At 36.1% G+C, this 115,343-nt stretch carries 107 protein-coding genes (1 of these 107 running past the window's edge); 27 read left to right on the top strand and 80 right to left on the bottom strand.

What is annotated here, in order from left to right; genetic code table 11:
- The 5 genes in view from BCR24_RS07030 to ssnA are tightly spaced (at most 52 nt apart) and all read right to left on the bottom strand, a layout consistent with a single transcriptional unit that may run on beyond the window.
- Nucleotides 1-660: the 5' portion of a YgeY family selenium metabolism-linked hydrolase gene (locus BCR24_RS07030; protein ID WP_069639846.1), read on the bottom strand. It extends 657 nt beyond the left edge of the window; 660 of the gene's 1,317 nt are visible here — the first part of the coding sequence; the start codon lies at nt 658-660; its stop codon lies off the left edge, out of view.
- 5 nt (nt 661-665) lie between these two features.
- Nucleotides 666-1,859, bottom strand: coding sequence for a diaminopropionate ammonia-lyase (dpaL, locus tag BCR24_RS07025; RefSeq protein ID WP_069639845.1), 1,194 nt, complete (start codon nt 1,857-1,859; stop codon nt 666-668).
- 52 nt (nt 1,860-1,911) lie between these two features.
- A complete protein-coding gene (gene hydA / locus BCR24_RS07020; protein ID WP_069639844.1) occupies nt 1,912-3,294 on the bottom strand; it encodes a dihydropyrimidinase in 1,383 nt (460 codons plus the stop codon).
- 49 nt (nt 3,295-3,343) lie between these two features.
- Nucleotides 3,344-6,349, bottom strand: coding sequence for a putative selenate reductase subunit YgfK (gene ygfK / locus BCR24_RS07015; RefSeq protein ID WP_069639843.1), 3,006 nt, complete (start codon nt 6,347-6,349; stop codon nt 3,344-3,346).
- A 36-nt stretch (nt 6,350-6,385) separates the two neighbouring features.
- Nucleotides 6,386-7,723 (bottom strand): putative aminohydrolase SsnA, encoded by a 1,338-nt coding sequence (gene ssnA / locus BCR24_RS07010; RefSeq protein ID WP_069639842.1) that lies wholly within the window; start codon nt 7,721-7,723, stop codon nt 6,386-6,388.
- Between the two features lie 429 nt (nt 7,724-8,152).
- On the opposite strand from ssnA, the gene BCR24_RS07005 reads away from it, so the two are divergent.
- From BCR24_RS07005 to BCR24_RS06995, 3 genes are all read left to right on the top strand, one after another.
- Nucleotides 8,153-8,791 carry a helix-turn-helix transcriptional regulator gene (locus BCR24_RS07005; RefSeq protein ID WP_069639841.1) on the top strand — a complete coding sequence of 213 codons (639 nt, stop codon included), beginning with the start codon at nt 8,153-8,155 and terminating at the stop codon, nt 8,789-8,791.
- 219 nt (nt 8,792-9,010) lie between these two features.
- Nucleotides 9,011-10,363, top strand: coding sequence for a Mur ligase family protein (locus BCR24_RS07000; RefSeq protein WP_069639840.1), 1,353 nt, complete (start codon nt 9,011-9,013; stop codon nt 10,361-10,363).
- Entirely contained in the window at nt 10,353-11,051 is a 699-nt protein-coding gene (locus tag BCR24_RS06995; RefSeq protein WP_069639839.1) for a type 1 glutamine amidotransferase, read from the top strand. The genes BCR24_RS07000 and BCR24_RS06995 overlap by 11 nt, the downstream gene beginning before the upstream one ends.
- A 42-nt stretch (nt 11,052-11,093) precedes the next feature.
- On the opposite strand, the gene manA is transcribed toward BCR24_RS06995, so the two are convergent.
- From manA to BCR24_RS06960, 7 genes are all read right to left on the bottom strand, one after another.
- Nucleotides 11,094-12,068, bottom strand: coding sequence for a mannose-6-phosphate isomerase, class I (gene manA, locus BCR24_RS06990; RefSeq protein ID WP_069639838.1), 975 nt, complete (start codon nt 12,066-12,068; stop codon nt 11,094-11,096).
- 42 nt (nt 12,069-12,110) lie between these two features.
- Entirely contained in the window at nt 12,111-13,148 is a 1,038-nt protein-coding gene (locus BCR24_RS06985) for a serine hydrolase domain-containing protein (protein WP_069640003.1), read from the bottom strand.
- A gap of 20 nt (nt 13,149-13,168) precedes the next feature.
- Nucleotides 13,169-14,005 (bottom strand): VOC family protein, encoded by an 837-nt coding sequence (locus BCR24_RS06980; protein WP_069639837.1) that lies wholly within the window; start codon nt 14,003-14,005, stop codon nt 13,169-13,171.
- A 299-nt stretch (nt 14,006-14,304) separates the two neighbouring features.
- Nucleotides 14,305-15,537, bottom strand: a complete 1,233-nt coding sequence (locus BCR24_RS06975) for an ABC transporter permease (protein WP_069639836.1) — start codon at nt 15,535-15,537, stop codon at nt 14,305-14,307.
- Nucleotides 15,534-16,244: an ABC transporter ATP-binding protein gene (locus BCR24_RS06970; protein WP_069639835.1), complete on the bottom strand. Its 711-nt coding sequence runs from the start codon at nt 16,242-16,244 to the stop codon at nt 15,534-15,536. The genes BCR24_RS06975 and BCR24_RS06970 overlap by 4 nt, the downstream gene beginning before the upstream one ends.
- An 11-nt stretch (nt 16,245-16,255) precedes the next feature.
- On the bottom strand, nt 16,256-17,413 hold the full coding sequence (locus BCR24_RS06965) for an efflux RND transporter periplasmic adaptor subunit (RefSeq protein ID WP_069639834.1): 1,158 nt from the start codon (nt 17,411-17,413) through the stop codon (nt 16,256-16,258).
- 208 nt (nt 17,414-17,621) lie between these two features.
- Nucleotides 17,622-18,206 (bottom strand): guanylate kinase, encoded by a 585-nt coding sequence (locus tag BCR24_RS06960; protein WP_069639833.1) that lies wholly within the window; start codon nt 18,204-18,206, stop codon nt 17,622-17,624.
- Between the two features lie 645 nt (nt 18,207-18,851).
- Between BCR24_RS06960 and BCR24_RS06955 the strand changes: the two genes are divergently transcribed.
- Entirely contained in the window at nt 18,852-19,760 is a 909-nt protein-coding gene (locus BCR24_RS06955) for a helix-turn-helix domain-containing protein (protein ID WP_069639832.1), read from the top strand.
- A gap of 66 nt (nt 19,761-19,826) precedes the next feature.
- On the opposite strand, the gene BCR24_RS06950 is transcribed toward BCR24_RS06955, so the two are convergent.
- The 3 genes from BCR24_RS06950 to licT form a co-directional block, all read right to left on the bottom strand.
- Nucleotides 19,827-21,275 (bottom strand): glycoside hydrolase family 1 protein, encoded by a 1,449-nt coding sequence (locus tag BCR24_RS06950; RefSeq protein ID WP_069639831.1) that lies wholly within the window; start codon nt 21,273-21,275, stop codon nt 19,827-19,829.
- 63 nt (nt 21,276-21,338) lie between these two features.
- Nucleotides 21,339-23,228 (bottom strand): beta-glucoside-specific PTS transporter subunit IIABC, encoded by a 1,890-nt coding sequence (locus BCR24_RS06945; protein WP_069639830.1) that lies wholly within the window; start codon nt 23,226-23,228, stop codon nt 21,339-21,341.
- Between the two features lie 181 nt (nt 23,229-23,409).
- Nucleotides 23,410-24,252 carry a BglG family transcription antiterminator LicT gene (gene licT / locus BCR24_RS06940; protein WP_069639829.1) on the bottom strand — a complete coding sequence of 281 codons (843 nt, stop codon included), beginning with the start codon at nt 24,250-24,252 and terminating at the stop codon, nt 23,410-23,412.
- A gap of 427 nt (nt 24,253-24,679) precedes the next feature.
- Between licT and BCR24_RS06935 the strand changes: the two genes are divergently transcribed.
- Nucleotides 24,680-25,300 (top strand): FMN-dependent NADH-azoreductase, encoded by a 621-nt coding sequence (locus BCR24_RS06935; protein ID WP_069639828.1) that lies wholly within the window; start codon nt 24,680-24,682, stop codon nt 25,298-25,300.
- 122 nt (nt 25,301-25,422) lie between these two features.
- Here BCR24_RS06935 and BCR24_RS06930 read toward each other — a convergent pair whose 3' ends face one another.
- The 27 genes from BCR24_RS06930 to BCR24_RS06800 all read right to left on the bottom strand — a co-directional run bounded on the left by BCR24_RS06930 (nt 25,423) and on the right by BCR24_RS06800 (nt 51,990).
- The gene (locus tag BCR24_RS06930; protein WP_069639827.1) at nt 25,423-26,589 is read right to left on the bottom strand and encodes an AI-2E family transporter; all 1,167 of its coding nucleotides are present in this window, start codon (nt 26,587-26,589) and stop codon (nt 25,423-25,425) included.
- 4 nt (nt 26,590-26,593) lie between these two features.
- Nucleotides 26,594-26,956, bottom strand: coding sequence for a PTS glucitol/sorbitol transporter subunit IIA (locus BCR24_RS06925; RefSeq protein WP_069639826.1), 363 nt, complete (start codon nt 26,954-26,956; stop codon nt 26,594-26,596).
- Nucleotides 26,957-27,121: 165 nt separating this feature from the next.
- Nucleotides 27,122-27,775 (bottom strand): 3D domain-containing protein, encoded by a 654-nt coding sequence (locus BCR24_RS06920; RefSeq protein ID WP_379896685.1) that lies wholly within the window; start codon nt 27,773-27,775, stop codon nt 27,122-27,124.
- 359 nt (nt 27,776-28,134) lie between these two features.
- Entirely contained in the window at nt 28,135-28,311 is a 177-nt protein-coding gene (locus BCR24_RS06915) for a DNA-directed RNA polymerase subunit beta (RefSeq protein ID WP_069639825.1), read from the bottom strand.
- A gap of 14 nt (nt 28,312-28,325) precedes the next feature.
- On the bottom strand, nt 28,326-29,624 hold the full coding sequence (murA, locus tag BCR24_RS06910; protein ID WP_069639824.1) for a UDP-N-acetylglucosamine 1-carboxyvinyltransferase: 1,299 nt from the start codon (nt 29,622-29,624) through the stop codon (nt 28,326-28,328).
- Nucleotides 29,625-29,730: 106 nt separating this feature from the next.
- Nucleotides 29,731-29,967: a DUF1146 family protein gene (locus tag BCR24_RS06905; RefSeq protein WP_069639823.1), complete on the bottom strand. Its 237-nt coding sequence runs from the start codon at nt 29,965-29,967 to the stop codon at nt 29,731-29,733.
- A gap of 270 nt (nt 29,968-30,237) precedes the next feature.
- A complete protein-coding gene (locus BCR24_RS06900) occupies nt 30,238-30,657 on the bottom strand; it encodes a F0F1 ATP synthase subunit epsilon (protein ID WP_069639822.1) in 420 nt (139 codons plus the stop codon).
- Nucleotides 30,658-30,674: 17 nt separating this feature from the next.
- Nucleotides 30,675-32,081, bottom strand: coding sequence for a F0F1 ATP synthase subunit beta (atpD, locus tag BCR24_RS06895; protein ID WP_069639821.1), 1,407 nt, complete (start codon nt 32,079-32,081; stop codon nt 30,675-30,677).
- Between the two features lie 143 nt (nt 32,082-32,224).
- Nucleotides 32,225-33,145, bottom strand: coding sequence for a F0F1 ATP synthase subunit gamma (locus tag BCR24_RS06890; protein ID WP_069639820.1), 921 nt, complete (start codon nt 33,143-33,145; stop codon nt 32,225-32,227).
- A 15-nt stretch (nt 33,146-33,160) separates the two neighbouring features.
- Complete coding sequence (gene atpA, locus BCR24_RS06885; RefSeq protein ID WP_069639819.1) at nt 33,161-34,717, bottom strand: F0F1 ATP synthase subunit alpha; 1,557 nt, start codon at nt 34,715-34,717, stop codon at nt 33,161-33,163.
- Between the two features lie 28 nt (nt 34,718-34,745).
- The gene (atpH, locus tag BCR24_RS06880) at nt 34,746-35,288 is read right to left on the bottom strand and encodes an ATP synthase F1 subunit delta (protein WP_069639818.1); all 543 of its coding nucleotides are present in this window, start codon (nt 35,286-35,288) and stop codon (nt 34,746-34,748) included.
- Nucleotides 35,275-35,802: a F0F1 ATP synthase subunit B gene (atpF, locus tag BCR24_RS06875; RefSeq protein WP_069639817.1), complete on the bottom strand. Its 528-nt coding sequence runs from the start codon at nt 35,800-35,802 to the stop codon at nt 35,275-35,277. The genes atpH and atpF overlap by 14 nt, the downstream gene beginning before the upstream one ends.
- Nucleotides 35,803-36,423: 621 nt before the next feature.
- Entirely contained in the window at nt 36,424-36,645 is a 222-nt protein-coding gene (atpE, locus tag BCR24_RS06870) for a F0F1 ATP synthase subunit C (protein ID WP_069639816.1), read from the bottom strand.
- 41 nt (nt 36,646-36,686) lie between these two features.
- A complete protein-coding gene (gene atpB, locus BCR24_RS06865) occupies nt 36,687-37,403 on the bottom strand; it encodes a F0F1 ATP synthase subunit A (protein WP_069639815.1) in 717 nt (238 codons plus the stop codon).
- A gap of 320 nt (nt 37,404-37,723) precedes the next feature.
- A complete protein-coding gene (gene smpB / locus BCR24_RS06860; protein WP_069639814.1) occupies nt 37,724-38,188 on the bottom strand; it encodes an SsrA-binding protein SmpB in 465 nt (154 codons plus the stop codon).
- Between the two features lie 17 nt (nt 38,189-38,205).
- Nucleotides 38,206-40,554: a ribonuclease R gene (gene rnr, locus BCR24_RS06855; RefSeq protein ID WP_069639813.1), complete on the bottom strand. Its 2,349-nt coding sequence runs from the start codon at nt 40,552-40,554 to the stop codon at nt 38,206-38,208.
- On the bottom strand, nt 40,551-41,315 hold the full coding sequence (locus BCR24_RS06850; RefSeq protein ID WP_069639812.1) for an alpha/beta hydrolase: 765 nt from the start codon (nt 41,313-41,315) through the stop codon (nt 40,551-40,553). Before BCR24_RS06850 ends, rnr begins: the two co-directional genes overlap by 4 nt.
- 144 nt (nt 41,316-41,459) lie before the next feature.
- Nucleotides 41,460-41,696, bottom strand: a complete 237-nt coding sequence (gene secG / locus BCR24_RS06845; protein ID WP_010765524.1) for a preprotein translocase subunit SecG — start codon at nt 41,694-41,696, stop codon at nt 41,460-41,462.
- A 132-nt stretch (nt 41,697-41,828) separates the two neighbouring features.
- On the bottom strand, nt 41,829-42,104 hold the full coding sequence (locus BCR24_RS06840; protein WP_069639811.1) for a GNAT family N-acetyltransferase: 276 nt from the start codon (nt 42,102-42,104) through the stop codon (nt 41,829-41,831).
- Between the two features lie 2 nt (nt 42,105-42,106).
- The gene (locus BCR24_RS06835; protein ID WP_069639810.1) at nt 42,107-42,379 is read right to left on the bottom strand and encodes a (4Fe-4S)-binding protein; all 273 of its coding nucleotides are present in this window, start codon (nt 42,377-42,379) and stop codon (nt 42,107-42,109) included.
- 113 nt (nt 42,380-42,492) lie between these two features.
- Nucleotides 42,493-44,283 carry a heavy metal translocating P-type ATPase gene (locus BCR24_RS06830; RefSeq protein WP_069639809.1) on the bottom strand — a complete coding sequence of 597 codons (1,791 nt, stop codon included), beginning with the start codon at nt 44,281-44,283 and terminating at the stop codon, nt 42,493-42,495.
- Nucleotides 44,284-44,442: 159 nt separating this feature from the next.
- Nucleotides 44,443-46,911, bottom strand: a complete 2,469-nt coding sequence (locus BCR24_RS06825) for an HAD-IC family P-type ATPase (RefSeq protein ID WP_069639808.1) — start codon at nt 46,909-46,911, stop codon at nt 44,443-44,445.
- A gap of 437 nt (nt 46,912-47,348) precedes the next feature.
- Entirely contained in the window at nt 47,349-48,176 is an 828-nt protein-coding gene (gene nadE / locus BCR24_RS06820; protein WP_069639807.1) for an ammonia-dependent NAD(+) synthetase, read from the bottom strand.
- Between the two features lie 14 nt (nt 48,177-48,190).
- Nucleotides 48,191-49,663, bottom strand: a complete 1,473-nt coding sequence (locus BCR24_RS06815; protein ID WP_069639806.1) for a nicotinate phosphoribosyltransferase — start codon at nt 49,661-49,663, stop codon at nt 48,191-48,193.
- 80 nt (nt 49,664-49,743) lie between these two features.
- A complete protein-coding gene (locus tag BCR24_RS06810) occupies nt 49,744-50,154 on the bottom strand; it encodes a GtrA family protein (protein WP_069639805.1) in 411 nt (136 codons plus the stop codon).
- A 99-nt stretch (nt 50,155-50,253) separates the two neighbouring features.
- Nucleotides 50,254-50,886 carry a response regulator gene (locus tag BCR24_RS06805; RefSeq protein ID WP_204638579.1) on the bottom strand — a complete coding sequence of 211 codons (633 nt, stop codon included), beginning with the start codon at nt 50,884-50,886 and terminating at the stop codon, nt 50,254-50,256.
- A gap of 12 nt (nt 50,887-50,898) precedes the next feature.
- Nucleotides 50,899-51,990, bottom strand: coding sequence for a sensor histidine kinase (locus tag BCR24_RS06800; RefSeq protein ID WP_069639804.1), 1,092 nt, complete (start codon nt 51,988-51,990; stop codon nt 50,899-50,901).
- A 121-nt stretch (nt 51,991-52,111) separates the two neighbouring features.
- On the opposite strand from BCR24_RS06800, the gene BCR24_RS06795 reads away from it, so the two are divergent.
- From BCR24_RS06795 to BCR24_RS06785, 3 genes are read left to right on the top strand one after another with little or no spacing between them, the layout of a single operon-like run.
- Nucleotides 52,112-53,044, top strand: coding sequence for an ABC transporter ATP-binding protein (locus BCR24_RS06795; RefSeq protein ID WP_069639803.1), 933 nt, complete (start codon nt 52,112-52,114; stop codon nt 53,042-53,044).
- A gap of 14 nt (nt 53,045-53,058) precedes the next feature.
- Nucleotides 53,059-54,207 (top strand): ABC transporter permease, encoded by a 1,149-nt coding sequence (locus tag BCR24_RS06790; RefSeq protein ID WP_069639802.1) that lies wholly within the window; start codon nt 53,059-53,061, stop codon nt 54,205-54,207.
- Nucleotides 54,194-55,381 (top strand): ABC transporter permease, encoded by a 1,188-nt coding sequence (locus BCR24_RS06785; RefSeq protein WP_069639801.1) that lies wholly within the window; start codon nt 54,194-54,196, stop codon nt 55,379-55,381. Before BCR24_RS06790 ends, BCR24_RS06785 begins: the two co-directional genes overlap by 14 nt.
- Nucleotides 55,382-55,433: 52 nt before the next feature.
- Here BCR24_RS06785 and BCR24_RS06780 read toward each other — a convergent pair whose 3' ends face one another.
- Nucleotides 55,434-55,790 (bottom strand): DUF1827 family protein, encoded by a 357-nt coding sequence (locus BCR24_RS06780; protein WP_069639800.1) that lies wholly within the window; start codon nt 55,788-55,790, stop codon nt 55,434-55,436.
- Nucleotides 55,791-55,940: 150 nt separating this feature from the next.
- Here BCR24_RS06780 and BCR24_RS06775 point away from each other — a divergent pair, with 150 nt between their 5' ends.
- Nucleotides 55,941-56,699, top strand: a complete 759-nt coding sequence (locus BCR24_RS06775; RefSeq protein ID WP_069639799.1) for a MerR family transcriptional regulator — start codon at nt 55,941-55,943, stop codon at nt 56,697-56,699.
- Nucleotides 56,700-56,826: 127 nt separating this feature from the next.
- On the opposite strand, the gene BCR24_RS06770 is transcribed toward BCR24_RS06775, so the two are convergent.
- From BCR24_RS06770 to BCR24_RS06695, 16 genes are all read right to left on the bottom strand, one after another.
- Nucleotides 56,827-57,474 (bottom strand): hypothetical protein, encoded by a 648-nt coding sequence (locus tag BCR24_RS06770; protein ID WP_204638581.1) that lies wholly within the window; start codon nt 57,472-57,474, stop codon nt 56,827-56,829.
- 100 nt (nt 57,475-57,574) lie between these two features.
- Complete coding sequence (locus BCR24_RS06765; RefSeq protein ID WP_069639798.1) at nt 57,575-58,426, bottom strand: HAD-IIB family hydrolase; 852 nt, start codon at nt 58,424-58,426, stop codon at nt 57,575-57,577.
- Between the two features lie 339 nt (nt 58,427-58,765).
- Entirely contained in the window at nt 58,766-59,503 is a 738-nt protein-coding gene (locus tag BCR24_RS06760; protein ID WP_069639797.1) for a hypothetical protein, read from the bottom strand.
- Nucleotides 59,503-60,471, bottom strand: coding sequence for a DUF5067 domain-containing protein (locus tag BCR24_RS06755; protein WP_069639796.1), 969 nt, complete (start codon nt 60,469-60,471; stop codon nt 59,503-59,505). The genes BCR24_RS06760 and BCR24_RS06755 overlap by 1 nt, the downstream gene beginning before the upstream one ends.
- Nucleotides 60,472-60,511: 40 nt before the next feature.
- Nucleotides 60,512-63,082 carry a YfhO family protein gene (locus tag BCR24_RS06750; protein ID WP_069639795.1) on the bottom strand — a complete coding sequence of 857 codons (2,571 nt, stop codon included), beginning with the start codon at nt 63,080-63,082 and terminating at the stop codon, nt 60,512-60,514.
- Nucleotides 63,083-63,110: 28 nt separating this feature from the next.
- Entirely contained in the window at nt 63,111-63,782 is a 672-nt protein-coding gene (gene lepB / locus BCR24_RS06745) for a signal peptidase I (protein ID WP_069639794.1), read from the bottom strand.
- 39 nt (nt 63,783-63,821) lie between these two features.
- Nucleotides 63,822-64,577, bottom strand: a complete 756-nt coding sequence (gene lepB, locus BCR24_RS06740) for a signal peptidase I (RefSeq protein WP_083244338.1) — start codon at nt 64,575-64,577, stop codon at nt 63,822-63,824.
- 16 nt (nt 64,578-64,593) lie between these two features.
- Nucleotides 64,594-65,259 carry a hypothetical protein gene (locus BCR24_RS06735; protein WP_239574064.1) on the bottom strand — a complete coding sequence of 222 codons (666 nt, stop codon included), beginning with the start codon at nt 65,257-65,259 and terminating at the stop codon, nt 64,594-64,596.
- A gap of 20 nt (nt 65,260-65,279) precedes the next feature.
- The gene (locus BCR24_RS06730; protein WP_069639792.1) at nt 65,280-66,329 is read right to left on the bottom strand and encodes a WxLIP family cell surface protein; all 1,050 of its coding nucleotides are present in this window, start codon (nt 66,327-66,329) and stop codon (nt 65,280-65,282) included.
- Nucleotides 66,330-66,408: 79 nt separating this feature from the next.
- A complete protein-coding gene (locus BCR24_RS06725) occupies nt 66,409-67,209 on the bottom strand; it encodes a WxL domain-containing protein (RefSeq protein ID WP_069639791.1) in 801 nt (266 codons plus the stop codon).
- Between the two features lie 30 nt (nt 67,210-67,239).
- Nucleotides 67,240-68,037 (bottom strand): WxL domain-containing protein, encoded by a 798-nt coding sequence (locus BCR24_RS06720; protein ID WP_069639790.1) that lies wholly within the window; start codon nt 68,035-68,037, stop codon nt 67,240-67,242.
- Nucleotides 68,034-68,378 carry an LPXTG cell wall anchor domain-containing protein gene (locus BCR24_RS06715; protein ID WP_167351671.1) on the bottom strand — a complete coding sequence of 115 codons (345 nt, stop codon included), beginning with the start codon at nt 68,376-68,378 and terminating at the stop codon, nt 68,034-68,036. Before BCR24_RS06715 ends, BCR24_RS06720 begins: the two co-directional genes overlap by 4 nt.
- Before the next feature lie 27 nt (nt 68,379-68,405).
- Nucleotides 68,406-70,862 (bottom strand): hypothetical protein, encoded by a 2,457-nt coding sequence (locus BCR24_RS06710; RefSeq protein ID WP_069639789.1) that lies wholly within the window; start codon nt 70,860-70,862, stop codon nt 68,406-68,408.
- Nucleotides 70,863-70,916: 54 nt separating this feature from the next.
- Nucleotides 70,917-72,260: a pectate lyase-like adhesive domain-containing protein gene (locus tag BCR24_RS06705; protein ID WP_069639788.1), complete on the bottom strand. Its 1,344-nt coding sequence runs from the start codon at nt 72,258-72,260 to the stop codon at nt 70,917-70,919.
- A 237-nt stretch (nt 72,261-72,497) separates the two neighbouring features.
- The gene (locus BCR24_RS06700; RefSeq protein WP_069639787.1) at nt 72,498-73,220 is read right to left on the bottom strand and encodes a winged helix-turn-helix domain-containing protein; all 723 of its coding nucleotides are present in this window, start codon (nt 73,218-73,220) and stop codon (nt 72,498-72,500) included.
- 405 nt (nt 73,221-73,625) lie between these two features.
- Nucleotides 73,626-74,735 carry a tyrosine-type recombinase/integrase gene (locus tag BCR24_RS06695; RefSeq protein WP_069639786.1) on the bottom strand — a complete coding sequence of 370 codons (1,110 nt, stop codon included), beginning with the start codon at nt 74,733-74,735 and terminating at the stop codon, nt 73,626-73,628.
- A 621-nt stretch (nt 74,736-75,356) separates the two neighbouring features.
- Here BCR24_RS06695 and BCR24_RS06690 point away from each other — a divergent pair.
- The gene (locus BCR24_RS06690; RefSeq protein ID WP_083244336.1) at nt 75,357-76,100 is read left to right on the top strand and encodes a TraX family protein; all 744 of its coding nucleotides are present in this window, start codon (nt 75,357-75,359) and stop codon (nt 76,098-76,100) included.
- A gap of 767 nt (nt 76,101-76,867) precedes the next feature.
- Here BCR24_RS06690 and groL read toward each other — a convergent pair.
- Nucleotides 76,868-78,496 (bottom strand): chaperonin GroEL, encoded by a 1,629-nt coding sequence (groL, locus tag BCR24_RS06685; protein ID WP_069639784.1) that lies wholly within the window; start codon nt 78,494-78,496, stop codon nt 76,868-76,870.
- 61 nt (nt 78,497-78,557) lie between these two features.
- Nucleotides 78,558-78,842 carry a co-chaperone GroES gene (groES, locus tag BCR24_RS06680; protein WP_069639783.1) on the bottom strand — a complete coding sequence of 95 codons (285 nt, stop codon included), beginning with the start codon at nt 78,840-78,842 and terminating at the stop codon, nt 78,558-78,560.
- Between the two features lie 246 nt (nt 78,843-79,088).
- Between groES and BCR24_RS06675 the strand changes: the two genes are divergently transcribed.
- Both BCR24_RS06675 and BCR24_RS06670 read left to right on the top strand, forming a co-directional pair.
- The gene (locus BCR24_RS06675; protein ID WP_069639782.1) at nt 79,089-79,271 is read left to right on the top strand and encodes a hypothetical protein; all 183 of its coding nucleotides are present in this window, start codon (nt 79,089-79,091) and stop codon (nt 79,269-79,271) included.
- A 59-nt stretch (nt 79,272-79,330) separates the two neighbouring features.
- Nucleotides 79,331-80,011, top strand: a complete 681-nt coding sequence (locus tag BCR24_RS06670) for a CPBP family intramembrane glutamic endopeptidase (protein WP_069639781.1) — start codon at nt 79,331-79,333, stop codon at nt 80,009-80,011.
- A 54-nt stretch (nt 80,012-80,065) separates the two neighbouring features.
- Here BCR24_RS06670 and BCR24_RS06665 read toward each other — a convergent pair whose 3' ends face one another.
- The gene (locus tag BCR24_RS06665) at nt 80,066-80,731 is read right to left on the bottom strand and encodes a redox-sensing transcriptional repressor Rex (RefSeq protein WP_069639780.1); all 666 of its coding nucleotides are present in this window, start codon (nt 80,729-80,731) and stop codon (nt 80,066-80,068) included.
- Between the two features lie 216 nt (nt 80,732-80,947).
- Between BCR24_RS06665 and BCR24_RS06660 the strand changes: the two genes are divergently transcribed.
- The 6 genes from BCR24_RS06660 to BCR24_RS06635 all read left to right on the top strand — a co-directional run bounded on the left by BCR24_RS06660 (nt 80,948) and on the right by BCR24_RS06635 (nt 88,285).
- A complete protein-coding gene (locus BCR24_RS06660; protein ID WP_069639779.1) occupies nt 80,948-82,894 on the top strand; it encodes an ABC-F family ATP-binding cassette domain-containing protein in 1,947 nt (648 codons plus the stop codon).
- A gap of 13 nt (nt 82,895-82,907) precedes the next feature.
- Nucleotides 82,908-83,543 (top strand): GntR family transcriptional regulator, encoded by a 636-nt coding sequence (locus BCR24_RS06655; protein ID WP_069639778.1) that lies wholly within the window; start codon nt 82,908-82,910, stop codon nt 83,541-83,543.
- A 115-nt stretch (nt 83,544-83,658) separates the two neighbouring features.
- Nucleotides 83,659-84,498, top strand: coding sequence for an AraC family transcriptional regulator (locus BCR24_RS06650; protein WP_069639777.1), 840 nt, complete (start codon nt 83,659-83,661; stop codon nt 84,496-84,498).
- Between the two features lie 22 nt (nt 84,499-84,520).
- Entirely contained in the window at nt 84,521-85,000 is a 480-nt protein-coding gene (locus BCR24_RS06645; protein ID WP_069639776.1) for a GyrI-like domain-containing protein, read from the top strand.
- Between the two features lie 386 nt (nt 85,001-85,386).
- On the top strand, nt 85,387-86,577 hold the full coding sequence (locus BCR24_RS06640; protein WP_069639775.1) for a quaternary amine ABC transporter ATP-binding protein: 1,191 nt from the start codon (nt 85,387-85,389) through the stop codon (nt 86,575-86,577).
- Nucleotides 86,570-88,285: an ABC transporter permease/substrate binding protein gene (locus tag BCR24_RS06635; protein ID WP_069639774.1), complete on the top strand. Its 1,716-nt coding sequence runs from the start codon at nt 86,570-86,572 to the stop codon at nt 88,283-88,285. Before BCR24_RS06640 ends, BCR24_RS06635 begins: the two co-directional genes overlap by 8 nt.
- Before the next feature lie 561 nt (nt 88,286-88,846).
- Here the strand turns inward: BCR24_RS06635 and BCR24_RS06630 are convergent.
- From BCR24_RS06630 to BCR24_RS06600, 7 genes are all read right to left on the bottom strand, one after another.
- Complete coding sequence (locus BCR24_RS06630) at nt 88,847-90,139, bottom strand: glucosaminidase domain-containing protein (protein WP_083244334.1); 1,293 nt, start codon at nt 90,137-90,139, stop codon at nt 88,847-88,849.
- 431 nt (nt 90,140-90,570) lie between these two features.
- Nucleotides 90,571-91,644 (bottom strand): ABC transporter substrate-binding protein, encoded by a 1,074-nt coding sequence (locus BCR24_RS06625; protein WP_069639773.1) that lies wholly within the window; start codon nt 91,642-91,644, stop codon nt 90,571-90,573.
- The gene (locus BCR24_RS06620) at nt 91,641-92,477 is read right to left on the bottom strand and encodes an ABC transporter permease (RefSeq protein WP_069639772.1); all 837 of its coding nucleotides are present in this window, start codon (nt 92,475-92,477) and stop codon (nt 91,641-91,643) included. Before BCR24_RS06620 ends, BCR24_RS06625 begins: the two co-directional genes overlap by 4 nt.
- The gene (locus tag BCR24_RS06615) at nt 92,474-93,283 is read right to left on the bottom strand and encodes an ABC transporter permease (protein ID WP_069639771.1); all 810 of its coding nucleotides are present in this window, start codon (nt 93,281-93,283) and stop codon (nt 92,474-92,476) included. The genes BCR24_RS06620 and BCR24_RS06615 overlap by 4 nt, the downstream gene beginning before the upstream one ends.
- 11 nt (nt 93,284-93,294) lie before the next feature.
- Nucleotides 93,295-94,380 (bottom strand): ABC transporter ATP-binding protein, encoded by a 1,086-nt coding sequence (locus BCR24_RS06610; RefSeq protein ID WP_069639770.1) that lies wholly within the window; start codon nt 94,378-94,380, stop codon nt 93,295-93,297.
- A 117-nt stretch (nt 94,381-94,497) separates the two neighbouring features.
- Nucleotides 94,498-95,040, bottom strand: a complete 543-nt coding sequence (locus BCR24_RS06605; RefSeq protein WP_069639769.1) for a helix-turn-helix domain-containing protein — start codon at nt 95,038-95,040, stop codon at nt 94,498-94,500.
- A 202-nt stretch (nt 95,041-95,242) separates the two neighbouring features.
- The gene (locus BCR24_RS06600) at nt 95,243-95,761 is read right to left on the bottom strand and encodes an FUSC family protein (protein WP_083244333.1); all 519 of its coding nucleotides are present in this window, start codon (nt 95,759-95,761) and stop codon (nt 95,243-95,245) included.
- A gap of 279 nt (nt 95,762-96,040) precedes the next feature.
- Between BCR24_RS06600 and BCR24_RS06595 the strand changes: the two genes are divergently transcribed.
- The 4 genes from BCR24_RS06595 to BCR24_RS06580 are packed head-to-tail and all read left to right on the top strand — an operon-like array spanning nt 96,041 to nt 99,023.
- Complete coding sequence (locus tag BCR24_RS06595) at nt 96,041-97,033, top strand: oxidoreductase (RefSeq protein ID WP_069639768.1); 993 nt, start codon at nt 96,041-96,043, stop codon at nt 97,031-97,033.
- 16 nt (nt 97,034-97,049) lie between these two features.
- Nucleotides 97,050-97,823: a phosphopantothenate--cysteine ligase gene (gene coaB, locus BCR24_RS06590; RefSeq protein WP_069639767.1), complete on the top strand. Its 774-nt coding sequence runs from the start codon at nt 97,050-97,052 to the stop codon at nt 97,821-97,823.
- Nucleotides 97,820-98,362, top strand: coding sequence for a phosphopantothenoylcysteine decarboxylase (gene coaC / locus BCR24_RS06585; protein WP_069639766.1), 543 nt, complete (start codon nt 97,820-97,822; stop codon nt 98,360-98,362). Before coaB ends, coaC begins: the two co-directional genes overlap by 4 nt.
- 16 nt (nt 98,363-98,378) lie before the next feature.
- Nucleotides 98,379-99,023, top strand: a complete 645-nt coding sequence (locus BCR24_RS06580; RefSeq protein WP_069639765.1) for an ECF transporter S component — start codon at nt 98,379-98,381, stop codon at nt 99,021-99,023.
- Nucleotides 99,024-99,065: 42 nt separating this feature from the next.
- Here the strand turns inward: BCR24_RS06580 and BCR24_RS06575 are convergent, their stop codons facing one another.
- Nucleotides 99,066-100,271 carry an aminoacyltransferase gene (locus BCR24_RS06575; RefSeq protein WP_069639764.1) on the bottom strand — a complete coding sequence of 402 codons (1,206 nt, stop codon included), beginning with the start codon at nt 100,269-100,271 and terminating at the stop codon, nt 99,066-99,068.
- A 160-nt stretch (nt 100,272-100,431) separates the two neighbouring features.
- Complete coding sequence (locus tag BCR24_RS06570; RefSeq protein WP_069639763.1) at nt 100,432-100,938, bottom strand: QueT transporter family protein; 507 nt, start codon at nt 100,936-100,938, stop codon at nt 100,432-100,434.
- 219 nt (nt 100,939-101,157) lie between these two features.
- Between BCR24_RS06570 and BCR24_RS06565 the strand changes: the two genes are divergently transcribed.
- The gene (locus BCR24_RS06565) at nt 101,158-102,117 is read left to right on the top strand and encodes a diacylglycerol/lipid kinase family protein (RefSeq protein ID WP_069639762.1); all 960 of its coding nucleotides are present in this window, start codon (nt 101,158-101,160) and stop codon (nt 102,115-102,117) included.
- Nucleotides 102,118-102,165: 48 nt separating this feature from the next.
- On the opposite strand, the gene BCR24_RS06560 is transcribed toward BCR24_RS06565, so the two are convergent.
- From BCR24_RS06560 to BCR24_RS06550, 3 genes are all read right to left on the bottom strand, one after another.
- Complete coding sequence (locus BCR24_RS06560; protein WP_069639761.1) at nt 102,166-103,281, bottom strand: PLP-dependent transferase; 1,116 nt, start codon at nt 103,279-103,281, stop codon at nt 102,166-102,168.
- Nucleotides 103,282-103,557: 276 nt separating this feature from the next.
- Nucleotides 103,558-106,137: an SF1B family DNA helicase RecD2 gene (gene recD2 / locus BCR24_RS06555; protein WP_069639760.1), complete on the bottom strand. Its 2,580-nt coding sequence runs from the start codon at nt 106,135-106,137 to the stop codon at nt 103,558-103,560.
- Nucleotides 106,138-106,171: 34 nt separating this feature from the next.
- Entirely contained in the window at nt 106,172-106,798 is a 627-nt protein-coding gene (locus BCR24_RS06550; RefSeq protein WP_069639759.1) for a histidine phosphatase family protein, read from the bottom strand.
- Between the two features lie 196 nt (nt 106,799-106,994).
- On the opposite strand from BCR24_RS06550, the gene gloA2 reads away from it, so the two are divergent.
- Nucleotides 106,995-107,375, top strand: a complete 381-nt coding sequence (gloA2, locus tag BCR24_RS06545; RefSeq protein ID WP_069639758.1) for an SMU1112c/YaeR family gloxylase I-like metalloprotein — start codon at nt 106,995-106,997, stop codon at nt 107,373-107,375.
- Nucleotides 107,376-107,453: 78 nt separating this feature from the next.
- Here gloA2 and trmL read toward each other — a convergent pair whose 3' ends face one another.
- Together trmL and BCR24_RS06535 are read right to left on the bottom strand one after the other, a co-directional pair.
- Entirely contained in the window at nt 107,454-107,960 is a 507-nt protein-coding gene (trmL, locus tag BCR24_RS06540) for a tRNA (uridine(34)/cytosine(34)/5-carboxymethylaminomethyluridine(34)-2'-O)-methyltransferase TrmL (protein WP_069639757.1), read from the bottom strand.
- A gap of 242 nt (nt 107,961-108,202) precedes the next feature.
- Nucleotides 108,203-109,048, bottom strand: coding sequence for a methyltransferase domain-containing protein (locus BCR24_RS06535; RefSeq protein WP_069639756.1), 846 nt, complete (start codon nt 109,046-109,048; stop codon nt 108,203-108,205).
- A gap of 139 nt (nt 109,049-109,187) precedes the next feature.
- On the opposite strand from BCR24_RS06535, the gene BCR24_RS06530 reads away from it, so the two are divergent.
- Nucleotides 109,188-109,820: a copper homeostasis protein CutC gene (locus tag BCR24_RS06530; RefSeq protein WP_069639755.1), complete on the top strand. Its 633-nt coding sequence runs from the start codon at nt 109,188-109,190 to the stop codon at nt 109,818-109,820.
- Between the two features lie 107 nt (nt 109,821-109,927).
- On the opposite strand, the gene mgtE is transcribed toward BCR24_RS06530, so the two are convergent.
- Genes mgtE through yjbM form a run of 4 tightly spaced genes read right to left on the bottom strand, consistent with a single transcriptional unit; the run spans nt 109,928 to nt 113,697 of the window.
- The gene (mgtE, locus tag BCR24_RS06525) at nt 109,928-111,289 is read right to left on the bottom strand and encodes a magnesium transporter (protein ID WP_069639754.1); all 1,362 of its coding nucleotides are present in this window, start codon (nt 111,287-111,289) and stop codon (nt 109,928-109,930) included.
- A gap of 19 nt (nt 111,290-111,308) precedes the next feature.
- Nucleotides 111,309-112,202, bottom strand: coding sequence for an RluA family pseudouridine synthase (locus BCR24_RS06520; RefSeq protein ID WP_069639753.1), 894 nt, complete (start codon nt 112,200-112,202; stop codon nt 111,309-111,311).
- A gap of 6 nt (nt 112,203-112,208) precedes the next feature.
- A complete protein-coding gene (locus BCR24_RS06515; RefSeq protein ID WP_069639752.1) occupies nt 112,209-113,006 on the bottom strand; it encodes an NAD kinase in 798 nt (265 codons plus the stop codon).
- A 10-nt stretch (nt 113,007-113,016) separates the two neighbouring features.
- Complete coding sequence (yjbM, locus tag BCR24_RS06510; protein WP_069639751.1) at nt 113,017-113,697, bottom strand: GTP diphosphokinase; 681 nt, start codon at nt 113,695-113,697, stop codon at nt 113,017-113,019.
- Nucleotides 113,698-113,892: 195 nt separating this feature from the next.
- Between yjbM and BCR24_RS06505 the strand changes: the two genes are divergently transcribed.
- Together BCR24_RS06505 and BCR24_RS06500 are read left to right on the top strand one after the other, a co-directional pair.
- Entirely contained in the window at nt 113,893-114,477 is a 585-nt protein-coding gene (locus BCR24_RS06505; RefSeq protein WP_069639750.1) for a CYTH domain-containing protein, read from the top strand.
- Nucleotides 114,478-114,594: 117 nt separating this feature from the next.
- The gene (locus BCR24_RS06500) at nt 114,595-115,245 is read left to right on the top strand and encodes a ClpXP adapter SpxH family protein (protein WP_069639749.1); all 651 of its coding nucleotides are present in this window, start codon (nt 114,595-114,597) and stop codon (nt 115,243-115,245) included.
- The last annotated feature ends 98 nt before the right edge of the window (nt 115,246-115,343 follow it).

Below are 115,343 nucleotides of genomic sequence, written 5' to 3'. Positions count from 1 at the left end.
TGCGCGCACATCTTGTAAAATATCGGCCATTTTATAGATCGCATTATCGCCACGTTCAGGAGCTGATCCATGACACGATACACCTTTGACTTCAACTTTGATTTCCATCCGACCACGTTGACCGCGATAAATCCCGCCATCCGTTGGTTCAGTTGAGACAACAAATTCTGGGCGAATACCATCTTCTTTAATAATATATTGCCAACATAAACCATCACAATCTTCTTCTTGAACTGTAACGGTTACTAAAGCCGTATATTTTTCGTTTAGTAGCCCTAAATCTTTCATGATTTTAGCACCGTAAACAGCTGAAACGATTCCGCCTTCTTGGTCAGAAGTACCACGTCCACCAATTTCTGTATCTGTTTCATAGCCATCGTATGGATCAAATTCCCAGTTACTCATCTCACCGATACCCACTGTATCCATATGACCGTCAAATGCGATCAATTTTTTACCAGTTCCCATATAGCCAAGAAGATTCCCTTGAGGGTCGACTTCGATTTTGTCAAAACCTAATTTTTGCATTTCGGCTTTAGCACGATCCATTTTTGCGCCTTCTTCAGCACTTTCTCCAGGAATTTTGACTAAATCGCGTAAGAATTTGATCATGTCCTCTCTATAACCTTCTGCTGCTGCGTTGATTTTTTTGAAATCCATTTATATTACCTCCATAAGATTTTTTTATAATTATCTGGATCTGTGTCGCCTTCTGTTGAAAACATTAAAATAGTTGAATTTTCGTCAAGTTTCAATGTATCCCATAATTCTTTATATTCAGGATCTTGCATCGCAGTTGCAACTAAGCCCATAGCCACGGCTCCTGATTCTCCTGAAATCACTTGTGAATCACCTTTTAATGGTGCCCCAAGCATTCTCATTCCTTTTTCTGAAACCCAGTCTGGTGCTGATACAAAGACTGAGGTATGATTTTCTAAAATATCGAATGAAATTGTATTTGGTTCACCACAAGCAAGTCCTGCCATGATTGTTTGAAGGTCACCTTCGACAAATCGAATTTGACCATCTTTTTCAATAGCCGATTTGTACAAGCAATCCGCCGCTTGCGCTTCGACTACTACCATTTTTGGAGGATTATCAGGATAAAGATTGGCAAAATAGCCCACAACTGCTCCAGCTAAACTACCTACGCCTGCCTGAACAAAAACATGTGTCGGACGTTTATTTCCCGCTTCCTCTAATTGCTTAGAAGCTTCTAAGGCCATCGTCCCATAGCCTTGCATGATCCAGGTTGGAATTTTTTCATATCCGTCCCAAGCAGTATCTTGCACCATGACACCGTTCTCAGTTTCTTCTGCCATTTTATTAGCCATTCGAACACATTCATCATAATTGACTTCTTCAATCGTAACGGTTGCGCCTTCTTTTTCGATATTTTCCTTGCGCGTTTGCGTTGAGCCTTTCGGCATTAAAACAACTGATTTCTGTCCTAATTTATTCGCTGCCCAAGCAACACCTCGCCCATGATTGCCATCCGTTGCTGTGAAGAAAGTTGCTTGACCAAATTCAGCCCGAAGTTTGTCGGAAGTTAAAACATCATAGGTCAAATCAGCAACATCTTTCCCTAATTTTTCTGCCATATAATTTGCCATGGCAAATGAGCCGCCCAGCACCTTAAAAGCATTTAAGCCGAAACGATAGGATTCATCTTTGACAAAAAAATCCTTTAACCCTAAATATTCTGCCATATTTTTTAATTCAGCTAATGGTGTCTGATTGTATTGAGGAAAACTCCGATGAAACGCTAAGGCTTTTTCGATTGCTTCCTTTGACATCAGTGATAAATACTGATCATCTGTTTTAGGCATTTCATTTGCCGTCCATTTTATTTTTTCCAAAAAATTACCCCTCCGTCTATTTATTTAAATCAACACAAGTTGATTGATTCCACTATGATTTATTTTTAATTGTTCGATAGATAAATGCTCCTTGTTTTTCTTGAATAACCTGACCTTGTTCAGCTACTTTTTGGCCTCTTAGATAAACTGATCTGGCGCTTCCTTTCGTCTGCATTCCTTCATAAGGTGTATAATCTGCTTTTTGCAGCTGAGTTGTCGCTGATAGTACCCCAATTGTCTCGGGATCCCAAACGACGATGTCAGCATCACTGCCAGATTGAATGACCCCTTTTTGAGGATACAATGAAAACTGTTTGGCAATGTCTTCTGATAATAACCCTATCATACGTTCTAAACTGATTTTGCCAGTCGTCACGCCATAGGTATAAATCAATTCTGGGCGAGGCTCTACACCAGGCATCCCATTAGGAATTTTGCTAAAATCATGTTTTCCAATTGTTTTTTGCCCTTCAAAATTAAAACTGCAATGATCCGTTGAGATTGTATTGATCTGACCATCCATCACACCTGCCCATAGTGCGTTTTGATCATCGATGCTGCGCAATGGTGGTGAGCAAACATATTTTGCTCCTTCAAAATCAGGTCCATCGTATAAATGATCATCCAAAACTAAATATTGTGGGCAGGTCTCTACATATACGGTTTGCCCCCGAGCTCTTGCTCGTTCTACCGCTTCTAACGAGGCCTTCGTACTTAAATGAACAATATTCACTGGTAAATCAGCCAGCTCAGCAATCATTAAGTAACGCTCTACCGCTTCGGCTTCTACTGAATCCGGTCTAGTCAATGGGTGATAATGAGGTGACAATTTCCTCTCCTCAATAAATTTTGCAATCATCTCATTGACCATATCCCCATTTTCACAATGGACACCTAGCATTCCTTGATACTTACGAATTTCTCTCATTGCCTCATACAGTTCAGCATCAGTCGTTCTTAAATTGTCATACGCCATATACATCTTAAAAGAAGTGATGCCTGCATCAATTATTTCGTTGATTTCTGCTTTAATACTAGGATTCCATTCAATGATCGACATATGATAGGTATAATCGCAGGAACTATTGTCATTTGCTAAATGATTCCAAGCGTTAAGACAGTCTTTTAATGAACTCCCCTTACTTGGTGTAGCCATATCAATCACAGTCGTTGTTCCCTTAGCGACAGCCGCCTTACTCCCCGTGTAAAAATCATCTGCTGTTCCCAATGATCCTTTTCCATTATTCAACTCTAAATGTGTATGAGCATCAATAAAACCCGGCAGTAAAAAACAACCAGAAACATCCTCTACTATAGAACCTTCTGCTTTTAAGTTTGTGCCCATTTCAACGATTTTCTCGTCAATAATTCTTACATCTACTTGCCGACGCCCTTTTGCGGACACTACAGTACCGCCTTTTAAAAGAATAGACATTTTTTAACCTCCATTGATCAGAAGTTGTTTTTGCGCAACTCATGTCTTTTTACATTTGCATACAATAGTCATACTCTTCAATCATCGTATCCATCAACTCGATAATATCTGTCGGAATAGCTAATTCTTGAGAGTTTAAGTTAACGAGTGATGTATTCCCCCATAATCTGACTATACAGCTTTTTTCTCTTGGATCGATTACATAGAAACCAGAATTCGTACTATTTTCAAAATCTGCTTCTGTATTAAACAACGTAAATTTATCTTTATACGGTGCACTTGCATATGGACAGAATGTTTCACAGTTCCCGCACTCATTACACATTCGATCTACATGAACGATTTGTGGTTGTCCTTTGACGTTAACTACGATATTCGCTCGATTGGGACAAACATCCATGCACGATTCACAAATCGTTGAACATTCTAGACAATTACTTGCTTGGCCACAAAGAGCTTCGTTTGTTTCAAGTATTCCTCGTTTATTTCGAACGAAGGCAACGTCATCATTAAGGTTTGTTTGTTCATAGTGCTTATTATGGAGCTGGCAAATATTTCCAGCAGCTTTGGTAGCATCAGCAATGGCTTCTACGATCGTTGCTGGTCCTAAATTTGCATCACCGATTACATAAACATCTTTTAAATTGGTTTCTAATGTGTCTTGATTCGAGACAACTTTGCCATATTGGTCAGTTAGAATACCGATTGATTGATAGAAGTCGGTATCCACTTTCTCTCCCACTGCTGCAATCACTGTATCCGCTAAAACTTCAGTAAATTCACCAGTGGCTACAGGTTTTCGGCGTCCAGAACTATCGCGTGTACCTAAGCGCATTTTTTCACAAGTAAGTAGACCATCAGCCAATTTAATAGGCGATAATAATTCTAAAAATTCTACGCCATCTCCTAGAGCAAAATACAATTCTTCCTCATCCGCAGGCATATTCCGTTTATCCCGACGATAAACCACGGAAACTTTTTTCACACCCGGTAAAGTAGTAGCCGCTCTAGCGCAATCCATCGCGGTATTACCACCCCCAACAACGACGATTTGCTCCCCGTAAGGGTTGATCATTGGGTTTTCTCGATTCGCTTTTAAAAATTCTAACGAATTAAGTGTTTTCCCTGTTTCTAATCTCAACTTGCCATGTTTCCACGCACCAATAGCATAAATTACGTTAGTATACCCTTGTTCACGTAGTTCTTCGATGCTCGGAGCAGCTTGTCCAGTTATAAATTCAGCCCCCATAAACTTAGCCATTTCCACGTCATTTTGAACTGATTTCATCGAAATTCTAAATTCTGGTACGATTTGACTGCACACACCGCCAATCGTATCGGCTTTTTCAAATACGGTTACAGGCATTCCTTCACGCGCTAATAAATATCCTGCTGATATTCCAGCAGGACCGCCTCCGATAACGGCTGTTTTAGCTGCATTTATTTTACGAATCGGTTTTTTCATCGTTGCCATCAATTCATCATAGGCATGCTCGGCTGCTTCTAATTTTGCTTCACGGATTTTGATCGAGCCTTCATAAAACTGACGAGTACATTTCGTCATACATGGATGAGCACAAATTGTTCCAGTAATAAACGGCAACGGATTTTTATCAACGATTACTCTTAATGCATCTAAATAGTTTTCTTCGCTGACGTAACGAAGATACGCTGGAATATCCTGGTCGATCGGACAGCCACCATCACTACGACAAGGTGCTGTATAACAATCGGTTAATGGGACTGTTTTACGTAGTTTAGGACTTTCGGGTAATTTAATTGATTTTTTATAACGTGCTTGCGTTCTTGCTTTTTCTACAATTCTAGTCAATTTCTCAAGGTTCACTTGAACTTGACTTGGATAGTCTGATTCTCCTAATAAGTTTGCGACTTGATTCATTCGTTGATACCCACCTGGTTTTAACAACGTTGTTGCCATAGTGATCGGCCAAATTCCCGCATCAAAGATTTCTTTGATATTAAAGACATCTGCTCCGCCTGAATAAGAAATTTGTAATTTTCCTTCAAATGCATCCGACAGTTTTTTAGCTAACGAAATACTTAACGGGAACAAGGAACGTCCTGACATATACATTTCGTCACCTGGCAGTTCATCTTCTGCAATACCCACAGGGAATGTATTGGTGATTTTTACGCCAAAGTTTAAGCCTTTACTATCAGCTAATCGTTGTAGACGGTTTAACATAGGAACTGCGTCTTCAAATTGCAAATCCTCGATAAAATGATGATCATCAAAAACCATATAGTCGAAACCTAGCTCATCCATTGTTTGACGTGTATATTCATAGCCTAGCATCGTTGGATTACATTTAATGAATGAATTTAGCCCTTTGCTTTCTAATAGATAGGTTGTGATTCGTTCGATTTCATCTGATGGACAACCGTGCAGTGTGGACAGGGTAATTGAACGACAGACCTTTGAACTAATGGCATCAATATATGCTTTATCGATATTTTTAAATTGAGGTAAGTATTTATAGGCAACTTCTATACATTCCTGCCAAATCGCTGTTTCTTTTGCCTCTTGCATATCTGTGATATATTGATCAACTTTTGGTGACTGAATCCCTGCTAAATCATAGCCAACACTCATATTGAAAATAAAGCCATCTGGATCACCTAAATTTAATTCTTTACTGAGCAATTTTAAAATGAACCACCCTTTCACGTATTCGTCAAAGGCTTGAGGAACACGTAATTCAGTTGACCATTCCACGTTATAGCATTCATCTGCTGCTGTAATACAGGGTTTGCTGACAGGTAAATCTTCTCCATCAATGATTTGAACTGTTTTGACTTCAAAAAAACGTGATCCTGTTAAATACGACGCAATAATATTTTGAGCTAATTGTGTATGGGGACCCGCTGCCGGACCACACGGTGTTTCCATTTTTTCACCGAATAAAGACAATGTTTTACTTGGATCCGCTTTGTAAAATTTCCTTACACCAAAAATAGTTGATTCATTTTTGTATTCATTCAAAATCCAATTCAATAACCCATCGATTGAAATCGGGTTCATGATGTCGCTCATGTCTGTCACTCCTTTTTTATTTTTCTAGGCTAGGCCCTATGCTTGATTGATTCTTGTCCAAAGAGATTGCGCTTGAGCCTGAGCATCATGCCAAATTTTTGCTTCATCAACTCCTTGCACTTCTCGATTACGCATACGAATCTCGCCATTGATGATCGTATCTGTAACTGCTCCGCCGTTCATGCCAAATAGAATATGAGAATTGTAATTATCTTTTGTCATCGGTGTTGGTCCCTTGTAATCTAAAATAATTACATCTGCCGCAGCTTCTGGTTCCAATACTCCTAATTTATTTTCAAAGTAGCGATTAGCCATTTTCGGATTATTATTGAACAACATTTCAGGAATTTCAGCCCAAGCGGCATTCGGATCGGCTAAATGATGCTTATGAATGATATTCCCTACTTTATATGATTCAGTCACATCATTGGTATACCCATCTGTACCCAGCCCCATCAAAAGACCATACTCATTCAACATCCGCATTGCTGGCGGACATCCAACTGCATTTCCCATATTTGATTCTGGATTTGTAACAACCATGGTATTGCTATCACGTAATAATTCCATCTCATGGGGACCAATATGGATACAATGCCCTGCCATCGTTTGTTTTCCTAAAATTCCTAAATCATACAAACGATTGACGATTGGTTTTCCATATTTTGCCAATGAATCATAAACGTCAGCGATATCTTCTGCAATATGGATATGATACCCCACACCATCTGGCGTATGAGCTGCACAATATTCCAAAGATGTATCAGACAACGTAAACGCTGCATGCATGCCCATCATTGCTTTTTGCATATCATCACTACGGTCCTTACTGATTCTGATAAAATCCGTATTTTCTTTAACAGCTGTTTTCATTTTTTCTGCCCCGTCTCGATCTGAAACTTCATAGCATAAACAAGTACGAACGCCTAACTCGTCAGCTGCGTTAGAAAGTTGTGTCAAACTACCTTCGATTGCGCCATAACTAGCATGATGATCAAATACTGTTGTTACACCATTTTTAATACTATCTAGATAAGCTATTTTTGCACTATGATAAGAATCTTGTAGATTTAGCGTCCGATCGATCCGCCACCACTGTCCTTCCAAAATGTCCATGAAGTTTTTAGGGTGGTAACCATTGATATTCAATCCTCTTGCAAACGTACTATAAATGTGGTTGTGCATATTGATAAAACCAGGCATGATCACTCCACCTTTGGCATCAATGAACTCAGCAGAAGGAAACTCTTTACGTATATCCTTTGTTGTTCCTACTTTTCTAATTTTCTGACCTTCAATCGCGACACAGCCATCTTCAAAAAATGTTCCTTCCCTATCTCTGGTGATCAGTCGCCCATTTCCTATTACTAACATGATAACCCTCCTATAAATTCATTTATTTTGCTCTCTAAATAGAAATCGCTTACAATTGTATAGTTCAATTATTCACTAATCTAACGATCTTTATAATCAGATCATTTCTTAGCCTTATAGAATCTTAAAAAAACGTTTGCATTTTACTTCAAAAATGTATGATTTCCTCTAACTCGAGTAAATTATACCACCTAACCTGAAAAAAAACAATGCTACCTAAAAAATATTTTTTAGCGCTCTGTGCTCATTGTCTTGTATTATGATTTACCGCATGATATCATTACACACGAAGATCTTTATAATTAGTAATTTTTTCTATCTATGCACTGTTATAGCTGTTTTTTTGTAGAATATCAAAAGGCTGGTTATAAAGAACATTGTGTACTACATATTTTTTTGACTTAACTTGTTTTAGAAAGGAGCAAAACCATGCTTTCTGATGAAAAATTAAATTTTCTCACTCAAGTCGCAAAGGCTTTAGCTGGTCAGTTCGGTGATAATTGTGAAATCGTCATTCATAAAATCAATGAAAATAATGTGAATAATACAATTGTTTCAATTGAAAATGGTCATGTTTCTTCTCGTCAGCTTGGAGATGGACCTTCTCAAGTTGTCTTAGAAGCCTTAAAAAAGGATCCCGCTGATTTGATCGATCATATCAATTACTTAACAAGAACACATGATGGACGGATTTTAAAATCAAGTACTGTTTATTTCAAAGATAAATCTGGCAGTTTAGATGGGATTTTTGCAATCAATTATGATATCACTGCCCTGATAGCTGCTGAATCAACGCTAAAATCACTTGTTGCGATCGATGAACAAGATGATGATAAAGAGCCAGACTATATCCCTCAAGATATCAATGAACTTTTAGATGATTTGATTGAAGAATCTGTAAAACTTGTCGGCAAACCGGTCCCATTAATGACAAAAGATGACAAAATCAAATGTATTCAGTTCCTAAATAGTAAGGGTGCATTTCTCGTAACAAAATCTGGTGATAAAGTAGCAGGATTTTTCAATATTTCTAAATATACTTTATATAGCTATATTGATGCGAAGTAAGTAAGTAAGTAAACGACGAAAAAAAGTGGGAAACAAAACTAAACATTAGTTTTTGTTTTCCACTCTTTTTTTTCTTCTTTAATCAAGTTCGTTTAAAGATTGATAATAATAGTAAGAAAGAGTAAAAGGAATTAATTTTTTTTTTTAATTGTGTTATTATAGATTGAGTTTATTTGTTGTCTTTAACAACGACAATCAAGGCAAATTGGAGGGCACTTTATGGGAATCAGAAGTCATATGGCAATAGCCGCTGGAAAAACTTCTCAATGGGTATTACAAACTTTTTTCAAGGGCGGCAGCAGCTATCCTGGAAAGTTAGCATTAAAGATCGATCCAAAAATTTTGGACACACTAGCAAAAGAGTATGAAATAGTTGTTGTCACTGGTACGAACGGCAAAACACTGACAACGGCTTTAACAGTAAATATACTAAGACAAGAATTCGATCACGTGTTGACGAATCCGACTGGTGCGAATATGGAACAGGGAATCGTTTCAACCTTTTTATCTGCTAAAAACAAAGGCGCAAAGAAGAAATTTGCAGTGTTAGAAATCGACGAAGCAAGTCTAAGTCGGGTGACCAAATATATTGAACCAAAGCTATTTTTGTTTACAAATATTTTCCGTGATCAAATGGACCGCTATGGTGAAATTTATACCACATACAAATTGATCGTTGATGGTGCCTCAGCCGCTCCTAACGCACCAATTCTATGTAATGGTGATTCTCCGATCTTCAATTCAGTTGAAACGGTCAATCCAAGAAAGTATTATGGTTTCAATCATTTGCCAGATAAAGAGCAGATGGCTCATTACAATACAGATGGCTTGTTGTGTCCAAAATGCCACCATATTTTACAGTATAAAATGATTACTTATGCTAATCTTGGCAAATATTATTGTCCAAATTGCGGCTTCCACCGTCCAGAACTTGATGTTCAGTTAACTGAAATGGTCAAAATGGATAACACTTCTGCTAATTTTGTGATCGATGGCTCACAATACAGTATCGCTGTCGGCGGAATGTACAACGTTTATAATGCCCTTGCAGCAACAGCAGTAGCTGAGCACTATGGCGTGGCACCTGAGAAAATCAGAGCGGGTTTAAGCTATGATGAAAAAGTATTTGGACGTCAAGAAACAATCAACATCAACGGGAAATTATGTACGCTAGTTTTAGTGAAAAACCCAGTTGGTTTAAACCAGGTAATTGATATGATGGGCCTTGCCCCTTATTCCTTTTCACTTGTCTCTTTATTAAATGCTAATTATGCAGATGGGATCGATGTAAGCTGGATCTGGGATGGCGATCATGAAGCCTTCAGTCAAATGGATATTCCAGAAGTGATTGCTGGTGGTGACCGCCATCAAGATATGGCTTTGCGATTGAAAGTTGCCGGTATTTCTGAGGATAAGTTGAAAGAAATTCCAGACCTAGATGATGTTATCACAGCGATCAAGGCATTGCCGACAGAACATGTCTATATTTTAGCCACGTATACAGCGGTTTTACAATTACGTAAGTCACTTGCTGCTCAAGGTTATATTCAAGGAGGAATGAATGGTGCCTAAAGAACTTGTTGTATGTCATTTATACGGTAATTTGCTAAATACTTATGGTGATAACGGCAACTTACTCATGTTGAAATATCTTGCTGAAAAGATGGATGTTACCTTCCATTCCGAAATCGTCAGCATCTATGAACCATTTGACCCGAATAAGTATGATTTAGTCTTTGTTGGTGGTGGTCAAGATTTTGAACAACTGATCATTTCAGACGATATTCAAACAAAAAAAGAAACTTTAACTGAATATATTGAAAATGACGGCGTAATGCTAGCCATTTGTGGAGGATTTCAGCTTTTAGGTCATTATTATATGGGGGCTAAAGGGGAAAAAATTCACGGTATAGGCGCTTTGGATCATTACACGTTAAGTCAAGATAATAACCGCTATATTGGAGACATTGTCATTCATAATGAGGAGTTCAACGAAACCTATTACGGTTTTGAAAATCATAACGGCCGCACCTTCTTAGGAAAAGGTGAACGGCCTTTAGGGAACGTTATCCAAGGTAAAGGCAACAACAGTGAAGATGGTTCCGAAGGTGTGATTTACAAAAATGTCTTTGGCTCCTATTTCCATGGACCGATTCTTGCTCGTAATAAAAACCTTGGTATTCGCCTGATCAAAACAGCGTTAGAAAAAAAATACAATGAACCATTACTTGTCCCAAAGGACATGTATGCAACTAAATAAGCAAAAAGTGTTAGGAATTTTCCCTAACACTTTTTGTTTATTTTAGGCATCTACTCCTGGTTCTGAGGCGATGATCGTCAACTCACCTTCGAATCGCCATTTAGCGATATCAGTTGGTAAAATAAAGCTTGTTCCTTTACTTAATTCGTAGCGTTCTTCTTTGAGTGAATCTATCTCTTCAATAATCAAACTGCCAACACCATCGATTACTGTGGCTAAGGTATACGGCGCATTTTTCTTTAGCTTCAGTAGTCCTTTAACTTGCCATTCATATACATTGAAAAATGGTGTTTTCAAATACGTAATAATACTTGATTGACCTTGATTTTGTTGTTGGATTGATAGTTCAGCCGCTTTTGCGGGAACAGTTGTTACGTCTACGGATTGTTGGATGTGCAGTTCTCTTGCCTGACCTTGATCATCTTTTCTATCATAGTCATAAACGCGATAAGTCGTATCACTACTTTGTTGCGTTTCTAAAATCATGATTCCTTTACCGATTGCGTGGATTGTACCACTTGGTACATAGAAAAAATCGCCTTTTTTAACAGGCACTTTTTTCAATAAGTCATCCCAACGTTCTTCCTTGATCATTGTTTCAAGTTCTTCACGAGTGTTAGCATTGTGCCCATAAATAATTGTTGAACCTGGCTCGGCGTCAATAATGTACCAACACTCCGTTTTTCCAAGCTCACCTTCATGAGCTAAGCCATACGTATCATCTGGATGAACTTGGACAGATAAATCATCCTCTGCATCCAAGATTTTCGTTAATAAAGGAAAGACATCCCCCTTAGCACCGCCAAATAACTCACGATGGTTTGCCCAAAGTTCATCTAGCTTTTGACCAGAAAATTCACCATTTTCTACTGTGCTAACTCCATGTGGATGAGCACTGATCGCCCAGTCTTCACCTATTTTATTGCTTGGTAAATCAAAACCGAATACGGTATGTAATCGATTACCACCCCAAATTTTTTCTTGAAATACTGGTTTTAGAAATAAAGGTTGCTGCATAGTTTAGAAACTCCCTTCTATTTATACTCGTCAATTATACCACTAAAAAGAAAGCGATTCATCTTTGTTTGTTCTTTTTTCATATAAGTAAAGTTGAATTAGTTCATCTCTTTTTTCAATATATTGTGCTCTATTATCAACTGGATGAATCCGATTGGAAAGAAAGATGAAAGCGTTTTTTTGAATCGGATCGATCAATAAAAAAGTACCAGTATAACCTGTATGAAATAATAAAGGATGTCCTGTCGCATCTTTTTTCAAGTCCCACCCAATGGAACGTTGTCCCCTTTTATTTGGTGTTTGATCTGTAAGCAACAATTCGATTGTCGTTTTTTCCAATAATCTATTCTCCATATACTTTCCATCATTCAAATACATTTCTGTAAATTTTTTAAGATCTGTCAAGTTAGTAAATAAGCCTGCATTCCCCGCATGTTCAGCTAAAACAAAGGCTTTTGGATCATGTGTTTGACCACGAATCACGCCTCTTGTTGGATGATTTTCAGTTGGCACGATCTGTGAAGAGTTACTAGGTAAAAAGACACTGGCTGTCATATCTAGTGGTTCTAAAACGCGCTCTTTAAAAATCTCGATCAGCACGTTGTCAAATAACTCTTCCAACATGAATCCAAGTAAAATAGTTCCAGTATCTGTGTAAGCAACTTTTTCACCTAAATTCTCCCCCGATCTAACCTGTAAATAAGCAAGACGCAACGCTTCTTTCGTCAAGCTATCACGATTTTCAATATAGCTTTGAATATCAGAGGTATGGGTTAAAAGATGACGAATCGTTAGTCGTTGATCAGCAATTGCGGGGTAATACTTGTGCACTGGTACATCCATCTTCAGCACGCCAGTTTCTATTAATTGTAGTACGACTGTTGTAGTACAGATGACCTTCGTTAAAGAAGCTACATCAAAAAGCAGCGGTCGCTCTAGCGGTTCGACTGTAGGTAGTATTTGAGCGTTTCCCCAAGTATGATCCTCAGATTTGTCTTCACTTATAAAAGAAAAGCTGACGCCTGAGAATATTCCCTCATTCATCAATTCTTTGATTTTTTGCTTCGTTTTTTTATACATCATTCGATTTCCTCATTGTTTTAATTTCTTACAAACCACCATTCAATATCACTAGGGTCGTAAATTGTTAAAATCGTTAATTTTTTATCAACAAAAAACTCTTGCTTTTGTTCCTCTAAGTGATTTTTTAATTGTTTCATTTCTGCTTCATGTTCCACTGTTAGCACAAAAAAATCTACACCTAATCCTTCATTATCAGTAGTTTTTTGAGCTTTTGTCTTTATCATATCAGTCAAATACACAGAAAAGTCACCGTCATTTATCGATAATTTTTCCTTTACTCTATCTTCTGAGGTCATTCCTAAAATATTTTGATAAAAAGAATGATGTTCTGATCTATTTTCCACTCGTAGTTTGATCCGATCAAATCGAACACCTGCTGAAAGGCTTGAATAGAGGACATTACTTTGTTGGACCAAGGCTTCAATATCAACTGTTTCTATGTTTTCATCTTGTTGCGCGAGTATCCTTTGACAGTTCACTTCTAATTCATTTCCCTCTGGGTCTTCCAAAAAGATACTTTGTCGATTTCCTACTTGCTTAGAGTAATTGATTGGATATTTATGTGCTGTGATTCTTCTTAAAATACTGCTAAACTCTTCTTCTGTCGGAATCAGTAATGACAAACAGACTTTTTTTTCAAATGATTCTAGTCGTTCTTGTTCACAATCTGTTTCCTCTAATATTAGCAATCGACTATCTTTTTCTTGTGAACCAAATATTGATAAATTATTTTCTTCCAGCTTTAAAATAAAGCCCAACACATTTTTATAAAAGTTGACCATTCGCTCTACATCCTTCGCACGCAAGGCAACCGTTTTCACATATACATCTTTTGATAGATTAAACTTTTCCATTCGTCTTCCCCCTCCGAATGTCTCCCACTATTTATTTTAAACATCTCTAGTGATTTCAGCAAGCAAATACTCTTTTCAAAAAAAGGCAAATTGTCTAAATTTTCGAGAAAATACAGATGAATCTTCCTAGACCAATAGACTTTTTCACTCTATTTTTTCAACTCTAATTCAATCTATACCAATAATTAAATAAAAATGAAACGATGACATAATTATTTCTTGAATAATAATTATACCAAAAAAAAGATGTTGAATCTCTCATTCAAACATCTTTTTCTATTTTCTATCATACCATTTTATTAATTATAGATTGCTTTGATTGGATCCATTCTTGAAGCACTGATAGCAGGAATGATCCCAAATACGATACCAGTTAAAATAGATACCAATGTGGATATGGCAAAAATCGAAGGTGTCATGACTGGTACAATATCTACAAAACTACCGACAGCTGTAGAAAGCAGATAGCCTAACCCAACACCGAACAATCCACCAAGCAACGTGATAAATGCTGCTTCTAATAAAAACTGCATCAAAATCATCCGTGGTTTTGCACCGATTGCTCTGCGAATCCCAATCTCACGTTTTCGTTCTGTTACAGAGACATACATGATATTCATCACGCCAATTCCCCCAACTAACAATGAGATTGCTGTGACCGCCATTAAGAACATAGTAATACCACCAATTGCATCTTCCATTTGTTTTTGATTTTTTTGTTCCTGATCGTTTTCTTTAAAGATCCCTTTAACATCTGGGTGGCTTTCACTTAAAGTAGAAACAGCTTGCGAAATGATCGCTTGCTTATCTGCTCCTTCTTTTAATTTGAAATTGATACCACTGATCGCTTTTGATGTCGCTAATTTATTATATGAAGCTCTTGAGACAAAACTGCTGTAGACGATATTCCAATCCAGCGCCATCGCTTCAGTGTTATCTAATGCTTCATAATCAAATGGTTCTAAGATTCCAATGACTTTGTACATATAGTCATTGATCGAAACAGCTTTTCCAATCAATTCACCTGGATCATCCATTTTCAAACTCGTATCAAAAACATCATGATTTAAGATAATCACATCTTTATTAATATCTCGATCGTCAAAATCACGACCGTATTTGATTTTATTTTGACCACGATTGGATGTGACCATTATATTAGCCTTAGCACCAAAATAGTCCAATTGTATATTTAGGTTATCTCCCATCATGCCATCACCATACTGCGGATAGATTGTCTCAACGCCGTCAATATCTCTGACTTTTTTTAGATCAACTCTAGAAAAACTATAGTCTGGTTCTTCATAAATCATCATACCAGTAGAACTTTCATCCTGCATTGTATAATGTAGTTTAACGACATTCGTATTAGCACTAGTTGCCGACATTACTTGCTTTTTCATTCCTTCACCTAGTGTTGAAATAGTCACAACCGAAGTAATCCCAATAATGATTCCGATCATTGTCAGAAATACTCGTAATTTATGTGCACGCAAACTCAATAAAGTACTGATCAGTAGATTTGAAATCATCGAATCACCTCTTCTTCAAGAAAACGGCCATCTTTCATATGGATCACTCGTGTGGCATATTTTTTCATATCTGCATCATGTGTCACCATGACGATGGTTTTACCTTGACGATTCAATTCCGTCAGTAACTCCATAATTTCGATTCCCGTTTCACTATCTAATGCGCCAGTTGGTTCATCTGCCATGATCAATAGCGGATCATTGACTAAAGAACGAGCAATTGCCACACGCTGTTGTTGTCCACCAGATAATTCATTTACTTTTGCTTTTGTTTTTTCACCTAAACCAACCAACTCTAAATACTTTTCAGCAATTTTTCGTTTTTCATCATTGCTTTTCTTCCCCTCATAAACACAAGGTAACTGTACGTTTTGACTAACATTCAATGAGTTGATCAAAAAGAACTGCTGGAAAATAAAACCAAGATATTCATTTCTAAACTCAGACTTTTTATTCTCAGAAAGCTTGGAAACATCTTCACCTTTGAAAAGATAATTACCGTCAGATACGCGATCAAGAAAACCGATGATATTCATCAGTGTCGTTTTTCCACTCCCAGATTTTCCCATGATCATGATGAATTCACCTTCATTGATCGTTAAATCTAATGATTTTAAAACGTGCAACTTTTCTTTCCCGACAGGAAAATATTTATTGATTGCTTGCATCTGAATGAGAGGTTGCGGGCTTTGTTCTTGTTGTATCATGAATGCTCCTCCTATTCTTTAGCTGCTGGCGCTGCTTCTCCTGATCCTTGATTATCTTCTTCGATCAAGTCTCCTTCTTTAACGTCTTTCTTAGAAGAAACAATGATTCGATCAGCTGACTCTAAACCAGAATTTATAACCATACTACCTTCTTTTTCTTCACCTACTTGAACATCTCTGCGGATCACAGAACCAAAATCATTGACTAATACATATTTTTTACCATCTTGCTCATGGATTGCTTTTTTAGGTACTTCGATTGGTTTATTATCACCTATATTGATTGTTGCTTGCATATGATAACCATTTTTGATGCCCCCTAAACTATCAAGTGCTAATTTTACATTATAAGTCGACATTGTTCCTTCTCCGCTAGTATTTTCCCCTTGATCAGCTTTGGCTTCTGGCGGATTGTCATCGATATATGAAATTTTCCCAGTTACCGTTGTTCCACTTGAAACCACAGAGAGATTTGCTTTTTGATCTACTGCAATTTTCATTAGATCCTTTTCATTTACTTTCCCAGCAACATACAATCCATCTGAAGTTAAACGAAGAACAGGAGCATTTTCATCTTTGACCTCTGGGATCGAGACACGTCCTTTGAATTTTGCTTTTGTTGAAATAAATTGTTTTGTTGTTAAATCAGCAATCGTTTCGTTTGAAAAGAGGATTTCTTCATCTACTCCATCAATTTCGGCTTGATGTTGCTCATTAATTGCTGCACCAGTTGTGTTGCGTTCTTCTTCTTTGGCTTTATTAAAATTATCGATTGCTCGATTCCATTTATTATAAATATTTTGTTTTTTAGTCGCTAATTTACTTAACGTATTGTTCTGAGCTTCGATTTCTTTCGTTACTTCTTTGTCTTCATATGTGAACAATTCTGTTTCTGGTTCGACAACATCACCATTTTTAACCTTGATTTCAGGTGTGCTTGTCATTTTTGAATCTTTTGCAAAAGCTTCGGCTTGCTCAGGTTGAATAACACCGTTGATATACACTTGTTCAATATCTGGAACGTCGAAATATTCAATCCCTAAATCTTCGGAAACTGTTTTCTTTTCAGATCCAGCTTTCTTATTTCCTCCCAACAGACTTGGAAGAACGAAGATCCCTATACATACAACTGCAATTACCCCTACAATGATCATTGTTCTTTTCTTCATAATCCTTCTCCTCATCTCCTTCAATTATTCTACTCTTTCATTTAACCATTCTTGCTTCTGTCATACAAGTGACATTTTTGTAATTGTATGAAAATTCTTAATTTTCCGTATAATTTAATCTATAATAAGAATGTGAGGTGAAAACTAATAATCAGCTTCACCTCACACTTTAAAATAACTTTTCAAATAAAATAGGACCTTGTTCATCTCAGTCTAGTAACAGGTTTCGTGCCATGATAACACTTTTCAGTTCATCGATAACTGTCTCAAAAGGTTGATCCGCATTGATTATACAGTGATTTGGATATGTTATGACCTTTTCTATATTCTGAGCTTCTACATCATACAATGCACTGCGTTCTTTTACCGTCTCATTATCGTCTTCTCTAGTTTGTAATCTCGCTAAGATATTTTTCTTTGAAACTTTAAAAAAAATGGGGATTACTTTATTCCCAAATTGCCTTTCTATCTGTTGAAAGCCGTCTATTGTCAAAACATCATAGGCAAAGTGACTAGTTGTTTTTCGAATCAATTCTTCGATTCCTACACCATATTGATAACCATGATACTGATCATTCTCTGCTAGAGCATCGGTATCGACTAATTTTTTGAATTGTTCTTTCGTTTCAAAATAGTAGTCTATTCCATCTTTCTCTTCTTTTCGGATAGGGCGCGTTGTATGCGAGATCACTTTAAACTCTGCCGGAAAAACTGCCTCTGCAACACTAGTTTTCCCAGAACCACTAGGACCGATGATCACAAAAAAAGGATACTTTAATCTTTTTCGTTTCATTGTATGAACCTCCTGTAAACTGACTATACAACAATGATATGAGTACTTCAATGAAAAAAGTAGACCAGCTCAAATGAAATTTCAAGCTGGTCTACATATTATGTTTCATAAATGACTTGTAAAAATAGACACTATTTTCTTATAGTATACGCTCGTTACTTGCTATTAGAAACCTTATCTAACAGTCAATACTCCATTATTTTGTTTTCACAAGTTTCTTCACTAAAAAATAAATCGATAAAATAGTAAATAATAACTAGCAATTTGTCGTTTTTGTGATATAATTACATAAATGATATTTAATTTAAATATTGTTTATGCATCTTCTGACAGCACTAAACTTCCCCAAGCTTAAATATGTTAGAAGATGCATCTATTTTTTATGGGGCTACAACTATTGCAAATAGCCCAACAGCAACTGCTAGAATCATTTCTTCCCCTCCATTCAACTAATATTAGAAAAGATACTTTCCTATAAATATCTCCTACAAGAAAATTGTAACAAACTATTAGAATTAAATAAATAACTTTTTGCTTTTATTGCATATAGAACAAGAATTTGAATGTTTTTATATAAATAATTAGAATTTAGAAAAAAATTCTTCTTCTTCTTTGCGATATTTGCAAATAAAAGGAGTGTAACACTTGAATATAGGAGAATCACTGCGTTTTTTTAGAAAAAATTTGAATATCACGCAAAAGGAAATGCTAGATAACTATTTAGACCCTTCAACCTATTCTCGAATCGAACATGGCAAACAGGTTATCAAAATAGACGCTCTTGCAGAAGCTTTAAAAAAGTTATCACTCTCTTCAGAAGAATTTTTTGCCCGAGTCCCTTTGGATAAGGAACAAAAAAACTTTCAAGAACTCTTCTATTTTTGTGCTTCTCACATAGATAATCAGGCAAAAAAACAAGAACTGATTCATTACTATAATAAGATTCAATACAAACAGAGAGATTTGAAAGAATTTTCAAATTACATTGTTATAAAATCTTACTTTTCTCAGTTTTGGCCCGAAATCGAGCCGATTTCAGCTCAAGAGAGTCAGCAAGCTGCTAGATATTTGTTAAAAAAAGACTATTATCAGCACTATGATTATGTTCTCATCTGTAATATGATCAGTCTTTTTACTTTTAGCCAACAGGATGCTATCGTTGCTCGAGCTATTCCTATTGCCGATGAAAATCAAAGAGATTATAGTACAAAAAAGTTTGCTTACACAACTATTACAAATTTGATAACAGCTAGAATCTATGAAAAAGACTACAGTGGTGCACAAAAATATATATTTTTTGCAAATAAGCAAGATGTGACAGGGTCAAATTATAATTATCGTATGAATTTACAATATTTACATAATTTACTGCAATATCTATTAACTGGCAATCATCAATATATGGAGCATATTTATGATTTTATACGACTTTTAGAAAATATTGGCGATGGACTTCAGGCAGAAAATTTAAAAAAAGAAATAAAATTTTTGACCTATGATTACTTTCCAGAGATTGATCGAACAGATTACCCTATTGGTCTATTCAAATATTAAAATTGTTTCAAAAGAAGGGCAGTCACTCAGTATGTGAATCTGAGTGATTACCCTTCTTTTTGTTTTCTATTTCAACTCTTTTCCGTTTGTTTCAATAACTTGTTTGTACCAGTTAAATGATTTCTTCTCATAACGATTCATGGTACCTTCACCGTTATCATCTAAATCAACATAGATGAAACCATAACGCTTGCTCATTTCACCAGTTGACGCACTAACTAAGTCAATACAGCCCCATGGCGTATAGCCCATTAAATCAACACCATCTTTAATCGCATCTGACATTGCTTCAATATGACGGCGTAAATAATCGATCCGATAATCATCTTCTACATAAAAGTTTTCATCCACTTTATCGATTGCTCCTAAACCATTTTCAACAATGAATAGTGGCTTTTGGTAACGATCGTATAATTCGTTCAAAGCAATTCTCAACCCTTCAGGATCAATTTGCCAACCCCACTCACTTGCTTCTAAGAATGGATTACGAACACCACCTAATAAGTTTCCAACTACTGTATCCTCTTCTTCTGCTGTTTCGTTGACAGCAGAAGACATATAATAACTAAAACCAATATAATCTACTGCATATTTTCTCATTAATTCTAAATCGTCTGCACCCATTTCTAATTCAGATACACCATATTTATCAAACATGCGTTGTTGATATGCTGGATATTCACCGCGAACTTGCGCATCTGTACAGTAGAAATTAAATTCTTGATTTTGAGCTAATGTTGCCATTTGATTGACAGGATTTGCGTCAATACTATATGTTGTTGCATAAATGATCATACAGCCAATTTGCATATCAGGGTTGATTTCATGCCCGATTTTCACAGCTTTTGCACTTGCGACAAATTGATTATGCCATGCTTGGAAAACATTTTGATAATCGCCCGCACCAGTTGCTTTGACCATGCCTTGGCTCAACGCAGGAAAATGGAATGCTGAATTTATTTCATTGAAAGTCATCCAATATTTCACTTTTTTTCCATAACGCGTTAAAACAACAGTTGCATAATTTTCGAAGAAATCAATCATTTTACGATTCTTCCAGCCGCCATATTCTTTAGCTAAATGTAACGGCATTTCATAGTGAGAAATTGTAATAACAGGTTCGATTCCGTGTTTTAAACATTCATCAATGACTTGGTCATAAAATTTCAACCCAGCTTCATTTGGTGTTGCTTCATCACCTTTTGGAAAAATTCTTGCCCACGCAAGTGAAAAACGATAACACTTGAAACCCATTTTTGCGAATAATGCAATATCTTCTTTAAAACGGTGATAATGATCGATCCCACGATGGTTAGGATAAATAAATTTGTCTTCATCGATTTCCCAATTAAACGTATCACTACCTAAAATTTGAAAACGTTGTTTGCCGCCCGGCATTGCATCCGCTACTGACAAACCTTTACCGTCTGAACGGTAGGCTCCTTCTAATTGGTTAGCAGCTGTTGCGCCTCCCCATAAAAAACCGTCTGGAAATACTGTTGTTTTATTTGACATACTCGTTCCTCCTATTTAAAAATATTGTAAATTTATTAGGTCTTTACTAAATTATCTATTCAATTAACGCACGATCGCAAGAAAATCTTCTCCATGTAATACATCTGTTTGATCCATATCCAAGACATCTAAATAATCCCCACTATTTGTAACAACAATAGGAGTAACGATTGGATGACCAGCCGCTTTAATTTTTTCAATATCAAACTTAACAAGTAAATCGCCTTGTTTTATTTGATCTCCTTGCTTCACAAGGATCTCAAATCCATCGCCATCCATCTCAACCGTATCCATACCGATATGCATCAACACTTCTGCACCATCTTCTGTTGTGATACCAACGGCATGGCCTGTTGGAAATAATGTTGTGATTTCACCATTAGCTGGCGCATAAAGTTCACCTACTGTTGGTTCGATTGCGATGCCCTTACCTAATGCACCAGATGAAAAGACTTGATCTTCCACTTTATCTAACGCAACGATCGTACCTGTAAGTGGGCTTATTAAAACAATTTTATCATTTTTATTGCTATTTTGCGCTTCTGAGTTCGTATTTGTATTTTTTGTAGTCACTTCACTACCTGCTTCTGGTTTATCTTCAAATTTCAAAATGAATGTTAAGACAAATGCAATGACAAACGCAATCGCTGTTCCGATGACTGCTGCAACCAATCCAGAAGTATCTTTTGTGTCTTGTGGAATAAAACCTGGTAAACTTAACAAACTGATTAAACCAAAGACATAGTTTTGAACGTGACTGAAACCGATGAATGCTCCACCGACAGCTCCACCGATACAAGCTGCAATAAATGGTTTTTTAAGTGGTAATGTCACGCCATATACCGTTGGCTCTGTAATCCCAAATACTGAAGTCATCGCAGAAGATAAAGCCAAACCTTTTAGTTTTACATTTTTTGTCATGAAGAAAACTGCTAACGCTGCACCACCTTGAGCTAATACAGCTGGTAATAACATTGGTGCCATTGTATCTACGCCACCACCTGCTTGAGAAAGGTTTAACATCATGATCGGCACAAAGCCCCAATGCATCCCAAACATAACGAATACTTGCCATAAACCACCCATCACAGCACCTGCAATAATTGGGCTAAAGCCATAAATTCCATTGTAGCCTTTACCTAACAAATCACCTAGAATTGTACCGATAGGCCCAATGGCTATAAAAGTAACTGGTGCCATTACAAGAAAAACAGCTAAAGGAACACAGATAATTTGCAAGAATGTTGGAATAACTTTCTTGAAGAAACGTTCTACATAGCTTTGCACATATACTGCTAAAATAATTGGAATAACAGATGATGTATATGCACTTGCACCAATGATCACTGGAATTCCTGCAAAGCTTAACTGCTGACCAGCTAAAGCAGTGATACTAGGATGAACAAGTGCCATTGCTAAACAGACTGCCAAAAATTGATTTGTTTTGAATTTTTTTGCCGCAGTAAACGCCAATAGAATCGGTAGGAAGGTGAATATACCATCTGCTATTGCAAACAGCACAACATAGACACCTGATTCAACCGTTAGCCAGTTTAATGTAACTGCCAATGTTAAAAATCCTTTTAAAACCCCAGCTCCTGCCATCGCACCTAAGAACGGTGTAAAGATAGAAGAAATAATATCAATCAATTGATTAAAAATGTTCCCTTTAGGACCTTCATCTTTTTGTGAATCATCGTCTCCTAGACCACTATGTGCCATTAATTCTTTATACACATCACTAACATGACTGCCGATCACGACTTGGTATTGACCGCCGCTTTGAACGACTTGAATTACATCTGGATCTTGGTTAAGCTTATCAGTAGCCGCTTTTCCCTCATCTTTCAATTTAAAACGTAAACGTGTTGCACAATGAACAACACTATTCACATTGCCTTCTCCGCCAACTAGCGTTAAGACGCGCTCTGCTATTTCTTGATTTTTGCTCATTTTATAAGCCTCTTTTCTTTAATTTTTTATATAAAAAAACCTAAACTGAAAAAACAATGATTTTACTATACTTAAAAAAACTAAATATAGATGAATCGTTTGTTTTTTCAATCTAGGTTTTGCCTGCTAAACAGTAACAATCCGCTTCGATTGAAAGTTAAATTTTTTAATAAAATAAATGCTACGCTTTTTTATCTCCAGCTACTCGCTGGATATGAATGGTCAAATAAATTTGTTCAGCCTTATCGATTGGCTTTTGATATTTCTTGACTAGATAATCATTGATTCTTTGAACGGACTGAAATGCTTTCGGATACTTGCTTTGAATCAACTCATAAAGAAAATCATCTTCCTCATCGTGCGCTTCATTTTGCAAATAACGTTGCGCAAAATATTGCAAGTGTGTAACGATTCTTTGATAATTCAAGGAATCTTCATCAAAGGGTTTCCCAAAATAGCGACTGATGATCGTTAAAATATCTCGAACCATTTCGGTTGCGGACATTGTGACTTCCATGTTTCCGTTTGCTTGCTCACTATTTACGATGTGAAATGCAATAAATCCTGCTTCACTTTCAGAAAAATCAATATTTAATTTTTCTTTGATTAGTTGTACACCTTTGCGAGCTATGGCGAATTCTTTTGGATAAAACTTTTTTGTTTCAAACATCAAGGGATTGGGCATCTCGAGACCTTCTTTTGCTCTCATGATGGCATAATGTACGTGATCCGTTAATGTTAGGTAGATATTGGATGACAGTTCGATCCCTAACTCTTCTTCCGCTATATCCACGATTTTTTTAACGATTTCTACTTCTTCTAATGGAATATCTGCAAATAATTGCTGAAACTGTCCAGAAGTGATGGAATCTTTAAGAACAAATTCCTTTTCAATAAAAGTTGGGTCAATAACGTCACCAATTTTTTTCTGAAATGCTAGTCCTCGACCCATGCAGACAATTTCTTCACCTGATTCATTTTTTGTCATGACGACATTGTTGTTTAAAATTTTTTCGATATTCATGATGAACCTCACTTTTACAAATACAAATGAAAAAAACCTAGAATCCGCCCAAATAAGTTACTATGGAAGATTCAGGTTTTGCCTGCCGAACAGTAACAATCCTTATTACATGCACAGCATAACATTATTTCCATTCATTTGCAACCCTTTACAAAGAAACAATAAAAAAATTTTTTTAACTCTCATTTGCAAAGCCCGATTGCAAACAAATAGCACTAAAAATGAACCTTATCAGCTATTAGTTCTCTAAAGTTTCATCATCATAATGGTGGAATGTACTTTTCAAATAATTAGCTTTCATTCCTATTTATGAAAAGAACGTTTTTTTCAGATAATTTACACAAAAACATTGCTTTTCTTACTTTTTATTAGTAAAATAGTTTTTGTTTAGAAATAATGATACTTATGTATTCAAAGGAGATTTTATATGTCAAAATTACTTGTTGTGAAAGCACACCCACTTACTAAAGAAGAATCTCGTTCTGTCCGAGCATTGGAAACTTTTTTAGCTAGTTATCAAGCTCAAAATCCAACTGACGAAATCGATGTTCTTGATGTTTATGCTGATTCTGTCCCAGAAATCGACGAAGAATTGCTTTCTGGTTGGGGTGCATTACGCACTGGTACTGAATTTACTGCATTAAATGAGAGCCAACAAACAAAAGTGGCACGTTTCAACGAACTAACCGACCAATTCTTAGGCGCTGACAAAGTGGTTATTGCCAATGCTTTATGGAATTTAAATGTACCAACTCGCTTAAAAGCTTGGGTGGATACAATCAACGTCGCTGGTAAAACCTTTAAATATACCGATGAAGGACCTAAACCTTTAACTAACGGTAAAAAAGCTTTGCACATTCAATCAAATGGCGGCTTTTATGAAGGGCAAGATTTCGCTTCTCAATACGTAAAAGGGATTTTAAACTTTATCGGTGTTGAAAAAGTGGAGCAATTATTTATTGAGGGAATCGATCATCATCCCGAAAAAGCAGAAGAATTATTAGGTGCTGCAATGGATCAAGCAACTACATTAGGAAAAACGTTTTAAGCTTAAAGAGAGGCTGGGACAGAAGCTTATTTCCGAAGGGATTGCTTCTGCTCCCACCGTTTATTCGCATTTAGGGTGTGATACAAAAGTGATTTTTACTTTTGTATCACACCCTCTTTTTATTATTCGATATTTTTGAATTCTTCCTCTTCATGATACAAACTCGAAACATCTTTATACCATTCGAATACATGGGTAATGATGACCTTAGCAGCAGCGTAGACAGGTATTCCTAAAATAACACCCACTACTCCAAATAGCTTTCCAGACGTCAACAAGACCACTAAAATCGTCACTGGATGGATATCTAGCTGACTCCCTAAGACAAGAGGTGAAATCACTCGCCCTTCAATTGTCTGCTCAATCACAAAAACCACTAAGACTTTTACAAGTAAGATCGGACCTCCAACGATTCCTAGAAAGATAGCGGGTACCATCGCTAAGAATGAACCTAGATAAGGAATCAAATTCAGAAAACCTGCAGTGATCCCTAAAGTGATCGCATAATCCAACCCAATAAATGAAAATCCTATGATAAACATGACTGCTACAGCAAAAGCAACGGTCAGCTGACCTCGAATATAAGAAGAAACTTGAGAATTAACTTCTCCTAATACTTTCAATGTAGGTTGACGCATTTTATTAGGTAAAAACTTCATTAAATAGGGCGCTAATTGTTTTCCATCTTTTAAAAGATAAAATAGAATGAATGGCATTGTAATAATCGCCACAACAATTGTGGCAACTGCTCCAACAAAGCTACCCAAACCTTGAACAGTAAATGTAGAAATATTGCGGATAATATCTCCTAAAGAACTGATTAGCTTATCTCCCATATCTTCTAACTGCGTACGAAATTGTGCAAAGAAAGGATCACCTAAAATCTCTTGCATCTTTTGATCGATCGTATCGATATATTGAGGAAAATGATTGCCAAAGCTAATCGTCTGTTCCTGAATTTTAGGAACGATTACGACAAGCCCCCAAATGATCAACGCCACAACAATAATAAATAAACCAATAATACTCCAAATACGTGGAATTTTTTTCTTTTCCAAATAATCAACAACAGGATTCATTAAATAATATAATATTCCAGCCATGATCAGTGGCAGGCCAACAACACCAATAAACTGCCAGACTGGTTTAAATAAATACGAAACCTTTGTAAAAACTAATAAAATCAATAATATCAACAATACGATCAACAGTGCAGTGACGACCTGGTTATTTAAAAACCAGCGCCAAAACCATGAAAATCGCTTGTCTTTTTCTCTCTCTTGTCCCACTCAATCACACTCCAAGCGTTCTATACTCTATTATTGTTCCAACATTAATGGTTGGAAGCTTGCTTGGCGCAAGATATAAACCGTTAACAATTGCATCTTCTTTTGGCACCTCAGAAAAAACCAATGTTACATGGGCAATACTGTTTAAGTTTTTATTTGCAAAAGGTCCAACATATTGGATTGTATATTCTTGTTCATCGATCTTTAATAGATCGCCTGTTTTCATTTCTAAAGATTGTGACTCTTCAAATTTTTGAATCACCGAATACTCTTTTAAACTATCTGTGGCATTTTCACCAAAAAGTATGATGATTGGTTCTTTTTCATCCAGCGCTCGAACACCAATTTCAGTAACTACAGCTTTCATAATAACTATCGCTCCTCTTCCAATTAATCAATCTTTATTATAACATATAACCTTTTTTCTTATTCAATAAATTAAGCTCGATTGAACACAAAAAAGACAAACAAGGATTTAAATACCTCATTTGTCGTTTTCATGATCAATTTGTTGTTTAAACGCATTAAACAATTATGATATAATCGTTACTTCTACTTGTCTTCTGCCCCAATCAATGCATTGTGAAACATCAGAGAAATGAAGATCGATAATATTGCCTTTGATTGCCCCACCTGTATCACTAGCAATAGCCTCTCCGTAACCTTCAACATATAATTTTGTACCTAAGGGAATTACACTTGGATCAACAGCAATTGCCATTGGATCTATTCTTAAGTCTTGACCCATCGCTGTTAGATTCCCTCCACCAATAAAACCTTCGTTACAAGAGTATGCTGTAGCTTCCATCATCATTTTTGCTCCTGATGGTTCTTTATTTTCAGTTTTTTGCTTTTCTAATGCTACTTGGCTGTCCACCGCTTCTAATTTTTGTTTTTCAGCTATTTTCTTCTTTTCAGCTTCAATCCTAGCTTTTTTAACGCTCTCTTGTTCCATTTTTTCTTTATATAAAATATCACTTTTCACAAGTTGAAATGCCTGTCCTTCTGTCAAAGAATGAATCATCGAACGAGATAGATTTTTTGCTGATTGTTCTGATACAACTGGGTAACTAGTTAAACTTTTTATTTCACTATCTTTATTTTCAGTTGCATAGACAGGAATTACTGATCCTGTAATAAAACAACTCATAATAATTAAAATAGGTAACCATCTTTGCTTAATCAAAAAATTTCCTCCTCAAATACATACGAAAGCTATCATAGCATGTCCGGCAAAGGTGATGGTTACTATTTAATTAAGGCTAAGTTACAGGATAGTAAATAACGCTTTCAATGCGTTATATTAGAAATATTTTATTTATAGAAGCCCTCTATCCCAGGCTTTATTTCTTTATTATTAGAATGTTAAAAAAAATAAATCTTTTTAATTTGTTATTTTAAGGCAATTAAATACTATTATAAACGCTGAAATCTATGTATATTACGGAAACTTTACAAAAAATGATTACTTTAATAAGAAACGATTGTTATTTAACGATAAAAAAACAACTCTAACTATTTTCAGTTAGAGTTATCTATTAACTTCTATTTAAAAAAGTCTAGGATATGAGTCCAAATTTCTTCTTTGAACACATCTTTTGGATTTCCTCCACCAATCACTCCGTAACCGATCATCGTGCCGGCAACAAATAAAATGATCACTAAGGCTATCACTACTAAAACTTTCAACAAAGTCACTATAATATAGCGTGTCGAACTCATATCTATTTCCCCTTTTAATTAACAGTAGACATTTTCTTTTCTACAATTTTTTCGTCATTTACTCGTTCCACTTTGGCTCCTAATTTTTGAAGCTTTTCATGGAATTTATAGTAACCACGATCCAAATATTCTAAATGCGATACACGAGTGATGCCATTTGCTTTTAGACCTACTAAGATCAATGCAGCAGCAGCACGTAGATCTGTTGCTTCTACAGCAGCCCCTTGTAGTGATTGGCCGCCATTGATGATTGCAACATTTCCATCGATTTTCACGTCAGCATTCATCCGTTGCATTTCTTCTAAATGTTGGAAACGATTTTCAAAAACAGTCTCAGTTACGACGCTTGATCCATCTGCTACCATTTGCATCGCAGTCATTTGCGCTTGCATATCCGTTGGGAAGCCAGGATGAGGCAACGTCTTGATATCTGTTGGTTTGATCACTTTAGGACCAATAACGCGTAAACCGCCTCTTTCTTCACGAATAACCGCACCCATCTCAGTTAATTTGGAGATAAGCGGACGATTATGCTCTGGAATTGCTTCTTCAATTAAAACATCGCCTTCAGTCATTGCAGCTGCAACCATGAAGGTGCCTGCTTCGATACGGTCTTGGACAATTGAATGTTCGACAGCATGTAGTTGATTCACACCTTCGATACGCATCATTTCAGTTCCTGCACCAACGATTTTAGCACCCATCTTGTTCAATACATTCGCTAAGTCAACGATTTCAGGTTCTCTGGCTACATTCTCAATGATTGTCATGCCTTTGGCTTTAACAGCTGCCATCATGATATTTTGAGTTGCACCTACGCTTGGGAAATCCAAATAAATCGTATTACCGATCAACTCGTCGGCAATGGCTTCGATATAGCCATTTTTTTGGATGATCTTAGCACCTAACGCTTGAAATCCTTTTAAGTGTAAATCAATCGGTCGTTTACCAATTGCACACCCACCAGGCATCGCAACTTTCGCATGACCGTTACGCGCTAATAATGGCCCCATTACAACAATTGACGCTCTCATTTGACTCACATATTCGTAATTGGCTTCGATGCCTAGAGGTTTAGTAGCATCTATTATAACTTGATTTTCTTGTTCATTAAATTCAATATCTACATTTAAGTGTCTGATAACTTGGTTCATTGTAAACACATCCGAAAGAATTGGTACATTATTTAATGTTGTTGTTCCTTCTTCCGCTAATAAGGTCGCTGCTAAAATTGGCAATACTGCATTTTTAGCTCCTTCGATTTTCACAGTTCCTTTTAATTGGTTACCACCATGAACAATAATCTGTTCCATTTTGTTCCCCCCAAAAAAGTTAGAATTGGATGCTTTGATCCAAAATCTTTTCTATTATACCATTATTTACCAACAATTAGTATCTTTTCTTTTTATTTGTCCATTTTTATGGAAAAAACACAATAAATAAATTACGGCATAACGCGAGAAACTCTAAGAAAAATGAGCTGACAGTATAGCCGATAACGATTGAAAATAACACGATCAGTAAACGTACTTGAGAGGTTTGGTGCGCTCTAAAAAACTGTTCAATTCTGATAGACTGCATCGCCCAAAAACTCACATAAATAAACATCATATGGCAGATGATTCGAATCACTGCATCAAGACCAAAAAATTGCATAACTTTCTCCTTAATTTAAAAGCTGAATGAGCTCGTTTAATCTCAACTGAAAAAAGAAAATCAGTCGGTGATGCTTTTTATCTTACAGATTTTTTCTTTTTCGAGAGATTATCCCGTAAAGCTTCGGTACATGATATAGATTAGTTTAGCACAAATAAATTAAAAGCCAAAATAAAGATTCTTAATTCTTAACAAAAGAATAGATATATGTATTTTATTAGTAAAAAAACGAACTGAGACAACTAACTTGTCTCAGCCGCTCTTACTATGTTACGTATGTTTTGACACATTGATTCGATTGATCGCACGATGAAGGGCAACTGTTGCACGGCGTAATTCATCTGTATTTGCATGTTCTTTGGCTTTTTCGATCATCCGTTCAGCACGTTGTTTTGCACGTTCTGCGCGACTGACATCAATATCTCTTTCACGTTCAGCACTATCAGCAATAATTGAAACAACATTGTCTCGGACTTCCATAATACCACCATTGACAGCGATCCAATCCACGTGTGTATCTGAATCTGTTCTTTTTACGCGAACCTCATCGATCGCTAATGGAACGATAATCGGTGCATGTTTCGGTAAAATACCGATTTCGCCATCCGTTGTTTTTGCAACGACGATCATTGCGCGATGGTCATAAACCAAACCATTTGGAGTCACCACATTGACAGTTAAACAATCCATTTCTGTGTCGCCTCCTTTTAGTAGTTCAACGTTTTAGCTTTTTCAATAACGTCTTCGATTCTACCAACACTACGGAACGCTTCTTCCGGTAAGTCATCATATTTTCCGTCAAGAATTTCTCTAAAGCCTTTAACTGTATCGGCAACTGGAACGTACGAACCTGGTTGTCCTGTAAATTGTTCTGCTACATTAAAGTTTTGAGATAAGAAGAACTGAATACGACGGGCACGACCAACCAAGATTTTTTCTTGATCAGATAACTCATCCATTCCTAAAATTGCAATGATATCTTGTAACTCACGGTAACGTTGCAATACGTGTTGTACTTCTGTTGCTACAGCATAATGTTCATCTCCGACAACTTCAGGCGCTAAAGCACTAGAAGAGGAAGCTAATGGATCAACAGCTGGATAAATACCCATTTCAGTTAAACGACGTTCTAAGTTGGTCGTTGCATCTAAATGGGCGAATGCTGTTGCAGGCGCTGGGTCAGTATAGTCATCGGCCGGTACATAGATTGCTTGAATTGATGTAATCGAGCCTTTTTTAGTAGAAGTGATACGTTCTTGTAATTGACCCATTTCAGTGGCAAGAGTTGGTTGATAACCAACCGCTGAAGGCATCCGACCTAATAAGGCAGAAACTTCTGATCCAGCTTGTGTGAAGCGGAAAATATTATCAATAAATAATAACACATCTTGACCTTCAACATCACGAAAATACTCCGCAATTGTCAAACCAGTCAATGCTACACGCATTCGCGCACCTGGGGGTTCATTCATTTGGCCGAAAACCATAGCTGTTTTTTCGATAACGCCAGAGTCTTTCATTTCAAAATAAAGATCGTTCCCTTCACGCGTTCGTTCACCAACACCAGTAAATACAGAAATGCCGCCATGTTCTTGGGCAATATTATGAATCAATTCTTGGATTAAAACGGTTTTACCGACACCGGCACCACCGAATAGTCCAACTTTACCCCCTTTTAAATAAGGGGCTAATAAGTCAATCACTTTGATCCCTGTTTCTAAAATTTCATTACTTGTACTTAAATCGGCAAAATCAGGGGCTTTTTTATGAATACCGCTACGTATTGCATCTTCTGGGAAAGGTTCTTCCAAGTCGATGGTATCGCCCAAAACATTGAATACACGACCCAATGTTTCTTTCCCAACAGGAACAGAAATTGGTTTTCCAGTATCAATAACTTCCATTCCGCGTTGCAGGCCATCTGTAGATTCCATTGCGATCGAACGGATAACACCGTCTCCTAATTCTAATGCTACTTCTAAAACGACTTTTTGTTTTTTTTCGCCATTTTTATAAACGACTAATGCATTATTTATATCTGGTAAGGATTGATCTAGTGAAAATTCCACGTCAACAACGGGACCGATTACTTCAACAATCTTTCCTGAACTCATATTTCTTTCCTCCGTTTCGTTTGAAGAGGTCATAAAACTATCGAAGGCTCGACAGTTTTATACCCTAACGAGGTCGTGATAAAACCTGTCTTCTTTAGTACTTAGTAAAAATCTTGAGCATTCTCAGCCCGCTTCTTTGATGATTACTCTAGTGCAGCTGCACCAGCCACAATTTCAGTAATTTCTTGGGTAATGGCTCCCTGACGAGCGCGATTATATGAAATCGTCAAATCACTAATAATGTTTTGCGCATTGTCAGTGGCTGTTTTCATTGCTGTCATTCCTGCTGCATGTTCAGCCGTCTTGGCATCGATGATTGCCCCGTAAATCAAACTTTCAGCATATTGAGGTAATAAATTATCTAAGATTGCTTCTTCTGACGGTTCTAAGATATATTCTTGCTCATAAGTTGTTGCTTCATCAGGATCTAAATCCGAGATTGGCAACATTTTTTCGACACGAAATTGACTTGTTAACGAATTGATATGATGATTATAACAAACATATAACTCGTCAAAGACTTCGTTTTCATACATTGTCGTTGCAGTAGAAACAATTTTTCTTACTTCATCAAAGCTAGGTTGATCAGTCAGGCCACGCAACTCATACGCAACATTGATACCACGCGCTTTAAAGAAGTCAGCTCCAGTTCCGCCAATTGCGATCAACACATATTCCTCTTGAGATTCGTGATCATCTGACATCATTTTCATAGTTTGTTTTAAAATTGAACTGTTGTATCCGCCAACTAACCCTTTATCAGAGGTTATTACGATATACCCTGTTTTTTTTACTGGTCGTGATGTCAGCATCATATGATAATTACCAGTTTCTGATGCTTCTTGACTATCATAAGAATCTAGTTCTGCTAGATCGCTTAATTGAGCTGCAACAAGATGCGTAACGATAGAACGGATTTTTGATGCATATTCTTGAAAGCTTCTAGAAGCAGTTTCTGATTTTGTCAGTTTAGCACCCGAAACCATTTGCATAGCATTGGTGATTTGACTGGTTTTTTTCGTTGAAGCAATGCGTTGTTTGATTTCATTTAATGAAGCACCCAATTCTTGTCACCTCTCTTACGCATTTTGAATTGATTCAAGTGTGTCTTTAGCTGTCAATCCTTCTGAATTAGCAGCATCAAAAATTTCTTTAAATTCTTTGATTGCAGCATCTAGATCTTCTGATTTTGGCAAGTCTTTCGTTGTCCGGATCGTTTCAAATAATTCTGGATGTTTGCCATCTAAAAAATCGAATAATTCTGATTCGAAATCTAGGATTTTTGCTACACTGATACTATCTAAAAATCCATGCGTCAATGCATATAAAATAACAACTTGTTTTTCAACAGCTAGTGGTGCATGTAATTTTTGTTTTAGAATTTCAACGGTACGACGGCCACGATTTAATTTTGCTTGTGTTGCCGCATCTAAATCAGAACCAAACTGAGTGAAGGCTTCTAATTCGCGGTAACTTGCTAAATCTAAACGAAGGGTACCCGCAACTTTTTTCATTGCTTTGATTTGTGCTGAGCCACCAACACGTGATACAGAAAGACCGGCATCAACGGCTGGACGAGTGCCCGCATAGAACAAATCACTTTCTAAGAAGATTTGGCCATCTGTGATTGAAATAACGTTTGTTGGGATATAGGCAGAAATGTCTCCTGCTTGCGTTTCAACAAATGGTAAGGCAGTCATTGAACCGCCGCCTAATTCATCACTTAATTTTGCCGCACGTTCTAATAAGCGTGAGTGTAGATAGAACACATCACCTGGGTATGCTTCCCGACCTGGAGGACGGCGCAATAATAATGAAAGTTCACGATAAGCAACGGCTTGTTTTGATAAGTCATCAAAGATGATCAAAACGTGCTTGCCGTTATACATGAATTCTTCTCCCATCGCAGCTCCTGCATAAGGCGCAATATAAAGTAATGGCGCTGGTTGAGAGGCTCCTGCATTCACAATAATCGTATAATCAAGTGCACCATAGGCTCTCAATGTTTCAACTTGGTTACGAACAGTTGATTCTTTTTGACCGATCGCAACATAGATACAAATGACATCTTGCCCTTTTTGGTTGATGATCGTATCAATAGCAATTGATGTTTTACCTGTTTTACGGTCACCAATGACTAGTTCACGTTGGCCACGACCGATTGGTACAAGTGCATCAATTGCTTTAAGACCAGTCTGCATCGGTTGATCCACTGATTTTCTTTGCATAACACCTGGTGCTGCTGCTTCTACTGGACGTGTTTTATCTGTTTTGATTTCGCCTAAGCCATCAATTGGTTGACCTAATGGATTAACGACGCGTCCGATCAATGCTTCACCAACAGGAACTTCCATGATTTTACCAGTACGTTTTACTTTGTCGCCTTCTCGAATAGTTTCAAAATCCCCTAGAATGATAATACCGACATCATTGGTTTCTAAATTTTGCGCCATTCCATATGAGCCATTAGAAAATTCAAGTAATTCTCCGCTCATTGCGTTTTCTAATCCATGGGCACGAGCGATTCCATCCCCAACATATGTGACAGTCCCAATTTCTTCGACTGCTAATTCTTGTTGATAATTTTTGATTTGTTCCTTAATCAAGGCACTGATTTCTTCTGCTTTGATAGCCATTCAATTCACCTCTTTATTGTGCTGAACGTTATTTTAATAACAATTCTTGGATTCGTTCTAATTGCTTATGGATACTACCGTCGATCACTTTATAATTGGCCTCTATAATTACTCCACCAACAATATCCGGATCAATCAAATTGATCAAGTTTGCTTGTTCATAGCCTAAAAGTTTTGCTGCTTTTTCTTCCATTAATTGGTGTTGTTCTTTTGTCAAAGGAACGGCTGTTAATGCTGTTCCTAAAAGCAAGCTTTTGTGCTCATCATAACGTCTTTCGTATTCATCGATCATTAATAATAAATCAATCATACGTGAGTAGTTATAAACAACATATAAGAAGTTTTTTATCGTTCCATCAAAGCCAGTAACTAGTTGTTTCATGATTTCGTCTTTTTCGTAAGGTTCGAGACGTACATCACTTAAAATGTCTCCTAATTCTGGAACTTCGTGAAAAATCTCTCTAAGTTTTAACAAGTCTTGATAAACACTATCGGCTTCTTGCTTTTCAATCGCCAGCTCAAACAAAGCTTTACCGTAGCGTTTCCCTACCGTGTATTTATCTAACTTCATTTGACTTACCTAAACCTTCGATATAAGAATTGATTAATGAATCATGTGCATCTGGCGTCAATTCTTTGTTTAAAATTTTCTCTGCAATTTGTAAAGATAGACTTGCTACCTCATCTTTAACAGATGCCAATGCTTCTTCATGTTCTTGAGAAATATCTTGACGTGCTTTTTCTCGTAAACGTGAAACCTCATCATTGGTTTCTGATAAGATTTTTTGACGGTTTTGGTCTCCATTCTCTTTCGCATGTTTGATGATTTCTGCGGCTTCTGATTTAGAAGATAGTAACTTTTGTTGACGTTCTTCTTGTAGCTTAGCAGCTGCGATTCGAGATTGTTCTGCAGAATCTAAATCGTTGGCAATTTTATCTTCACGTTTTTTTAACATATCAGTGATTGCTTCCCAAGCAAATTTCTTGATTAGAAGCATTAAAATTAGAAAAGCGCCACTTACAACAATCATTGTGCCAATTGTTGTACTTGGTCCTGCTTCACCGATTACTAAATGATCTAGCATGAAGTTTCAACTTCCTTTCTCTGCAATTCTCTGTGGTGGTTGGTTACTATTTTTTGTATAGCATAGTTTAGTCCACCTTATTTTTAGTGAAAATTGGTATTTCTTTTAAAATAGGTTACTGTTCATCATCAGCTCTGCCTTTTGATTAGAACTTTGAAGTAAGACTGATGTTTTTGGCGGTCTTCTTTGTTTTTGGAAAAGCTTGGTGTTTCTTTTTTATAGGTTACTTCTCTCACTTCGTTCGCCAAGTACTGCTCATCATCAGCTCTGCCTTTTGGTTAGAACTTTGAAGTAAGACTGATGTTTTTGGCGGTCTTCTTTGTTTCTGGAAAAACTTGGTGTTTCTTTTTTTATAGGTTACTTCTCTCACTTCGTTCGCCAAGTACTGCTCATCATCAGCTCTGCCTTTTGGTTAGAACTTTGAAGTAAGACTGATGTTTTTGGCGGTCTTCTTTGTTTCTGGAAAAACTTGGTGTTTCTTTTTTTATAGGTTACTTCTCTCACTTCGTTCGCCAAGTACTGCTCATCATCAGCTCTGCCGAAGTCAGTCGCTGTGATTCGCAGCAAAGAAAGCAGTAACGCGTGGCGTTTAAAAACTCAGCGTCCTGCCTTCTAAAGGGATTATTTAAGCACTAATAACAATGCAATAACTACACCTAGAATAGGAACCGCTTCAATCAAGGCAACCCCGATAAACATTGTTGTTCTTAGTTGTCCAGCCATTTCTGGTTGGCGTGTCATTGATTCGATTGTTTTTGAGATAACTTTTCCGTTACCGTATGCTGCCCCGATGGCTGCTCCGAAAACTGCGATTGCTGCTGCGATATAATTTAATCCGTCCATTATTGTTTTCCTCCTAAGAAATAGTTGTTTTTATTTATTATTTATTCTTCGACTTCAACTTTATGAGCCATGTAAACCATTGATAATGTTACAAAAATAAATGCTTGGATTGCGCCGATAAATAATGAAAAGGCTAACCAGATCATTTCTAGCGGTATTGCGAGTGGAATCGTCCAAAGTCCGACACTTGATACCAGTCCTGCAATCAGTCCAAGTAATACTTCACCAGCAAAGATATTTCCGTATAAACGTAGTGCTAAAGTAAGCAAATTCGTAAATTCTTCCATCAACTTGATCGGCATTAGGAAAGATACTGGACTTAAAAAGCTATTTTTGAAATATCCTTTCAAGCCAAAACGACTAACACTAAAGAAATGTGTTAAAGCAATCATGATCAAGGCTAATGTCAAGGTAACCATTGGATCAGCTGTAGGGCTCTTCCAATACGTATAATCCCCGATCGCCACCTTGGTTACTAAACCAATAATGTTAGCAACTAAAACGAACATGAACATCGTGAATGCTAGCAGGTGAAAATTTGTTACTTCTTTACTCGGCATATTGTCGGTAATGATACTTCGAACAAAATCAATAAGATACTCAATAACATTTTGTTTGCCTTTAGGTTTCATTTGAATATTCCTTGTGCAGTAATATACTATCCCAAAGACAATGACACACGTTAACAGAACCATTAAGCAAATCGTTCCATCAAACCAAATTGGCCCAATCTTGAAGAGTAGTGTCTTCTCTTCCAAATTTTTTCACCTCTTTTCTAACAAACTTACGAGAAGCTTAAAAAGGCTTCTATATTCTTAACCACACGTATCATACCACCAACGATGAATAATTTCAAAAGAATTTCATGAAAATAAGACACTTCTTTTAATATGACAAAAATTTATCAGAACAAGGTCTTACTAGTATTCGGCAGTACAATAGTTGGTTACTGAAAAAATGATGAAAATCCATCAGTTTCTTTACACTCTACCAAATTTTTCACATAAGATAAAGCAAAGAAAACAAATATGCGAAAAAGAATAAAATAACCATTAAAAAACACCTAACTTTTGACAAACTAGCGCAAATTATTTTTAAGTGTCCGGCTGATTTCACGATTGATTTCTTTTCGTTTCAAATCTTCTCGTTTATCATATTGTTTTTTTCCTTTAGCAAGTCCAATCAACACTTTTGCATAGCCATTTCGAATATAGACTTTTAATGGAATAATCGTGATCCCTGTATTTTTTGTTTCAGCGATCAATTTAGCGATTTGCTTTTTGTGTAGAAGTAATTTTCTCGTCCGTAAAGGATCGTGATTAAAAATATTCCCCTGCTCATAAGGACTAATATGCACATTGAGCAGGTAAGCTTCCCCATTTCTGATTCTAGCAAAGCCGTCCTTTAAGTTGATTCGACCATTACGGATCGATTTGATTTCTGTTCCTTGTAACACGATACCCGCTTCCATCGTATCAACAACGGTATAGTCATGCCTCGCTTTACGATTTTGGGCAATCAGTTTTCCTTCCCCTTTTGGCATACCCATTCCTCCATTTTCTATTTTTTCTTTTGTTTCTTTATTTTTTTCTTTTTAGCCACTTCTTTATAAAATGGCTTTTTGCCTTTTTTCTTGTTTTTCTTTTGTGTAAAAGGTCTCTTATCTGTCTCTTTACGATCTGAGACGTTTCTGCGACGGTTATCTTGACGTTTTTTTGGTTTTGGTGCTTCGATTCTTTCTACTTCTTCCGCTTCTAGAAATTCGAAATCGATTTCTCTCGTTTCAGGATCGGCTTTGTCTACTTTGACTTTGACTTTTTGGCCGATTTTTAGGGTCATTCCTGTTCTTTCCCCAACAAGTGCCATATGATTTTCAATAAAATGGAAATAGTCTTGTTTTAAATTATTGACATGGATCAGACCTTCGATTGTATTTGGTAATTCAACAAAGAGACCAAATCGCGTTACAGAACTAATGATACCGTCGTACTCTTCCCCAATTTTATCTGCCATAAATTCAGCTTTCTTCATTGAATCAACTTCACGTTCTGTTTCAACAGCTCTTCGTTCCATTCTTGAACTATGATCTGCAATATCAGGTAAATTCTGTTCCCATTTCTCTTTTAGTTTTTCAGAAATCTTCCCTTCATAGCTACGGATCAGTCGATGAACGATCAAATCTGGGTAACGACGGATGGGGGAGGTGAAATGGGTATAATATTCTGCTGCCAAACCATAATGTCCATAGTTATCTTCTGAGTATCTGGCTTGTTGCATGCTACGCAATAGCATCGTATTGATGACTGCTTCTTCCGGTTTATCAGCTACTTGCTCCAAAACCTTTTGTAAGTCTTTTGGCGTAATATCTGCCTTTGTGCCTTTAACTAAAATACCTAATACAGCAGCAAAATCAAAGAAACGCTGCATTTTTTCTTCTTTTGGTTGTTCATGTATACGATAAATAAAGGGTAATTTCAACTCATTAAAGTGTTTAGCTACGGTTTCATTTGCTGCTAGCATAAACGATTCGATCAAACGTTCACCCACGCCACGTGTCCGCAATAAGATATCGTGTGGATGTCCTTCAGCATCAACTAATACTTTTGCTTCGCGGTCTTCAAAAGAAATCGCACCGCGGTTCTCCCGCATTTGTTCAAGAATACGATGAAGCTCGCCCATTTCTTTGAACATAGTCACTAATTTTTTATAACGTTTCATTGTTTCCGGCTTTTGCTCTTCTAAAATTTCATTGACAGCCGTATAAGTCATTCGTTCCGTTGTTTGGATGACACTTTGGAAAATATCATGTTTGACTACATAACCTTCTGGTGTTATCTCCATTTCACAACTCATCGTCAATCTAGGAACATTGGGGTTTAATGAACAAATCCCATTAGATAGGCGTTGTGGAATCATTGGCACAACACGATCAGTCAAATAGACACTTGTTCCTCGTTCATACGCTTCTTGATCCAACTCACTGCCTTCTGTTACATAATAAGAAACATCAGCAATATGCACGCCTAAAAAGTAGTTGCCATTTGCTAATTTATGGACAGTTACAGCATCGTCTAAATCTTTGGCATCTTCTCCATCGATTGTTACGATTATTTGATCACGCAAATCCCTGCGACCCTTGATATCTGTTTCTGAAATTGCATCTGGCACTTTGTCAGCTGCTGCAATAACTTCATCTGGAAAGCTTGTTGGAATACCATGAGCTACGACGATCGATAAAATGTCCATCCCTGGATCATTTTTATGACCAACTACTTTTTTAACTAACCCTTCTAAGCTTCTTGGGTATTCTTTATCTGGATAATGGGTGATTTCCACGATTACGATACTACCATCGACTGGCTTGATTCCTTGTGCAGCAATGTTAAACGTCAATCCTGTCATTTTTTTATCTTTGGGAATAGCATAACCGTATAAATCAGTTTCGTTCACTTCATTATCCTCATAAGCGATAAATTCACCAACCACTTGAGTGATTGCACGTTTTTTTATCTCCACGATTTTCCCTTCAGCACCACGATCTGAAAAAGCATCTGCTGGCTGTACGATATCAATTGCGACAAGATCCCCATCCATCGCAAAATTCACGGCTTCTTTCGGAATATAGACATCTGCTTCTTCCGGATCGATCGTTACAAAGCCAAAACCTCGTTCGTTTGCTCGAAAAGTGCCTTCAATATCTCCATTTTTCTGTGGTAAACGGATTTTCCCTTTTTTGGTGAATTCTATTAATTTTTCGCGTTCCATCGTTGCAACTGTTTGAACGAGCAACTTAAAATCTGAGCTCTTTTGTAATTGCAATCCCTCTGCGATTTCTTCCATAGAAAAACTTTTTTTCGTATGATTTTCCATGAAGGTTAGGATTTTCTCCTTGATTGTTTGTTTTGTCATTCTTTCTCCTCATTCCAAGACAATGTATTTAAAAATGCTAATACGTCTTGTTCTAATTGTTTATGATCTGGTCCTACGGTCAACACATGATCGCTATTTGGGTACCAGTTTAATGTAGATCGTGTCTGGGTTAGTGCTTGTGCCGTCTGATAAACGCCCATTGGATCGATCATTTCATCTTTTCCAGCTTGAGCCATAAACACTGGCACCTCGATTTGGGCTAGTTTATTTGCTGTTTGTTTGGAAAATGCTTCGATATCACTTAGTTGCTCATAAGAAGCTGTTTTGATATTCACCATTCGCTCAGCTCGTTCTTGTGTTGAAACTCCGGCCATTTTTAACACTTTATCCGCATAAAGGGCAAAGTTTTCTGGTACTTTATTTTTTACTGGAACAATTGGTGAACAAAAAAAACCACCACCAATGACTCCTTCCAGTTGATCTGTCAGGGCACTCATTGTAAAAATACCGCCCATCGAAAGGCCAAAAATCGCAAGTTCTTTATAGCCATGCTCTTTTAAAAACTGAATTGCTTCTATCGTATCCTGCCACCAATCACTTGTTGACTTTGCTAAAATATTTTCTGGTGCAACAGTTGCATGACCAGAGAAATTTGGTGAATAAACGGTATAATTCTCTTTTTCTAAATAACGACTCATCATTCGAACATCATTACTACTGCCTGAATAAGCGTGCAAAAGTAAAACCGCACGGGAACCATTTTGGGTAAATAATGGTTTAGGTAGACTTATTTTTTTCACTTTTTAATTCACCTCGTCTCCATTTTAGCACATTATCTAGTGAAAACCTTGTGAAAAGAAAGATGTTTCAAGAACTTTCCGTTTACCAATAATCATTTTTTCTAAAGAAAAAAGTCCCTCAGTAAATGAAGGACTTCAAAGGTCTTACTTTGATGATAACAATACTAAAATAAATAATAGTAACATCCAAACAGCACCAATAATTGCTGTTGCGCGTTGCATTACAGCTTCAAATCCACGTGCTTTTTGTTTGCCGAACAATTTATCTGCACCGCCCGTAAATGCACTTGCTGCACTGTTTTGTTTACTAGGCTGCATCATAACGGCAATAACCATCACTACTGAAAGGATGATCACAAGTGTTAAAATAAAATTATACATAGTCTAATTCTCCCTTATTCACAAAATACATCTATTATACTTTAGCATATTTCTTGCATAAATACCAGTTGTATTTAACAGCAGAAGAACAAAATACGATACATTGGGTCTATTTTTCTTATAATATTTTTATCAAGTTCTTAAAACATCGCCATATTCTGGCTTTCTATCGAACTCTTTTTTAGCAAATGGACAGAGTGGAATGATTTTTTTTCCTTCGCGACGGGCTTTTTCCACACCGCTATACACTAGTTTTTCGGCCAGCTTTTGTCCTCGGTAGGTTGGTTCCACAAAGGTATGATCAATGATCATCATTTTTTCTCCTGCATTTGACCAAGTCATTTCACCAATTTCTTGATTTTCATCATTTAATAATACAAAACGATCTTGTTCTTCTTTTATTTCCATAATTATTTTCCATCCTTTCGAATGTATTTTAAGGCTCCACTTGGACATGTGTTGATGACACGGATATCCTCTTCAACACTGCCATTATCAGTGATGATCCATGGACGGCGACCTACTTCAAAAACATCAGGATTACCGCGAACACAATTTCCAATATGAGCGCAAATGTCTTTACTATAATAAATATCTAGCTTTTCACCGGAATATTTACGATAGCCTTCTTCCAAAAGTAATTCTTCTGTTACATTTTTATCATTGATTTTACTTCCATCCATCTTATTGAATTCCTCCTCGGATCATAAAAAAACAATTATCTTCCTGTTCTTCAATAACTTGATTCTAACAATTTAAACATATCGTTGCAACTATCTGTTCTCTTAAAAAAACTTCAATCATTTTTAGCGCGTAAAGAAGATAAAATTGAAACAGTATCCACTACCTCTTGTAAAACGGCACCTAATAACGCTGGGATGATTCCTGTACTTGCGATTAACATCAAGACCGTACAAATCATAATACCAATCAACACAGATTGCTTGGCGATCTTCATCGTATCTTTAGAAATTTCCACAGCTTTACTGACTTTTTCCAAATCATCTTTTAAGATTACCACATCCGCCGTTTCACTGGCCGCTGTCGCACCATGTGCGCCCATGGCGATTCCTACATCAGCAATCGCCAAAGATGGTGCATCATTGACGCCGTCGCCTACCATGATCACTGGATGTTGAGAGTGAGGTAATTGTTTCAATACAGCAATTTTATCTTGCGGTAAACATTCCGCATGAACTTCGCTAATGCCAATTTTTTTTGCGATAGCAACAGCAATTGATTTCTGATCGCCTGTTATCATCAGCAAATGATCAATATGAAGTTTTTTCAACTGAATCATGGTTGCTTTGGCTTCTGGACGAATCCGGTCGGTAAAGGTGATATAGCCTAGATATTGGTCATTTTCTGAGACATAAATAGCTGTTTGGTCAGTTTCTTTTTCAATTTTTTGCGCTGTAACATAGGTTGCTTTGCCAACACGAATTACATTTCCTGCAATCACCGCTTTAATTCCCATGCCTGTTATCTCATCTAAAGCAGAAACTCGTTTCAATTTTGTTTTAGAGGATATGGCCGATAGCAAAGAACGTGCTAATATGTGACTTGATTCTTGTTCTGCACTTGCTGCTAACAACAAGAGTTCCTCCGCCGTAATTCCACTTTCAGAAACGATTTTATCGACTGATACTGTTCCTTTCGTGATCGTTCCAGTCTTATCAAAGGCAACAGATTTTGTTTCGGACATCTGCTCAATAGTAGTCCCTGTTTTCACAATGATTCCATTTCTACTTGAACGATTCATGCCAGCAACTAACGCAATCGGAGCTGCTAAAATCAATGGACATGGTGAAGCTACAACTAAAACTTCTGCGAATCTGGTTGGATCCTTTGAAATAAACCAAGCAACTCCAGCAATTACATAAGCTGTAATTGTGAATGGCACTGCATAACGGTCAGCCATCCGCACAAAACGAGCGGGATTTTCCTCTGATTCTTTGACAAGTTTCACAATGGTTTGATACTGACTATCTGCTGCAGTCTTTTTGGCTTTCATGGTCAATGAGCTATCACCATTGATTGAACCAGATAGTACAGAATCGCCTACTTTTTTATTTACAGGACGAGATTCTCCTGTCAAAGAAGATTCATCAACCGTCGAGATGCCATTCATGACATAACCGTCAACAGGAACTATTTCTCCTGGTTTTACAATAAGCTCATCGTCAACTTGAACTTTTTCAGCCAAAATATCTACTAGCGAACCATTAACCAACTGATGTGCCTTTTGTGGTGAGTGATCGAGTAAAGATTTTAATTCTTTGTTAGCACGTTTAGCGGCATAATCTTCTAGCGAATCGCCTCCAGTCAACATCACCAATATCATCAAACTCGCCCAATATTCTCTAACAGCTAATGTGGCGATGATTGCTGTGATCGCTAAAATATCTACACCATATCTGCCGGATTTCAACGTTTTTACCATTTCAATCAGCATTGACAGTGCCATTATAGATCCAGTCACAGCAATCAGGGCAAATGCCCATGTCGATTGTTCCAACACAAATTCAAATAGCAATGCGAAAACGCCAGTCATTATAGTAATGATCAGTTTTGTCAAATGTTTCATTTTTATCTACCCCTTTAAGGCTTTCCTTTTCTAACTTAAGACTACGCTTTGCGAAAGAAATAACAAAGTCAAAGGGCTTAAATGAAAATGATTGTCATTCTTTATTAGAAATATTTGTTAAAAAAGCCAGGACATTAATTCGTCCTGGCTTTTATCGTGTTAAATCACTCGTTTAGTTTTTTTGTTTTTTCTATGCTCTTTTCTTTTTTCAACTTCATAGATCGCTCTTGTCATAAACAAAGAGATATAGTTAAAGATCGAGCGACTTCCCAGAATCAATGGCAAGTAGAAGAAAACATTTCTTGTAAATAAAGGTGTCAGCATAAAGAAGTCTCCGAAGAATAAGAAACAAGCAATAAAAGCGATTAAAAGCATACCGATCATTAATTGCTTTTTCAAATCTAATGGTCTAGCAGCTCTCAGTAATACTTGGAATCCTACACAACCTGTAAGCAGCACGCACATTGTCGACACCTCTTGATGTGATAGTTCAAACAAAATACCTGCCAATTGTAACACTAAAATATTGAAGACCACCGTCAAAGCTCCTGGCACTGAAATACGCAAGATATTTGTTAAAAAATGACCTTTTATTCGTTGATAATTAGGCTCTAATGCCAAAATAAAGGAAGGAATACCAACTGTTAGTGTATTGATCGGCGTTAATTGTAGTGGCGCAAATGGATAAGGCAAAAATAAAAAGATGAATGTGACCGCCAATATAGCTGAGTAAATTGTTTTTACCATGTACATCGACGCCACCCGTTCAATATTATTGATCACTCTTCGACCTTCATTCAAAACTTGGATCATCGAACTAAAGTCAGAATTAAGCAGCACAACATCGGATACCGCTCGAGCCGCATCGCTTCCGCTAGCCATTGCGACACTTACATCCGCTTCTCGTAGTGAAAGAATATCATTAACTCCGTCTCCTGTCATACAAGTTGTATGGCCATTTTGTTTTAAAGCTTGAATCAATTCTCTTTTTTGATAAGGAGTCACTCGACCAAAGACGGTTGTTTTTTCAACTAATTCTTTGAAATCAGCGTCTTCTGAAATTTTGCTCATATCGACAAAATTTTCTGCCCCAGCGATTCCCGCTTGTTTAGCTATTTGTGATACCGTAATAGGGTTATCACCCGAAATAACTTTTAAAGTGACATCTTGCTTTGCAAAATACGAAAATGTGTCCACAGCATTTTCACGAATCGTATCGGCAATAATGAAGATCGCAACCGTCTCTTTTTTTGTTGGCAACACAGGACTCGTTAATTCGTCAGAAAAATGAACTAAAATTAAGACGCGGTCTCCTTGTTCGTTATAAGGAGCCAACTTCTCTTTTAAGTCTTGCGGAACATCAGAATAGATGAATTCTGGTGCGCCCATTACAAATGAACCTTTTTCCTCAAACGTGACACCACTCCATTTCCGATCAGAAGAAAATGGAATCACTTCTTTGACTTTCCAATTAGATTGCGTTAATGGAAATCGAGTTCTTAAAACTTTAGCTGTTGCATTTTGATCAGATAGGCCTGCCATCATTTCACTCATCGCCCGCTCGATTTCACTAGCTGGAAAACCTGCTTGAGGAATCAATTCTTTAAACGTTAAACTACCATCTGTAATAGTTCCAGTCTTATCTAAACAAATTGTGTCGACACGAGCAAGTGTTTCAATACAAGATAAACGCTGAATCAACGTTTGTTTTCTGGCTAAATTCGCAGCACCTACAGCAAAGGCTACACTGGTCAACAGCATCAAGCCTTCTGGAATCATACTGATCAAGGCCCCTGAAACACCTAAAACAGTTTTCGGAAAGGACTGCGTTGATTGATATTGGGACCAAAATAATAGCAAACCAATTGGGACAATTGCAAAAGTCAGTCCTTTAATCAACAAATTAAGAGAATTCATCAATTCAGAAGTTGATGGCTTTTCAGTTTTTGCTTCTTTCGATAACTTAGAGACAAAGTTATCTTCCCCAACAGCTGTGATTTGAACAAAACCTAAACCTGAGGTAATAAAACTACCACTCATGATTTTGTCACCATTTTGCTTTGTGATTTTATCAGACTCACCCGTTAAAAGAGATTCATCAACCTCCATCCCTTCCGCTTGGAGCACAATACCATCAGAAGGAACTTGATTTCCTAAAGTTAGAACTAAAACATCGCCTAAAACTATTTCATCTTGAAAAATTTTTGTCACTTGATTTTCTCTGACTGCCATTACTTCAGTTTTATTGACGATCGATAATTTATCGATTGTTTTCTTTGCATGAATTTCTTGAATCACACCAATTGCTGTATTGATGATAATGATCCAGAAGAATAAAGCATTTTTAGGATAACCTACAGCAAAAACAGCTGCCGCTAAAAACAAGTTGATGAAATTAAACAGTGTTAAAGAATTATCTAAAATAATCTGTTTTGTAGTTCTAGAAAGATCTTCCCCTTCATTATTGTATTTTCCTTCAGCATACAGCTGTTGCACTTCTTGATTGGATAGTCCTTTTATAGTTGGTGGAATCCGAATATCATTATTATTTAGTGATTGTGGCTTTATTTCAGATGAAAGAAACTCCTCGCTATCAATATCTCTTTTTCGTTTTAACAATTTTCTCATACTTTCGTTCACCTTTTTCTTGCTAATATTACTTCAATTGTAGAGTATTTTAGCGTATTTTTCTGGCACCTGATTTAAGTTTACACTTTTTTTAACCATTTGAACAAAATGAAGGTGCTTTGATTAGTAATGGAATATAAAAAAAGAAAGGCTAAAATTCTAGTCTTTCCTTTTTATCATTTTTTGCTTGTCTGTGTTCGAGCAATGTCCATGCTACAGATTACAGTATAGTGAAAAATAGTTCGATCCACTCACTCCTTATTGGAGTGAGACATCGTGCGGTCAAGTATAAATGTCTGACTGCATGGATTTCAATGAAAAATTTGCTAATCATCCCTTTTTTCTCTATTATTTTGGTGCGGATCTCCCAATGTTTTCATGGTCACTTAGGAGCCGCACCTAGAATTATCTATTCATTCGCCTGCTAGCTTAAGAGCTTACTTCCAAAAAGTATCAAAAATCGAAATCGGCATATGACGCTTATGCTGAGTTTTTTTATACCAACCTTCTATCGTTTCTCGCGCTTTATCCGACACCGTTTTTCCTTCAACATAGTCATCAATATCATCATACGTCACACCAAGGGCTACTTCATCAGCCACTAAAGGTTTGTCATCTTCTAAGTCAGCAGTCGGTATCTTAGTATACAGTTCAGCTGGTGAACCTAATTCTTTCAGCAACGCTTTCCCTTGACGTTTATTTAAGCGGAATAGTGGTAAAATATCCGCTCCGCCGTCCCCATATTTTGTGTAAAAACCAGTAATATTTTCTGCTGCATGATCCGTTCCGATTACAGCACCGGATTTTTCTCCAGCAATTGCATATTGAACGATCATTCTTTGGCGAGCTTTCATATTCCCTTTATTAAAATCTGTGATTGAAACCTCTGATTCTTCCAAGGAGCTAACACAAGCATCAATCGCTGGTTTGATATTTACTCGCAAAGAATTATCTGGTTGAATAAACTCTAACGCTTTTTTAGCATCCGCTTCATCTGCCTGCTCACCATAAGGTAAACGAACAGCTACAAATTGATAGGCTTCATCTTGTGTTTCTCTTCGCATTTCTTCCATTGTTAATTGAGCTAATCGTCCAGCTAAGGTAGAATCTTGCCCTCCACTGATTCCTAGTACAAAGGTCTTTAAAAAAGGGTATTTATATAAATAACTTTTCATGAATTCAATGCTTTTTCGAATCTCTTCTTGCGGATCTATTTGTGGCTTTACACCTAATTCTTCAATAATTGCCTTTTGCAATGACGCCATAAAAATCCCTCCTATTATTTACCTTGACTTAACGCTTTTACATCTACTCGAACTTTTTCCAGTAAACGCATTTTATGGTTCCAGCACTCAGTTGATAAATCTACTGGATATTTTTGAGGATTTAGGTCCCGTTTGTATTCTTCCCAAAGTGAATCAAGATTTTCTTTTGCGTAACTTTTGATTTCTTCCAGAGTAGGCATTTCGTAGACACGTTTACCAGCAACAAAAATATCTTGTAAAACTGCTCTTGCTTCGAAATCTCTAACGGTTTTATTGATGAAGGTATGCACTGGATGGAACATATAGATTTCCTCTTGCTCACGAGGATCTTCATCCCATAAAGTTACATAATCCCCTTCAGATTTTTTATCTGATTTACGTGTGATGCGCCACACCTGTTTTTTGCCAGGTGTTGTGACTTTTTCAGCATTGCTAGAAAGTTTGATCGTATCTTCCATTTGTCCATTTTCGTCTTCGATCGAAACAAGTTTAAATACCGCACCCAATGCTGGTTGATCATAGGCTGTAATCAATTTTGTACCAACGCCCCAAACATCAATTTTAGCTTTTTGCATTTTTAAACTTAATATCGTGTTTTCGTCTAGATCATTTGAGGCGTAGATTTTTGCCTCTGTATATCCTGCTTCATCTAGTTGTTCACGAACTCTTTTTGAAATATAGGCCATATCACCACTATCAAGACGAACACCAAGAAAGTTGATCTTATCTCCCATTTCATTCGCGACACGAATAGCACTCGGTACCCCTGATTTCAAGGTATCATAGGTATCCACTAAAAAGACGCATTCTTTATGCGTTTTAGCATAAGCTGTAAAGGCATCGTAATCATTGCCATATGACTGCACTAATGAATGAGCATGTGTGCCGCTCACTGGGATACCAAAAACCTTTCCTGCACGTACATTACTGGTAGCGTCTGCTCCACCAATATAAGCCGCACGAGTCCCCCAAACAGCTGCATCTAATTCTTGTGCACGACGCGTACCAAATTCCATCAACGGATCTTCTCCGATTACTGATTTGATACGAGCGGCTTTTGTTGCAATCAGCGTTTGAAAATTGACCATATTCAGTAAAGCAGTTTCAATCAACTGACATTGTGCTAAAGGCCCCTCTACTTGAATCAATGGTTCATTATTAAAGACTAAATCTCCTTCTAATGCAGAGCGAACCGTGCATTTAAATTCAAATTCTTTGAGATAGGTCAAAAAGTCCTCAGGGTACGCTTCAACCTCTCTAAGATAAGCAATATCTGTCTCCGTAAAAGTTAGATTCTCTAAATAGTCCACTAATCGTTCTAAACCAGCAAAAATGGCATAGCCATGATTAAACGGCATCTCACGAAAATAACATTCAAAGACTGAATGCAAATCCGCTCTACCTAATTGCCAGTAGGTTTGCATCATGTTAATTTGATATAAATCCGTATGTAATGTTAATCCGTCATCATCGTAAACTTTTGTCATCTCAGTGTACCACCTTTTATTTTTCTAGAATTTTAATTTCTATTATACCAAAAAACTATTTTTTTAACTAAAAACTACTTTTAAGATGTTTTCTTATTAAAAATAAAAAACTTGCTGAAAAAGTAATTCAACACGACTACTGCCACTTGAGTCGCCATTTTTGACCAAAAATCCGAAATATTTAAAACTTCTATCATTAAAATCATCAATGCCATATCGATAACAAAAGACAAAATACGATACCAGTAAAAAAGCAGTATTTCCCTAACAAAAGAACCTAGATCATCATGCTTACTGCCAAAGACAAAATACTTGTTTGTAAAAAAGGCGAATAATACAGATAAAAACCAACTGATTGCATTACTGATTTTATAATCGATTCCTAACATGTCTTTACAAATAAAAAACACCACAAAGTTAACAATTGTCGTTGCCACGCCAAACGCTATATAAGAAATCACTTCCTTATATTTATAAATCAATTCTTTCAACACATACGCTCCCTTTCATTGCTCTTTTTATTTTATCAAAGATAGAAGAGAAATCCTACTGCTTTTCAATTTCCGTATCATCAACTATAGCGATTAAGTTTATTTCACATAGATATTTTTATAGTAGAAAACAGCTAGCTGGGTTCGATCTCTTAATGCTAACTTTTCTAATAAACTACTGATATAATTTCTGATAGTTCCCTCACTTAAATGTATTTTTTCAGCGATTTCTTTATTGTTCAATCCTTCTGCAATTAACGAGAGGATCGATAAATCTTTTTCATTCAATTTAAGTTCTTCTAAACAACCATTTTTTTCAGTTTTTAATAATTGTGGCAATCGATCCATGATTGTATGCCCAAAAACGGATTGGCCATTTTTAACTGCTTTGATTGATGGCACAATAGCTTCTAAGTCCTGTTTTAACAAATATCCTTTCACACCGATTCTAAGAGCTTCGACGATATATTCATCGTCTGAAAACGTCGTTAACAGTAAAATAGAAGCTTGTTCTTCTTTTGCTAATATCTCTGTAGCAGCCTCTATTCCAGTTGACTCACCCATCCGAATATCCATCAATAAAATATCTGGATGCAGTGTTTCATACAATTCAACCGCTTGTGTCGCATTGTTTCCTATCCCTATTACACTAATTTCACCACTCGCTTCAACAATTGTTTTGAGTGAAGTGGTCACTAATAAATCATCATCTACAATCAATAATCGAATCATTTCTTAAACCCCTTATTTTGGCAAGACCGCTAGTACTGAAAAGCCAATTTCTTTTCGACGATAGCTTAATCTTCCTCCTAATTTTTTAATTCTTTCTTGCATACCAATCAAACCGATCCCTATTTCATTTGGATTTTTACTTTGATTCTGAGTGCCATTATCCTCTATTGTTAATTTATAAAAACCTGGATGATCTTGAAATTCAATGACTACTTTGTCCGCATTACTATGTTTCATTACATTAGCCAGTGATTCTTTGATTAGCATTAAACAGGCCAATTTATATTCTTTGCTGATACGTTCAGAGAAGGCCCCAATTAATTGTACCTCGCAAAAAGTAAAGTTTTGCACTATATTTTGACATGCTAATGCCAAGCTCAGTGACTCATCATGTAAATCATGAACACTTTCTCGAATACTATTCATTCCTTCAGTGATTGTTTTTTGAAGCTGATCTAATGGTTGTTTTAGCTTGTCTTCTTGGTTGATCGCTTTAAGCGCTCCTGTCTGCAATAATGCGCTTGAAAGTAAGTGCCCTACATTATCATGGATATCTCGAGCAATTCTATTTCGTTCATTTGAAAGCTCCAAATCAATCTTTATTTCTTGTTGTTTGATCAAGTCAGAATTATGTGCTTCAAATGAAAAATTATTTTCGTAGTTCTCTTCTTCTAATAAAATATAATTATTTCGTAGCGTATACTCTTTCGTAGTAAGAACAGCCAAATATCCAGCTAGCCCGCATAAAAGCAAAAGATACATCTTTAAACTAGTTGAGTACTCATTGCTATATAGCAGAAAAGCTACAATCAAACCACTATTTAAAAGAGATACTTTTTTTCCCTCTTCCAACATTCCATCATAAAAAAGAATCGGAATAAAATACGCATATTCTAACCACCAAGCTGCACTAATCATCAAGGTCAAAAGACCGAAAAAAGAAAATTTTGGTTTTTTAATGACCCAAAGAAAAATATCTAGCATCATCGTGACTAAAATAAAAAGGACCATTTCAGTTTGATACGTTTGATTGATCAGGATGATTGTACATAAACCTAACAAAAAAACTTTATCCACTATATTGCGCATTTTAAATTTATCCATCATTCTCTCCAAATTCGTTTATTGTATGACAAATGTCACATCGATATAGGAAAATATTCACTTATATCTTTATATAGTATAGGTTATAGTTCTATTATAAAGAAAAAAAGGAGAATTTCATATGATAATCGAAATAAATGATCTTGTAAAAAGGTATGGAAAATTAACCGCCCTAAATCACTTTAACCTAAAAGTAAAGCAAGGGGATATATTAGGCCTGCTTGGTCCTAATGGTTGCGGGAAATCAACCGCAATCAACTGTATACTTTCATTGCTATCTTACGACAAAGGTGACATCAAACTCTTTGGAGAAAAGATGTCTCCAACTCGATACGATATCAAAAAAAGAATCGGCATCGTCCCACAAGAAGTGGCTGTTTTTGACGAGTTGACTGTAATTGAGAATATCGATTATTATTGTGGACTATATATTACCGATAAAAAAACTAGAAAACAGTATATTACAGAAGTTATTGCACTAGTTGGTCTGGAAGATTTTATCACCTTTCTCCCTTCGAAATTAAGTGGTGGCTTAAAACGCAGGCTGAATATTGCCTGTGGCATCGTGCATAAACCTGAACTTATTTTTTTGGATGAACCCACAGTAGCAGTCGATCCTCAAAGCCGAAATAAAATTTTAGACAGTATCAAAGAACTGAACCGTCAGGGTGCCACAATCGTCTATACAACCCACTATATGGAAGAAGTCGAACAATTATGCAATAACATCGTAATCGTCGAAAAAGGACAAGTGATAGCAGAAGGCACTAAAGAACAGTTAAAAAGTATGATCAAGGTCAACGAAAAAATTGTGATCGAAATCCCTGATTTTCCTACAGCGGTAAAAGAAAAATTATTACAGCTTCCAGGTATTATCGAGATTACGTATGACAACGTTTTTGCAACCTTGAATACAGAAGAAAATAAAGCAGTGTTTGCTCAAGTACTGCACTTACTAGAAGAAAATCAAATTTCATTTGGTAACTTTTATACCCAACAACCAACTCTTAATGACGTCTTTTTAGAAATAACTGGCAGAGAATTAAGAGATTAGAAAGGAGCCATCCTGTGTTTTGGCATTTATATCATTATCGTTTAAAGATTCAAGCAAAAAATAAAGTGCTACTATTTTGGTCACTCATCTTCCCGCTACTCTTAGGCCTTTTTTTTACTGCGGCATTTAGTAACTTAGATACATTGAATACAGTGAAAAAAATCCCTGTTGGAATTGTCATTAGTGATAATAACGATTCTCAAAATACGGAATTTTTTATCAAAACAGTCGAAGAAATCAAATCGAATGATCAAAAAATGTTTGCGTCAGTCGTATTATCAAAAGAAACAGCTGCTCAGCACTTACTTGATGAAAAAATAGCTGGTTACTATACTTTGTCAGCTGAAAATCTCTCGCTGACAATCAATAAACAATCAATTCAACAAAATGTTTTGAACTCATTTATGAATCAATTTATTCAAAGTAAATCAATATTAAGCACCTTAGAAAAAGAAAACCCTGCGCTCTTAGCTTCATCAATTACAGAAAAAATAGGTCAAACCAATAATTATATTTCAGTAAAAAATGCAACAGCTTCAAAAGGAAGCCAAAAAAGCTTCTTCTTCTTTACCTTGATTGGCATGAGTTGTATGTTCGGTATGTTCTGGGGGATCATTACCGCCAATGATGAGCAAGCTAACCAATCTGCTAATGGCATTCGCATTAGTATGACTCCAAAAAACAAACTGTTTATTGTCCTAACTAACTTAGCTTCTTCCTTTACCATATTTGTCACTGAATTGTTTTTTATCCTAGGATTCAGTCATTTCGTTTACGGAGTAGATTTTGGTGACCGCTGGCTTTTGATTTTACTGACTTGTTCGCTAACAGCTGTTACCGCCATCTCATTAGGTGTTTTGTTCGGTAATCTTTTAAAAGTGCCACTCAATCAAAAAATTTCACTTGCAGTAACTTTTCAAATGACCTGTAGCTTTTTAGCTGGTATGATGTCTCCAGATATCAAACTTTTAGTCAATCAACATCTGCCTTGGTTAAATGCTATTAACCCAGTAAACCTTGTTAGTGAGGCGTTATATAAGCTTTATTATTATCAAAATATTGACAGCTTCTACAATAATATTCTCAACCTAAGCATACTGACAGCAGTCTTTATCACACTTAGTGTTATTTATGAAAGGAGAGTGCAATATGTCAGTCTTTAAGGCTACGTTTAGTATTATGAAAAAGAACTTAGGTACTCTGGTTCTTGCATTGGCGATCAGTTTAGGAATATCATTTGCTTATTCAAGTTCTTTTTCAACAGATTCTAAGGAAACTGAACTTGCTAAAATGAATGTTGTCATTTTCAATAAAGATCAAGGTAGTATAGCGAAACAATTAGAAAACTACCTAAATGAAACGATGAATGTCGTCTCATTAAAAGATACGCAAGAAACGATCGATGACGCTTTATTTTTTGGAAAAGTTGATTATGTCCTGACAATTCCAAAAACATTCTCTCACTCGCTCAAGCAAGGCCAATTATCAGATTTGATGATTCAAGTTAAACCAGATAACTTCAGTCAGGTTTATGTAGATTCAGTCATTAATAATTACCTATCAACATATCAATTTTATCAAGAAGCCTTTCCTGAAAAATCTGAGACAGACCTTATAAAATTGACTACAAAAAATGTTAAAACTGCTGGAAAAATCAACTTTGACTCTTCTTATAATCAATTGAAAAAGAATCGGGCTTCAAGTAAAGTGTTTGGTGTACTAGCCTATACGATGTTTATGACTATTTTTAGTGCGATTACGCTAGTAAGTTTAGCCTTCAACCGAAAAGAGATCAAGCAGCGAAACAACTGCTCTCCTTTTTCAAAACGAAAGTTTTCACGGCAACAGTTTCTTGTACAATTTGGATTTTGTTTGGTCATCTGGGTACTATTTGTCAGTCTCGTACTGTTTGTTACAAAGAGTAGTTTTGATTATTACACCTTTTACTTTATTTTGAATACGCTCCTATTATTTATCTTAGCGGTCTCTTTCAGTAACCTCATTGGCGGAATCATTGGCAATCCAGATATGGTTTCTGGGATCAATAACGTATTTATTTTAGGGAGTGCTTTTGTCAGTGGCATATTTGTGCCTGCTGAGATTTTACCGGATATCGTAACGAAAATAGCTTCTTTTACCCCAAGTTATTGGTATATGAGGAACTGTACCTTGATTGGAAATACTAGCCAATTCAATAATGATTTTCGTACAAGCTTTCTATTCAATTCGCTTATTCTGATTATTTTTGCCTTCATCTTTTTCCTACTAGCAATGATAACAAGAAAAGAGCAACTTAATTTGAAGCTTGCTTTGAAAAAAACAACTACTGAAAATTAAAAATGACTCCTTGTAGAGCGCTGTGTGTTAAGCTTTCTACAGGGAGTCTTTTTTATGATGGATCAACCGTCTTCTGGATGACAATGATATCTTTTCTAGGAGCACTAAAAGTATAGCCTTTTTTCTGCATTTCATTTTTAATACCAATATGAACAGTCACCGCTTCTCTAGTCGTATTCAGCAGTTTTTTGATGACATAATCCACTTCATTTTTAGTAATTTTCTTTTTAGTATTGATCATGATGATATCGATCTTATCAAATGCATCGGCATAGACAATCTGAGTTCGATCTAATGCATACAATTTAAAAAATTTAATCGCTTTGGACCCAAAAACAAATTTTGTGATGTTAGGATAAAAATACTCTAAATCTAAATTCTTCTTGATTGGTGTTTCAATTAGTTTCATTTGCTCACTTCCTTTTTTATCTTGATCACTTTACATAAAATTTTACTCTTTCATGCGTACTTTGTAAATCTAAAATTATGTATCGTTAAAAAAAACTTGACCTTCACGTTAAGTAAAGGTTTATGCTAGATTCATACAGGAGGGAAACAGATGGAATACACAATAAAAAAAATAGCTGAACTATCTGGAATCAGCACTCGCACGTTGCGTTATTATGATGAGATCGATCTACTAAAACCAGCTCGTATCAATTCTTCTGGTTATCGTATCTACGGCAAAAAAGAAGTCGATAAGCTGCAGCAGATTCTTTTTTACCGATCGTTAGAGATAAAACTAGAAGAGATTCAAAAAATACTGGCCGCACCCGACTATGATCCTAAACACGCACTACAGGTTCATCATCAGCAATTATTGGATAAGCGTCGACAACTCGATCATCTGATCCTGACTGTAGAAAAAACACTACGTTATCAAAAAGGAGAAATAAGCATGACTGACAACGAAAAATTTGTAGGTTTCAAGCAAGAAAAACTACAAGAAAATGAACAAACCCATGGGAAGGAAATCCGAGAGAAGTATGGTGAAAATACAGTGACAGCGTCTAATCAAAAATGGTTAAATTTAAGCGAAGATGATTTCATTGGTATGGAAATAGCTGAAAAAGAACTTATTATTGCTTTAAAAATCGTGATGGAAACGAAAAATTATGGCACTCAAGAAGCGGAGACTGTTTTCTTGAAACATAAAGAATGGCTGAATTATACATCACCAAGCTATTCGCCTGAAATGCATCGAGGTCTAGGTCAGATGTATGTGGAAGACGAACGGTTCGCGACTTATTATAATGAACGAGCAGGCGCACAAGCTGCAGAAACCTTAAATAAAATCATTCAGCACTTTGTGAAATAGCCCCGTTGGTTTGTCTTGTAAAAGCAAAAAAAGTGTTTGGGACTCCCAAGCACTTTTTTTGCTTTATCTTGATCAATCAAACTCACTATTCCATCTACCTATAAGCTACTCAATTAGGATATCGCTATCAAGGTGTTCCAGAAAAATAAACGAGAATTCCTATTATCGCTAAAACAATAAACATTGTGATTGCAGATTTGATTCTTCTTTTATTTCGTTTCATTATGAAATTAGTATTCTTTAGCATTTCCTTCTTATAGTTATCTGAGTGCTTGATTTGTGTAATATCATAATAAAAAAAATGTAATGGCTGTTCCAACATTTTTTCATCGAATTCCAATTCATCAGTAAACCCAACTAATAATGTATATTGTCTAATCTTCGATGGAAAATTTCTGGCATTTTTCTTTTTTAGTTTAACAAACGACTCTTGACCGTTCAGAAAGTAATATGCCTGATCATCTTCCTGAATTTCGATTGCTTCTATTTTGTGAAATTCTGTTGGTAATTGTGCTTTGATCTGTTGAAAATATGTTTCAAAAGCGTCCGCACGTAAAAAACGCAGTAAATAAAAGGCTAAGCCAGCCTCGATAAAAAATAATACAACCAACAACCATCGAACAATCGATTCAGATAAAACAAGACCCGTTGATGTCACTAGCATCACCGCAAGCAGAATGAAAAAATACTTTTGATAATTTTTCATATATAGCTGTTTAATCCCTGATTGATAATACTCTAAATCATGTTCAATATTCTCTTTTGTTTCTTTCATTACTACTCCCCCAAGTATAAATCTATTTACTAATTAGTTTGCACCCTTTTATTTTATTACAAAAAAGTTGACTCGTCATTATTTAATAGAACAGACTGTTTTACTTAATGATGTCATTAAAAATAAATTGCCCAACACCACCGTCTAAACAGTCTCCAACAACATGCTGACATTGTTGTTTAACGATTTCTTTAGCATTTCCAACAGCCACTGGGACGTCAACAACGTCTAACATGGCTAGATCATTTTCACCATCGCCTATGCCGTAACTTCGCGCATTCGGGTAATTTGTCATAAATTCTTTGATTGCATTCCCTTTGCTACTTTTTGTATCCACAACTTCCAAACATTGAGTAAATGAAGAAAAAACATCGACTGATTCACCACGTAACAACTCACGTAATTTTTCATGTTCTTGATCACTAGCTTCCATCAATTCAATTTTCATCACTTTCAGTTCTGGGTGTTCCATTAAATGATGAAGCGGATCTTCTACATGTTGACATTGTTCTTTAAAAAAGGCTTCTTTAAAATCCATGATCTGTTTTCCAGTTTCTCCCATAGATTCAAGCTTTTCTCTTAGCGCTAAGATATTCGTTGTGTAGTTTTCAACATCTTTTAAAATAATTCCTTCATTTGTATGAATATGATAAAAAATGTTTCGTGCTTCTAAAATAGTTAGTACCTGCTCACATACACTTAATGGTAAACAGTGATTATATTCAACAGGCTCACCGACCAACTTGCGACCACCACCGTTACTAAAGATAACATCACATTCGCTGTCTAATTCAACCATCAATTCTGACAACTGTGCATACCCTCTTCCACTGATAAAAACAAAATGATCTCCCTGTCTTTGTAGGGCATAAATTGCATCATAATTGATTTGTGGTACTTCACCACCGAGATCCTGAAATGTTCCGTCTATATCACAAAAAACAACATTCATCTGTTAAACTCCTTTTTCTTATCGGCCTATTTCTTTTGATTATTCTGTAATAGGAGGCCTTTTTATTTCAACTATATGAGTATATCATAATTTATCTTTCATTTTTTAAATTTATGGATCCTCACCTTCAAAAATGCATTGGTAAATTGTTTGCTGCCTAAAGTGCGCCTGTACAAGTAACGAATCAAAATCAGTTACTTGTACAGGCGCACTTCGTTACGTATTCATAAAATTCTTTGTTTTATAATGGTTTAAGCACTGCTTATTATAATTTCCCTAGCAAACATACTACCATTTTGTTAACGTGAGGTTGGTACAGAAAGAGTTGTTTTGATTCGTTTATTCTGTATAGTCAACGATTGTTGCATAAATTTCCTTTAATTCCTTATTGCTGTCAAACCCACCTAATAATTCTTGTGACACTTTTTTCTTCTCCACAGCTTCTTTATCATTACTGTAAATAACAGCTTTTGCCGCAATTGGACGCTTATCGATTTCCTGATAATCTGTTTTAAAATTTTTAATGGCACGTTTGGTTTTTTCTTCTGAAAGATCAATCATTGCGGCACTTTTAGCTAATAACTCATCAAAATTATCTTTAGGATAAGTCACTTTTTCGCCATAGGTCGTCATAGAAAAGCTTTGAGCATTTAAACGAACTTCTTGTTGCTCTTTATTATAGGTATATTTTAAGTCAACTAAGGCAAAAACTCTTAGTTCTTCCCCTTCATTCAAGGGAAAGTAGGCGCGTATTTTCAGCTCATCGCCAGTAGCATACATTGTATATTCTGGCTCGCCAGTTTGCATCCCTTCAGTGGCAACCTCTTCTTTCAGTAACACTTTCACTTGCGACATAAGTTTTGGACTGTTCACTTTGAATTTATTTTCTAATAAATCTGTCGCTTCTTTTTCCGTTATTTTAGGATAATCAAAAGTTCCAAAAGGCTTTTCTCTTTTATTGTGCCATAATAATTGTTGATGTTCGACCTCGGTTTCGGTTGTCTGTTTTTTTGCGAAACAACCGCTGATACTTAGAAAACAAACAATTGTTACAAACAGAAGAACGGTTTTCTTCATTATTCTTCCCCCGCTTTCTCGCTGGTACTGAGTACCGCAATAGGGACATCATCGGCCGTTTTAAACGTCTCTTTATTCGGTATCAATAAAACATCACTGTCATCTTTCAACTCGTATAAAGAAACACCCTCAAGTGAATTACCAGCAGGAATTTCTTTCGTTTTTTGCTCGATCAATTTGGGAATATCTAAAATCGAATTATCATTTGCTAGTTTTCCTTCCACTAACTGTTTTCCGTTTTGTGTTGCTTGAATCAGTGAATCCCATTTATCTGCTTTTATTGCTTGATCTTTTGTTTTATTCACGACTGTATATCTAAGTGCTAAGAGTTTCTGCCCAGTCTCCCCAGTCACATTCATCACACCTGTCAGGGTTAAAGAAAAATCATCATTTTGAAAAACAATTTCATCTTCTGTTTCAGACTCAGCACCATTATCTTTTTTTTCTTTAACAGAACGAGCTGAGTCATCGATGATTTCTGCTCGTTTTTCATAATTACCATCTTTTGCTGAATAATAATTCAATTGCACCATTCCGTGCGCCGTTTCAATATAATACAAATGCAACCAAGATTCACGTTTATCGAATGTTGTATCTAAGGTATACTTATAGCCTTTATATTTGCCAACATTAAATTCTTTCATAAAAATATCTGCTTCATCTTTGTAATTATATTGCTTTTTCAACTCTTTTCTAATTCGATTGCCAAAATCTGTTAAATCCATCGATTCTTTTCTTTCAGCCATCACAACTAAGGTTGAATTACTTTTTGTATCTTTTGCACCAAAAATTGCTTCATTACTGTATGTTACTTTGTAGTCTAACGATTTTTCCCACGTACTTGGTAATTGAAAGGTATACTCGATTCCTTTGCCCTCGAATGATTCCTTTTTTTTCGATAATTTTGCAGAACAACCACTAATAAAAATCAGTAGCACTAGAATTAAATACAGCTTTTTTTTATGCATCATATGCTCCTTTTCTTTTTAAAAGATACTCTTTGCACTGTTACGTTTTCCTATCCTCTTTCGTTAACCACCAGTTGAAAAATATAAAAAGAATGAGACAACTAATCAATAAACTAAACCCTATTTTAAAACCCTGAGGCAAAAAAACAAATTTGATCGTATGTGCTCCTTTAGGTACAGGTAAAGCTAAAAACGCATCTTTAAATGTTGGGATTTCAACTTTTTTGCCATCAATATACGCACTCCAGCCTTTATCATAAGGAATCGTTGTCAACACGACTTGCTCTTTAGCTAAATTTACATTGGCTTCCGCCGTTCTACCCTTCGTTTCAAAAGAGACCCCTTGCTTTTGAATCGTTCGAATCGAGTCTTCAAATACCTCAACATTCATAAACATAGCGGTCGGTTTAACTAAATGAACGACACCTTCACCAGTAAAACTAACTTCTACTTCGATTTTTTCGGCCTTTTCATAATACCCTAAATTATAATACTGCCCATTTTCTTCAAGACCTGAGCGCTGTTCAATTCCGTTTACCTTCGTGATTGCTTCAACCTCCATTCCTCTGCCATACAAACTTAGATAGGCTTGTGAATGTGCGGGAACATCAATTGAGTAGGTCAGTTTTCGTAATTTATTTGGAACTGTTTTTGAGTAGAAGAGGACGGAGCCTTGATCTTCGATTTGAACATTTTCCTCTTTGATCATTTCAGCTTCTGAGAAATAAAATAATGGTTCTTTTTGATTAGACAAATAGGCAATCAGCTCTGACTGATTTTTCACGGCATCTTTCTTGTAAATTCCTTGATCTGTTAAAATTCCTAAAGGAAGCGCCAAACGATTTTCATATAATTTATGTTTACCTGCAGTCTCTTTGAGCTCATATCCATATTTTTTTGGATCATTTTCAGAAATATTATATTTTATCCCCAACAAAGCATCCATTACTAACGTATTATTTGCGTATTGTATCGTTAAATTCGTACCATTAGATCGAAAACCTAATTCATTTAAATACATAGAAGAATGACGATTTCGAATAGATGAAAACATTGATACCCCGCTATAACCATAAAGAAAACTTTCATTTCTAGAAATACTGTTCAAATTTGCCAAACGATATAAGGTACTATTTTCTTCCTTGGTCGTTGCCACTAATTGTTGGACATCTTGATAGTCACGATCAAATGCAACTCGATCAGGATAATGCCATTCAGCGTTAATTCCTGTTACCATTCGCTGTGTGTTAAACGTTATTTCACCCAGAAAAACGAGAAATAATAACACCCACCAGATGGTCATTTTTTGCTGCCATTTATGACTGACTAACCAAATTGAAAGATAAACTAATAGTAAAATCACCGTAGTAGCAATCGTTGTTTTATCTAAAAAATCATATCTTTTACGATTAGCCAAAAAAATAATCGCAAGATATAACAAAATCAGCCCAAGAACAATATTGACCAGTCGATTGGTATCTTCCCTCGTTACTTTTTCCAAACCAAAGCCTGCTAATAATAAGCCTAAAAAGGAAAAAAGAAAGCTAAAGCGAAATAAAAACATATTTGGCGAATGAAAACCATGCCAAAATAAATTCAGCGGTTCAATATAGACACTTGCAATCAATAATAGAAACAAACTGCCATAAATAAGTTTATTCTTCAAGGGAAATTTAGGGCTCACAAAGTAAAAGAGACAAAAAATCAAGCCTAATAGACCAAAATAAAGAAATGGCGAGCTGCCAAATTTGCTTGTATCATAAACTCCCACCATTGTTTTCGCCGGAAGATCCCAAATATCAGTTCCTTTTGTAAAAAAATCCTGTATCTTAGTTAGACTTTCTCCGTTATTTTTTAAATCCAATAGCGTAGGTAAAATAGTCACCATTGAGGCACCACCTGCTAACAGTGAAGTGGTTAAATAGGGCAGCAGACTTTTTTTATACTTGGCTGGATCAATTAAAAAGCGACAAATAACGTAGAGAAATGAAAATACTCCGATCATAAAAGCCATATAAAAATTAGATAAAAATAATAACAAATAGCTAATAAATAAAACAGCAGGTCTTTTTTTGTCCATCAAACGATGAATACCTAAAATCACTAATGGCAGATAGATCAACCCATCTAGCCACATTTGTTGAGGTGAATACGCAACAGCAAATCCGCTTAATGCATAACTAATACTTAGCATCAGTTTGACCCATTGAGGCACTTTGAACGTTTGATCACTCATGATCCAAAAGGTCCCGCCGATCGCACCGAATTTTAGTAAGATAATTAGATAAAGTGCATCTGGCACTTGACTATTATCAAAAAAATAAATCAACGGACTAAAAATACCATTTAAGTAGTAAGCCATAAATGACCAATAATTTAATCCTAAAGAACCATGCCATGAATAAAAGAAGCTTTGTTTTCCATGAAGCGTATTATTTAAACTCGCAAAAAAATTAGACGTTTGCGACAAAGCATCACTGGCTAAAATAGTTTTTTCACTTCCCGGATAAATACCTAGAAGTGCATAGACAAAACACATGATTCCTATAGGCAAAAAAATGCTCAATAAAAAAGCCCAGCCTTTTTGTTTCATCCAATTCATTCTTCTCATATAGTCGTTCCTCCTATAAATTCAAAATTCACTTCACTTCTCCTATCTTATTCAACGGAAAATAGCGATACGTCACAACACCTTCCACTTGTTTTTCAGTGATCAAGCCCATTGTGCGGCTATCCTTTGAAGCACTCCGATTATCCCCTAAGACAAAATAACTGCCTTCAGGAATTTTGTGAATATCTCTTAATTCTTGGAAAATTTCTTCACTGACAATAACTTTTAATGTGCTATCTGGTAGCTCTTCTGCCGGCATTGGACTAGCCGTATTTAACACTCCTTTACCAGCTTTTTGAGGTCTAAGATAAATCGCGTTTGCCTCTGCCCATAATTGATCTCCAGGAAGACCAATCACTCGTTTTACGTAACTAGTTTCATCGGGGATTTCTGGATCAAAAGTAATCAGTTCATACCGTTCAGGTAGGCGACCTTTTCGAACAATAATACGATCATTATTTTCCAATGTAGGTAACATCGAAGAACCAGACACTTGATGAGTGCTATTTTGCCATAAAAAGACCAAACAGCAGCCAAAAAACAGTAAAAAGATCATATCTCTACTTTTGAGTGTCTTTCTCATTCTTTGGCTTTGTTCATTCAGTTTCTGGCTTCTTTTTTCTTTTGAATAATAGCGGTGTTTCTTTTTCGTTGAATGGCCATTTTTGGCTGTCGAGACTTGTTTCTGATATGTAGACACCGATTGCCCTCCTACTATGTAGTGATTCCCTACTGTTTTTTAAAATTGAGTCATATGATGAAATGGTGTTATTCTTGCTTTTACCACACCTAAGATGTCTTTTTTTTCGATCCAGCCAAATTGACGACTATCTGCCGCATAATGGCGATTATCACCTAAAACGAAATAACTCTCTTTTGGCAATAGTGTTGAACCTGTTAATCCAGCTAAAGTAAAATCCTCGGTTAAACGTCGTTTTTCTTGTGCGGCTTCACTGATTTCTTTTTTTAAAAACCGTTCTACAACTGGTGCTTTATTGATCATCAATTCATCGTTTACATACGCTATCTCTTCGCCTGGTAAACCAATCACTCGCCTAATCATTACTTGTTTTGTTTCAGGATTTTTAAAATAGACGAGATCAAAGCGCTTGATTGCGCTACGTTTGCTGACAAATAAGCGATCTCCATCATCTAATGTCGTAGTCATACCATAACCGTCGACTTTTGGCATACTGAAAAATACCCATTGTAGAGCAAAAAAAAGAAGGATGAGGAGAAAAAAGCTGACACCGATTTCTTTATAAAATTGGTGTCTTTGTTTTCTCTTTTTTTTTAGAGTCCTTTTTATTTTTTTCGATTTAAGTGATTTTGATTGAACCTTTCTATTTTTTTTAGCTGATTCTTTTTTTCCTTGATTTAAGTGTGCCGCCTTCTGCTTACTTTGATTTTTATGCAGCTTTTGACGACTGATACCTTTGCTCTTTTGCTTGTTGCTTACTACAGCCTTTTTAGAAGTTTTATTTGTCTGTTTCATCTTGATCTTGAGTCTCCTAATTTTTCTGTTTTAGTGCCGACTCGTTGACTTTAAAGTACTTGAAAACTGCTTTTTGCCGTTCATTTATTCGTTCGATATCTTTTAAATAGCCATCGATCGTCTCTTGTTTTTCTAATTGCTCTTGGCTTAAAGTAGACAGATTTAACCCAACATTTTTCATAGATACATAATAACGAGTTAATAATTTTGCCCCTTCTGTTGACAAACCACCTGATACTGGACGATTCCCGTACGAGACTAATAGAGCACTTACTTCTTGGAATTGCGGATAAACTTTTTCAGCACTGCCGCCTGCTTTGACTGTTTCCATCTGTTTTTTTAGATCTTCTGTTAACAGATACCCCTGAACAACAACTTTTGCATCTTCTGACGTTAGATTGGTCAACTGATAATATCGTGCATAAAAGGCGCTGCCTGCCGTAATGAGCATCACAACGAATAAAAGAAAAACATTCGTAAGATAACGTTTTCGTCTTTTTTCCAATGATTTTCTTACATGTAACCATTTTTTTCGTTTTTCTTTATTTTTAGGACGTTTACGCCACTGCTTCTTTTTTAATTCTTTCGTGATCGAAAAGAAGTAAAATAGACAAAAAATCAGAAGTAGTAAACAAAGTATTGCAAAAGAAAGTAAACCAATAAAAAACCAATCTAATACCATCACTTTTTTGATCTCCTTTCTTACTTACGCTTTTTCTTCCCTCTCTTTTTGGGTTTCTTCTTCTTATTAAGGGTACGAACAATAAAGAAAATAGCTAAGAAAGCAATGAAAACGCCACCTACGATCATGGCGATCAATTTCCAATCGATCCCTCTTTCTTGGATCAAGGTAACATCTTGCGCATTATATTTATCTGCCTCTTCATTTGTGATTTTGAATTCTTTATCCCACGTCCAGTTTTGTTCACCACTCGTGACAACGATGTGCGCTTTGTAATCTCCAGCTTCCATCTGATCGCCATTCATCGCTAGCGGAAAATCAATCATCGAATTGGGTGCCATCCGCATATCTGCTCGTTTGATATCATATAAAACAGCTTCTGACCCCTTTTTTGTAACTTCCATTTCAACGGTCATATTATTGACAAAATCAGCACTTATATTGGAAAAATTAGCAAAAATACTATTACGATAATTGGATAAACCAGCATAAACCGTATTCAGCTTCAGCTCTGGTTTTACCGCAGTATCTGATTCACTTAACACCATACCGATAACAAAAGCATACTCATTGATAACGCCTGTTGCTTTTTTATTTTCTTCTTCTTCTTTTTTGGTAGGCTTAGATTTCAAGTGAATGCCACCAACAATTTTCCCCTCATAACTCGCTTCTGGCATCGTTATTTCCATTTTTAGCGGTTGTGTTTCTTTTGGGGCTAAGGTTATTTCTTTGGGGCCTTTTACCAAATCTTTAAAATCGTATTTCAAAGATTTGTCATTTTTTATTGCGCTGGGTCCAAATTCCAAAACACCATTAGAGTTTGTTTTAGCACCATTCAACCCAACTTCGATCGTTTGTTCTTCATCTGCACGATTTGTCAATAGAACTTCTACCGTCTGTTTTTGCCCCGGTTGCATAAGTAAATTAAAATACTCGAAAGCACCTTGCTGATTTTCTGGTTTTACCGTTTCATATGTAAACTGTAGATTCGCATATACGGGTGTAGAAAATCCAATAAGTGCTACTATGTATAGACTTAAAAGTAGTCCTAAGCTGATTCTTTTTTTCATCTGATTGATTTATCCTTTCTTATTCCATCAATAAATAGTTCACCAGTTTTACAACTGGCGAACCTATTTAAATTGTGTTTTATGGTTTTGGTGTTGCTTCAAGTGTCCAAGTGATTTTAGCCACATATTTACCATTCATGATTTCTTCTGCTTGGTTCGCTGGAAGATCTAATTTAACAGACTCTTCTGGTTTTTGAGTAGCATCTTCTGCGTCACCAAAGTAAACAGCGTAACGACCGCGCCCTTTATTTTCTTCTTGGTTTTTGAAGATTAATTCTGATCCAGTTTCGTTAACAGTAGTCGCTCTGTTAAGACCAGTAGATGAAGGTTTTAACGCTTCATTATCTTTATCCGCTACTAAGTTTGCATTACCATAAGTGATTTGAGCCCCTTTGATATTTCTGATTTTTCCTTTTGCAGTATCGTTAAATTGGAAGTTTTGAGAAATAACAGCTTTTAATTCATACCCATGGTCGTCTACTTGACGATCATCTTTAAATTGTACCCAGTTTGCACGACCATCGACTTTATCTGTCGCACCGCTTGTGTTCGCATTTGCTGTCGTTGGTTTCGCCCATGAAGTAACGGCTCCAGTTGTTGCTGATTGAGAGTTAAAGACTAGTTTAGACATTCCTTGTACTAAAAATGGTCCATCTAACAATGCTGTACTATCTGTATCAACTGTTGATTGACTAGTATAGTTTGGTGGCACAACCCCTGTAGTATCATACGTGCCGTATGTTTTACTTGTGAATTCAATTTCTCCTTCTCCAACTCCTGGTGCGGCTGGATCTGCTGCTTTTGTTACTCCTGGTGCTGTAGCTGCTACTGCGATTGCTGCTAGTAACGCTGTACCAGCTAGTTTGTGTGTTAATTTCATTTGTATTTCCTCCTAGTTTTTGTATAATATCTATGGTAACTCGGCTAATATCCAAGTTAGCACCGTTGAATAAGCACCAGTTTGTTTTTCTGTTTCTTTTGGAACAGAAAGCGTAATCGCCTGATTACTATAAACTGGTTTTTTAAAAATTGGATCTTCTATTGATTTGCCAGAAGAATCCAGTCTTGGTTCTAATGAATTTGGGCGCTCATTTTTATTTTCTTTTGATGCGCCAAAGATAATGCTCCATGTTCCGGAGCCTTTGTCAGGTTGTGCTTGCGCCAAATTATAGGTGTCGCCAATATTACTCATGTGAATAACTTCTTTGGAAACACTTGGTGAAAGGGAAGCATCTTTAGTTGAATTGGTCCATATTTGGTCTAAAGAAATCACTGCACCTTTTAATTCGGCACCCGCTTTTGTCCTATGTTTAAATTGTTGTTCTTGTCTGACTTGTAATGTCCAGCCAGTTGAATCATCGCGATAATCTGATACTTGAACAAAATTTCCTCTAGCCTTGGTATCGCCATGAAACAATTGGGCATTGACTGGGAATACAGCAGTTTTATCAGAAATCATGACTGTGCTAAAATTTAATTTTGGTACAAAATCGATTCGTAAATCACCTTCTGTTTGCGGCGTTTCACCTGGATCAACTTGTACTTCTGGATTTTCAGGGTCACGAATAATAGAATCGGTCTCTTTAAATCGTTTAAGATCGATTTCAGCTCCACCTTCACGGGCGCTTTCGGCCTGTACTTGGTCAAACTGACCGTAAAGAAATAGTACGGTGCCAAATAACGCAACCAAAAATGTTCTTTTTTTCATTCGCTTTGCCCGTCCTTTCCATCTGCTGATTTTTTTCTTTTAAATAGATAAAAAATCAACGCAAACAAGACGATAGCTACTCCACTCACTGATAGACTTTTTGCTACTAATTCTCCAGTTGAAGGAAACTTACCTGCAGGCTTTTTTATCAGCTCATTACTAGACTCAGTCGACGACTCACTTGTTGCAGAAGTTGTTTGGGTACTTTCTTGCGTAAATACAATTTCCCCATCCGTTTGCACCGCTGCTTCTACTCCATAAGCCGGAATAGTTTTTACAGTAAACATACTGCCCACAAAAACAAGGAAAACAAGAACAACACTAGCTCGTAATTTTTTCATGATCAATTGATTGTCTCTCCTTTGCTTTTAAGGCGTTGCATTTACCGTAAACTCTATTTTTGCTTGGTACTTCCCTAATGTTTTAACAGCATCTCCTGGTACATCCAATTTAAAGCCTTTGCCTTTTGAGTTCCAAGTTTGGCTGACATCATACTCATTACTACTGGTATGTTCGTCAATCAGCAGATCACGATTTTCAGCAAGATTGAATTTTTTTTCTTCATCCGTACCGTCGTTATAGCGTAAGATGTCTGGAATAACTTTTTTAGCACCGTTTGTTTCAGTTAAAGTAAAGTCTTGTATCAATTTTGCTGACAGTGTCCATTTTTGTTTGACTGCTCGCGTATCTTTGATGATCAACGCTTTATCAAGTTTTGCTTCATTTACACGAATCGCTTTATAACTTGACTCTTCAATCCCAAAATCAAGTAAACTTGGGCTAGATGATAAGAATAAGGTCCCCTCAAATTCATACTCAACCGTATTACCTGTACCAGCAAGATTAAATTCTTCTGTTACCGTATTCGTCTGTTTATAACCCGCTTCTTTGATCGCCGCGACCGTATCAACAACTGACTTAATATTTTTTAAATTAATCGGCGCGCCAATCATTTGTGTTGAATCAACATAATCTGGGTATTTATCCGTCATATAGTTGCCATTGATTTTGTACTTGACCCTTAATTCGGCCGCAATCGGTACAACTGTTACTTTCACTTCAATATCTTTCGTGACATTTTTAGCTGTTGTTAATGTTAGCCATAACGATTTTTCTCCTAATACAGATGTATCAGGTAAAGAGTGATTTGTGCTATACGCAACTTTTATAGGCTTATCAATTTTATTATCTGTATCAACAGAAATGTTTTTCAAGAAATAGTTTTCAGTATCCGTTGGTAATGGATTCGTATTGAATGGATAATCTGTTTCAAAATCAGTATTCAGTGGAATCTTAATATCTGATTTTGCTTGTGCAGTTGGTATTCCCTCATATAACACTTTAGCTTGGGAATCACTACCATTCACATTTTTTGCCACTTCAGATTCTAATGGTTTATTATCAATGTTTAAAAAACTATTGATATAACTATAATACGCAACTGTTTTAGGTCCCGCTTGTTCAAAAATCATATAGCCGTTATCTTCATTTGTAGAATCTTTTGCATTAACATATCCGTATGGCGAAGTTGCTGTTGCATCAAACTGAAATTTAGCATTAGGAACAGCCACTACTTTGATATCAAATAAACTACCATTAAATGCATCAGAAGTAGGATCCTTTGCTGTCATTGTTACTTTTGATCGCTCTGTTCCTTCATAAGTAATAGTAAAAAGATCACTCTTTTTGATCGTTGTTCCATATTCATAAATATCGATCGATTGGATATCATAAAAATCTGGTACTTGTGTTTCAAGTCTAAATTTAGTATTTCTATTTTCTTTCGAATTATCAGCAATTCCCTGAAGGATTGAATATTTCAATGATCTGTATTCTGGATCTGTGTGTACAGCTTTGTTTCGTTCACCAGAGACAATAGGTGTTGCTGGAGCAATTCGTGCTAAAGATTCGGTAGAGTATAAAACAGCCATTTGTCCTGGATAGGGATTAGGTTGATTGTAATCCCACCCTTGATATTCCATAGTCATTTCATATTTTTGTTTTTCAAATAAATTCGTTAATCTTCCGCTTGGTTGATCTACTTCTTCATCATCACTTGTCATTTCAAAAGTGTTATTTTCTATTTTGTAACCTATGTTTGAATCATCTCTAACGTACATATCACTAAAACTAGCGGTTGGAAACGGAAAAGCTACTTTTTTATTGATGTTAACATTACTGAAATTCCACGAACCTTTTAAATCAAAACTTTCTTTTGAGTCATTATAATAAAATTCGTAATGGTATCGAACTTTATCGCCTAACTGAAATTCTTCATAGTGATTATACAAACCTGATCCAATCATTAGATAGTAGCTTCCCCAAGATGTGGCAATTGGTGTATTTGTCATACTATCCCGCTCTGAAGCATCTACCGCAAAGAAACGGAAAGAAGGATATTTGCCATTACTTTTCTTTGCAAAGTCCATTTCATCAATGACAAATTTTAAATCTACACTGCGACCATTATAGAGTCCTGCATTTCGAACCCAAACACCTTTTTCGGCACTCGGATTCTCTGGATTAAACTGATACACTTTTGTTTTACTTCCAGAAAATCCTGAATCTATTATTGGTTCACCGATAGGCTCATATGAAACGTTATCTGTGAGTTTGAACATAAAACCAAAATCACCAGATATCTCCGTATTTGATCCACTTTTAGCGACTAAATTTATCCCATTAGCTGTCTTTATATCTTGATAACCAGGTAACGGTGCGGCAAAGATTTTATTCTCATTAGAAATATGAAACTGAACATAACCAGAAACTAGGGCAATTAGCCCTAGTCCTAGAAAGAGAAAAATCTTAATATGTTTCTTCATTATTTTCCTCCTCTCTTTTAAAATTCAAAACCAAATACTGTCTTTTTACAAAGCTTAGATGCTTCCACCAGCTAAAGTAAGTTTCCCATAATTTTCAAGTTTGAATTCTTGATCACCTGTTAAACTACCAGTAACTGATAACGTTTTGCTGTTGCAAATTTTACCAAAGTTCACTGCAAATTCTTGACCGCCTCTAAATGTTTCTGTAGCAGGAGTTGTATAATCTCCACCTAATTGACCCCAAGTTGAGATACGACCAACATTTGTACCATTGATAGTTGTATTAGTGGCATAGAATAATTTTGAATTTGCACGTTTATTCGCTACTTCGAAGTTTCTTGGCGCATTTAAATTGATTACAGCACCTTTATATTCACTTTCGATAACTGATTTTGAGCTGTCACCAGTAACAACTAATTCAGCTGCACGATCTACGTTTACGACTGTTCCATAATACTGTAATTTCATTGTTGAGTAGTTTCCGCCTCCACGACCATTGAATTTCACTTTACTTCTTGAAGCTAAATTCAACGTTGGTACTTTATTTACATAGTCAGCACGCGGAATAAATTGGAATGCAACACCTGCAGCATCAACATCAAAAGTTGCACCAGTACCTACATCCACTTTTTGAACTTTGTCGTAAAATACTGGGTAATAGTGATTCACATTACTTTGTGGTCCAATTTTTACATTTACATTAGCATTATCACCAATAATCGCTTCTCCAGTTGCTTTTCCTTTGATCAAGGCACCATTGAAGTAGAATGCTGAGAATTGACCGTGATCTTTATTTGCAGCAATTCCGTTGTAAGTAGAGCCTGCTTTAAATTCAAGATCATGAACCCACGCATTTTCAGCACGAGTTGTGATTGTATTTGTGCCATCAAATGTTAATTTACCTTCACTAAGGTGAACGAAACGAGCACCTGTATATGTCACATTTGTTGCTAAAACATCCCAGCCGTAGCTTGAAGGTCCGTTACCAGCTCCACCAGTGAAGAAACGGCCGTCGCTATCAGCACCAACGATGTTAGCATTTGTGATGGTAACAAGGTTTTTGCCTTTAGTATTTTGTTTACCATAAATTGAGTTGTGGGCTGAATTGATTACTACTCCTTTATCTGCATTACCATTGATTGTTAAGTCGCGATTTGGAATATTAGTAATGTTCTTTTTAAATTGGATACTTTGGTTTACGTTGATCACAGTGATTGTTGGATTTTTCAACGCTGCATCAAATTCGTCAATCGTTGATACTTCAGCTGTCCCTTCAGCTGCATAAGCCACGATTGATTCTCCTGAAAATGGAGCTGGTACTGCTAACACTACTGCACCTAATGCAACAGTTGCAGCTAATGTTAGTAGACTTCTTTTTAATACTTGTGTTTTTTTCAATTCTTTTTCCTCCTAAAGTGTGTGTTTGTCGAAACTTTTTACTCCCCTCCTTTCCAGAAAACGAGTCATGATTTACTTACTCATATTCCTAACCAGTTTCGCAAATGATTTTTTTGACTGAAATCAAATATACAAGCATGTCTTTTCCTCCCGTTTCGTTAAAAATCAAGTGGTTTCTATATTTTTACTGAGCCTGTGTTCCATCAGCCGATTCTCAGTCTTTTATTTTTTCAGTGGCTAAATATTCAACATATAGCCTTTTGATCGGATCGTTTTGATATATTTCGGTTTATCAATATCAAGTTCAAGTTTTTGTCTTAAATGAAATACTAAATTGGATACCCGATACTTTCGATTTTGATACGTATCGTTCCAAACATTTTGATAGATTTCTTCATATGTCTTTGTTTTACGAGCATGTTTATGTAAGTATTCGATTGTAAGAAACTCTAATTTCGTTAAATTGACTTCTTTTCCATTCTCAACACAGACACTTAAGTTTTGAGGTACCAATTTAAAATCAGCAACTCCATTGATTAATGATGGTTCAACAATGTCTTGTTTATTCTCCCTTTGTTTAAAACGTTTTAGTAAGTTTCTCATCATCAGCAACGATTCATCCATATCTTGACCATGATCAATAATGCCATCTGCCCCTAGTTGCAAATAAACAATTCGTTTCGTTCGATTAGCTTTTTCTGATGAGGCGATGATCCAAAGTGGTAGTGTTGTTTGTTTCCGTATAGACATGATCAATTCACAAACCCAATTGAGATTGTTTAAGTTATAATCTTCAATAATTAAAGTATCTAGTTGCTGTAATAGATTATTATTATTTGCAAACAGTTGAGTGGTTCTTTCTTTATCGATCATTTCAATATGGCATTGAAGTGATTTCAACTCTTTCTTATACTGCTCACCTAATTCGTTGTTAAGTGATATGTACCCAATTTTGTACATTATTGATGCCCTCCTCTATCATCATTTGTCTATGCTTGCGGCTGAATTTTTCTTTTTGATCATTACTTCTATTTATTTGAAGTCTTTAGAGTATGGAAATTTCTGATTTACGATTATAATAGTTGTAAGTCTATTCATTAAGGTCTTGTAAATAGACATCGACGGTCTATCAAAAATAGGATAGTTGACCCAACTGTTTTTCTTGAATGTAGCAGTTATAAGAAAACACACTAATTTTGCTTATTTACAAACATTAGTTACTTTTATTGACCATTTTATGACGGCTTAAAAGTTCATTTCAACGCTATCTTTTCCAGTATATTTTTGCTTTAAAATAAAAAAAGTACCTGAGAAAACTAAAAATTAGTTTTTTCAAGTACTTTTTATTAGTCCACTACGACGGAACTACAGGCCCAATTTACTATCAATAACTGAAACAGCAGCTTTTCTATTTTCCCAAAGAGAATCTGTGTATGTATCTAAGGTCAGTTTTATAGAAGCATGTCCCATAAGTTTACTTAGGGTAGCAATATCAATGCCTTGCTCCACACATCGTGTAGCGAAAGTATGCCGTAAAACATGAAAATGAATGTTTCTAATACCAGCTTCTTCTATATTTTTTCTAAATCGATAACTAATAACTCGTGGTTCAGCATAACTATTTTTACAGAAAATTACATATTCAGAAGAATCATTGTTTTGTTTTTCTAATAGATAATTTTTTAAATTTTTTGCTAATGGGATCGATCGCTTCGAACTTTTTGTTTTAGGTTCTGCCATAATAACTTCTGTTTTTTTGCTATTCGTTGTATTCTGAATTCTATAGAGCGTTCTTCTTACATAGATAATATTTTTATCAAAGTCTATATCCGTCCATTTTAAGCCGCTGATTTCTCCGATTCTTAGACCAGTATACAAAGCTAAAATGACAGCTGAACAGTTTTCTTCCTTTAAAGCGACTTTCTCTAATCTATCTTGTTCTTTCATCGTTAGAACAGAGATCTCGTTTATTGCAGTTGTCGGTAACGACAAGTTGTTACATGGATTAGAAATAATATAATTTTCAACTACTGCTTTATTCATAGCACTTTTCAATACGGTTACAATAGAATGGACGGTTGAAGCTGATAAATTTAAAAGAGTTAAATAATTAACGAATTCCTCAACCTCCCTACTATTTAAATGAGTCAATTGTTTTTTTCCTAGAAACGGAATAATATATTTATCCATACGCAAACGATAACTCGAATAAGTAGACAACTTAATTTTTTTACGCATCAGTACATTTAACCAATGATTTAGCCAATCTTGAACCGTACCTTCGTATATGTGAATGTTCTTGTGAGTAAAAGAGTATTGAACTTTCAATTCAGCTAATCTTTCTTTTACATATTTATAACGTTTCCCATAAATATAGCCGTAAACAATTTTTCCGTACTCATTTCTCGCTTTCATATATCGGCCTTCCCAACGGCCATCCTTTCTTTTATAGATGTTTTCCCCTTTTCTACTCACTACATGACACCCTTTCCCAAAAAATTGACGGCTTATTTGACGGCTTAAAAATATAAATCTATTTTTTATGTCTAGGTAACTACCATTCCCTGTTTATAATAAAAGATGATACTAAATTAAAATTTGATATTTTCAATTAAAACAAACTACAGCTAAGCATTTCCATAAAATCCCCTTTAATTATTCTCAATTTTTTCTCGTTTTATTGAAAAATATGATAAAAAAAAGATATTTTAATTATAGACTGCTTCCTTACTTTGATATAGAATGGACTAGTAGTCTAAATTATATTACGGTTAACATTTATTAGATTTATATTTTCTTATAACTGCTACATTCAAGAAAAAATTTTACTACTCAGCAATAATCTCATTATAACAATATATCGTATTTTTTTCACCATTTAATATAAATTATATCTTTTTAAAAAAAGAAAAAAACTATTTTGGACAACTTCTTCTGAATTTCATCTCATTACCTAAAAATCTACTACTTCTATAATGATCCCTTTCCTAATTATAAATTCAAGCAAAAAAACTATTCCTTTTCATTTAAGTCTAATTCTAGAGATAATATGGTAAAATAATGTATCTATATAACTTACTAAAAGGAGTACGATTATTGGAATCAAGAGCTTTTTTTTCAGGTAGTCAATTAAAATGGCTTGCCGTTTTTGCCATGCTGCTTGACCACGCAGCAAAAATTATTTCTTTTCAACCTTCGCTAACATTAGCTGTTCCATATGGAACGGAACCTAATAAGCTAGTAGAAATCAGTCAACGGCTAGTTCCTTTATTTATCTTATTTGGAAGATTAGCATTTCCACTATTCTGTTTTTTACTCGTAGAAGGCTTTATCCATACTTCAAATGTTAAAAAATATGCATTACGTTTGTTTTTATTTGCGTTAGTTTCCGAGATACCTTATGATTTAGCTTTTTCACATCGCTTTATTGATTTGGAGAATCAGAATGTATTTTTCACCTTATTAATTGGCTTGATTGTTATTATTGGATTAGAAAAATTACGAACACTCACAAAAATCAAGTATTTTTGTGCTCCTCTATTGATTTTGGTGGGTATTTTTTTGGCTGAGTGGTTACGGACAGATTACGGTGGTTGGATTGGTGTTTTACTGATTGTGAGTCTCTATCTATTTCGAGACTCAACTTTATTCAACTGTATTTTAGGAGGGTTGATTCTTTTACAGAATAGCTGGTTTGGACCACTGGCTTTTGTACCTATCTATTTTTACAATGATCAACGTGGCAGACAGTGGAAATACTTTTTTTATTGGTTTTATCCAGTTCATTTGTTGGTTTTGCTTACTATTCAGCAGTTTTTGATTGCGCTTAAGATGAATTGATTTAAGCATACAAAAGAGCCCGAGAAGAAAAGTTTATTTCCAATACAGCTGCTTTTTTCTCGCCGTTTATTCAGATTTAGAGCGCGAAGCAAAACTGACCTTTGGTTTTGTCTCGCGCTCTTTCTTACGATTAGTCAAGTGGAAAATAAAGAAAAAAATATTCTAACGGCGATATCCTTTTAAAAAATGCTTAGGAAATTTTACTTAGCTAAGGGATTAATGTAAAATGTGCGATTCCTTTTTGTGAAATTAAGTTAATTCTACTGACTTTTGAGCTGAATTCTAAAAGTAAGGTTTGATCATATTAGTTGAAGTATGATAGCTACTTAATAGCTTCCGCCATATAAAAATTAGAGAAATGAATAGAATATTCAATGTCACATCATATTTATATTTGTAACTAATAAAATTATCGTTTTAGAAATATTAAACTAACCAGAAATTCAAGTTTCAAAAATTGATTTGAATAAGATACGGTATAAAAAACATATTTCTCAACAACATTGATTAATAGAGCGTTCAAAAACTTCTAATGCTCTAGAAAAACTAAAACATAAGTACCATTGTTACTTCAAACTCTGGTAATACACAATACTAATGAAATAGAATAAACTAAACATAGAGAAAAATGATTTTCATGTATCTTTACGCTCTATGTTACTAAAATAAAACTGTCTAATCTAATTAAAAAATATTTCTTTGGAACTTTCTAAAAATCCTATTTAATAAAAAAAGAACCTTGAAATATCAAGGTTCTTCATTCATTCTTACATCATGCCGCCCATACCCATTGATGGATCCATTGGAGGCATACTTGCTCCTGCTGGTTCAGGTTTATCAGCAACAACTGCTTCTGTCGTTAATAGTAAAGCTGAAACAGAAGCCGCATTTTGTAATGCTGAACGCGTTACTTTAGTTGGGTCAACGATTCCTGCTTCAACCATGTTTACCCATTCACCGTTCGCAGCATTGAAGCCAATTCCTAAATCAATATTTTTTAATTTATCGACAATTACTGAACCTTCGTAGCCAGCATTTTCTGCAATTTGACGGATTGGTTCTTCTAAGGCACGGATAACAATTTTCACACCTGTTGCTACATCACCTTCAGCTTCTAATGCAGCAACTTTGCCGATTACGTTGACTAGAGCAGTACCACCACCAGAAACCATTCCTTCTTCTACTGCGGCACGAGTTGCATTCAATGCATCTTCGATACGTAATTTTAATTCTTTTAATTCAGTTTCTGTCGCAGCACCGACTTTAACCACTGCCACACCGCCAGCTAATTTAGCTAAACGTTCTTGTAATTTTTCACGATCAAAATCAGATGTTGTTTCAGCGATTTGATTTTTAATTAATTGAATACGTGCATCGATTCCAGCTTTTTCACCTGAACCTTCTACAATTGTCGTATTGTCTTTATCAACAACCACTTTGCTTGCATTTCCAAGATTTTCAATCGTTGTATCTTTTAATTCTAAACCTAAATCATCTGTAATCACAGTTCCGCCTGTTAGAATTGCAATATCTTCAAGCATCGCTTTACGACGATCGCCAAAACCAGGAGCTTTCACTGCAACAACGTTAAATGTTCCACGAATTTTATTTAACACTAACGTAGGTAAAGCTTCACCGTCAACGTCATCAGCGATGATCAATAATGGACGACTTTGTTGTAAAATTTGTTCCAATAACGGTAAAATATCTTGTATATTAGAGATTTTTTTATCTGTGATCAAGATATATGGATTTTCTAGAACAGCTTCCATTTTATCGTTATCCGTTACCATGTATTGTGATAAGTAGCCACGGTCAAATTGCATACCTTCAACGACATCTAATTCTGTTTCGATTCCTTTAGATTCTTCGATCGTGATGACACCGTCGTTGCCTACTTTTTCCATTGCATCCGCAATTAATTGACCAACGCGCTCATCACCAGATGAAACAGCTGCAACTTGTGCGATTGCTTCTTTCGAATCTACGACTGTTGAGATATTGTGTAATTCTTCAACAGCTGTTTTTGTTGCCAATTCGATGCCTCGACGGATACCTAATGGATTAGCACCCGCAGTTACGTTCTTTAATCCTTCACGAACGATTGCTTGCGTTAATACCGTAGCTGTTGTTGTTCCATCTCCTGCGATATCATTTGTTTTAGATGCAACTTCTGAAACCAATTTAGCACCCATATTTTCAAAATGATCTTCTAATTCGATTTCTTTAGCAATTGTTACACCGTCATTTGTAATTAGTGGTGAACCAAAAGATTTTTCTAAAACAACGTTACGGCCTTTAGGACCTAATGTTACTTTTACTGTATCCGCTAAAATATCTACTCCACGAAGCATCGCTGCACGTGCATCTTCTGCAAATTTGATTTCTTTTGCCATAATTCCTTCACCTCAAAAGTTTTATTTTTTTATTTAAATGTTTTTTTATGCGTTAAACAGTTTATTCAACGATTGCAATGATGTCTTTACCTGAAACGATCAAATAGTCATTACCTTCATATTTTACTTCTGTACCAGAATATTTTTCAAACATCACTGTGTCGCCTACTTTTACATCGGCAGGAACTTTTGTACCGTTTTCTAGTACACGGCCTTCACCTACTGCGATAACGTTTCCTGTTTGGGGCTTTTCTTGAGCTGCTGATGCTAAGACGATACCACCTACTGTTTTTTCTTCTTCTTTCGCGACTTCAATAACGACGCGATCGCTTAATGGTTTTAACACAATAAATCCCTCCATAAAAAATATTTATCTTTTTTAGCACTCTTAGTTATCGAGTGCTAACTCACACTATTTATAATACTCATTTCACTTTCATTTTGCAAGTCTTTTGACTAACTTTTAAAAATAATTCTTTCTTTTTCACCAATCTCAAATCATTTCTACAAACTATTTTTTTACAAACTCATTATAATTCTTTGTTCTCATTCATTTCATGGTAAAATAAGAATAGAAAGCGAGGCGATTGAAATGAAACAACGAATCACAGGAGCTTTGATTGCTACTGGTCTTTATTTGATCATTGCCAATGTTGGTAACTTCTTTTTTGGTGTCACTAGGCGTTTTGATTGGACCACTACTTTATGGGAAGCAGCCTTTTTTTTCGTATTTATCTTCCTATTGCTAGGCTATCGCAATAATCATAAGAAATAAAAGGTTCCATTATGGTATATTTTTTTAGGCTACAAATGATGAAAGGAGTTTTTTATTTTATGTCTACTAATTTATCGCTAAAAAAAATTAGTCTGATCACGATTCTTTTATACGGACTCGTATTCTTTTCCCCTTACTTATTTCAACCATTTTCAGCAGATATCGTAATTGCTGGCACAACCTTCACCTATATTCTCGGTGCAATTTTGATGATTTGGTTGTATTTTAAAAATAGAAAGACAGCTGTCACTATAGTGGAAGAGAAAGCCAAACTAACTTCACCTGTCTTCACTATGTTACTTGGTTTTAGTGGGATATTTATAGCGATGATCATTCAAGCAATTGTTTTTAGTATTGAAACAGCAATCACGGGAGCTCAGCCTAGTTCACAAAACACCCAAAATATTATTGCCGTAATTTTAGCTAATCCACTCTTTATATTGGCTACAACGATTGGTGGACCAATTATGGAAGAATTTGTTTTTCGCCGTTCACTGATCGGGTTAACAGAGTCTTACACCGGCTTTTGGTTTGCTGCGATCATTAGTTCTTCTTTATTTTCAATTATCCATCAAGATGGTCATTTTTTTGTCTATTTTTTCATGGGCTTCTTTTTTGCTCTATTGTATAAAATGACTGGTAAAATCTGGACTTCGATCATTGCCCACTGCGGCATGAACACGCTCGTAGTAATTGCTCAACTTGTGCTTCATTATGCAAATATTGAACTACCAAAATAAAAAACCCCCTATGATTGCATCTTTTAAACAATGTGCAAACATAGGGGGTTTGTATTATTCTTTTTCGTCTTCGATTTCAGCATCCGCCAATTCATTGTCATGATGCAAGAAGTAAATCAACGTTTGTAATTCGTTTGTTAAGTCAACGTTTTGAATCAAAACATCTGTTGGAGCAACTAATCTAGCAGCCGTAAAGTTTAAAATACCTTTTACACCAGCATCTGCTAACTGACTTACAACTTCTTGGGCTTTTCTAGCTGGTAAAGTCAAAATAGCTACTTCGATTTGTTGTACACGAATCTGCTCCATCATATCCGTCATTGGATATACTGGAATTCCATCTACGATTCTGCCAACAATATCATCATTGACATCAAATGCGCAGCTCACACGAATACTATTACTTTGATGGAATTTATACTTTAATAAGGCACTTCCTAAGTTCCCTACACCAATCAAAGCTACATTGGTTAGCTCATCATCATTCAAAGTTTTTGCAAAGAAATTCATTAAATTCTCTACATCATAACCATAACCACGTTTGCCTAATTCTCCGAAATAAGAAAAATCTCGTCGAATCGTTGCACTATCTACTTGCACTGCATCACTGAGCTCTGTAGATGACACTTTATTTTTTCCTGCATCATGCAGGATTCTCAAATAACGATAATATAGGGGAAGGCGTCTAGCCGTTGCTTTTGGAATAATTTGGTCTTTCACAATCGTACCTCCAATACTCTAAATATAGACAAATATCCATCTCTCATAATAGCAGTTGTTCTAGTTAAAAAGCAATCTTACAGCTCAAGAAAAGAACAATTTTTCAAACTTTCTTTAATTGTCCAGATAAATTTCACTCCCCATCATTTGTATAGGTGCTATTTTCGATCGATTTATGCTACACTAAAGGCATTGAAATAGAAATGAGGATGTCCCATGATTTTACTCCAAGCAAACCAAATCGCCCGCTATTTTGGCGCAGATACTTTGTTTGAAAACATACAAATGGAGGTTAGCACCAATAGTCGGATCGCTTTAGTCGGCCGCAATGGCGCTGGTAAATCTACCCTACTAAAAATAATCGCTGGTATCGATGCACCTGATGCCGGTACGATTGCAAAAAATAAAACAGCTAGCTTAGGCTATCTTGCACAAGATACTGGACTTGATTCTGATAAAACGGTTTGGGATGAAATGCTTGAAGCTTTTGTTGATGTAATCACAATGGAAGAACGAATGCGTGAACTAGAATTGATCATTAGTGAACTGCTGCCTGATGCTGTAAATTATGAGGCCGTAATGAAAGAATATGATCGACTACAACATGACTTTTCAGAAAAAAATGGTTACGGCTATGAAAATGAAATTCGTTCCGTCCTACATGGTTTTGGCTTTAAGGAAGAGTTCTATTCAAAACAGATCAGTACCTTATCGGGTGGTCAAAAAACGCGTTTAGCTTTAGCTCGTATGCTATTACAAAAACCAGATATCTTGATTCTTGATGAACCGACCAACCATTTAGATATTGATACTCTTTCTTGGTTAGAAAATTACTTACCGAGTTATTCTGGTGCGCTTTTGATCGTCTCTCATGATCGATACTTTTTAGATAAAGTGGTTAGTGAAGTATATGAAATCAGCCGTCATAAAATGCGTTATTATAAAGGAAATTATTCAAAATATTTAGAATTAAAAGCCGAACAATTGACTAGCGAGTGGAAAGCTTATGAAAAGCAACAAACAGAAATCAACAAACTTGAAGATTTTGTTGCCCGCAATTTAGTCAGAGCATCAACAACTAAGCGAGCTCAAAGCCGAAGAAAAACTTTAGAAAAAATAGAACGTTTAGATCGGCCCCAAGGTGATGAAAAATCCGCTAATTTCCTATTCGCCATTGAAAAAGCGTCTGGAAATGTTGTTTTACAAGTGGAAGATGCGGCAATTGGATATGACGCTCATATTTTATCAGAACCTGTCTCTTTAGATATTCGTCGCCAAGAAGCGATTGCTTTAGTTGGTCCTAACGGAATTGGTAAATCAACGCTATTAAAATCGATTATCGGAACGATTCCTTTCATTAAAGGTGAAGCAAATATTGGAACAAATGTTCAGATCGGTTATTATGACCAAGAACAAGCAGATTTACATGGAACAAAAACCGTATTAGCTGAACTGTGGGATGAACATCCGACAACTCCTGAAAAAGATATACGAAATATTTTAGGCAGCTTTTTATTTAGTGGTAATGATGTAGAAAAAACAATTCCACTTTTAAGTGGTGGTGAAAAAGCGCGTGTCGCTTTAGCAAAATTATCCATGGATAAAGAAAACTTTTTAATTTTAGATGAACCGACCAACCATTTAGATATCGATAACAAAGAAGTCTTAGAAAATGCTCTGATTGATTATGAAGGGACACTTTTATTTGTTTCTCATGACCGTTACTTCATTAATCGCATCGCAACGAAAGTCATTGAACTTTCCGAAACTGGCAGTAAACTCTATTTAGGTGATTACGATTATTATCTAGAAAAGAAAAAAGAAGAAGAAGAATTAGCGACATTATTAGCTGAAGAGTCTACGACTAAATATACGGAAACCGCAAAACCTAAAAATGATTTTTACCAAAACAAAGAACAACAGAAAGTCCTACGTAATTTAAACCGCAAAATTACACAAATTGAAGAAAACCTTACAACGCTTGAGACAACGATCAACCAACTTGAACAATCAATGAGCGATCCAACATTGGTTGATGACCATATGCAGCTAATGGCTTTAAATGAAGAATTAGAAACGAAACGAATTGAACAGGAAGAGTTGCTGACAGAATGGGAAAATCTTAGTTTAGAACTGGAAGAATTAGAAGAAAATAATCAATGAAAGGCGGTCAAACATGACTTCAAAACGTATGAATGTGACAAATCCTAAGTATCAGCAAATTGCTGTTGATGTAGCCGCTAAAATCGCTGATCAGACCTTTCCAGTTGGCGATAAAATTCATGCCCGCTCGACGCTTGCAAATAAGTACAGCGTTTCTCCTGAAACGGCGCGTAAAGCCATCAGCGTGTTAGTTGATTTAGAAATCGTCAAAGCAAAACATGGCAGTGGATTCTATGTTCATTCAATTGAAAAAGCTAAACTCTTCATCGAGCAATATCAGGATGTTCAATCCATCCATGATTTGAAAGATGATCTAATTGATAGTGTCAAAAAACAAAAAGAAGAATTAAGTCACTTCTCAGAAATTTTAGACAAACTTGTTGATCAGACCAAGCGCTTTGACTCATTCAACCCGTTGAATCCAGTAACCTTTACACTAACCAGTGATGCCTCGCATCTTGAAATGACGATCAGCGAGTTAAATTTATGGCAAAGTACTTCTGCTACTTTGATTGCGATCAAACATGGTGACGAGCTTCTTGTGTCCCCTGGTCCCTATGCAAAACTGACTTCAGGTGATACGATTTATTTTGTTGGTCATGAATCAACACTACAACGAGTTCAGAATTTTTTCTATCCAAACTCTTAATTTATTTATAATCGTTTATCTTTACTTTAAAAGAAATAGCGACAATTCTTGTACAAGAATTGTCGCTATTTCTCTTCAAATCTTTGCTATTATTTTGTCATGTGGAGGAATAAAAATGAATTTTTCAGATTCAATGGAAAAAGTACTGAACTATATTGAAAATAATCTAAAAAGCACAATTGAATTAGAAACACTAGCTACATACATGCATTGTTCCGCTAATGATCTTCAACGGCTATTTTCATTAGTCTTTGGACTATCGCTCAAACAATATATCCGCAAACGCAGATTATCAGAAGCAGGAGCAGAACTTCAAAATAGTTCACAAACAATCCTTTCCCTTGCCTTAGACTATCAATACGAATCATCTACCTCTTTTACGAGAGCTTTTAAATCAATGCATGGAATAACTCCTTCAAATGCCCGTAAAGAAAAGAATAAGTTAGTTTTATTTTCCAAAATAAGATTCAATATGTCAGTCACTGGGTACCAAATACTGCATTATACGATTGTATCTAAAGATTCCTTTAAGCTTATCGGACAAAAAGAGCGTGTCACCCGTGATCAAATTCCTAAAGTTTCTCAAGCTATTATTCAAAACTTGAAATCAAAATTTTCGAACGAATTTAGTACTCCCTTAGAGATTTATCAAGGATGTAGCGCTATTCACTCAGATATCTTTGATTTTTTTGTCGCTTTAAAAGTGTCTGAGCACTATCAACTACAAAAAAACTGTCAATTAGAAGAGTTCATCATTTCAAGTGCAAGATGGGCGATTTTTTCTTTTGAATTAGACGAATTAAGTCAGCTTCGGTATGTATGGGAACAATTGCTTACTACCCACTCTTCACTTAAATTTTTACCATCTGGCTTACCAGAACTTGAACGCTTTACTAAAAAAAACGAGTCTTCAAAATTCATTGGAGAAATCCATATTCCACTAAACATAATCTAATCTTACAGGAGGAAAATACAATATGGATATAACTTTTACTACAATACCACCTAAAAAAATAATTGGTCTAGCCATTACAACATGTCTAGAAAAGGATTCAGAAGTAACTAGCCAACTCTGGAGAAATTTTATAAATAGAAAAGCAACAATACAAAATCAATTAAATCAAAATAGCTTGTCCGTAAAAGTTACGGATACGCAATTTTCTTTTAAGGATTCAAAAAGCTCTTATCAAAAATGGGCCGCTGTAGAAGTATTTGATTTTTACAACATAGAAAAACCATTAGCATCAACTACTTTAGCCGGTGGACAATATGCTGTATTTACATTTAAAGGACCTGCTCAGAATTTTCCAACCATATTTTTCAAAGTTATCAACGACAGTTTGCCCCAATCAGGTTACCAAATTGATTTAAATAGGGAACAATTTGAAGTTTTGGATGTAAATTATCATCCTTATGATATAAACGCTCAAGAAGAAGTTTGGATTCCAATAAAATAAAAATAACTACTTTTACTTAAACTATATATAAAACCGTTATGACTACTTTTGTTAGAGTGTAATTATATCGGTTTTTTGCATGGGTTATCTTTAAATCTATGCTTCTTTTAGTAACTAATTGGATTATTTCCTTTGCCAATATAAGTTCCTAATTTGACAAAGTGACTACACGATGTTAATCTAGAATGGTCACTTTTTTTACAGAAAAGAAAATGATTTTCATTACATGTAAATCATGTTGTAGCATCATCTAGCTTCACATGTTAGTCTTTCGGGAAAAAGATAAAAACTGAATGAGATAACAAACGTCTCAGCCTATTTTTTACTATTTTCCTGTCAAGGCTAAATAAGCTCGTTTAGCTTTTAAAATAAGGAGGAATTTTGTTTTGCCCAAAGTAAAAGTATCGCATTTAACAAAAATATTCGGTAAGAAATCAAAACAAGCACTGGATATGATCAAAGAAAACAAAGATAAAACCGAGATCTTGAAAAAAACGGGCGCTACCGTTGGGGTTTACGATGTGAATTTCGAAGTAGAAGAAGGAGAAATTTTCGTGATCATGGGTCTTTCTGGTAGTGGTAAATCAACGTTGATTCGTCTTTTGAATCGTTTGATCGAACCAACTTCAGGAAATATTTTTATCGACAATCAAGACATCTCAAAATTAGACAAAGAAGGACTTAGAGAAGTTCGTCGCAATAAAATGAGTATGGTCTTCCAAAATTTTGGTCTCTTCCCTCACCGCACCATCTTAGAAAATACTGAATATGGTTTAGAAGTTCGTGGTGTTCCAAAAGAGGAACGAACAGCAAAAGCCGAACAAGCTTTAGAAAACTCAAGCTTACTCGCTTTTAAAGATCAGTTTCCTAATCAGCTATCTGGTGGCATGCAACAACGTGTCGGCTTAGCTAGAGCTTTAGCTAACGATCCAGAAATTTTACTGATGGACGAAGCCTTTTCTGCTCTTGATCCATTGATTCGTCGGGAAATGCAAGATGAGCTAGTCGATTTACAAGAAAATGTGAAAAAAACGATCATCTTTATCACCCACGATTTAAATGAAGCTTTACGCATCGGTGATCGAATTGCTTTAATGAAAGATGGTCAGATCATGCAAATCGGTACTGGTGAAGAAATCTTAACGAACCCAGCTAACGATTATGTACGAACCTTCGTTGAAGATGTCGATCGTTCAAAAGTCTTGACTGCTCAAAATATCATGGTTCCAGCACTAACGACCAATATTGAAATTGACGGTCCAACCGTTGCGCTAACACGGATGCGCCAAGAAGAAGTTAGTATGCTTTTAGCTGTTGATAAAAAACGTCAACTAAAAGGTGTTGTCCGAGCTGAACGCGCTCTAGAAGCACGTAAAACAGGTAAACCATTAACTGACTATGTGGATACAGATATTACTTCTATCGACAAAGATATGCTTGTCAACGATATTTTCCCAATCATCTATGATTCACCTACACCAGTTGCTGTAACGGACAACAATAAATTGCTTGGTGTCGTCATCAGAGGTAGCGTTCTTGAAGCATTAGCAGAAACAGAGGTGAATATCAATGAATAATTATCAATTACCAGTAGCAGATTGGGTCGAAACAATTACAGAATGGATGACGAATACTTTTTCTGGCGTTTTTAGTTTCTTCCAATCAACAGGTCAAAGCTTAATGGACGGAATCACTTCCCTATTAGTTGCCATTCCTCCTGTACTATTTATTATCATTTTAACTGCCATTGCATTCTTTATTTCAAATAAGAAAATTGGTTTAAGTTTATTTACTCTGATCGGCTTGTTTTTCATTTATAATCAAAATCTATGGACAGATTTAATGAGTACTGTGACTTTAGTTTTACTTTCCAGTGTGGTTTCGATCGTCATTGGTGTGCCACTTGGAATTTTAATGGCTAAAAGTAACAAAGCACAAAGTATTATTACCCCTATTTTAGATTTCATGCAAACAATGCCGGGATTTGTTTATTTGATTCCTGCCGTTGCCTTTTTCGGAATTGGGATGGTTCCTGGAGTATTTGCCTCAGTGATTTTTGCTTTACCACCGACTGTTCGTTTTACGAATCTTGGAATACGTCAAGTACCGAAAGAACTGGTTGAAGCTTCTGATTCATTTGGTAGTACGGGTTGGCAAAAATTATTCAAACTGGAATTACCATTAGCTAAAAATACCATTATGGCGGGTGTCAATCAAACAACCATGCTAGCACTTTCTATGGTAGTTATCGCATCAATGATTGGAGCGCCTGGTCTTGGTCGTGGCGTTCTTTCTGCCTTACAACGTGCTCAAGTCGGAAATGGTTTTGTTAATGGGGTTGCTTTAGTTATCCTAGCCATTATCATTGATCGTTTTACTCAAAACTTGAATAAGAAAAAAACAACTCCAGCTAAGTCAAAATTATCTAAAAAACAAAAAATTGGTGGGACTGCTGTTGCTATTGTAGCGATTATCGCTTTGATCGCGGGCTCTACTCTTTTCTCTTCTGCAAAAAATGGAGAAAAAAACATTTCTCTTTCTTATGTAGAATGGGATACAGAAGTTGCCTCAACTCATGTTGTAGGAGAAGTATTAAAAGACGTTGGTTACAATGTCTCACTAACACCGTTGGATAATGCCATTATGTGGGAATCAATCTCAAAAGGAGAGACAGATGCAATGGTTGCCGCTTGGTTACCCGGAACTCACGGTGAGCAATACAAACAATACAAAGATAAAGTGGATGATTTAGGTGAAAATCTAAAAGGTGCAAAACTTGGTATCGTTGTTCCACAATATATGGATGTCGACTCGATCGAAGACTTAAAAGATCAAGCTGGTAAAAAAATAACTGGGATCGAACCTGGTGCAGGTGTTGTTGCAGCGGCTGAAAAAACACAAAAAGCTTATAACAACTTATCTGATTGGTCAGTTGAAACTTCTTCTTCAGGTGCCATGACTGTTGCATTAGGACAAGCCATCAAAAACAAAGAAGAAATCGTGATTACTGGTTGGTCCCCTCATTGGATGTTTGCTAAATATGACCTTAAATATTTAGAAGATCCAAAAGGCACGATGGGCAAAGAAGAAACGATTCACACAATAACTAGAAAAGGATTGGAAAAAGAAAATCCTGAAGCCTATAACATCTTGAAAAATTTCCATTGGACAAAAGAAGATATGGAATCTGTGATGTTAGAAATCAACAATGGAACTGACCCAACACAAGCTGCTAGAAATTGGATTGATAGTCATGAAAAAGAAGTAGCTGAGTGGAAAAAATAATAAAAAGTGCTGACCATAATTTCTATGGTCAGCACTTTTTTATGTATATCTAAAGAACTAATTGGATAGATTAGACTTTTATAGTTTTAGAATATGAACCACTTCACTCACTTTCGTTCGACAAGTATTGTTCAGCATCTGCTCAGGCTTTGCCAGATTTAATACTTTTTTTCTACTTTCCCCTTTAGAACTTATCTTCCATCTTTTACTCTTGGTGACGAGATAATATGGTAACTTCGCTCACTTTCGCTCGCCAAGTATTGTTCAGCATCTGCTCTGGTTTTGCCAGTCGCAGTGATGAACATATAAATACCGCTCGGCTGGGTGACCGAGCGGCAAGGAGTTCTTTTTACTTGAGGAGTAAAAATAAAAAAGTGTTTTGTTTGGATTTGTTATTGGGTATGAATAGATAATAACCGGAAAATTTGAAGAAACTATGCCTAAATCATTTAGGTTTTCTATAGAATAGTTAAGAAAACGTTAATAGCTATCCACACCAAAGAAAATCAATGATCATACTTAGCTTTTCAGCCGAATATGATCATTGATTTTTTATTTTGCTTATTTAGGTGTTACATAAGCTAGAATATTTGCTGTATCTTTGTCGATTACTCTAAATGAAACCACGCCTAAGCCTGCAACATTCATTTCTGAGATCAAAATCGAGCCATCCTCATAAACATGTTCTACAAATGCCACATGTCCATAAGTACCATCTGCACCAGCCACTGTTGGTTGGAAGCTTACGGCAGTTCCTGCTTTAGGTTTGCTAGATACTTCATAGCCATTCGCTTTTCCTGTAACGCCCCAGTCCATTCCGTTACCCATAGTTGTTTCAACGTAACCGTCTAATTGAACGATACGGTTATAAACGTATTGCGTACAGTTTCCTGCGGCATAGGCTTCTGAACCAGAATAAGTTTCCCCTGAATATTCTCTAAAGTCGCTATCTGGATGACTGTCAGAAACAATGATACCACTTGTTGATGTGGATGGTTTCTCTTTGTCATATTCAGTTAAGTCATATTCTTCGATAAAAGCATTCAGTTTTTGATCATAGCTAGTATCCGTTGCGTAGACACCTGTTAAAGCTTTCGTCGCTTCACGATAGCTCACAGCGTTTGATTTCCATGTACCAGAATAAATCGTTTCGTTTGAATCAATGCCTTCTTTCATTAGCTTGGCATAATCTTCAAATGACTCTTTATACCCCGGATACTTCTTGAACGCGGCATCAATCGTATACCAGTTACCTGAGCCATCATCTTCTTGTGTAGAAAAGACAACTTTCTCACCTTTATACTCTCCTTTGATTCCAAAGAGATTATGATAAGGTTCTTGGCTTAAATCACTATTGCCAGAACCAGTTTCCAAAATTGCCTGAGCAATCATTACTGAAGCATATAAATCATTTTTCTGACCCACTGCTCGTGCTTTTTCACCAATTCTGCGAATAAAAGTTTCTGTCGGTTCATTTTTTACAATTTTAATTGCTTGATCCAATTGCTCTTGTGTAGGAGCATGGTCGACAGTTGACTGAACAGGTTGTTCTGGTACAGCTTCAACAGGAGCATTTGGTTGAGGTGATACTGGTATCGCTTCATGACTATTTGAAGGCGTTATTTCTGTTGAAGACTCTGTCGTTGCACTTGTTGAATCAGTCGTTTCAGAAGTCGCCGAATCAGTCGTCGTAGTTGTATCTTCGGTCGAAGAGCTTTCAGTTGTTTCCGATGTCCCTTCTTCAACAGTACCTGACCCAGACTGAACTAATTCATCTGCATGTCCAATGACTGGTACTAAATTCACACTAAGTAGTACACAAATCATCTGGAGCGATAATAATTTTCTTTTCATTCATTTTAGTTCCTCTCACATGTATTAAAGATCCTATCACTTGCGTCAATAGAACCCAGCACTCATTTGTTAGGTTTATTTGTTCCCTTTAGGCTATCGAGATACTTTGCCTTCAGATTAACTTCTTGTAATTTTTAAAGGACTGCATCACATGTTCAGTGGTTCCAGCTAGTAAAGCATTTGGAATGTGAATTTGATGTTTTTCCATAAAGCCACCTGCCTCTTATCTCTAAAAATCGTTTTTAACCTTCTATAAGTTGAGTTTATTTTACCATAAGTATAACGGAAAATCTGCTACTTGACTCGAAAGTTTCAAAAGTTTCGAAAAAAGTTCATGTTTCAGACAAAAAATGAGAAATTATCCGTATGAAATAGCATTTTGAACCAAAATTTTTGTTGGGTAAGATAAAATTTGCTGATAAACGTTTTATTTATTTCCGATACATCTTAAATTCAAGAAACAAGTCATTATAAATCCCCAAATATTTCGCCCCTAAATCTTCATAAACTTCTAAATGCTTAATCACTTCATCATTTGGATAAAACTGTTCATCACTAGAAATTTCCTTAGGCAATAATTTCTTTGCCGCTTTATTCGGGGTTGAATAACCAATATACTCTGCATTTTGAGCAGCATTTTCAGGTCTTAGCATGAAATTGATAAATTCATAGGAACCTTTAATATTTTTCGCTGTTTTAGGAATCACAATATTATCAAACCAAAGATTAGAACCTTCTGATGGAATCACATAATGCAAGTGCTCATTATTATCCAACATTTCAGCCGCTTCACCAGAAAACGTTACAGCTGCAGCACTTTCTTCGTTGATCATATACATTTTGATTTCATCAGCTACGATCGCCTTGACATTTGTAGTAAGTTTGTTTAGCTTATCAGTTGCTTTACGTAGTTCTTGATTGTTTTTACTGTTTAAAGAATAGCCTAAACTATTCAATGAAAGACCCAATACTTCACGTGCCCCATCAATCAACATCACGTTATCTTTTAATTCTGGTTTCCATAAATCATCCCAATGCTGAATTTGACCTTCATCAACAAATTTATCATTGTAAATGATACCTAACGTTCCCCAAAAATAAGGAATCGAATATTTATTTTGCGGATCAAAATCAAGATTTAGAAATCGTTCATCAATATTTTCCATACCCTTTAATTTAGAGTGATCGATTGGCAGCAACATTTTTTCTTTCATCATTTTTTGAATCATATATTCAGAAGGAATCGTAATATCATAGGCTGTACCACCTTGCTGGATTTTCGTAAACATCGCTTCATTGGAATCAAATGTTTCATAATTGACCTTGTAGCCTGACTCTTTTTCGAATTTACGTAATAAATCAGGATCAATGTAATCACCCCAGTTGTATATTGTTAAGGTATCAGCTCCTGCCATACCGCTGGCTTTTTCCAATTGACGAACTCCTAAAAATAAAATCAGAATGATCGCTAAAATTCCAATAAGCAAAGATTGTAGTTTTTTCATTTAAGATTCGCCACCTCACTTTGTTCACGGCGCAGTTTTTTCAGTCGTTTTGACGTATTATCTTGGCTGATAAAATAGTAGCCGATCACTAAAATCATAGAGAAAATGAAAACTAAAGCACTTAACGCATTGATCTCTAAACTAATGCCTTGTCTTGCTCTAGAATAAATCTCAACTGAAAGTGTTGAGAATCCGTTTCCTGTAACGAAAAAGGTCACAGCAAAGTCATCCAACGAATAGGTAAACGCCATAAAATAGCCTGCGATAATACCTGGTGATAAAAACGGTAAAATGATATTCTTGATGACTTGGAGATTATTCGCCCCCAGATCACGAGCTGCATCTACCATCGAGTCATTCATTTCTTGTAATTTTGGTAGCACCATCAAGACGACGATCGGAATACTAAAAGCAATATGAGACAATAACACACTGGCAAAGCCCAAACTAATAAATCCAATAGCCGTAAAAAAGATCAAGAAACTAGCACCAATAATGACATCAGGGGATACCAGTAAAATATTATTAAAACTCATTAAAGCTGTTCTCGTTTTTCTTCGTCTTGTATAATAGATCCCCATTGCACCAAATGTTCCAATGATCGTTGCTAGTAAAGCAGATAAAAAGGCCAACAAGAAAGTATTTAGCACAATGATCAATAAACGGGTATCTTCAAAAACCGCTGTATAATTGGCAAGCGTAAAACCAGTAAATTTATTCATTGTATCAGTATCATTGAATGAGTAGAAAATGAGATAAAAAATCGGCGCATACAATAAAGCAAAAACGATGATCAGATACATGTAAGACCACTTAAACTTTTTCTTTGTCATTTCGCCCGCCCCTTTTTCTTCTTCTCACCTGTCAACAACATCACGATAAACATCGCCACAATCAAAATCACACCGATTGTTGAACCCATACCCCAGTTTTGTGTCACCATAAAATGCTCTTCAATGGCCGTTCCAAGCGTAATCACTCGATTTCCGCCAATCAAACGGGTCAACATGAACAATGAAAGTGATGGAATAAACACTGCTTGAACCCCACTTTTCACACCATTTAATGAAAGTGGAAAGATCACCCGTTGAAAAGTCTCAACACTATTGGCACCAAGATCACGACTAGCACTGATCAAAGAAGGATTTAGTTCCTCTAATGCGTTAAAAATCGGTAAGATCATAAAGGGAATTTCAATATAGGTCGCAACAAATAGAAAACTAAAATCCGTAAATAAAATTTGGTGTGGTCCAATCCCAAGAAAACTTAAAAACTGGTTCACATTCCCATGGATACTAAAAATCCCAATAAAAGCATAAGCTTTCAACAACAGATTCACCCATGTCGGCAAAATCACCAACATCAACCACAATTGTTTATGCTTTAACTTTGTTAAAAAGTAGGCTGTCGGATAACTGATCAAAAACGTAAATAACGTGATCAAAAAAGCATACCAGACCGAGTTTAAGGTCATACTCAAGTATGTGCCAGAAGTAAAATACGTTTGATAATTCTCTAACGTAAAATGCCCATTCATATCAAAAAAAGATTGGTAAATAATCATTAACACCGGAGTGATCACAAACAGCAAAAGCCACATTGTATAAGGAATCGAGTAGATTCGACGCATTGTTTTCAAGATGATTCCTCCTATTCTTCGTAGCTTTCTAGACGAGCGTCAAAGTCTTCCTCTGACTCATTGAAACGCATCACATGAATATCTTCTGGTTCAAAAAAGAGTCCGACTTTTGCACCTTCTTGCGCTTTTTTCGTTGAATGGACCATCCATTCATTATGGTCTTCATCATGACAGATGATTTCATAGTGAACCCCACGGAATAATTGTGTATCCACTGTTACAACTAATTTGCCCTTATCCGCTGTCGTGATCGTCAAATCTTCTGGACGCAACATTATTTCAACAGGTTCCGCCTGACGCATTCCGCCATCCACACATTCAAAACGTTTGCCGACAAATTCAACTAAATTATCTTCGATCATCGTACCATTAACGATATTACTTTCTCCCACAAAATCTGCCACGAAATGATTGATCGGTTCATCATAAATATCTACAGGCGTACCACTTTGCACGATGTGTCCTTTGTTCATGACAAAGATTTCATCACTCATTGCCAAAGCTTCTTCTTGATCGTGGGTGACAAAAATAAAGGTGATCCCTAAACGTTGTTGCAATTCACGCAGTTCATACTGCATATCCGTCCTCAGCTTCAAATCCAAAGCAGATAACGGCTCGTCTAATAGCAATACTTTGGGTTCATTGACGATGGCGCGCGCAATCGCTACACGTTGGCGTTGACCGCCAGACATTTCACTGATTTCTCGTGTTTCATACCCTGGTAATTGAACCATCCGCAAGGCATCTTTCACTTTCTTTTCAATTTCCTGCTTCTGTATTTTTTTGATTTTCAACCCAAATGCCACGTTATCAAACACATTCATATGAGGAAACAGGGCATAATCTTGAAATACGGTATTCACTTGGCGTTTATTCGCAGGAATATCATTGATCCGTTGTCCATCAAAATAAATATCCCCTTCGGTTGCATCCACAAATCCTGCTAAAATTCGTAAAATCGTTGTCTTACCACAACCTGAAGGGCCCAAAAGAGTGTAAAACTTCCCTTGTTCAATTTCAAAACTAACATTTTTCAACACTTTCTCATCATCATATTGTTTGACTACATTTTCGAATGTAATAATCTTTTTTTTCATCCGCTGATGCCTCCTCTATTAAAATTGAACTGGGTTTATTTAACACAGTAACAACGTTCTGTTTGCTATATCTTGTTTTTCTTAACATCAGCCCATTTTACTTTGATTAACGTATCATTATAAATAAGATTCTGTTGCTACGATCAATACTCGACTTTTTCCTTTTGAATGATTGATCAATTGATGGGGTTCTGCTGCTTGATAATACATTGCTTCCCCTTTTTTAGCTGAGTAAGTTGTTTCACCTAGTATTAATGATACAGAACCATCGATCACATAAATGAACGTTTCAGATAAAGAAGGCTCAAACGTTTTATACTGACCATCCTTATCAAAAGTTAAAACAATGGGTTCCATCTCTTTTTCATTTGATTCAGGTATCAACCATTTTAACTCATAGCCATTTTCTTCATCATAATACAGTGTACTATCTTCGTCTCGATAAATAATTTTTTGTTCCAGTGTTTGTTCACTGAAAAATTGTTCAGGCGTGATGCCCAACACTTCTAAAATATTAAAAAAAGTTTCCATTGAAGGGGAGCTCAAATCACGTTCTAATTGAGAAATATAGCCTTTGGTTAAGTCAGTTCGCTCGCCTAGCTCTTCTTGTGTTAAATTTTTTTGCACACGTAAATTACGCAGTTTCTCACCAATTTCCATCTGACCACCTCATTTCTATTATTTAAAATATATAAAAAGTTTGCTAATACTAAACTACAAGTTTAATTTTACCTTTTCTAGTATACGAATTTTTTGAAAAATAGCAACAATTTTTGCAAATAAATTGTTACTTTTTTAATTTTATCTCATTCTTTTATACTAGCATCGATCAAGCAATTTTAACAAAATAAAAAAGCATCTGTTATCCAGACACTTTCTTACTTTCTACACGCTTGGTAAATCGCTTATTTCCTATTTTAAGTGGAATGAAATAATTCACTAATAATGCGATCCCCATACCAATGAAGCTATCGACCACTCTAGCAAATGCATAGCCATATGAGCGGTCTGCTGGAATCATAAAGACAATTGTCAACAACGTAGCACATGCTCCAACTGTTCCTTCGTGGTACCCTAAACTCGCTAACAAGGCGATCATCAAGGTAATAATCAGTGGAATGAAAATCAACTGCACTAACTCTGTTCTACCCAGCCAATTGAACACGGCAATGACTGCTACTGACATGATTGCACCTAGCACATTACCGATAATTCGATGCTTACCGTACTTCAATGTATTTTCCATATCTTCTCTTAAAGTAAAAACCGTTGTGATCGCTGCAACCACATATGTTTCTCGCCTTAATAAGATACTGACCAAAATACAAAAAAAGACACTTAATCCTGTTTTAAATGTTCGCATACCAATTTTAAATTTCAACAAACTGAATTCCTTTCACTTTTTAGCAAAAAAATGGCTAATTATTTTCTTCTTATTGTCCAATAAAAGACATCATCTTCTATTTTAACTCATTTCTCTGCTATTAAGAAGAGGGCTTCAAGAAGAATTTGCTAAAGAAAAAAAGAGAATATGTTATGATAGTAACAATAATAATAAATTTACCTTCTTAGAAAACTGTTTTTTATCATTAGGCTAAGGGGTAGGACAAGAGGATGATTTTATTGGTAAATCATCAATTGTTAATCAAGGAGGATCTATATGGAAAAGTTTTCTGGTTATATGGTAAAAAAGGAGTCTGAGACTGTCTTTGCAGCGTTAGAAAAATTGGAACTTAGTGAACTATCTGAAGGAAACGTCACAATTAGAACGGCGTACTCTTCAGTTAATTATAAAGACTCACTTGCAGCCAAACAAAACGGTGGTGTTATTCGCGATTATCCGATGATACCAGGTATTGATTTAAGCGGAACCGTTATCACCTCTCAAGACGCACGCTTTAAAAAAGGACAAGAGGTTTTAGTAACTGGTTATGGTTTAGGGGTAACACATACAGGTGGTTTTTCAGAAATTGCTCGTGTCCCAGCAGATTGGATTGTCCCAGTACCCGATGGCCTAAGTTTAAAAGACACAATGGTTTTTGGTACAGCTGGCTTTACGGCCGCCTTGTCTGTTCAGGCGCTTGAGGAACATGGCGCTACTCAAGATAAAGACGCTGCGATTTTGATAACCGGTGCTTCAGGTGGCGTAGGAAGTTTAGCAATCGCAATGTTACACCAGTTGGGCTATCGGAATATCTATGCATTAAGTCGCAAACCATCAGCAATTGATTCTTTAAAAAAAATCGGTGCTACCAAAGTGCTTTTGCTAGATGAATGGATGCCTGAAAAAATCAAGCCTTTAGCCAAACAAACCTTTGACTTTGTAATTGATACCGTTGGTGGTGAGATTACTGCTGCTTTGTTATCACAACTTAAATACGGCGGCAGCATTGCTATTTGCGGAAATGCCGCTGGAATCAAATTGACTGCCTCTGTTTTGCCTTTCATCCTAAGAGGAATCAATCTCTTAGGTATCGATTCAGTTAATGTACCTATGACACAACGATTAGTCATTTGGCAACGTTTAGCAACTGATTTGAATGTGAGCACTCATGAACTCATGAATGAAATTACTCTAAAAGAACTTCCTCAAACCTTGAATCAACTACAAGCAGGAACACACATTGGCCGCACAATCATTAAAATGAAATAAAAGGAGCTATTTATAGATGAATATCTTAATTACAGCTGGTGGAACGTCTGAAAGAATCGATAATGTCCGCTCAATTACAAATCACTCTACTGGTCGGCTAGGAAAAGCAATCGGTGAATGTTTTTTAGCCCAAGGACATCATGTTACTTATGTGACAACCCCTCAAGCTGTTCGACCTGTTAACCAAGCTAACCTATCTATTATTGAAATCGAAACAACCAAGGAATTAGCATCAACCCTACTTAATCAGTTTGAGCAACAAAGTTTTGATGGTATTATTCATGGCATGGCCGTTAGTGACTTTACAACTGAAACTACCTTATCAGAAGATATTTTTATTGAAAAACTCGCTGCTAAATTAACTAATGATAATACTTTAAATGATCTAACTAGCCTTACGGAAGCTCTTTACCATAGTTTAGATGAAATTGGACAAACAGTTCAACAAGCAAAAAAAATTCCTTCTGGAACAGATCGTCTCTTGCTTTTTTTGAAAAAAAACCCTAAAATAATTGCTATGTTGCGCGACCACCAACCGCAAGCAGTTTTGGTTGGTTTTAAATTGCTAGTAGGCGTTTCCTTCGAGGAATTAGTTCATGTTGGAAGTGCACTACTCACCAAAAATAACTGCGATTTTATTTTGGCAAATGACCTTGAACAAATTCACGATAAGCAACATGTTGGAATCTTGATCGATGCTACAGGACAAACAACAACCGCACAAACAAAATCTGAAATTGCTCAATTAATTGTAAATAAGGTTGAAGAAAAATGGAGGAGCCAATCATGAAAACAATATTATTAGGGATTTCCGGCAGTATATCCGCTTATAAAGCTGCCGATATCACAAGCCAATTCACTAAATTAGGCTATAATGTTGACGTGATCATGACCCACAATAGTACAAGGTTCATCACACCGTTAACCTTACAATCATTATCTAAAAATCCAGTTCATACTGACGTCATGGAAGAGATTACTCCAGAAAAGATCAATCATATTGAATTAGCAAAAAAAGCAGATCTCTTCTTAGTGGCACCAGCGTCTGCTAATATAATAGCCAAACTCGCTAACGGGATTGCAGATGACATGCTTTCAACTGTGGCACTAGCCTTAAAAGAAGAAGTTCCAAAATATATTGCCCCAGCAATGAATACCTATATGTATCAAAATCCGATTACCCAACGGAATTTAACAACTTTAAAAGAAGTGGGCTACCATGAAATCGATCCCCGAGAAGCTTTACTAGCCTGTGGGGATTTCGGTCGAGGTGCTCTTGCAACGGTTGAGAGCATTGTCGCTACTATCAATGAAAGTTTAGCGAAATAATTTTGAGGAGTCATTTATGAAAAATACAAAAACATTTACGTTAACTGCTATGTTTTTAGCAATCCTAATCCTATTATCAGCCGTTCCATTCCTAGGATTTATTCCAATTGGACCTATCAATGCCACAACAATGCACATTCCTGTCATTATTGCATCCATTGTGTTAGGCCCAAAAATCGGGGCCTTTTTAGGCGGCGTTTTTGGGATCATCAGTATGATTCGTAGCACTGTAGTCTTATCCCCTTTATCTTTTGTTTTTTCTCCTTTTATACCAGTGATTGGGACAGATCAAGGGAGCTGGAAAGCGATTATTGTTGCAATGGTTCCTCGAATTTTAATTGGTATCGTTCCTTATTTCGTTTTTATGGCGTTGAAAAAACTGACGAAAAACAACCCTACTTCTCAATCATTTAGTTTGTTTATTGCGGGTTTCCTAGGCTCTGCTACCAATACAATTCTCGTGATGAACTTGATTTACTTTTTATTTAAAGATTCCTATGCTCAAAGCATCGGCGCTAGTGGTACAGCAATTTATACAGCAATTTTGACCGTAATTTTTACTAGTGGCGTTGTTGAGGCAATCGTTGCTGCTATAGCTACGGTTGGAGTTACTTCGGTGTTGTTGCGTTTGGTGAAGAATAATGCGACACAGAAATTATAAAAAAAAGATTGAGATAGTCTGCTAGGCTATCTCAATCTTTTTCTATTTCTTTTGTTTTTTTAGTTTGTAGGCATACTCACTAGCTTTGAAAAGTAAGCCATTAACAGGTAAATCAAATTCACCAATAAATTCATTCACAGTCGGGTTAAAGTTCGATTTAAATTTGATCAAACCATCATTCAAACTGCCTTCTAACCCCCCCATATTACACGATGTACAACCACGTTCAAAACATTCATTGATTGCATCAAACCACGTTGGATAAGCTGGCATATATCGTTTATAGCGATCGTCCATCCCAGCATAAAGAATCTCACTAGTCGAGCCAAACGTAATGGCTAAAGCACCTGCTACCACTGCAACATCACCAGAATGAGCAATATTTTCTTCAAGCTCAGTCATTTCACGTGTTAGAGAAAAATCAAGCTCTTCTAAATTATGACGTTTCTTCACTTGATTTTCTTTTAGATTCGCTAAGTCTTCTTTATTTTTATCAAAGCGCTGTTTAGTTTCTTCAAAGCGTTTCTTCAAATCAACCTGAGCTAACATGATAAACGAATTTTCAGGATAGATCGTTAATAGTTTTTCAAAATAATCGCTATTTCTTAGAGAGATATTTTGGCGCTCAGTCGTTAGTTCGATTACTTTAGCAAAATCGTTTACTAACTCTTTGTGTCCCATTTTTACAGTAACACCTTTTTTCTGCGCTTGTTTCATCATTTTTTTCGTGCTTTTTGATAGTTGCTCTTCACTAAAATCTTCTTTGTAAATATTCGCTTGAAAGCGTGGTTGGATCGTCGCATCCATCGCCATTGTTAAGCCTTGATGTTTTGCACCACTTGCAATCATAATATCGATGATTGGTTGGGCCGTTGGATCGATCATTTGTTCTTCTCCTAGATGGAAATCTTTATAATGGATCGTTGGGTCCATTTTTACAAATAAAGCACGTTTTTTCTTACCGAATTGCTTTAACTCTTTGAAAAAGAACGCAACAAGCTCTGAATTAGTGTAATCCATGATGGGACCTCGTGGTGTATAAAGCATTGAAAATTTCATTGGTAACGGTCTAATCAATACCAAGCTAGAGGCTACTAAAGTCCCATTTTCGTAAACACCAACAATTTCTGATCCCCAGTTATCCTTTACTTTGGCCCAAGCAGACGATTGTAATAAGTTGCATAAGGGATGGCTTTCTACAAATTTATCATGCTCTTTGGCATCGATGCCAATTTTAAATTCAAACATTATATAAAACTCCTCTACATTTTTGCTTCTGTATTACCATATCATAATTTATTAAACAGGAACAGTAAATTATTTCATGAAATTGGTTAGAAAACTTTAAGAGACTGACCCAAAACTTTTTTAGCCTCGAACCAGTCTCATATTGATAATTTCCTATTGCTTAACCTCTTTTTTCAAAATGAACGGATTTATCGATCCAGTACATCACTGGTGCGGCTAAAGCCATTGTTGCAAATTCGCTGAGTGCTAAAGTTGCATAGTTGCCCCAAAAAGCTGCTCCGCCGTTTGGCGCCAACATAAAGGCGATGATGCACATTGTCGCTGTAAAGAATAGTGTATTCATGGCTAAACGAGCAATCACATTTGGAACTCTTTTTTGCAGCAAAGCAGTTAAGCCTAATGCAATAAACGATTGTGTGCCGCCGTATAAAGCATCAATGGCACCAAAGCCAAAGAAAAAGTTATACACAACTACTCCACCTAAAACGCCCCACATCAATTTCCGGTTGAAAACCACTAGGTGATTTAAACTTTCAGAAATTCTAAATTGAATGGGTCCTGACGAAACAGGTGCAACTAAAATCGTTAGCCCTAGATATAACGCCATCACAATACCATTCATAGTAATTGCTTTTACACTACTGTTTGTTGTAACAGTTTTTTTCATAGTTTTCCCCACTTTCTCCGAGTTTTTTTACAAGGGATGGTTGATGAACCTTGTTGAGGATTCGTTTTCCTCAAAAAAATGATACGTAGGCATTATATCTCATAATCAATCGTTGTACAACGAAAAATAGTATTAGACAATTTTTCATTTTTCAAGCATCCAGCATTCTTAATTTTTCTGTTGTCTGTTATAATAAGACTTTGTACAAGGAGGAAACAAATGAAGAAACATTTTTATCTCGTTATCAATGAAAATGCCGGTAGCGGTACTGGGAGGAAAGCTGCTGAAAAGATCATCAAACAGATGCAGACTGCCAACATTGATTACACGACTTATTATACAGATCATGCTGGTCATGAAATAGAAATCGCGCAAAAATTAGCTGAAGACACGTTGATTCCGTGGTCAGATGATTTGGAAATCGACTGTTTCCCACTTTTGGTCATTTTTGGTGGTGATGGTACCTTGCATAGTGCGCTCAATGCTTTGCAAACGTTTGATCCTAATATCCCGATTGGCTATATTCCTTGTGGCTCTGGTAACGATTTTGCCCGTGGCGTGGGGATTCCTAGACAAACAGAAAAAGCTTTTCTGCACCTACTAAAAGCAGATGTTCCAAAAGAAATTCAAGTGATCACATATACTGAATCAATCCAAGATGAGATAGGACTTGCAGTAAATAATATTGGCATTGGTCTAGATGCAGCAATTGTCAACGCAGCAAATACGTCAACATCCAAAAGGACGTTGAACAAGTTTAATATGGGCTCTTTTTCTTATATTTTTTCTATTTTAAAGGTATTATTCACTCAAAAAGGCTTTCCGATTCTTGTTGAAGTTAATGGGCAAACACTCGAATTTGATCGCGCTTTTTTATGCACCATAACTAAACATCCTTATTTTGGCGGTGGTGTTTCAATCGCGCCCATGGCTGACCCACGTAAGCCTATCTTAGATTTTGTTTTAGTGGAACGGGTCAATATGTTTAAGATTTTTTGGCTGATTTGTTTATTGATTCAACAAAAACACATACATTCAAAATACTTTCATCATTTTCAATCTAGTAAATTTCGAATCGTTTCTACTGTTCCTCAATACGTTCATGCAGACGGTGAAATTTTAGGAAAAAGAAGTACTGACCTTTCATTCGGAACAGCAACAAGATTATTTTGGTTTTAAATGTAAAAAATAAGGTTGAAAAAGGAGGTCCTTTTTCAACCTTATTTTTTATTCTAACGATGCTAAGGCCTGTTGCAAATCTGCTATCAAATCTTCACTCGCTTCAATGCCTGTTGAAATCCTTAACAAATCCGCAGTTAATCCATAAGATTCTCTTAGTTCCTCCGGAATATCCGCATGTGTTTGAGTCGTTGGGTACGTAATTAAGCTTTCTACTCCGCCTAGACTTTCTGCAAAGGTAAAAATCGATAAATTTCGCAGAAATGCTTTGATTGATTCTTGCTTCTTGATTTTAAAACTCAACATTCCCCCACGCCCAGGATATAGAACCTCTTTAATCTGTTTATGCGTTGTTAAAAAAGCAACAACAGCTTGAGCATTTTTTTCATGTCTTTCCATTCGCAATGATAAGGTCTTCATTCCTCTAATCAACAACCAACAATCAAAAGGGGATAATACGGCCCCTGTAGTATTTAAACTATACGCTAGTTTTTCTCCCACTGCTTTTGAGCGCGTGATAACCGCTCCAGCCAGCAAATCATTATGTCCGCCTAAATATTTTGTGGCACTGTGCACAACCACATCTGCCCCTAACTCTAAAGGACGTTGAATCAATGGCGTATAAAAAGTGTTATCAACAATCAACTGCGCTGCATAAGCCTTTGTTAAACGAGCGACTTTTTCTATCGAAACCTCATTCATCAGTGGATTCGTTGGCGTTTCAATGAAAACAGCAGCCGTTCGATCTGTAATGGCTTTTTCAAAGCCAATTTCATCCTCAACATAAGTAAATTGATACAGTCCTTGTTTTTCTAATTCTTTAAAATAACGATAACTACCGCCATACAAATCTCTAGATGCAACGATCTGACTTCCAACAGGAAATTGACTAAAAACTAATTGGATCGCACTCATCCCTGAACTCGTTGCCAAACCAACTGCACCATTTTCTAGAATAGCCAATGCTGATTCCACAATTTCTCGTGTTGGATTTTTCGTTCTAGTATAATCATAGCCCGTCGACTCACCTAGTGTTGGGTGCTCGTACGTCGTTGAAAAATAAATCGGCGTATTGATCGAGCCTGTTACTGGGTTTTGATGATTACCAATTTGTGCCAAAAATGTATCTGTTTGAACATCTCTTGCTTGTCCCTTTTCTTCCATTAACTTCCCTCTTTTCTACCAAAATTACGTACCTTCTTTTGTATAACAACACCTGTTGTGTTCTTTCAATTATATACATCGACCGATTCTTAAAGCAAGCAATAGTTATAGAAAGTAAAAAACTAGTTGAAAAATAAAGAGTCCAGGTAAACGGTATGAAAAAGTCAGGTGCTTCGCCACTATAAAAAACCCGTGCAATGTAGTAAAAACATTGTGCGAGTTTTAGTTCAATTGCTCAATCATAAGCAACTTTTGTCACTTCCTAGTTAGTAAATATTACATAAATTCATAAGGCGTTGTTTGATTCATACCGATCATTGGATCGATCGTTTGGGCAATGACAAGTTGCGGTGTTAATAGGCGCTCAATTTCATTTTCAATTTGCTCTGTTGTTTCTTGATCTGTTTCATTAAATAAGGAAATTGCCTCAGCTTTAGGTTTGTCTGGTATCGGCTGTACGGATTCTTCTACCACTGGATTTTTCGCTTCCTTAACGGACTCATACAAAGCAGGTTTGTTTTCTGTTTTATCCGAGAATGGAGATTCCTTATTTAAATCTTCTTCATAGGCTTCTAACTGTAATCGTATCGTTAGATTCATCTCATCTGCACTAGTGATTCTTTCTTTCAACATTGTCAAACGACTAGCAGATTCATGTGCAACACACGTATTGAAAGCTTGTACCTCACCTAATAAAATTAAAATATCTTTACTTCTTGTGACTGCTGTATACAGTAAGTTACGCTGCAACATGCGATGATATTGATGGACCATCGGTAAAATCACCATCTTAAACTCGCTACCTTGCGCCTTATGGATTGAACAGCAATAAGAAAGCGTGATTTTATTCCATTCATTCCGTTTGTAACTCACTTCGTTGTTATCAAATTGAATGACTAATTCATCTACTTTATCTTCTGAATCTTTCGCTAAAATGATTCCAACGATTTCTCCCATATCGCCGTTAAACACGTTAAGCTCAGGTGTGTTAACTAGATGAAGGACCTTATCACCAATTCGATAAACGGATTCATTCCATTTAACTTCTTTTTTTGAACCATCATTAGGGTTAAAAATTTCCTGCATCATTTTATTCAATGCATCGATCCCTGCAGCACCTCGATACATTGGGGCCAATAACTGAATATCTTGTGGTGAAAACCCTTTGGCTTTAGCTTTCGTTACGATTTGGCGGACGTAGGTCTCAATATGATAGACATCACTTGGAAAAAACGAGCGATCTTTTTGATTAACAGTGAAATCTTGTGGCAGTTTTCCTTGCTTGATTTCATGAGCTAAAGGAATGATACTTGAACCATCCCCTTGTCGATAGATTTCTGTTAATTCTTTTTGAGGAATCTCATTGATTTGAAGTAGATCATGTAAAACTTGACCTGGGCCGACAGAAGGTAATTGATCTTTATCGCCAACAAATATTACTTGCATATTAGTTGGGATTGCTTTAAATAAGGTATTGGCCAACCAAGTATCCACCATAGACATTTCATCAACGATCAATAATCCGCCTTCTAATTCTTTGGCTGTCATACTCGGATTCTTTTCACGCCCTGTCAATCCTAATAAACGATGAATTGTACTTGCTGGCAGTCCTGTCGTTTCATTCATACGCTTCGCTGCACGACCTGTTGGAGCTGCTAATAAAATTGGAAACATTTCCTGCGTATAATCCTTTACATCTAAAGAAAGACCATTTAATTCTGCAAATAATGAAACGATGCCATTGATCACTGTTGTCTTTCCAGTACCCGGACCACCAGTTAAAATGAACAACGGCGCTTTAATCGCTTCTTCGATTGCGGCTTGCTGGGAGTCACCATATAAAATGCCCAAACGTTTTTCGATCCCACGAATATTTTTTTCAATTTCTTTTTTATCATACTTGATTTCTTTTTTCCGCGACAGTAAACGTTGAATTGAGGTTCCGATTCCCCATTCGGAAAAATACAAACTATTCTCAAAAAGTTTGGTGCCTTCTTGCTGGATTTTTCCTTCTTCCACCAAATGAATAATTTGTTCTGCTACCTGATCCAACGAAATTTCAACTGGTCGACTAGCTTCTAGAGTATTGATTGTTTCTCTTAACAACATCTCGGCTTCAACATAGGTATTACCAGAACGAACAGAATGCTGGAAAATTTCGTGCGTGATTGCCGCTCGCACGCGTTTATCTGAATCAGCTCCAATGCCCAGTTGCTCCGCAATATTATCTGCTCGTTTAAATCCAATTCCTTCAATATCCTCTACTAATTGATAAGGATTTTCATGTATGATATCCAACGTTTCTTCTTTATACGTTTGATAGATCGCAAATGAAAGCTGACTCCCAAAACCATAGCGATTCAATCCAACGATCACTTGCTCCATACCATGATTCAAACGAATGGTTTCAATGATGGTCTGTCGTTTTTTTTCATTTAGTTGAGGCACTTCTTCTAAGACGTCAGGTGCTGCAATAATTCGATCAATTGCATCTTCACCTAAAATTTCAACGATTTTTTCAGCAGTTCGTTTGCCAATCCCTGGAAACTTTTCACTGGAAAGATAATTGACAACGCCACTAGCAGATGTTGGACGCTCTTGTTGATAACTGTCGACTTGAAATTGTTTGCCATAACGAGGATGATCAACGAAATGCCCAAAAAAACGATACACTTCTTCCTCTTGAATTTGACCAAAGCTGCCAGTCGTTACGATTTCTTTCTCTAAATAATCAGTATTTGTATCCGTGATTTTCACTAATAATACTTTATAAAAATTGCTAGGGTTTTGGAAAAAAATCGCTTGGACTTGACCGACGACATATTCCTTTTCCGCTTCTCCAAACAATGTCTCCATTGATGTCACCTCGCTTCTTTCTTACCATTGTCTGCTATTGTAAAAATGAATCGTCATTCCATAATTTTAATTTATATCTTTGATTGGGCGTATCAGCTGTCTCTAAAATCGATAAACTATTATTTTTTAGTCCGCCCATACTGCGTAGCTCAGCTAAGTCTTTTCCAGAAAGAGCTTGGATTGCTGCGGTCAATGATGCACCATGTCCAACAAAGAGATACGGTCCATCCCCTTTTTCTACAGCTTTTTCTACAACTGAAGAAATACGTGAAATGGCTTGTTCGATTGGTTCCCCTTGAAATACTTCTGGGTTATAGCGATCCAAACGATAGCGCATATGATCCATTTCTTCACTATATATTTTTCTCATTTCGGCGATAGATTGACCTTCTAATTTTCCTAAGCCCAATTCTTTTAATTCATCTGTGTAGCAAATATCAACTGGCTGCTTTAATTCCTGATTGATACCTTCTGCCGTTTTTTTAGCCCGAAGAGATGTACTTGAAAATATTTTTTCAAAAGGAATATCCTTGATTGTTTGACCTAATAACTTTATTTCATCATAGCTTGTTGGAAGTAACGGCGAATCTCCGGTCATTCCTTGAAAACGAAGCTCTTGATTCCATTCCGTTTTTCCGTGACGAGTAAAATATAATTTCATGTTTATGCTCCTCTGATTCTGAATTATTCCTGGCTCATTTTCATTATTTATCTTATCTAGTGTATCATTTTCACTATGAAAATTCCATTTAACGACAAATCTATCATTAGAAAATTAAAACAGTCTGATTGCGCTTCTAAAAAAAAGTACGGTATAATGAATCAGAAAGAAAATCTATCAAAGGAGGCCGCTCGCTTTGTTTTTTAAAACGATTCATCATGTGGCTATCAACTGTTCTGATTATCAAAAAACGAAAGAATTTTATGTTGAGAAGCTGGGGTTTGAAATTATTAGAGAGAACCCGCGAACGACGAGAAAAGATATCAAACTGGATCTGAGATTGGGTAGTCATGAATTAGAAATTTTTATTTCTTCTGATGCTCCAAAACGTCCAACTTATCCTGAAGCGCTTGGGCTGCGTCATTTGGCCTTTAAGGTTGACAATATTGAAGAAGCCATCTCCTTTTTAAATTCTAAAGGGATTCCCTGTGAAGATATTCGGACTGACACATTTACAGGTGAAAAAATGACATTTTTCTTTGATCCTGATGGCTTACCTTTAGAACTACACGAGTGATCAATGAAGCAATCCAGCTATCACATAAAAAACTGTTTTCTTTAAATAATAAAGGAAACAGTTTTTTTATGATTAGGTTCAATCTATTTTGTCATTTTCATAATGATGCTTTAATTCCAACGCCGGAAAATCTTGTTGTCGTAATGCTTCATATACGACTAAAGCCACTGTATTTGACAAATTCAATGAACGAACATGCTCGTCGTTCATCGGAATACGCAGACACTTTTCTTCATTTTCACGCATGAATGTTTCTGGTAAACCCGTTGTTTCTTTACCAAACATAAAATAATGGTCCTGATTGTCTGTATAATCGATTTGACTGTATGTTTTATTCGCAAATTTAGTAATCAGGTGTATTGGACGATCTTCTAGATAGGTTAAAAAAGCTGCCAAATCTTTATGATACATGATATTGACATCATTCCAATAATCTAATCCAGCTCGTTTCAAATGTTTGTCATCCGTTTCAAAACCTAACGGCTCAATGAGATGTAAGGGCGAATTCGTTGCCGCACAAGTACGAGCAATGTTTCCCGTATTCGCAGGAATTTGAGGTTCAAATAATACAATATGATTTGTCATGGTTACAGTTTCCTTTCAATTGAATGACACAACTATTTATTCTTTGTTCATCAAAAAACATAAAAAAAAACGTATCGCCTCGGTGTCAATCACTGCGAGTCGCTACGTTAGTGAAGCTCTTTTCACTAACTTTTATCAGAACAGGAACCTGATAAAAACCAACGAAAAAACAACTTGTATGTAATATAACACCATTACCGTAGCTTTGCAATACCTTTTAGCAAATTAACCGTTTGTAAGCGCTATTTCACTTTTCCTTTTAACATGCGAACGTCAATTGTAATGTCTGTTAATGGATTTTTTTGTAATTTTTCTTTGATCTGTTCTGTTGCTCCCCACTCTAACGGAGACATCTCCAATAAATCGAGTTGATTCTCTTTTGGAATAGCAAAAGTAAAGGTCACACGTTCATTAACTAAAATATCCATTTCGTTAGAAAACTTCGTTAAAACTTTTTCATTAGAATAATGTTGTTTTGCTTCATCTTCAGGATAAAACGCAGCTCTCAGCTCTTTTAAATAATTTGTTTCTGGAATAACTTTGATCACAGTGCCCTCTTTCTTTAAAACACGTTGAAATTCTTGATAATGAGATGGCGAAAAAATATTTAAGATCGTATCCATCGATTGATCTGCAAAGGGCAAATTCGTTAAGTCAGCTACACACCAAAAAGCTTCAACTTCCTGATTACTAGCTAAGTAAATTCCATCTTTTGAAATGTCAAAACCTATTTTTGAACCTGATAGCCCTAATTTAGAAAGTTCTAATAGGAAACTGCCTTCTCCACAGCCAACATCCAACGTATTTCCCATAAGCGGTATTATCCCGATCATCTTTTCTAATAATTCTTGATACATTCCGCTTTGAATCATATTTCCTCGGTGAACTAACATTTTTTTATTATATTCCGTCTGAATACTATGAGAAAGAAAATAAATCGTTCCTTTTTTTGATAAATCAAACTGATGATTATTTTGGCAAATTAAACTGTAATCCTTCAACTGAACTACTTCTCTACACACTGGGCAATGAAATTGGTCTTGATGTTTTTCTAAAAAACTACGAGCAAAATCAATTTTTTTCAACATACTATTACTTCCTATTCATTATAAATTCTAAAGTTCAGCAAATAAACTATCGTTATTTATCTTACAACGGGAAGAAGACTTTAGCAACTGTCAAAATTATGGTACAATGCCTGTGAAGAAAAAACAAGGAGTGGAACGAATGATTAAAGAATTTTGCGCTGAAAATTTCACCAATATTCCCACTGCCATCCGCAATGGTGCAGGACGAATCGAATTATGCGACAATCTGGCTGTAGGCGGCACAACACCTAGCACTGGTGTTATTGAAGAAGTCGTTTCCTATGCTGGTGAAAAATCAATTCCTGTAATGACAATCATCAGACCTCGTGGCGGCGATTTTGTTTATAATGATATTGAACTAAAAATCATGCATACAGACTTAATAGAAGCAAAAAAAATAGGGACAGATGGTGTGGTTTTGGGCTGCTTGACAACTGATGGCAAGCTCGATGAGGAGGCGCTAGAATTACTGATCGACACAGCTGAAGGCTTGCAGATCACTTTCCACATGGCCTTTGACGTATTAAGTAAAGAAGAGCAATTAAAAGCGATCGATTGGCTAGCTGAACACGATGTTCATCGTATTTTAACCCATGGTGGACCAGCTGGAACAAAAATCGAAGATAATTTCGATCATTTAAAAGAATTAATTGACTATGCCGATAACCGAATCATTATCTTACCTGGCGGTGGTATTTCTGATAAAAATGTAGCTGCAGTAGTCGAAGTACTACAGGTCAAGGAAGTTCATGGAACAAAAATTGTAGGATAATCAGTAAAAAAGAAACGTTCAACCTTGAAATAATTCAGGCTGATCGTTTCTTTATTATTTTTCAAATATAAAGTCACTCATGTTATTGATTGGAGCAATACTCTCCCTCAAACAAAATACTGCATAAAAAGACTGGCAATATTAAAATAAATCAAAACACTAGTCAAATCACTCAAAGTGGTAATGAATGGACCACTGGCGACAGCTGGGTCAAAGCCCAATTTATCCATCAGCATTGGAATCAAACTACCTGCCAGATTAGCGACAGTAATCGCACAGAGCATCGCCATGCCAATGACAAATCCAAGCGGGAAATTATGCTGCCAAATTCCCACAACAATAAAAATTGCCACACCTGTTACGGCACCTGTTACCAAACCAGTCAATACCTCACTGATAATCAAACGGCCAAAGTTATTATCCTTTTCATCCGTTACCGCTAGACGTCGGACCGCTACAGCTAATGATTGTGTACCAGCATTTCCAGCAGTCCCTGTGATCAATGAAATAAATACAGCCAAGATACTTGCTTCACTTACTAATTCTTCATAATGGCTAATTAAAGTAGCTGTAGACATTCCCAAAAATAATAATGTAATCAACCAAGGCAAACGCTTGGATGCTGCTTTGATTGGATTTTCACTGACTTCTTCTACATTGACCCCAGCTAATCCAGAATAATCACTAGCTGCCTCATCATCGATAACATCAATAATATCGTCAACTGTAACAATTCCTAATAAATGGTCATCATAATCGGTAACTGGCAGTGCTAGAAAGTCATAGTCACGAATTGTTTGGGCAACATCTTCCTGATCATCACCTACATGAACCGAAATCACCCGCTCACTCAGTACATCGGAAATCATTGTATCATCGTCGTTTATAATCAAATCCCGTAACGAGATAACTCCTACTAGATGGTTTTCCTGATCTACCACATACACGTAATATATTGTTTCGGCCACATCAGCTTGATTCTTCAAGACATACATAGCAGAACGAACCGTTTGATTGGCCACAATAGAGACAAACTCTGTAGTCATGATCGATCCAGCAGTATCGTCTTCATAATGCAGCAACTCTTTGATTTCACCAGCGTCTTCTGTACTCATCAAACTCAAGTATTTGGCTTTTTGACTTTTGTCCAGCATATTCAACAAATCAACTGCGTTATCCGTGTACATTTCTGATAACATTTCAGCAGCATAACTTGGCCGCATTTCAGCAATATAATCTTTCATATTCTCATTATCTTCTTCGATAACATCAAACATATCTGCCAACTCTTTTGGCGATAAATAACTGTAAATTTGTTTTCTATCTGCTTCATCAATTGATTGATAAAATTGTCCCTGTTCATAAATATGAAGTGCTAAAAATAACTCTCTAAATTCAGCCATTTGCTGTTCTTTCAACTTGTCTAACAGTAACGAGAAATGCTCTTCCATTTCTTGCCCTTCATTCACCCAAACCACTCCTTTCAATCTAAAGTTGATCTACGATTTTCTTCATATCTTCTGCTAAAGGAGAAGTTAATTCTAAACGTTGCTTTGTAAATGGATGGATAAAACTCAATTGACAGCAGTGTAATGCCTGACGCTCAATCCCTTTATTCATTTTACCACCATACATGTCATCACCCAATAGAGGACACCCAATCGCTTCAAAATGGACTCTGATCTGATGTGTTCTTCCAGTATGTAGTTGAATATTCACTAAGGCTACATCATCCTTGCCTTTCATCAACCAATATTCTGTTTTAGCTTGTTGACCTGTTTTGACGATTGTTCTTTTTATGATAGAAGATAAATCTCGGCCAATCGGTAATTGGATTGTCTCGTGTTCTTTCAAATCAGATACCCTTCCGCCAACCAAGGCCTGATAAATCTTAATCACTTCTTTTTTACGTAGTTCCTGATCTAGCATTGCATGTGCAAAACCATGTTTAGCAAACAACATTAGACCTGTAGTGTCACGATCTAAACGCGTGACCACATGAATGACCTGATCTTGATAGTTTTGTGCTTTAAGATAAGCTTTTACCCGATTAGCCATGGTCCCATTGGGGTGATACTGAGCTGGAATTGATGCAATGCCGGCCGGTTTATTGACTACTAAATAATGCTCATCTTCAAAAATAATTTCGATTGGCACATCATCGACAAGCAAGGTCTCATGTTCCTTTTCATCTGGAATCGTAATTTTGACTTGATCGCCAAAGGCTAATTTATATAACACATTCTCAACCGAATGATTAACTTCGATCTTTCCACCTTGAAACTTGATTTTTGCTAAAAGACCTTTTGAAACTCCTTGCTCTTTTAAAAAAGTTTTTACTTGCTGCGGCTCTTTTTTTTCAACTGTCCAACTAAATTCCATTTTTTACTAATCCTCACTAATAAAGGCATCTTTTACGCGATGCCAAAAATGCATATGCCGATATGAGGCAAAATGAATACGCTCATCTGCAATTCGGTAATAAATTGCCTTGATATCATCTTGGTAGATGTCTAATTGATCGACTGTAATCAAATAATCATTACTTTCTTGAAGCTTAATTTCAACCCACTCTGTATGCGCAATGACGATCGGTGAACCTAACGTCCTGAAAACTCGATTATTTAGCGAAGCAATTTCCGCTAGTTGAAAGGCATTGATACTTGGATGAAGTACAGCACCACCAATACTTTTGTTGTATGCTGTTGATCCTGTTGGTGTAGATACAGATAATCCGTCTCCTCGAAATCGTTCAAATAATTCATCTTTGATGAAAACATCTGCAACCATGGTACGATTCGCCCGTTTGATCGTTGATTCATTCAATGCTAAAAAATGCTTATCTGGTTTAGTTCCGTGGAAACTTATTTTTACATCCAACAAAGGATAACTGATACTTTTTTCTTGATGAACTAATAAACTTTGGACTAATTCTTCAAGCTCATAATCACGCCAATCTGTATAAAAACCAAGATGTCCCGTATGAACACCTAAAAAACTAACTTCGTCCAATCGATGACTGAAACGATGGAACGCTGATAACAATGTACCATCTCCACCTACAGAAATCACAAGATCTGGTTGATGGTCATCAATTTCGATTTTACTTTTCTTCAAAAGCAGGAGTAAACGGCGTGTAACTTCATTTGATTTGTGTTCATGATTATGAACGATCGCAACTTTCATCCTACTCCTCCTAATCTTTATCTAACGTCTCTTTATTATCATTGAGTTTTTGATAGTAATTATCTTTCGACTTACCTCGTCCATGCGAAAACAGATGTTGCGCTTCTTGAATTTCTTCTCGAATGGTGGACATTTCTTCGTCTAATTGGTAGGCCGCTTCAGCTGCACGTTGCAACCGTTCTTTCATTTCTTCTGGAAAAGCGCCTTGATACTTATAATTCAATGAATGTTCGATCGTAGCCCAAAAATTCATGGCTAATGTTCGAATTTGAATTTCAGCCAAAATCTTTTTTTCACCAGTTATTAATTGGACCGGATATTCAATCACCAAATGATAGGAACGATAACCGCTCTCTTTTTTATTTGTAATGTAATCTCTCTCTTGAATGATTTTCAAATCTTTACGATTGCGAATGATATCTACTACTTGCCGAATGTCTTCAACAAATTGGCACATAATCCTAAGTCCTGCAATATCTTGCATTTCTTCTTCCAAACGATCAACAGAAATATTCCGCAAGGCAGCCTTTGTTAAAATACTATCAACAGGTTTCACTCGCCCTGTTACAAACTCAATAGGTGTATGTTTATTTTGTTCTCGAAACTGCTTACGGATACCGCGCAGCTTAACTTTCATTTCTCCAACAGCCTGTTCATACGGTGCCAGAAAAAGCTCCCACTCTTTCTCCATCCTAATCCCTCTATTTCTTTGAATTTGATTCACAGCTTATTTTACCATAGAGCTGTCAAAAATAGGGTAATTTGAGAAATTGTCTATAATTTTTCGACAATAGCGAATTTTTTAACTTATAGTTCACTTTTCTTGACGTAAATAGGTAAAGTATGCAAAAATTGAATTAAATTAAAGAAAGTGGGTCAAAAACAAGTGAGCGAGAATTTAGAAATAGAATTTAAAACGTTACTCTCTATTGAAGAGTTTTCACGAGCTGTTGACTACTTTCAGCTAAAAAAAGAACATTTCTTTACACAGACCAACTATTATTTTGATTCTACCGATTTCCAATTAAGAAAACGGTACATGGGTCTGAGAGTTCGAATACTATCAAATCATGCAGAAATCACTTTGAAAATACCTGAAAAAGTTGGCTTGTTGGAAATCAACGATGCGCTTTCAATCAAGGAAGCACACTCTATCGTTGAGTCAGCGACTCTTCCAAGTTTTGGAAATGTATACAACAAGTTGAACTCTTTAGGCATCGACCAAAATGATTTGCGTTTAATCGGCGATCTAACAACTAAACGAGCAGAAAAAAAACTTCCCCAAGGTTTACTCGCGCTAGATGAAAGTTGGTACAATGAGCAGCACGATTTTGAGTTGGAATTAGAAGTAAGTGATGCAGATAAAGGAAGAAAAGATTTTCTTGTCTTATTGGATACTTTGACTATCAAAGAATCCCCTGCACCAAACAAAATCCAACGAATGATGCTAAGCTCAAAAGCAAAAGATTAAGAAGTTATTATAGGAAAAACATATCATTTCATTTTTACCTGATTTTCTGATAGATTAGGGACACTTAGTTGAGAAATGATGTCTAGTTGCAAAAGGGTCAAATTGGAGGAAGTATGAATGATTGAAATCTATCTGTTCGTTAATCCTTTGGGGGGCATTTGTCTCAACGTAGAAAAGGATATTTTAAAACTGGTTGAAACTGAGAATAAAAAAATTCAATTTCGTTTCATTCCGTTAGTTAACATGCGGACCATAAACCATCTTATAAAATTATTTGAGATTCCATCACATGATATTGAACGACGCAATCAATTGTTTGAAGATATCTATTCCGCTGCATTAGATTATAAGGCAGCTCAATTACAAGGAAAGAAAAAAGGCAGACATTTACTACTCGGTTTACAACAGGCAGTAGCAGTAGATAACATTCCTTATTCTTCAGAATTAGCTGAAAAATTAGTTGTAGAAGCTGGTGGTGACATTGATATGTTCAAAGCTGACCGACAATCTGATTTTGTAAAAGAATCTTTCCAAACAGATCAACAAATTGCACGTGAAATGGGGATTGAGAAACATCCCTCTGCTGTGGTTTACAATTATACATGTGACCGCGATTTTGGGGTACTTGTAGAAGATTGTGACTCAATGGATGAAATCAAAAGACTCTGTGAAACTTCTGAAGATAGTCTTCAATACTTTCATGAGCAATTTGAATTAAATCATTACAATGAGCCTCGTGTTCCACATGGACATTTACACTTGTTATAATGGTTCTACGTCAAATTGTGTTGGTAAGCCAAATAACTGAATAGAAATCTAGGTCTGGTAAGGGTAGCACATTCTTATCAGGCTTTTTTTATTGTTGT

It is taken from the genome of Enterococcus ureilyticus, assembly GCF_001730315.1.
Taxonomy (GTDB): domain Bacteria; phylum Bacillota; class Bacilli; order Lactobacillales; family Enterococcaceae; genus Enterococcus_L; species Enterococcus_L ureilyticus.
This window is presented reverse-complemented; position numbering and strand designations above follow the sequence as displayed.

What these genes read in the sequence shown, in the direction of transcription:
- atpD (WP_069639821.1), bottom strand. Translation starts at nt 32,081, where the DNA reads ATGAGTTCAGGAAAGATTGTTGAAGTAATCGGTCCCGTTGTTGACGTG.
- yjbM (WP_069639751.1), bottom strand. Translation starts at nt 113,697, where the DNA reads ATGGAGAAAGAGTGGGAGCTTTTTCTGGCACCGTATGAACAGGCTGTT.
- BCR24_RS06735 (WP_239574064.1), bottom strand. Translation starts at nt 65,259, where the DNA reads ATGGTATTAGATTGGTTTTTTATTGGTTTACTTTCTTTTGCAATACTT.
- groL (WP_069639784.1), bottom strand. Translation starts at nt 78,496, where the DNA reads ATGGCAAAAGAAATCAAATTTGCAGAAGATGCACGTGCAGCGATGCTT.
- BCR24_RS06945 (WP_069639830.1), bottom strand. Translation starts at nt 23,228, where the DNA reads ATGAGCAAAAATCAAGAAATAGCAGAGCGCGTCTTAACGCTAGTTGGC.
- BCR24_RS06650 (WP_069639777.1), top strand. Translation starts at nt 83,659, where the DNA reads ATGAATTTTTCAGATTCAATGGAAAAAGTACTGAACTATATTGAAAAT.
- BCR24_RS06670 (WP_069639781.1), top strand. Translation starts at nt 79,331, where the DNA reads ATGTCTACTAATTTATCGCTAAAAAAAATTAGTCTGATCACGATTCTT.
- BCR24_RS06535 (WP_069639756.1), bottom strand. Translation starts at nt 109,048, where the DNA reads ATGTTGAAAAAAATTGATTTTGCTCGTAGTTTTTTAGAAAAACATCAA.
- BCR24_RS06815 (WP_069639806.1), bottom strand. Translation starts at nt 49,663, where the DNA reads ATGACAAAAGTTTACGATGATGACGGATTAACATTACATACGGATTTA.
- BCR24_RS06720 (WP_069639790.1), bottom strand. Translation starts at nt 68,037, where the DNA reads ATGAAAAAAAGAACATTTTTGGTTGCGTTATTTGGCACCGTACTATTT.
- BCR24_RS06780 (WP_069639800.1), bottom strand. Translation starts at nt 55,790, where the DNA reads ATGAAACTAATTGAAACACCAATCAAGAAGAATTTAGATTTAGAGTAT.
- BCR24_RS06975 (WP_069639836.1), bottom strand. Translation starts at nt 15,537, where the DNA reads ATGATTTCAAATCTACTGATCAGTACTTTATTGAGTTTGCGTGCACAT.
- BCR24_RS07005 (WP_069639841.1), top strand. Translation starts at nt 8,153, where the DNA reads ATGCTTTCTGATGAAAAATTAAATTTTCTCACTCAAGTCGCAAAGGCT.
- BCR24_RS06605 (WP_069639769.1), bottom strand. Translation starts at nt 95,040, where the DNA reads ATGGAAATTGGTGAGAAACTGCGTAATTTACGTGTGCAAAAAAATTTA.
- BCR24_RS06520 (WP_069639753.1), bottom strand. Translation starts at nt 112,202, where the DNA reads ATGGAATTTAGTTGGACAGTTGAAAAAAAAGAGCCGCAGCAAGTAAAA.
- BCR24_RS06980 (WP_069639837.1), bottom strand. Translation starts at nt 14,005, where the DNA reads ATGGAAAAGTTTAATCTATCAAAAGATGTATATGTGAAAACGGTTGCC.
- trmL (WP_069639757.1), bottom strand. Translation starts at nt 107,960, where the DNA reads ATGACAAATCATATTGTATTATTTGAACCTCAAATTCCTGCGAATACG.
- BCR24_RS06675 (WP_069639782.1), top strand. Translation starts at nt 79,089, where the DNA reads ATGAAACAACGAATCACAGGAGCTTTGATTGCTACTGGTCTTTATTTG.
- secG (WP_010765524.1), bottom strand. Translation starts at nt 41,696, where the DNA reads ATGTATAATTTTATTTTAACACTTGTGATCATCCTTTCAGTAGTGATG.
- BCR24_RS06715 (WP_167351671.1), bottom strand. Translation starts at nt 68,378, where the DNA reads ATGAAAAAATTACGAGCTAGTGTTGTTCTTGTTTTCCTTGTTTTTGTG.
- BCR24_RS06595 (WP_069639768.1), top strand. Translation starts at nt 96,041, where the DNA reads ATGGAAAAGTTTTCTGGTTATATGGTAAAAAAGGAGTCTGAGACTGTC.
- nadE (WP_069639807.1), bottom strand. Translation starts at nt 48,176, where the DNA reads ATGGCGTCATTGCAAAAGGCAATTATTGAAGAATTAGGTGTAAAGCCA.
- BCR24_RS06805 (WP_204638579.1), bottom strand. Translation starts at nt 50,886, where the DNA reads ATGATTCGATTATTGATTGTAGATGATGATTTATTAGTGACCACTTCA.
- BCR24_RS06515 (WP_069639752.1), bottom strand. Translation starts at nt 113,006, where the DNA reads ATGAAAGTTGCGATCGTTCATAATCATGAACACAAATCAAATGAAGTT.
- BCR24_RS06500 (WP_069639749.1), top strand. Translation starts at nt 114,595, where the DNA reads ATGATTGAAATCTATCTGTTCGTTAATCCTTTGGGGGGCATTTGTCTC.
- recD2 (WP_069639760.1), bottom strand. Translation starts at nt 106,137, where the DNA reads ATGGAGACATTGTTTGGAGAAGCGGAAAAGGAATATGTCGTCGGTCAA.
- smpB (WP_069639814.1), bottom strand. Translation starts at nt 38,188, where the DNA reads ATGCCAAAAGGGGAAGGAAAACTGATTGCCCAAAATCGTAAAGCGAGG.
- BCR24_RS06795 (WP_069639803.1), top strand. Translation starts at nt 52,112, where the DNA reads ATGATAATCGAAATAAATGATCTTGTAAAAAGGTATGGAAAATTAACC.
- BCR24_RS06630 (WP_083244334.1), bottom strand. Translation starts at nt 90,139, where the DNA reads ATGAAAAGAAAATTATTATCGCTCCAGATGATTTGTGTACTACTTAGT.
- BCR24_RS06770 (WP_204638581.1), bottom strand. Translation starts at nt 57,474, where the DNA reads ATGAAAGAAACAAAAGAGAATATTGAACATGATTTAGAGTATTATCAA.
- manA (WP_069639838.1), bottom strand. Translation starts at nt 12,068, where the DNA reads ATGCAGCAACCTTTATTTCTAAAACCAGTATTTCAAGAAAAAATTTGG.
- BCR24_RS06530 (WP_069639755.1), top strand. Translation starts at nt 109,188, where the DNA reads ATGATTAAAGAATTTTGCGCTGAAAATTTCACCAATATTCCCACTGCC.
- BCR24_RS06725 (WP_069639791.1), bottom strand. Translation starts at nt 67,209, where the DNA reads ATGAAATTAACACACAAACTAGCTGGTACAGCGTTACTAGCAGCAATC.
- BCR24_RS06825 (WP_069639808.1), bottom strand. Translation starts at nt 46,911, where the DNA reads ATGAGAAAATTGTTAAAACGAAAAAGAGATATTGATAGCGAGGAGTTT.
- ssnA (WP_069639842.1), bottom strand. Translation starts at nt 7,723, where the DNA reads ATGTTAGTAATAGGAAATGGGCGACTGATCACCAGAGATAGGGAAGGA.
- atpF (WP_069639817.1), bottom strand. Translation starts at nt 35,802, where the DNA reads ATGCTAGATCATTTAGTAATCGGTGAAGCAGGACCAAGTACAACAATT.
- BCR24_RS06970 (WP_069639835.1), bottom strand. Translation starts at nt 16,244, where the DNA reads ATGATACAACAAGAACAAAGCCCGCAACCTCTCATTCAGATGCAAGCA.
- ygfK (WP_069639843.1), bottom strand. Translation starts at nt 6,349, where the DNA reads ATGAGCGACATCATGAACCCGATTTCAATCGATGGGTTATTGAATTGG.
- BCR24_RS06645 (WP_069639776.1), top strand. Translation starts at nt 84,521, where the DNA reads ATGGATATAACTTTTACTACAATACCACCTAAAAAAATAATTGGTCTA.
- coaC (WP_069639766.1), top strand. Translation starts at nt 97,820, where the DNA reads ATGAAAACAATATTATTAGGGATTTCCGGCAGTATATCCGCTTATAAA.
- BCR24_RS06785 (WP_069639801.1), top strand. Translation starts at nt 54,194, where the DNA reads ATGTCAGTCTTTAAGGCTACGTTTAGTATTATGAAAAAGAACTTAGGT.
- BCR24_RS06580 (WP_069639765.1), top strand. Translation starts at nt 98,379, where the DNA reads ATGAAAAATACAAAAACATTTACGTTAACTGCTATGTTTTTAGCAATC.
- BCR24_RS06800 (WP_069639804.1), bottom strand. Translation starts at nt 51,990, where the DNA reads ATGGATAAATTTAAAATGCGCAATATAGTGGATAAAGTTTTTTTGTTA.
- BCR24_RS06775 (WP_069639799.1), top strand. Translation starts at nt 55,941, where the DNA reads ATGGAATACACAATAAAAAAAATAGCTGAACTATCTGGAATCAGCACT.
- BCR24_RS06710 (WP_069639789.1), bottom strand. Translation starts at nt 70,862, where the DNA reads ATGAAGAAACATATTAAGATTTTTCTCTTTCTAGGACTAGGGCTAATT.
- atpE (WP_069639816.1), bottom strand. Translation starts at nt 36,645, where the DNA reads ATGGACGGATTAAATTATATCGCAGCAGCAATCGCAGTTTTCGGAGCA.
- BCR24_RS06660 (WP_069639779.1), top strand. Translation starts at nt 80,948, where the DNA reads ATGATTTTACTCCAAGCAAACCAAATCGCCCGCTATTTTGGCGCAGAT.
- BCR24_RS06765 (WP_069639798.1), bottom strand. Translation starts at nt 58,426, where the DNA reads ATGAATGTTGTTTTTTGTGATATAGACGGAACATTTCAGGATCTCGGT.
- murA (WP_069639824.1), bottom strand. Translation starts at nt 29,624, where the DNA reads ATGGAACAGATTATTGTTCATGGTGGTAACCAATTAAAAGGAACTGTG.
- BCR24_RS06625 (WP_069639773.1), bottom strand. Translation starts at nt 91,644, where the DNA reads ATGAAAAAACTACAATCTTTGCTTATTGGAATTTTAGCGATCATTCTG.
- BCR24_RS06935 (WP_069639828.1), top strand. Translation starts at nt 24,680, where the DNA reads ATGTCAAAATTACTTGTTGTGAAAGCACACCCACTTACTAAAGAAGAA.
- BCR24_RS06610 (WP_069639770.1), bottom strand. Translation starts at nt 94,380, where the DNA reads ATGAAAAAAAAGATTATTACATTCGAAAATGTAGTCAAACAATATGAT.
- BCR24_RS06635 (WP_069639774.1), top strand. Translation starts at nt 86,570, where the DNA reads ATGAATAATTATCAATTACCAGTAGCAGATTGGGTCGAAACAATTACA.
- BCR24_RS06835 (WP_069639810.1), bottom strand. Translation starts at nt 42,379, where the DNA reads ATGGATGGAAGTAAAATCAATGATAAAAATGTAACAGAAGAATTACTT.
- BCR24_RS06995 (WP_069639839.1), top strand. Translation starts at nt 10,353, where the DNA reads ATGGTGCCTAAAGAACTTGTTGTATGTCATTTATACGGTAATTTGCTA.
- atpH (WP_069639818.1), bottom strand. Translation starts at nt 35,288, where the DNA reads ATGAAGTTAGATAAATACACGGTAGGGAAACGCTACGGTAAAGCTTTG.
- BCR24_RS06570 (WP_069639763.1), bottom strand. Translation starts at nt 100,938, where the DNA reads ATGAAAAAAACTGTTACAACAAACAGTAGTGTAAAAGCAATTACTATG.
- rnr (WP_069639813.1), bottom strand. Translation starts at nt 40,554, where the DNA reads ATGACAAAACAAACAATCAAGGAGAAAATCCTAACCTTCATGGAAAAT.
- licT (WP_069639829.1), bottom strand. Translation starts at nt 24,252, where the DNA reads ATGAATATCGAAAAAATTTTAAACAACAATGTCGTCATGACAAAAAAT.
- BCR24_RS06950 (WP_069639831.1), bottom strand. Translation starts at nt 21,275, where the DNA reads ATGTCAAATAAAACAACAGTATTTCCAGACGGTTTTTTATGGGGAGGC.
- BCR24_RS06655 (WP_069639778.1), top strand. Translation starts at nt 82,908, where the DNA reads ATGACTTCAAAACGTATGAATGTGACAAATCCTAAGTATCAGCAAATT.
- BCR24_RS06575 (WP_069639764.1), bottom strand. Translation starts at nt 100,271, where the DNA reads ATGTTTGAATTTAAAATTGGCATCGATGCCAAAGAGCATGATAAATTT.
- BCR24_RS06900 (WP_069639822.1), bottom strand. Translation starts at nt 30,657, where the DNA reads ATGGATTGTTTAACTGTCAATGTGGTGACTCCAAATGGTTTGGTTTAT.
- BCR24_RS06830 (WP_069639809.1), bottom strand. Translation starts at nt 44,283, where the DNA reads ATGAAACATTTGACAAAACTGATCATTACTATAATGACTGGCGTTTTC.
- BCR24_RS06840 (WP_069639811.1), bottom strand. Translation starts at nt 42,104, where the DNA reads ATGGAAATAAAAGAAGAACAAGATCGTTTTGTATTATTAAATGATGAA.
- BCR24_RS06560 (WP_069639761.1), bottom strand. Translation starts at nt 103,281, where the DNA reads ATGGAAGAAAAGGGACAAGCAAGAGATGTTCAAACAGATACATTTTTG.
- BCR24_RS06755 (WP_069639796.1), bottom strand. Translation starts at nt 60,471, where the DNA reads ATGCATAAAAAAAAGCTGTATTTAATTCTAGTGCTACTGATTTTTATT.
- BCR24_RS06620 (WP_069639772.1), bottom strand. Translation starts at nt 92,477, where the DNA reads ATGACAAAGAAAAAGTTTAAGTGGTCTTACATGTATCTGATCATCGTT.
- BCR24_RS06905 (WP_069639823.1), bottom strand. Translation starts at nt 29,967, where the DNA reads ATGCAATTTTTTGGTCTTGATGCAGTGATTCGAATCATCTGCCATATG.
- lepB (WP_083244338.1), bottom strand. Translation starts at nt 64,577, where the DNA reads ATGAAACAGACAAATAAAACTTCTAAAAAGGCTGTAGTAAGCAACAAG.
- BCR24_RS06965 (WP_069639834.1), bottom strand. Translation starts at nt 17,413, where the DNA reads ATGAAGAAAAGAACAATGATCATTGTAGGGGTAATTGCAGTTGTATGT.
- BCR24_RS06985 (WP_069640003.1), bottom strand. Translation starts at nt 13,148, where the DNA reads ATGTATAAAAAAACGAAGCAAAAAATCAAAGAATTGATGAATGAGGGA.
- BCR24_RS06925 (WP_069639826.1), bottom strand. Translation starts at nt 26,956, where the DNA reads ATGAAAGCTGTAGTTACTGAAATTGGTGTTCGAGCGCTGGATGAAAAA.
- coaB (WP_069639767.1), top strand. Translation starts at nt 97,050, where the DNA reads ATGAATATCTTAATTACAGCTGGTGGAACGTCTGAAAGAATCGATAAT.
- BCR24_RS06760 (WP_069639797.1), bottom strand. Translation starts at nt 59,503, where the DNA reads ATGAAGAAAACCGTTCTTCTGTTTGTAACAATTGTTTGTTTTCTAAGT.
- BCR24_RS06565 (WP_069639762.1), top strand. Translation starts at nt 101,158, where the DNA reads ATGAAGAAACATTTTTATCTCGTTATCAATGAAAATGCCGGTAGCGGT.
- atpA (WP_069639819.1), bottom strand. Translation starts at nt 34,717, where the DNA reads ATGGCTATCAAAGCAGAAGAAATCAGTGCCTTGATTAAGGAACAAATC.
- BCR24_RS06730 (WP_069639792.1), bottom strand. Translation starts at nt 66,329, where the DNA reads ATGAAAAAAAGAATCAGCTTAGGACTACTTTTAAGTCTATACATAGTA.
- BCR24_RS07000 (WP_069639840.1), top strand. Translation starts at nt 9,011, where the DNA reads ATGGGAATCAGAAGTCATATGGCAATAGCCGCTGGAAAAACTTCTCAA.
- hydA (WP_069639844.1), bottom strand. Translation starts at nt 3,294, where the DNA reads ATGTCTATTCTTTTAAAAGGCGGTACTGTAGTGTCCGCAAAAGGGCGT.
- BCR24_RS06960 (WP_069639833.1), bottom strand. Translation starts at nt 18,206, where the DNA reads ATGAAACGAAAAAGATTAAAGTATCCTTTTTTTGTGATCATCGGTCCT.
- BCR24_RS06915 (WP_069639825.1), bottom strand. Translation starts at nt 28,311, where the DNA reads ATGAGTTCGACACGCTATATTATAGTGACTTTGTTGAAAGTTTTAGTA.
- BCR24_RS06550 (WP_069639759.1), bottom strand. Translation starts at nt 106,798, where the DNA reads ATGAAATTATATTTTACTCGTCACGGAAAAACGGAATGGAATCAAGAG.
- BCR24_RS06750 (WP_069639795.1), bottom strand. Translation starts at nt 63,082, where the DNA reads ATGAGAAGAATGAATTGGATGAAACAAAAAGGCTGGGCTTTTTTATTG.
- BCR24_RS06700 (WP_069639787.1), bottom strand. Translation starts at nt 73,220, where the DNA reads ATGTACAAAATTGGGTACATATCACTTAACAACGAATTAGGTGAGCAG.